This is a genomic window from Streptomyces sp. NPDC048507, assembly GCF_043199995.1.
In the GTDB taxonomy this organism is placed as follows: domain Bacteria; phylum Actinomycetota; class Actinomycetes; order Streptomycetales; family Streptomycetaceae; genus Streptomyces.
Genome location: NZ_JBICWZ010000014.1, coordinates 1 through 113,522 on the forward strand (window position 1 = coordinate 1; position 113,522 = coordinate 113,522).

97 protein-coding genes and 3 pseudogenes (1 of these 100 running past the window's edge) are annotated in these 113,522 nt (G+C 74.4%); 42 read left to right on the top strand and 58 right to left on the bottom strand.

Annotated features, from left to right (window positions below; translation table 11 throughout):
* A pseudogene (locus ACGFXC_RS29575) lies at positions 1-75 on the top strand (lytic transglycosylase domain-containing protein); the annotation flags it as partial.
* A 113-nt stretch (positions 76-188) separates the two neighbouring features.
* On the opposite strand, the gene ACGFXC_RS29580 reads toward ACGFXC_RS29575, so the two are convergent.
* Both ACGFXC_RS29580 and ACGFXC_RS29585 read right to left on the bottom strand, forming a co-directional pair.
* Positions 189-2,498 carry an FtsX-like permease family protein gene (locus tag ACGFXC_RS29580; RefSeq protein ID WP_393717848.1) on the bottom strand — a complete coding sequence of 770 codons (2,310 nt, stop codon included), beginning with the start codon at positions 2,496-2,498 and terminating at the stop codon, positions 189-191.
* Positions 2,495-3,205 (bottom strand): ABC transporter ATP-binding protein, encoded by a 711-nt coding sequence (locus tag ACGFXC_RS29585; protein WP_393717850.1) that lies wholly within the window; start codon positions 3,203-3,205, stop codon positions 2,495-2,497. The genes ACGFXC_RS29580 and ACGFXC_RS29585 overlap by 4 nt, the downstream gene beginning before the upstream one ends.
* A 137-nt stretch (positions 3,206-3,342) precedes the next feature.
* Between ACGFXC_RS29585 and ACGFXC_RS29590 the strand changes: the two genes are divergently transcribed.
* Entirely contained in the window at positions 3,343-4,191 is an 849-nt protein-coding gene (locus tag ACGFXC_RS29590; protein ID WP_393717852.1) for a sensor histidine kinase, read from the top strand.
* Positions 4,188-4,892 (top strand): response regulator, encoded by a 705-nt coding sequence (locus ACGFXC_RS29595; RefSeq protein WP_393717854.1) that lies wholly within the window; start codon positions 4,188-4,190, stop codon positions 4,890-4,892. Before ACGFXC_RS29590 ends, ACGFXC_RS29595 begins: the two co-directional genes overlap by 4 nt.
* A gap of 18 nt (positions 4,893-4,910) precedes the next feature.
* Here the strand turns inward: ACGFXC_RS29595 and ACGFXC_RS29600 are convergent, their stop codons facing one another.
* On the bottom strand, positions 4,911-5,432 hold the full coding sequence (locus ACGFXC_RS29600) for a MarR family winged helix-turn-helix transcriptional regulator (RefSeq protein WP_393717856.1): 522 nt from the start codon (positions 5,430-5,432) through the stop codon (positions 4,911-4,913).
* Between the two features lie 57 nt (positions 5,433-5,489).
* Between ACGFXC_RS29600 and ACGFXC_RS29605 the strand changes: the two genes are divergently transcribed.
* Together ACGFXC_RS29605 and ACGFXC_RS29610 are read left to right on the top strand one after the other, a co-directional pair.
* On the top strand, positions 5,490-5,891 hold the full coding sequence (locus tag ACGFXC_RS29605) for a carboxymuconolactone decarboxylase family protein (protein ID WP_393718052.1): 402 nt from the start codon (positions 5,490-5,492) through the stop codon (positions 5,889-5,891).
* Positions 5,892-6,001: 110 nt separating this feature from the next.
* A complete protein-coding gene (locus ACGFXC_RS29610; protein WP_393717858.1) occupies positions 6,002-6,652 on the top strand; it encodes a dihydrofolate reductase family protein in 651 nt (216 codons plus the stop codon).
* A gap of 43 nt (positions 6,653-6,695) precedes the next feature.
* Here the strand turns inward: ACGFXC_RS29610 and ACGFXC_RS29615 are convergent, their stop codons facing one another.
* From ACGFXC_RS29615 to ACGFXC_RS29630, 4 genes are read right to left on the bottom strand one after another with little or no spacing between them, the layout of a single operon-like run.
* Entirely contained in the window at positions 6,696-8,024 is a 1,329-nt protein-coding gene (locus ACGFXC_RS29615; RefSeq protein WP_393717860.1) for an MFS transporter, read from the bottom strand.
* Positions 8,021-9,880, bottom strand: a complete 1,860-nt coding sequence (locus ACGFXC_RS29620; protein ID WP_393717862.1) for a condensation domain-containing protein — start codon at positions 9,878-9,880, stop codon at positions 8,021-8,023. Before ACGFXC_RS29620 ends, ACGFXC_RS29615 begins: the two co-directional genes overlap by 4 nt.
* Positions 9,877-11,214 (bottom strand): DUF6271 family protein, encoded by a 1,338-nt coding sequence (locus tag ACGFXC_RS29625; protein WP_393717864.1) that lies wholly within the window; start codon positions 11,212-11,214, stop codon positions 9,877-9,879. The genes ACGFXC_RS29620 and ACGFXC_RS29625 overlap by 4 nt, the downstream gene beginning before the upstream one ends.
* Positions 11,196-12,290 (bottom strand): phytanoyl-CoA dioxygenase family protein, encoded by a 1,095-nt coding sequence (locus ACGFXC_RS29630; RefSeq protein ID WP_393717866.1) that lies wholly within the window; start codon positions 12,288-12,290, stop codon positions 11,196-11,198. Before ACGFXC_RS29630 ends, ACGFXC_RS29625 begins: the two co-directional genes overlap by 19 nt.
* Positions 12,291-12,854: 564 nt before the next feature.
* Here ACGFXC_RS29630 and ACGFXC_RS29635 point away from each other — a divergent pair.
* The 3 genes from ACGFXC_RS29635 (at position 12,855) to ACGFXC_RS29645 (ending at position 14,646) form a co-directional block, all read left to right on the top strand.
* Positions 12,855-13,712 carry a hypothetical protein gene (locus ACGFXC_RS29635; RefSeq protein WP_393717868.1) on the top strand — a complete coding sequence of 286 codons (858 nt, stop codon included), beginning with the start codon at positions 12,855-12,857 and terminating at the stop codon, positions 13,710-13,712.
* 80 nt (positions 13,713-13,792) lie between these two features.
* Complete coding sequence (locus ACGFXC_RS29640) at positions 13,793-14,023, top strand: acyl carrier protein (RefSeq protein ID WP_393717870.1); 231 nt, start codon at positions 13,793-13,795, stop codon at positions 14,021-14,023.
* Positions 14,020-14,646, top strand: coding sequence for a 4'-phosphopantetheinyl transferase family protein (locus ACGFXC_RS29645; RefSeq protein WP_393718053.1), 627 nt, complete (start codon positions 14,020-14,022; stop codon positions 14,644-14,646). Before ACGFXC_RS29640 ends, ACGFXC_RS29645 begins: the two co-directional genes overlap by 4 nt.
* Positions 14,647-14,650: 4 nt before the next feature.
* On the opposite strand, the gene ACGFXC_RS29650 is transcribed toward ACGFXC_RS29645, so the two are convergent.
* The 5 genes from ACGFXC_RS29650 to ACGFXC_RS29670 form a co-directional block, all read right to left on the bottom strand.
* Positions 14,651-15,313 (bottom strand): hypothetical protein, encoded by a 663-nt coding sequence (locus ACGFXC_RS29650; protein ID WP_393717872.1) that lies wholly within the window; start codon positions 15,311-15,313, stop codon positions 14,651-14,653.
* A 187-nt stretch (positions 15,314-15,500) separates the two neighbouring features.
* On the bottom strand, positions 15,501-16,319 hold the full coding sequence (locus tag ACGFXC_RS29655) for a YceI family protein (RefSeq protein WP_393717874.1): 819 nt from the start codon (positions 16,317-16,319) through the stop codon (positions 15,501-15,503).
* A gap of 100 nt (positions 16,320-16,419) precedes the next feature.
* Positions 16,420-18,948 (bottom strand): MFS transporter, encoded by a 2,529-nt coding sequence (locus ACGFXC_RS29660; protein WP_393717876.1) that lies wholly within the window; start codon positions 18,946-18,948, stop codon positions 16,420-16,422.
* Between the two features lie 7 nt (positions 18,949-18,955).
* Positions 18,956-19,456 carry a MarR family winged helix-turn-helix transcriptional regulator gene (locus ACGFXC_RS29665; RefSeq protein ID WP_393717878.1) on the bottom strand — a complete coding sequence of 167 codons (501 nt, stop codon included), beginning with the start codon at positions 19,454-19,456 and terminating at the stop codon, positions 18,956-18,958.
* A gap of 149 nt (positions 19,457-19,605) precedes the next feature.
* Entirely contained in the window at positions 19,606-20,343 is a 738-nt protein-coding gene (locus tag ACGFXC_RS29670; protein ID WP_393717880.1) for an SDR family oxidoreductase, read from the bottom strand.
* Between the two features lie 140 nt (positions 20,344-20,483).
* On the opposite strand from ACGFXC_RS29670, the gene ACGFXC_RS29675 reads away from it, so the two are divergent.
* The 4 genes from ACGFXC_RS29675 (at position 20,484) to ACGFXC_RS29690 (ending at position 23,235) form a co-directional block, all read left to right on the top strand.
* The gene (locus tag ACGFXC_RS29675) at positions 20,484-21,299 is read left to right on the top strand and encodes a helix-turn-helix transcriptional regulator (RefSeq protein WP_393717882.1); all 816 of its coding nucleotides are present in this window, start codon (positions 20,484-20,486) and stop codon (positions 21,297-21,299) included.
* 748 nt (positions 21,300-22,047) lie between these two features.
* On the top strand, positions 22,048-22,386 hold the full coding sequence (locus ACGFXC_RS29680; protein ID WP_393717884.1) for a MerR family transcriptional regulator: 339 nt from the start codon (positions 22,048-22,050) through the stop codon (positions 22,384-22,386).
* A 52-nt stretch (positions 22,387-22,438) separates the two neighbouring features.
* A complete protein-coding gene (locus ACGFXC_RS29685; RefSeq protein ID WP_393717886.1) occupies positions 22,439-22,768 on the top strand; it encodes an STAS domain-containing protein in 330 nt (109 codons plus the stop codon).
* A 95-nt stretch (positions 22,769-22,863) separates the two neighbouring features.
* Entirely contained in the window at positions 22,864-23,235 is a 372-nt protein-coding gene (locus ACGFXC_RS29690; RefSeq protein ID WP_393717888.1) for an ATP-binding protein, read from the top strand.
* Positions 23,236-23,280: 45 nt separating this feature from the next.
* On the opposite strand, the gene ACGFXC_RS29695 is transcribed toward ACGFXC_RS29690, so the two are convergent.
* Positions 23,281-24,798 (bottom strand): multicopper oxidase family protein, encoded by a 1,518-nt coding sequence (locus ACGFXC_RS29695; RefSeq protein WP_393717890.1) that lies wholly within the window; start codon positions 24,796-24,798, stop codon positions 23,281-23,283.
* A 139-nt stretch (positions 24,799-24,937) separates the two neighbouring features.
* A complete protein-coding gene (locus tag ACGFXC_RS29700) occupies positions 24,938-25,111 on the bottom strand; it encodes a CsbD family protein (protein WP_393717892.1) in 174 nt (57 codons plus the stop codon).
* A gap of 167 nt (positions 25,112-25,278) precedes the next feature.
* Here ACGFXC_RS29700 and ACGFXC_RS29705 point away from each other — a divergent pair, with 167 nt between their 5' ends.
* Positions 25,279-26,673, top strand: coding sequence for an oxygenase MpaB family protein (locus tag ACGFXC_RS29705; RefSeq protein WP_393717894.1), 1,395 nt, complete (start codon positions 25,279-25,281; stop codon positions 26,671-26,673).
* Between the two features lie 50 nt (positions 26,674-26,723).
* On the opposite strand, the gene ACGFXC_RS29710 is transcribed toward ACGFXC_RS29705, so the two are convergent.
* The 5 genes from ACGFXC_RS29710 to ACGFXC_RS29730 form a co-directional block, all read right to left on the bottom strand.
* Positions 26,724-27,974, bottom strand: a complete 1,251-nt coding sequence (locus ACGFXC_RS29710; RefSeq protein WP_393717896.1) for a cytochrome P450 — start codon at positions 27,972-27,974, stop codon at positions 26,724-26,726.
* 82 nt (positions 27,975-28,056) lie between these two features.
* A complete protein-coding gene (locus ACGFXC_RS29715; RefSeq protein WP_393718054.1) occupies positions 28,057-29,700 on the bottom strand; it encodes a phytoene desaturase family protein in 1,644 nt (547 codons plus the stop codon).
* A 38-nt stretch (positions 29,701-29,738) separates the two neighbouring features.
* The gene (locus ACGFXC_RS29720; protein WP_393717898.1) at positions 29,739-31,427 is read right to left on the bottom strand and encodes a phytoene desaturase family protein; all 1,689 of its coding nucleotides are present in this window, start codon (positions 31,425-31,427) and stop codon (positions 29,739-29,741) included.
* On the bottom strand, positions 31,417-41,076 hold the full coding sequence (locus tag ACGFXC_RS29725; RefSeq protein WP_393717900.1) for an amino acid adenylation domain-containing protein: 9,660 nt from the start codon (positions 41,074-41,076) through the stop codon (positions 31,417-31,419). The genes ACGFXC_RS29720 and ACGFXC_RS29725 overlap by 11 nt, the downstream gene beginning before the upstream one ends.
* Before the next feature lie 97 nt (positions 41,077-41,173).
* On the bottom strand, positions 41,174-42,040 hold the full coding sequence (locus ACGFXC_RS29730) for a sterol desaturase family protein (protein WP_393717902.1): 867 nt from the start codon (positions 42,038-42,040) through the stop codon (positions 41,174-41,176).
* Positions 42,041-42,334: 294 nt separating this feature from the next.
* Here ACGFXC_RS29730 and ACGFXC_RS29735 point away from each other — a divergent pair, with 294 nt between their 5' ends.
* Positions 42,335-43,072 (top strand): VOC family protein, encoded by a 738-nt coding sequence (locus ACGFXC_RS29735; RefSeq protein ID WP_393717904.1) that lies wholly within the window; start codon positions 42,335-42,337, stop codon positions 43,070-43,072.
* Here the strand turns inward: ACGFXC_RS29735 and ACGFXC_RS29740 are convergent.
* On the bottom strand, positions 43,059-44,288 hold the full coding sequence (locus ACGFXC_RS29740; RefSeq protein ID WP_393717906.1) for a hypothetical protein: 1,230 nt from the start codon (positions 44,286-44,288) through the stop codon (positions 43,059-43,061). The genes ACGFXC_RS29735 and ACGFXC_RS29740 overlap by 14 nt on opposite strands.
* Positions 44,289-44,510: 222 nt before the next feature.
* Here ACGFXC_RS29740 and ACGFXC_RS29745 point away from each other — a divergent pair, with 222 nt between their 5' ends.
* Entirely contained in the window at positions 44,511-44,945 is a 435-nt protein-coding gene (locus ACGFXC_RS29745; protein WP_393718055.1) for a MarR family winged helix-turn-helix transcriptional regulator, read from the top strand.
* Here ACGFXC_RS29745 and ACGFXC_RS29750 read toward each other — a convergent pair.
* Both ACGFXC_RS29750 and ACGFXC_RS29755 read right to left on the bottom strand, forming a co-directional pair.
* The gene (locus ACGFXC_RS29750; RefSeq protein WP_393717908.1) at positions 44,906-47,050 is read right to left on the bottom strand and encodes an MMPL family transporter; all 2,145 of its coding nucleotides are present in this window, start codon (positions 47,048-47,050) and stop codon (positions 44,906-44,908) included. The two genes, ACGFXC_RS29745 and ACGFXC_RS29750, sit on opposite strands and share 40 nt — an antisense overlap.
* A 122-nt stretch (positions 47,051-47,172) precedes the next feature.
* Positions 47,173-48,795 (bottom strand): CHASE3 domain-containing protein, encoded by a 1,623-nt coding sequence (locus tag ACGFXC_RS29755; RefSeq protein ID WP_393717910.1) that lies wholly within the window; start codon positions 48,793-48,795, stop codon positions 47,173-47,175.
* Positions 48,796-48,911: 116 nt separating this feature from the next.
* Between ACGFXC_RS29755 and ACGFXC_RS29760 the strand changes: the two genes are divergently transcribed.
* From ACGFXC_RS29760 to ACGFXC_RS29770, 3 genes are all read left to right on the top strand, one after another.
* Positions 48,912-49,685: a response regulator gene (locus ACGFXC_RS29760; RefSeq protein WP_393717912.1), complete on the top strand. Its 774-nt coding sequence runs from the start codon at positions 48,912-48,914 to the stop codon at positions 49,683-49,685.
* A 270-nt stretch (positions 49,686-49,955) separates the two neighbouring features.
* Positions 49,956-50,462 carry a CAP domain-containing protein gene (locus ACGFXC_RS29765; RefSeq protein ID WP_393717914.1) on the top strand — a complete coding sequence of 169 codons (507 nt, stop codon included), beginning with the start codon at positions 49,956-49,958 and terminating at the stop codon, positions 50,460-50,462.
* Positions 50,463-50,755: 293 nt separating this feature from the next.
* Positions 50,756-51,043 (top strand): hypothetical protein, encoded by a 288-nt coding sequence (locus ACGFXC_RS29770; RefSeq protein ID WP_393717915.1) that lies wholly within the window; start codon positions 50,756-50,758, stop codon positions 51,041-51,043.
* Between the two features lie 94 nt (positions 51,044-51,137).
* Here ACGFXC_RS29770 and ACGFXC_RS29775 read toward each other — a convergent pair whose 3' ends face one another.
* Positions 51,138-53,096 carry an acyl-CoA dehydrogenase gene (locus ACGFXC_RS29775; RefSeq protein WP_393717917.1) on the bottom strand — a complete coding sequence of 653 codons (1,959 nt, stop codon included), beginning with the start codon at positions 53,094-53,096 and terminating at the stop codon, positions 51,138-51,140.
* A 115-nt stretch (positions 53,097-53,211) separates the two neighbouring features.
* Complete coding sequence (locus ACGFXC_RS29780; protein WP_393717919.1) at positions 53,212-53,490, bottom strand: GlsB/YeaQ/YmgE family stress response membrane protein; 279 nt, start codon at positions 53,488-53,490, stop codon at positions 53,212-53,214.
* Between the two features lie 182 nt (positions 53,491-53,672).
* Between ACGFXC_RS29780 and ACGFXC_RS29785 the strand changes: the two genes are divergently transcribed.
* Positions 53,673-54,542: a GyrI-like domain-containing protein gene (locus ACGFXC_RS29785; RefSeq protein WP_393717921.1), complete on the top strand. Its 870-nt coding sequence runs from the start codon at positions 53,673-53,675 to the stop codon at positions 54,540-54,542.
* Positions 54,543-54,557: 15 nt separating this feature from the next.
* Here ACGFXC_RS29785 and ACGFXC_RS29790 read toward each other — a convergent pair whose 3' ends face one another.
* Positions 54,558-55,766 carry a serine/threonine-protein kinase gene (locus ACGFXC_RS29790; RefSeq protein ID WP_393717923.1) on the bottom strand — a complete coding sequence of 403 codons (1,209 nt, stop codon included), beginning with the start codon at positions 55,764-55,766 and terminating at the stop codon, positions 54,558-54,560.
* Positions 55,767-56,059: 293 nt separating this feature from the next.
* Here ACGFXC_RS29790 and ACGFXC_RS29795 point away from each other — a divergent pair, with 293 nt between their 5' ends.
* The gene (locus ACGFXC_RS29795; RefSeq protein WP_393717925.1) at positions 56,060-57,637 is read left to right on the top strand and encodes an AMP-binding protein; all 1,578 of its coding nucleotides are present in this window, start codon (positions 56,060-56,062) and stop codon (positions 57,635-57,637) included.
* 3 nt (positions 57,638-57,640) lie between these two features.
* Here the strand turns inward: ACGFXC_RS29795 and ACGFXC_RS29800 are convergent, their stop codons facing one another.
* A complete protein-coding gene (locus tag ACGFXC_RS29800) occupies positions 57,641-58,573 on the bottom strand; it encodes a LysR family transcriptional regulator (RefSeq protein ID WP_393717927.1) in 933 nt (310 codons plus the stop codon).
* 161 nt (positions 58,574-58,734) lie between these two features.
* On the opposite strand from ACGFXC_RS29800, the gene ACGFXC_RS29805 reads away from it, so the two are divergent.
* Together ACGFXC_RS29805 and ACGFXC_RS29810 are read left to right on the top strand one after the other, a co-directional pair.
* The gene (locus tag ACGFXC_RS29805; RefSeq protein ID WP_393717929.1) at positions 58,735-60,060 is read left to right on the top strand and encodes an MFS transporter; all 1,326 of its coding nucleotides are present in this window, start codon (positions 58,735-58,737) and stop codon (positions 60,058-60,060) included.
* Entirely contained in the window at positions 60,027-61,343 is a 1,317-nt protein-coding gene (locus tag ACGFXC_RS29810; protein WP_393717931.1) for an AI-2E family transporter, read from the top strand. The genes ACGFXC_RS29805 and ACGFXC_RS29810 overlap by 34 nt, the downstream gene beginning before the upstream one ends.
* 47 nt (positions 61,344-61,390) lie before the next feature.
* Here the strand turns inward: ACGFXC_RS29810 and ACGFXC_RS29815 are convergent, their stop codons facing one another.
* Both ACGFXC_RS29815 and ACGFXC_RS29820 read right to left on the bottom strand, forming a co-directional pair.
* Entirely contained in the window at positions 61,391-61,858 is a 468-nt protein-coding gene (locus tag ACGFXC_RS29815) for a hypothetical protein (protein WP_393717933.1), read from the bottom strand.
* A 242-nt stretch (positions 61,859-62,100) separates the two neighbouring features.
* Positions 62,101-63,231: an NADH:flavin oxidoreductase gene (locus tag ACGFXC_RS29820; RefSeq protein ID WP_393717935.1), complete on the bottom strand. Its 1,131-nt coding sequence runs from the start codon at positions 63,229-63,231 to the stop codon at positions 62,101-62,103.
* 187 nt (positions 63,232-63,418) lie between these two features.
* Here ACGFXC_RS29820 and ACGFXC_RS29825 point away from each other — a divergent pair, with 187 nt between their 5' ends.
* Positions 63,419-63,889, top strand: a complete 471-nt coding sequence (locus ACGFXC_RS29825) for a MarR family winged helix-turn-helix transcriptional regulator (protein ID WP_393718056.1) — start codon at positions 63,419-63,421, stop codon at positions 63,887-63,889.
* 134 nt (positions 63,890-64,023) lie between these two features.
* Here ACGFXC_RS29825 and ACGFXC_RS29830 read toward each other — a convergent pair whose 3' ends face one another.
* The 12 genes and pseudogenes from ACGFXC_RS29830 to ACGFXC_RS29885 all read right to left on the bottom strand — a co-directional run bounded on the left by ACGFXC_RS29830 (position 64,024) and on the right by ACGFXC_RS29885 (position 77,793).
* Positions 64,024-69,297 (bottom strand): tetratricopeptide repeat protein, encoded by a 5,274-nt coding sequence (locus ACGFXC_RS29830; protein WP_393717937.1) that lies wholly within the window; start codon positions 69,295-69,297, stop codon positions 64,024-64,026.
* Positions 69,294-69,794 carry a hypothetical protein gene (locus tag ACGFXC_RS29835; RefSeq protein ID WP_393717939.1) on the bottom strand — a complete coding sequence of 167 codons (501 nt, stop codon included), beginning with the start codon at positions 69,792-69,794 and terminating at the stop codon, positions 69,294-69,296. Before ACGFXC_RS29835 ends, ACGFXC_RS29830 begins: the two co-directional genes overlap by 4 nt.
* 153 nt (positions 69,795-69,947) lie before the next feature.
* Positions 69,948-70,514 carry a hypothetical protein gene (locus ACGFXC_RS29840; RefSeq protein ID WP_393717941.1) on the bottom strand — a complete coding sequence of 189 codons (567 nt, stop codon included), beginning with the start codon at positions 70,512-70,514 and terminating at the stop codon, positions 69,948-69,950.
* Between the two features lie 286 nt (positions 70,515-70,800).
* The gene (locus ACGFXC_RS29845) at positions 70,801-72,189 is read right to left on the bottom strand and encodes an ATP-binding protein (protein WP_393717943.1); all 1,389 of its coding nucleotides are present in this window, start codon (positions 72,187-72,189) and stop codon (positions 70,801-70,803) included.
* A pseudogene (locus ACGFXC_RS29850) lies at positions 72,186-72,901 on the bottom strand (response regulator transcription factor). Before ACGFXC_RS29850 ends, ACGFXC_RS29845 begins: the two are co-directional and overlap by 4 nt.
* A gap of 72 nt (positions 72,902-72,973) precedes the next feature.
* Complete coding sequence (locus tag ACGFXC_RS29855) at positions 72,974-73,564, bottom strand: hypothetical protein (protein ID WP_393717945.1); 591 nt, start codon at positions 73,562-73,564, stop codon at positions 72,974-72,976.
* Positions 73,561-73,728 (bottom strand): hypothetical protein, encoded by a 168-nt coding sequence (locus ACGFXC_RS29860; RefSeq protein WP_393717947.1) that lies wholly within the window; start codon positions 73,726-73,728, stop codon positions 73,561-73,563. The genes ACGFXC_RS29855 and ACGFXC_RS29860 overlap by 4 nt, the downstream gene beginning before the upstream one ends.
* Before the next feature lie 8 nt (positions 73,729-73,736).
* Positions 73,737-74,264, bottom strand: a complete 528-nt coding sequence (locus ACGFXC_RS29865) for a thioredoxin family protein (RefSeq protein WP_393717949.1) — start codon at positions 74,262-74,264, stop codon at positions 73,737-73,739.
* A 568-nt stretch (positions 74,265-74,832) separates the two neighbouring features.
* Positions 74,833-75,399: a hypothetical protein gene (locus ACGFXC_RS29870; protein ID WP_393717951.1), complete on the bottom strand. Its 567-nt coding sequence runs from the start codon at positions 75,397-75,399 to the stop codon at positions 74,833-74,835.
* Between the two features lie 124 nt (positions 75,400-75,523).
* A complete protein-coding gene (locus ACGFXC_RS29875; protein ID WP_393717953.1) occupies positions 75,524-76,411 on the bottom strand; it encodes a CAP domain-containing protein in 888 nt (295 codons plus the stop codon).
* Between the two features lie 572 nt (positions 76,412-76,983).
* Complete coding sequence (locus ACGFXC_RS29880) at positions 76,984-77,436, bottom strand: hypothetical protein (RefSeq protein ID WP_393717955.1); 453 nt, start codon at positions 77,434-77,436, stop codon at positions 76,984-76,986.
* 9 nt (positions 77,437-77,445) lie between these two features.
* Positions 77,446-77,793, bottom strand: a complete 348-nt coding sequence (locus ACGFXC_RS29885) for a VOC family protein (protein ID WP_393717957.1) — start codon at positions 77,791-77,793, stop codon at positions 77,446-77,448.
* A gap of 176 nt (positions 77,794-77,969) precedes the next feature.
* Here ACGFXC_RS29885 and ACGFXC_RS29890 point away from each other — a divergent pair, with 176 nt between their 5' ends.
* Positions 77,970-78,983 (top strand): SPFH domain-containing protein, encoded by a 1,014-nt coding sequence (locus ACGFXC_RS29890; protein ID WP_393717959.1) that lies wholly within the window; start codon positions 77,970-77,972, stop codon positions 78,981-78,983.
* Positions 78,980-79,879, top strand: coding sequence for a hypothetical protein (locus tag ACGFXC_RS29895; protein WP_393717961.1), 900 nt, complete (start codon positions 78,980-78,982; stop codon positions 79,877-79,879). The genes ACGFXC_RS29890 and ACGFXC_RS29895 overlap by 4 nt, the downstream gene beginning before the upstream one ends.
* Here ACGFXC_RS29895 and ACGFXC_RS29900 read toward each other — a convergent pair.
* Positions 79,872-80,501 carry an ATP-binding protein gene (locus ACGFXC_RS29900; RefSeq protein WP_393717963.1) on the bottom strand — a complete coding sequence of 210 codons (630 nt, stop codon included), beginning with the start codon at positions 80,499-80,501 and terminating at the stop codon, positions 79,872-79,874. The two genes, ACGFXC_RS29895 and ACGFXC_RS29900, sit on opposite strands and share 8 nt — an antisense overlap.
* A gap of 123 nt (positions 80,502-80,624) precedes the next feature.
* Between ACGFXC_RS29900 and ACGFXC_RS29905 the strand changes: the two genes are divergently transcribed.
* Positions 80,625-80,948, top strand: a complete 324-nt coding sequence (locus ACGFXC_RS29905) for a hypothetical protein (RefSeq protein WP_393717965.1) — start codon at positions 80,625-80,627, stop codon at positions 80,946-80,948.
* Positions 80,949-81,087: 139 nt separating this feature from the next.
* The gene (locus ACGFXC_RS29910) at positions 81,088-81,822 is read left to right on the top strand and encodes an alpha/beta hydrolase (RefSeq protein ID WP_393717967.1); all 735 of its coding nucleotides are present in this window, start codon (positions 81,088-81,090) and stop codon (positions 81,820-81,822) included.
* Positions 81,823-82,158: 336 nt separating this feature from the next.
* On the opposite strand, the gene ACGFXC_RS29915 is transcribed toward ACGFXC_RS29910, so the two are convergent.
* Positions 82,159-83,505 carry a hypothetical protein gene (locus ACGFXC_RS29915; protein ID WP_393717969.1) on the bottom strand — a complete coding sequence of 449 codons (1,347 nt, stop codon included), beginning with the start codon at positions 83,503-83,505 and terminating at the stop codon, positions 82,159-82,161.
* Between the two features lie 123 nt (positions 83,506-83,628).
* Positions 83,629-84,480, bottom strand: a complete 852-nt coding sequence (locus tag ACGFXC_RS29920) for a LysR family transcriptional regulator (protein WP_393717971.1) — start codon at positions 84,478-84,480, stop codon at positions 83,629-83,631.
* A 95-nt stretch (positions 84,481-84,575) separates the two neighbouring features.
* Here ACGFXC_RS29920 and ACGFXC_RS29925 point away from each other — a divergent pair, with 95 nt between their 5' ends.
* On the top strand, positions 84,576-85,307 hold the full coding sequence (locus ACGFXC_RS29925; RefSeq protein ID WP_393717973.1) for an SDR family NAD(P)-dependent oxidoreductase: 732 nt from the start codon (positions 84,576-84,578) through the stop codon (positions 85,305-85,307).
* Between the two features lie 76 nt (positions 85,308-85,383).
* On the opposite strand, the gene ACGFXC_RS29930 is transcribed toward ACGFXC_RS29925, so the two are convergent.
* The gene (locus ACGFXC_RS29930; protein WP_393717975.1) at positions 85,384-86,076 is read right to left on the bottom strand and encodes a hypothetical protein; all 693 of its coding nucleotides are present in this window, start codon (positions 86,074-86,076) and stop codon (positions 85,384-85,386) included.
* Between the two features lie 121 nt (positions 86,077-86,197).
* Here ACGFXC_RS29930 and ACGFXC_RS29935 point away from each other — a divergent pair, with 121 nt between their 5' ends.
* Positions 86,198-86,560, top strand: a complete 363-nt coding sequence (locus ACGFXC_RS29935) for a hypothetical protein (RefSeq protein WP_393717977.1) — start codon at positions 86,198-86,200, stop codon at positions 86,558-86,560.
* 18 nt (positions 86,561-86,578) lie between these two features.
* On the opposite strand, the gene ACGFXC_RS29940 is transcribed toward ACGFXC_RS29935, so the two are convergent.
* Positions 86,579-87,241, bottom strand: coding sequence for a hypothetical protein (locus ACGFXC_RS29940; protein WP_393717979.1), 663 nt, complete (start codon positions 87,239-87,241; stop codon positions 86,579-86,581).
* 318 nt (positions 87,242-87,559) lie between these two features.
* Here ACGFXC_RS29940 and ACGFXC_RS29945 point away from each other — a divergent pair, with 318 nt between their 5' ends.
* The 5 genes from ACGFXC_RS29945 (at position 87,560) to ACGFXC_RS29965 (ending at position 90,576) form a co-directional block, all read left to right on the top strand.
* A complete protein-coding gene (locus ACGFXC_RS29945; protein ID WP_393717981.1) occupies positions 87,560-88,156 on the top strand; it encodes an RNA polymerase sigma factor in 597 nt (198 codons plus the stop codon).
* Complete coding sequence (locus ACGFXC_RS29950; protein ID WP_393717983.1) at positions 88,146-88,460, top strand: hypothetical protein; 315 nt, start codon at positions 88,146-88,148, stop codon at positions 88,458-88,460. The genes ACGFXC_RS29945 and ACGFXC_RS29950 overlap by 11 nt, the downstream gene beginning before the upstream one ends.
* A 235-nt stretch (positions 88,461-88,695) precedes the next feature.
* The gene (locus ACGFXC_RS29955; RefSeq protein WP_393717985.1) at positions 88,696-89,025 is read left to right on the top strand and encodes an STAS domain-containing protein; all 330 of its coding nucleotides are present in this window, start codon (positions 88,696-88,698) and stop codon (positions 89,023-89,025) included.
* A 76-nt stretch (positions 89,026-89,101) separates the two neighbouring features.
* Positions 89,102-89,938, top strand: coding sequence for an endonuclease/exonuclease/phosphatase family protein (locus ACGFXC_RS29960; protein WP_393717986.1), 837 nt, complete (start codon positions 89,102-89,104; stop codon positions 89,936-89,938).
* Positions 89,939-90,039: 101 nt separating this feature from the next.
* Complete coding sequence (locus ACGFXC_RS29965) at positions 90,040-90,576, top strand: hypothetical protein (RefSeq protein ID WP_393717988.1); 537 nt, start codon at positions 90,040-90,042, stop codon at positions 90,574-90,576.
* A 57-nt stretch (positions 90,577-90,633) separates the two neighbouring features.
* On the opposite strand, the gene ACGFXC_RS29970 is transcribed toward ACGFXC_RS29965, so the two are convergent.
* A complete protein-coding gene (locus tag ACGFXC_RS29970; RefSeq protein ID WP_393717990.1) occupies positions 90,634-92,106 on the bottom strand; it encodes a hypothetical protein in 1,473 nt (490 codons plus the stop codon).
* A 290-nt stretch (positions 92,107-92,396) separates the two neighbouring features.
* On the opposite strand from ACGFXC_RS29970, the gene ACGFXC_RS29975 reads away from it, so the two are divergent.
* Both ACGFXC_RS29975 and ACGFXC_RS29980 read left to right on the top strand, forming a co-directional pair.
* Positions 92,397-92,921 carry a SigE family RNA polymerase sigma factor gene (locus ACGFXC_RS29975; RefSeq protein ID WP_393717992.1) on the top strand — a complete coding sequence of 175 codons (525 nt, stop codon included), beginning with the start codon at positions 92,397-92,399 and terminating at the stop codon, positions 92,919-92,921.
* 98 nt (positions 92,922-93,019) lie between these two features.
* Positions 93,020-94,522, top strand: a complete 1,503-nt coding sequence (locus ACGFXC_RS29980) for a hypothetical protein (RefSeq protein WP_393717994.1) — start codon at positions 93,020-93,022, stop codon at positions 94,520-94,522.
* Between the two features lie 66 nt (positions 94,523-94,588).
* Here the strand turns inward: ACGFXC_RS29980 and ACGFXC_RS29985 are convergent, their stop codons facing one another.
* Positions 94,589-95,863, bottom strand: a complete 1,275-nt coding sequence (locus ACGFXC_RS29985; RefSeq protein ID WP_393718057.1) for an MFS transporter — start codon at positions 95,861-95,863, stop codon at positions 94,589-94,591.
* A gap of 17 nt (positions 95,864-95,880) precedes the next feature.
* Positions 95,881-96,426, bottom strand: a complete 546-nt coding sequence (locus tag ACGFXC_RS29990) for an ArsR/SmtB family transcription factor (RefSeq protein ID WP_393717996.1) — start codon at positions 96,424-96,426, stop codon at positions 95,881-95,883.
* A 135-nt stretch (positions 96,427-96,561) separates the two neighbouring features.
* Here ACGFXC_RS29990 and ACGFXC_RS29995 point away from each other — a divergent pair, with 135 nt between their 5' ends.
* Complete coding sequence (locus tag ACGFXC_RS29995; protein ID WP_393717998.1) at positions 96,562-97,140, top strand: suppressor of fused domain protein; 579 nt, start codon at positions 96,562-96,564, stop codon at positions 97,138-97,140.
* 20 nt (positions 97,141-97,160) lie between these two features.
* Here ACGFXC_RS29995 and ACGFXC_RS30000 read toward each other — a convergent pair whose 3' ends face one another.
* Entirely contained in the window at positions 97,161-97,838 is a 678-nt protein-coding gene (locus ACGFXC_RS30000; protein ID WP_393718000.1) for a GAP family protein, read from the bottom strand.
* A 390-nt stretch (positions 97,839-98,228) separates the two neighbouring features.
* On the opposite strand from ACGFXC_RS30000, the gene ACGFXC_RS30005 reads away from it, so the two are divergent.
* Positions 98,229-98,363: a hypothetical protein gene (locus ACGFXC_RS30005; RefSeq protein WP_393718002.1), complete on the top strand. Its 135-nt coding sequence runs from the start codon at positions 98,229-98,231 to the stop codon at positions 98,361-98,363.
* A gap of 34 nt (positions 98,364-98,397) precedes the next feature.
* On the opposite strand, the gene ACGFXC_RS30010 is transcribed toward ACGFXC_RS30005, so the two are convergent.
* Positions 98,398-98,631: a hypothetical protein gene (locus ACGFXC_RS30010; RefSeq protein WP_393718004.1), complete on the bottom strand. Its 234-nt coding sequence runs from the start codon at positions 98,629-98,631 to the stop codon at positions 98,398-98,400.
* On the bottom strand, positions 98,628-99,161 hold the full coding sequence (locus ACGFXC_RS30015) for a PQQ-binding-like beta-propeller repeat protein (RefSeq protein ID WP_393718006.1): 534 nt from the start codon (positions 99,159-99,161) through the stop codon (positions 98,628-98,630). Before ACGFXC_RS30015 ends, ACGFXC_RS30010 begins: the two co-directional genes overlap by 4 nt.
* 365 nt (positions 99,162-99,526) lie before the next feature.
* On the opposite strand from ACGFXC_RS30015, the gene ACGFXC_RS30020 reads away from it, so the two are divergent.
* Positions 99,527-100,906 (top strand): hypothetical protein, encoded by a 1,380-nt coding sequence (locus ACGFXC_RS30020; protein ID WP_393718007.1) that lies wholly within the window; start codon positions 99,527-99,529, stop codon positions 100,904-100,906.
* Positions 100,907-100,971: 65 nt separating this feature from the next.
* On the opposite strand, the gene ACGFXC_RS30025 is transcribed toward ACGFXC_RS30020, so the two are convergent.
* From ACGFXC_RS30025 to ACGFXC_RS30045, 5 genes and pseudogenes are all read right to left on the bottom strand, one after another.
* Complete coding sequence (locus ACGFXC_RS30025; RefSeq protein ID WP_393718008.1) at positions 100,972-103,188, bottom strand: serine/threonine-protein kinase; 2,217 nt, start codon at positions 103,186-103,188, stop codon at positions 100,972-100,974.
* Positions 103,185-105,440 (bottom strand): PQQ-binding-like beta-propeller repeat protein, encoded by a 2,256-nt coding sequence (locus tag ACGFXC_RS30030; RefSeq protein WP_393718009.1) that lies wholly within the window; start codon positions 105,438-105,440, stop codon positions 103,185-103,187. The genes ACGFXC_RS30025 and ACGFXC_RS30030 overlap by 4 nt, the downstream gene beginning before the upstream one ends.
* A gap of 125 nt (positions 105,441-105,565) precedes the next feature.
* On the bottom strand, positions 105,566-107,566 hold the full coding sequence (locus ACGFXC_RS30035; protein WP_393718010.1) for a PQQ-binding-like beta-propeller repeat protein: 2,001 nt from the start codon (positions 107,564-107,566) through the stop codon (positions 105,566-105,568).
* 344 nt (positions 107,567-107,910) lie between these two features.
* On the bottom strand, positions 107,911-108,165 hold the full coding sequence (locus tag ACGFXC_RS30040) for an ALF repeat-containing protein (protein WP_393718058.1): 255 nt from the start codon (positions 108,163-108,165) through the stop codon (positions 107,911-107,913).
* Between the two features lie 94 nt (positions 108,166-108,259).
* A pseudogene (locus ACGFXC_RS30045) lies at positions 108,260-108,625 on the bottom strand (ALF repeat-containing protein); the annotation flags it as partial.
* Positions 108,626-109,044: 419 nt separating this feature from the next.
* On the opposite strand from ACGFXC_RS30045, the gene ACGFXC_RS30050 reads away from it, so the two are divergent.
* Together ACGFXC_RS30050 and ACGFXC_RS30055 are read left to right on the top strand one after the other, a co-directional pair.
* Positions 109,045-109,485, top strand: a complete 441-nt coding sequence (locus ACGFXC_RS30050) for a hypothetical protein (RefSeq protein ID WP_393718011.1) — start codon at positions 109,045-109,047, stop codon at positions 109,483-109,485.
* Between the two features lie 132 nt (positions 109,486-109,617).
* The gene (locus ACGFXC_RS30055) at positions 109,618-110,541 is read left to right on the top strand and encodes a hypothetical protein (protein WP_393718012.1); all 924 of its coding nucleotides are present in this window, start codon (positions 109,618-109,620) and stop codon (positions 110,539-110,541) included.
* A gap of 638 nt (positions 110,542-111,179) precedes the next feature.
* On the opposite strand, the gene ACGFXC_RS30060 is transcribed toward ACGFXC_RS30055, so the two are convergent.
* Positions 111,180-111,767, bottom strand: a complete 588-nt coding sequence (locus tag ACGFXC_RS30060) for a TetR/AcrR family transcriptional regulator (RefSeq protein WP_393718013.1) — start codon at positions 111,765-111,767, stop codon at positions 111,180-111,182.
* A gap of 159 nt (positions 111,768-111,926) precedes the next feature.
* Here ACGFXC_RS30060 and ACGFXC_RS30065 point away from each other — a divergent pair, with 159 nt between their 5' ends.
* Positions 111,927-112,889: an alpha/beta hydrolase family protein gene (locus ACGFXC_RS30065; protein WP_393718014.1), complete on the top strand. Its 963-nt coding sequence runs from the start codon at positions 111,927-111,929 to the stop codon at positions 112,887-112,889.
* Between the two features lie 554 nt (positions 112,890-113,443).
* Here the strand turns inward: ACGFXC_RS30065 and ACGFXC_RS30070 are convergent.
* On the bottom strand, positions 113,444-113,522 hold the 3' portion of the coding sequence (locus ACGFXC_RS30070; protein WP_393718015.1) for a MerR family transcriptional regulator. Its footprint extends 278 nt past the window's final position; the window shows 79 of its 357 coding nt (coding positions 279-357); its start codon lies beyond the right edge, outside the window — the gene reads right to left on this strand; its stop codon occupies positions 113,444-113,446.

The window sequence follows — 113,522 nt, forward strand, 5'->3', positions numbered from 1 at the left end:
CTGGACTACATGAACTCCCGCTACGGCAGCCCCGTCGGCGCCTGGAACTTCTGGCAGTCCCACCACTGGTACTGAGCCACCAGCGGACACCCCCCCAGCAGCGGCACGCAGCCGCACCCGAACGCCCGACCGGACCCCCGGCCGGGCGCTTTCGCGTTCCCGCTCCTCTCCGCTCCTGCTCGGTGTGCCTACTCGGTGTGCAGTACCGCGGCGATGGTCGTACGGGCCGCCGCCCGGGCCGGGACCAGGGCGCCGAGGACGGCGATGGCCACCCCCGCCAGGAGCATCGCGGCCAGCTCCGGCGCGTGCCACACGTCCTTCATGTACTCCGGGAAGTCGACCACCCCCACGTGGTCCACGACGAGGCGGTGGGCCGCGATCCCCAGCGGGATGCCGAGCAGGCCGCCGACCGCGCCCAGCCCGGCCACCGAGGTCACCGTCATCACCACCACCTGCCGCGGGGTCATGCCGATCGACTTGAGCATGCCCAGGTCCCGGCGGCGTTCGCGGGTGTTCAGCAGCACGGTGTTGAAGACGCCGAGCGAGGCGACGAGGGCCAGCAGCACGGTGAACACCGTGGAGAAAGTGATGAGGGTGGCGGTACCCGCGTTCGTCCCGTCCAGCACCGAGGCGTGCAGGCCCTGCCCGAGGGCTTCGGCCGCCTCGGCGTAGGCCCGCGCGTCGGAGCCGGGGGCGAGCCGCACCGTGTATTCGGTGGCACGGGCGTCCGGTGCCAGTTCCGCGAGCGTCTGCCAGGTGGCCTCCAGGGCGCGGGCGTTGCCCTCGATGACCTGGCCCACGACGGTCGCGGTGATCTTCCTGCCGTTGAGCTCCAGCGTGACCCGGTCACCGAGCTCCAGCCCGCGCTGGGTCAGGAAGGCCGGACCGGCCACGATCTCGCCCGCGGCGGCCGGGGCCCGGCCCCGGACGATGGTGCGCTCGTACGAGGACGCGTCCCCGCGGTAGAAGTCGGCGAAGACGGGCTGGGTCTGCCCGCTCATGTTCGCCTGGGACAGCGCCCGGGCCCGTACCGCCCGTGCACCCGGCAGCGAGCGCAGCCGTTGTTCGGTTTCCGGGTCGCCGAGCCGGGGCGCGGTGCCGTCGTCGCCCGGGCCGCCGGTCGTCACCTGGACCCGGGGACCGCCGTCCCCCCGCCCGACGTCGCCGTACGCCAGCAGGGTGCTGGTCAGTCCGGTCGACAGGGTCACCGTGGTGACCCCGAGGACGATGGCCGCCAGGGTCAGCAGGGTGCGTGCGGGGCGGGCGAACGGCTGGCCGAGCCCCAGGCTGACCGGGCGCGGCAGCCGGGTGGCGCCGAGCATCCGCTGGACGCGCAGCCCGCGCCCGGTGCGCGGCGCACCGCCCGCGCTGATCGCCCGGGCCGCGGGCACCCGGTGGGCCCGCAGGGCGGGGACCAGGGCGGCCAGCAGGACGAGGGCGGGCATGCCCACGAGGCAGGCCACGGACGGCCAGGGGCTCGTCCCGCCGATCCGGGCGGCGCCCACGTCGATGCCGGTGAACGCGATCTTCATGATCGGTCCGGCCAGTGCGTTGCCGGCCAGCGTCCCCAGGACGCAGCCCGCCACCGCCGGTACCGACAGCATGCCGAGGTAGACGGCGACGACCTGGTTCGGGGTGAACCCCAGCGCCTTGAGGACCCCGATGTGCCGGTATCCGGAGACCACCGCCCCGCTGACCACGTTGCCGACGATCAGGGCGGAGACCAGCAGGCCGAGGACGCCGAAGAGGGTCATGAACGGGAGGTAGGAGTCGGCCAGCGCGGAAAAGGCCCGCTTGAGGGTGAGGTGGCTCTGCGCGCCGGTGAGGGCGTCCGCGGGCAGGCCGGTGGTGGCCCGGGCCAGCGCGGCGCTCAGCCGGTCCTCCGTCGAGGCGTCCGTGAAGCGGTAGAGCATCTGGGCGGAGGACGGGTGCAGTGCGGCCATCTGCTCCGGGGAGACCCAGGCGCTCGCCGACTTGCTCATGCTGGTGGCGAATCCGACGACCGTCAGGGCCGGTCCGTCCGGCAGGGGCAGCCTGCTGCCGAGCAGTTCCGTACCGGGGGAGCCCTGGGAGGACCAGTTGACGACGATCTCGCCGGGCGCGGTGGCCCAGTGGCCCTCCAGCAGCTCGATCCGGTCCACGGGGCCGGCCGGGTCGGCCCGTCCCACCACGGTGAGGGTGCCGCCCGCCATCCACAGCCAGTTCCTCGGGATGTCGACGACGGCCTGCCCGAACGGTCCGGCCGAGGCCTCCACCCCGGGCCGGCGGGCGGTCCGGGCCAGCTCTTCCCGCGAGACCTTCGTGGTGTCGAAGGAGGCCACCGCATGGGCACCGCGCTGGGCCGCGTAGGCCCGGTCGAAGGGGTCCGAGGCGCCGGTCAGCAGGGTCAGCGCGAGCAGGACGGTCGTGGTGGAGCACAGGACGACGAGTCCGATGACGAAGGTCTGGAGCCGGCGGCGCTTGACGGCCGCCCGGGAAGCCCGCCACACGGCGCTCACGCGCTCGCCTCCAGGGCGCTCTCGCGGGCCACCCGGCCGTCGGCGACTTCGATCAGCCGGCTGGCGCAGCGGGTGGCCAACTGCGGGTCGTGCGTGACGATCAGCAGGGTCTGGCCCATCTGGTTGAGGTCGATCAGCAGGTCCATCACCTGTTCGCCCGCGCGGCTGTCGAGGGCGCCGGTCGGCTCGTCGGCCAGCAGCAGCGCGGGACGGTTCATCAGGGCCCGGGCCACGGCGACGCGTTGGCGCTCGCCACCGCTCAGCGTCGCCGGATAGTTGTTCCGGCGCTCGGCGACGCCGAGTTCGTCCAGGAGTTCCAGGGCGCGGTGCCGTGCCTGCCGGGCCGGGGTGCCGGTCAGCTGGGCGGCCAGTGCCACGTTGTCCAGGACGGGCAGGTCGTCGATGAGGTTGAAGAACTGGAAGATCATGCCGACGTTGCGCCGCCGGAACAGCGCCAGGCCCGTCTCGTTCAGCCGGCCGAGGTCGTGGCCCTGCACCTCGACCGTGCCCGAGGTCGGCCGGTCCAGGCCGGCCACCATGTTCAGGAGGGTGGACTTGCCGCAGCCGGAGGGGCCCATGACGGCGACCGCGTCGCCCGCCCGGATCTCCAGCGAAAGCCCGTCCAGCGCCTTCGCGTCGCCGTACTCCTTGTGCACCCCGTCCAGCCGCACCACTGCCTGCCGGGCCCCGTCGTGATCAGTTGTCATGGCTCGAACCTAAGTCCGGGTTTGGTGGGGGGCGTCACCCCCCGGATGTAACCGTCCGGGCGGGTCATCCCGGGGATGTACGGAGCCTCGTCCACAGGTCCGTGGTGGTGCTGCCGGACACCTGCGAAGATGATCACATGGGGGGAACCACGACGACCTGGCTGACGATCGCCCTGGTGGCGGCGCTCGGCGCCACCGGCCGGCTGTGGGTGGTGGCGGCGCGGGCGCGGCGCCGGCACCGTACGGCCGTGGAGGAACGCGGCTGGCTGCTGGAGCGGGAGCGCGAGAGCGCGACGCGCACCGCGGTGGACGCCGAGCGGGCCCGGATCGCGGCCGAGCTGCACGACATCGTCAGCCACAACGTGAGCGTCATGGTGGTCCAGGCCGGGGCCGCCCGCGAGGTGCTGGCCACGATGCCCGAGGAGGCGGCGGCCGCGATGAGCGCCGTCGAGACCGCCGGGCGCAACACGATGACCGAGCTGCGGCACCTGCTCGGCCTGCTGGCGCCCGCCCAGAACGGCGACGACGCGCCCTACGAAGCGGATCTGACGCCGCAGCCGAGCATGAGCCGCCTCGGGCCGCTCGTCGACCGGATCGCCTTCGCCGGGCTGCCCGTCGAGATGCGCGTCTCGGGGGAGCCGCGCCCGCTGCCGAGCGGAATCGACGTCACCGCCTACCGGATCGTCCAGGAGGGTCTGACCAATGCGCTCAAACACGGGAACGGGGCGAAGGCCGAGGTGACGGTGCGGTACGCGGACAACTGCCTGCGCGTCGAGGTGCTGAACGGCGGACCGAGCGTCCTGTCCGGCGGTGGTACGCAGCGCCCCGAGCGGCCGGAGCCCGGCCGGAGCCGGGCGGACGGAACGGGGCGCGGGCTGGTCGGCCTGCGGGAGCGGGTCGCCGTCTACGGCGGCGACTTCGACGCCCGCCGTCGCCTCGGCGGCGGCTACCGGGTCCGTGCCCGGATCCCGCTGGACCGGCCGTGACGACGCCCGCGGAGTGCGCCCCGCGAGTCGTGATCGCCGACGACCAGGAGCTGGTGCGCACCGGCTTCCGCATGATCTTGACCGCGCGGGGGATCGAGGTGGTGGGGGAGGCCCGTGACGGGGCCGAAGCCGTGGCCACCGTGCGCGAACAGCGGCCCGACGTCGTCCTGATGGACATCCGGATGCCCGTCATGGACGGGCTGGAGGCGGCCCGCCGCATTCTCGCCGAGGCACCGGACTGCCGGGTCATCATGCTGACCACCTTCGACCTCGACCAGTACGTCTATGCCGCCCTCGCCGCCGGGGCCAGCGGGTTCCTGCTCAAGGACGTCACCCCCGCGCACCTGGTGGCCGCCGTACGCCTGGTCGGCACCGGCGACGCCCTGCTCGCCCCCTCGATCACCCGCCGGCTGGTGGAACGCTTCGCCGCCGCCGCCGCGGCCGCCCCCGCCGCGGCCCCCGCCGTCCACCGGGACCTGGCCGCGCTGACGCCGCGCGAACGCGAGGTGCTGACGCTCATGGGCCGTGGTCTGTCCAACACCGAGCTGGCGCGGCAACTGACGCTGAGCGAGGCGACGGTGAAGACCCACGTGGCGCGCATCTTCGCGAAGCTGACCCTGCGCGACCGCGCCCAGGCCGTCGTGCTCGCCTATGAGACGGGGCTCGTCTCTCCGGGGGATTCCGTCGCCGACGATCGCTGAGCGGGGGGCCGGGGCCCGTCAGGGGCCGCCGAGCCAGCTCGTGGCGTCCAGCCGGAACGCCGTCTCGGGCGGGACGACGGTGCGCAGTGCGGCCTCCATGTCCCGTACGCGTTCGGCGCCGAGCAGGGCGGCCCATTCGGCCCGCAGTTCGTCGAAGACGGCGGCCGAGCGGGCCAGTGCGTCGTAGCCGCGCGGGGTGAGGCGGACGAGCTTGCGGCGGGCGTCGGCGGGGTCGTCGGCGCGCTCGGCGTAGCCGGCGGCGAGGAGGCGGTCGACGGTCTTGCCCGCGGCCTGCTTGGAGACGCCGAGCCGGCGCCCGATGTCGCTGGCGGTCGCCCCGCGCGTACCGACGGCCTGCATGGCGAAGCCGTACGCGGGGCGCAGATCGGGGTGGCCCTGCTCGGCGAGGCGGGCGTGCAGCCGGTCGATCAGGGTGCGGAAGCCGCCGAAGAGGAGGAACGGCAGCTCGTATCCCGGCTCGTACCCCTTGCCCCCATCGACAACCTGGTTTACGTTCTTCTCATCGACATGGTCAACCATGTTGTCCATCTTAGGCCACTCCGGCCCGTCCCGACTGGAGCTCCCGTGCACACCGACATGACCGCCCGCACCGCCAACGCCGTCGCCCTCCTGAAGGAGTCCCCGCACACGCTGGACGGCTTCCTGAAGCTCAGCGAGATCTTCGAGTCCACCACCCTGGACCCGCACTCCCGCGAGACCGTCATCCTGACCGTCGCCGCCCGCAACCAGTGCCACCTGTGCGTGGACATGCACGAGGCGAAGCTCGACGCCCTGGGCCCGGCCCCGGACCCGGAACGGCTGGAGGCCGTACGGGACTTCACCCTCCAGGTGCTCGCTTCGTCGGGCGCGGTGAGCGACGAGGAGCTGGACCGCTTCCGGGCGGCCGGCCACACGCGGCAGAACGCCCTGGAGGTGGTCCTGGGCATCGGTACGTACACCGTGTCGACGTTCGCGAACCGGCTCACGCGCGCCGCCTGACGCACGGCCCCGGCGCGGCGCGCGGAGTGTCCGGCCGGTTCCGGACGCGGCGATGAGTTCTGCTGGTCCGCGGAGTCCTGTCACCGTTGCCGACAGCACAGGAGGAACACGTGGCTCAGCTGCTCAGGGTCCAGAACTTCAACGTCTCGCGCGACGGCATCGCCGCCGGTGCCGCCGAGGAGCAGACGCTGGAGAATCCCTTCGGTCTTCCCGGTGCCGAGAGGCTGTTCGCGTGGGCCGGCGCCACGGCGAGCTGGCCCATGCGCACCGATCCCGGCGGGAGCCGCGGCCTGGACGACTACCTCACGCGGGACTACCCCCGCAACATCGGCGCCGAGATCATGGGCCGCAACAAGTTCGGGCCCCGGCGCGGGCCCTGGGACGGTGAGGAGTGGCGCGGCTGGTGGGGGGACGAGCCCCCGTTCCGCACCCCGGTGTTCGTCATGACCCACCACGAGCGTCCCCCGCTCACGCTCTCCGACACCACGTTCCACTTCGTCGCGGGCGATCCGGCCACGGTCCTGGAGCGGGCACGGGCGGCGGCGGGGGGCCGGGACGTCCGGCTCGGCGGCGGGGTGAGCACGATCCGGCAGTTCCTCGACGCCGGTCTCGTCGACACGATGCACGTGGCGGTCTCACCGGTGGAGTTCGGATCCGGACAACGGCTCTGGGAGTCACCGCGGGAACTGCTCGACCGGTTCCACCTGGAGGTCGTGCCCAGCCCGAGCGGCGTGACGCACCACCTGTTCTGGCGCAGGTGAGACCGGGGCGCGCGGACCGGCCCGGTCCGCGCGCCCCCGGCCGTCACGCGGCCGGCTGCGCCGCTTCGCCGGCCGCGGCCGGCGAAGCCTGCGGCGGGGGGTTCTCGGGGGTGCGTCCCAGGGCGCGGATCGCGGGGACGCAGAGCATCACGCCGATGCACAGCACGCCCACGACCGAGGAGAACAGCAGGACCCGGTCCGCCCCGTACGCGTCGGCCGCCGGGCCCGCCAGGGCGCGCCCCAGGGGGATGACCATGATGGAGCCCGCCACGTCGTACGCCGAGACGCGGCTCAGGACGGCCAGCGGGATGTGGGACTGCACGCTCGTCGCCCACATGACGCCCCAGAACGCGAAGCCGCAGCCGGCCACGACCCCGGTGAACGCCGTCAGGGCGAAGGACCAGCCGAGCGCGGGCGCGAGCGGGTTGAGGGCGAAGAAGAACATCGCGCAGGCCCCCGCGACGAGCGGGCGACGGGGCCGGACCCGCATGCCGAGCAGACCGCCGATGATCGTCCCGGCGCCGTCGGCCGACGCGATCCAGCCGTACCCGGCGGTCCCGTGCTGTTCGGTGAGCAGCGCCGCCCCGAGCGGGAGGGCCGGGCCGAAGACGAACAGGCCGTAGACCGCCCAGACGGAGATGACCCCCCACAGCCACGAACGGGACCGGAACTCCTGCCAGCCGGTGGCGAGCCGGTTCCACATCGGCTCGTCGCCCGCGTCCCGCGCGGTGCCGAGCCTGCGCAGCGGCGCCAGGCCCAGCGCGCTGAGCGCGTACGCCGCCGCGATGACGACGAACGATCCCGCCACGCTCCAGTAGGCGACGAGGAGCCCGGCGACACCGGGACCGAGCAGGGTGCAGATGGCCTCGGAGATCCGCAGCAGGGCGTTGGCCCGCTGGATGTCCTCGGCGACCTGCGGCACCAGGCTCGCCAGGCCCGGCTGGAACATGGCGGTGGCGGCGCCGCTGAGCGCCATCAGGGCCATGACCTGCCACAGCCGTACGTCGGTGCCGATCAGCAGGGCCGCGAGCGCGAGCATGGCCACCATGCGCACGACGTCCGCGCCGACCATCATCACCTGGGGGGTGAACCGGTCGGCGAGGACTCCGCCGAACAGCACGAGCAGCACGATGGGCGCCATCCACGCGGCCAGCGCGTAGCCGACGCCCGCGGCGCCGTAACCGGCCCCGAGCACGGCGGTGGTCAGCGACACCATCAGCATGCCGTCGCCGAGCAGCGAGGTGCTGCGCGCGGTGAAGAAGAGCCGGAAGCGGCTGGAGCGCCACGGGCTGGGCGGCGGCGCGGAGTCCGCTCCCGGCCGCGCGGATCCGCCGGATCCCGCGGGTCCCTCGGATATCTGGTCCGTCGTCATGTCACATCCGCCGGAGGCCGGCCGGTCCCTTCCCTGAGTATCTGCCGGTGCAGCCACGCGCTGCTCCGGTCCGCCTCCGCCGGCGGGTGCTGGACGATCACGTACCGGCGCGGGGCCAGTACGCCGGGGCGGCCGGGGAGCGCGTCCATCAGTGCGCGGTGCGCCCGCTCCGGGGTGAGCGGGGTGTCCCCGGCGGCGATGTACGCCGTCAGGGTGGCCTGCGGCGGTCCGCCCCCGGGCGGGGTGTCCACGCGGACGTGTACGGGAAGGCCCCCCAGGGCCTGGCTCAGCGCCGCCGCGACGAGCGGCGGCGAGGTCCAGGAACCGTCCACCAGGTGCCAGTGCGGGCCGCGTTCGACCGGGCGGACCCCCGTCACCGCGGTGAGCGAGGACAGCGGTACGTCCGCCACCGCGGCCGCCTCCAGCAGCCGGACCAGCCCGGTGAGGAACGCCTCCGCCCCGTCCCGGTCGAACAGCGCGGGATCGGCCCACATGCTGAGGTGCACCTGCGGTTCGATCGCGTAGACGAAGGTCAGGAGGCGGGTCGGCAGGACCTGGTCCGGGCCCCAGCTCAGCTCCGGCTCCGGATCGCAGCGCGCGGGGTCCTCCGCGCCGGCCTCCGCGCCGGCCTCCGCGGGCGCGGCGCCCGGCAGGGTGCTCACGTCGTTGAAGACGACGTCGCGCGCGAAGGCACTGCCGCGCTCGAAGGTGGTCCTGCCGATCATCTCCCACAGTCCGACCGCGTCGAACTGGCTGTGCCGGTAGGCGCCCAGGGCCGCGCCCCAGGCCTTCTTCAGCAGCGCGTCGAAGGTCGGGACCTGCGTGTCGAGGCAGAGCAGGGCGTCCTGGGACAGGGTGTTGACCGAACGGGCGAGCCGGGGGTGGTACCGGTTGGAGGTCGGCACGGCGACGACGCACGCGCTCTGCCCCGTACGGTGCGCGACGAGCGCGCACCAGGCGCTCAGCAGCACGGTCGACGGCAGATCGCCGGTGCGCGCGGCCACGCGCGCCAGGGCGCGGGCGGCCCGCCGAGACCGCAGGGTGAGCCGCGGTGCGGGCACCTCGGTGCCCTCGGCGCCCGGCTCCGCGAACATCGCCTGCGGTCCGGTGCGGATGATCCGCTCCCAGTACCGCAGCGATGCGGCGGACTTGCGCAGACCGGCCGGGGTCGCCTCCTCGGCGGCGAGGTCGAGCGGGGTGAGCGACGCCGGCTCGGGAAGCGTGCCGCCCGCGAGCAGGGCCAGCCATTCCTCCCGCAGGACCGTGAGCGCGCCGACGTCGGTGACGGCGTGGCTCGCCGCCACGGCCAGGAAGACGGGCGCGCCCGCCCGCACCAGCAGGGTCAGGCGCAGGGGGAAGTCCCGGTCCAGCCGGAAGCGGCCCGCGCGGGCCGCCCGGGCCAGCGACTCGGCGTACGCGGCGGGTTCGGCGGCCACGTCGGCTGCACCGGCTGCACCGGCTGCACCGGGTTCGCCGGGTTCGCCGGTGGCATCGGAGTCATCCGTTCCGCCGGGGGCCGCCGCTCCGTCGACGAGGGTGAGCGCGAACGCTCCCCGGTCCGCCACGACCTGCTCGCGGGGTGCGCCGTCCCCCGAGTGCGGGAAGGTGGTGCGCAGCGCCTCGTGCCGTACGACGAGGGTCCGCAGGGCGTCGGCCACCGCGTCCGTCCCGGTCCCCGGCGGCACCGGCCACACGTCGTGGATGTTGATGTGGTCCGGCTCGTCGCGCAGCATGCAGCGGATCATGTTGGCCTGCCCCATGGTGACGGGGCCCCGGCGCCGCGTGCCGCCCTCGTACACGACGGAGAGGACGCGGGAGTGCACGGCGGCCGGGTGCGGGGCGCGGGCGCGGCTCACGCCGTGCACCCCGCGGGCTCCCGGCGCGGCGGTCCCGGGCGGTGGTGCGCCCGCGCGGCGCGGGTCAGGCCCGGCCAGGCGCCGGCGAGGAGGGCGAAGTCCTCCATGTCCCGGCGGACCTCGTCGAGGAGTTCTGCGCGCCGCGCGGCCAGGGCGTCCGCCGCCACGGCGTAGCGGCCGCCCAGCGTCCGGTACGAGCGGTCGAGGGCGTCGAGCCGCGCGGCGCCCCGGGCGCGGTCCACGCGGGCGCCGTCGCGCACGGCCCGGGCCACGGCCTCGGGCCGGATCCGGCCCCCCGCGTCGAGCAGGCCGTCACCGGCCGCCCTGGTCGCCGCGTACACGGCGTCGAAGTGCGGTCCGGCGAGGAGGAACTTCGCGAACCGCAGCTGGTAGGCGAGGAAGCCCGCGTCGGAACGCCGCTCGTCGGTGTGGTAGTTGACGATGTGCCGGTTGTGCAGGACGCCGGGCAGCTGCGCGTCGTGGACCAGGTGGATGAGGAAGTAGTCGCTGCCGATGGTGTCCGTGGCGGGAGGCAGCGGGACCCGGCCGTAGACCTCCCGGTCGAGGGCGATGTTGCACATGTCCACCCGCATCGGGCTGACGCTCGTCAGGGTGGTGAGGTCGGCGGTGAACGCAGCTGACCCGGCGCCCCGGAAGGACTGCGCGATCAGGTTCTTCCGCCAGATCTCCGGGTAGCCCTCGGGCACCGAGAGGCCGATGACGTCCTCGTACACGGCCGGGTCCAGCCGGCGGATCTCCGCGACGTCCACGGACATCTCGCCGACGAAGGAGCCGCCGACCAGCGCCACCGGCCGGTGCGCGCAGGCGGGGTCGAGCCTGCTGCGCGTCACCAGGCCGGACACGTCGGCGGCGCGCAGCCCGAGGGCCGCCAGCTCGTGGTGGAGGGGGAAGACCGGCTCCCCGTCCAGGTACTGGTAACGGCTGTCCGAATCCCGGCGGTGGACGGACGCGCAGCCCAGGGCCTCGGCGATGAGGAACGCGCGGTTGGTGCAGGCGCCGTAGGAGACGCGCGACGGCAGCATCAGTTCGAGCAGCCGATCGGGCCCGGCGGCGCCGGACCCGGCGATCACCTCGCCCAGGAAGGCCCGCTGCTCCTCCTCGTCGAAGTGGTGCACCACCACCCCGGGGGCCGCGGGCAGCGCCGCCACCGCGGCCCGGTGCCCGGCGAGCACCGGCGCGTCGGAGGAGTCGAGGACCAGGAGGTGCACCTCGACGCCGAAGCGGCGGGCGCCGTAGGCGGCTTCCGCGGCCACGGCCCCGATGGTCCCGGCGCACGGCCGGTTGGTGGGGAGGGTCAGACAGACACGGCGCACGCCGGCTCCCCGCTCTGCTCGCCGGCGGCGCCCGCCGCGGGGGCCGGGTCGTGCCAGGAGGTGAGCCCCAGGAGCCTGCTGCCGAGCTCGTTCAGGGTGGCCGTCGGGTAGCGCTTGGACTCGTGCAGGACGGGGTCGCCGACCAGGGTCCGGTTCCAGCGCGGGGTCCGCAGGTGCCGCCAGGCGTCGACGCGCGAACGCCGCAGCCGCTCGTGCTCCTCCAGGGCCGGCATCATCGACAGGTACTGCACCGCCCGCACCTGGTCCCGGGAGACGTTGCGCGCGACGCCGTGGGCGAGCAGGCCGTTCCAGATCAGCAGGTCGCCGGGGCGCAGGTCGGGGCGGACGACGGGGTACTCGGTCCGGTCCACGTCGGGGCGCAGGGGGTCGCGGTCGGCGGGCCGGCCGGTCTTCCACTCCTCGAACCGCCGGAACAGCTCCGGGTTGCACTGGAAGCCGCCCGACTCCGGGCGGGTGTCGTTGAGCGCGATGATCCCCTGCACCCGCTGCGGCGGGACGCCGAGCGTGGTGTCGATGTCCCAGTGCAGGTCGATGTCGAAGCCGCGGTCCGTGGGTTCGATCAGGGCGCGGTCGCGGTTCCTGATGTTGGGCGGATTGAGGTTGAGCCGGTCCTGGGTGACCCACAGCTCCTCGCAGTCCCAGACGTCGACGAAGGCGTCGTACACGCGCCGCGCCTGCCGGTTGTCCCAGAGCAGCTGGTGGTGGTACGCCTCGACGAAGCCGTACACGAGCAGCTGCTGGTCGAGTTCGGAGCGCAGCGGCCGCTCCTCGTACCAGCTCTCGGGCCGGTCCGGGTCCAGGCCCTGGAACTCCCAGGTGAAGTCGAGGAGGCGGCGGGCGGCCTCCGGCGGGACCGCCTCCCGGACGATGACGTAGCCGTACGTCTGCCAGTGGGCGAAGTCCTCCTCGGACAGCACCCTCAGCGGGCGCGACTTCTTCAGCTCCCGCAGGGTGGTCTGGGCGAGGTAGGACTCGCCGTCCGCGCTGAAGTACGGCAGGTCCGAGGCGGCCCGGTGCAGGCGGGGGCGGGGGCGGCGCGGAGCGGGTGTCGTCATGGGGTCCCTCCAGAACGGGAGTCGGCCGCCGGGCGGCACGGGGCGAGCCACGGCGCGGGGCGAGCCGCGGGGCGGGGCGAGCCGCGGGGCGGGGCGGCAGAGGGCGTGGACCGGCGGCGGGCGGGGACCGGCCGGGGGCATGGGCGGATGGGGGCGCGGACGGGTGGGGCCCGCACCGTGGCGCGGTTGCGGGAGCGACGCCATGCAGCAGAATTGGTTTAGACCATAACTGCTGTCAAGTGGCATCTCAATATGCGGCGTTGTATCGGCCATCGACTTTCGGACAGCGTCCGGATGTCCCCGCAACGGGTCAGGTTTGGTCTAGACAATAGGCGCGCGAGCGGCTTACTGTCCCCATGCGCAGTCCGGTCCTTGATGGGACATCAGCCGACTTCTCCGCCGCCGCCACGGCGGCCGACGCTGCGCACGCGTCGCGGTCGACGGTGACCACCCGCACGGACGGTCACGCGTCCCAGGGCCCGTGGAAGCGCCCGGACACCCCGTGACGACACCCCGCGCCGCATTCCTTCCGCCCATCCGGCCGACCCAGAGAGAGCGGTTCCCATGAGCACATCCAGCACCACGGCCCTGCCGGACGGCGGCCTCAAAAGCCCGGGGGCGGGCCTGATCACGCTGGACCCGGTCCGCACCGCCCTGCTGCACGGACTGGACGACCTGCTCACCGGGCTGGCCGCACGGCTCGGCGCGCCCGAGGTCGTCGGTCCGCCCCTGCTGTCCGTCGAGGGGCTCGCCCGGCTCGATTTCTTCCGCAACTTCCCCCATCTCGGCGTCTCCGCCGGACGCTTCACCCCGGACGCCCTCGACGGTCTGGCCGCCGGAGAGGCACCGGGAGAACTCCCCCTGCGCCCGACCGGCTACCTGCTGCCGTCCGCCACCTGCTACGGACTGCTGCTCTCCCTGGAGGGCCGGGACGTCGGCGAGGGGGGCCTGCGCCTCTCCGCCGCCGGCCGCTGCTTCCGCAACGAGACCCACTACGACGGACTGCGCCGCCTGTGGGGCTTCCACATGCGCGAGGTCCTCTACCTCGGCACCAAGCAGGGCGCGGTCGAGCATCTGGAACACGGCGCCGAGTTCGTCCTGGAAGCCGCCGCGCGCCTCGGACTGGAACTGACCAGGGCGGTGGCCGACGACCCCTTCTACGACAAGGGCGGCTCCCGGGCCCGGCTGATGGCCCTCGACCCGGTCAAGCACGAGTTCTGCGCCCCCGACGGCACGGCCATCGCCTCCGTCAACCGGCACCGCAACTTCTTCGGTGAGCGGCTGGACATCCGCGCGGGCGCGGAGGGACCGGCGTACAGCGCCTGCGTCGCCTTCGGCGTCGAACGCTGGGTCCACGCGATGATCCTCACCCACGGCAGCCCCGAGCAGGCCCTGGACCGGCTCCGCGCCGCCCGGGCCTGACACCCGTCGGCACTCCGTCGGCACCCCCTCCGTACCCCGTACCCGGTACCCCGTACCCGCGACAAGGAGCGACCCTCCCCATGGAACGCATCACCACGTGGCTGCACGAGAAGAACCCCGGGCTCGACGGCCCCATCGACGCCGACGAGGACCTCATCGAAGCGCGCCTCATCGACTCGATGGACTTCCTGGAGTTCATCGACCTCCTGGAGGAGCTCTCCGGCAGCTCCATCGACCTCCAGGACGTCACCATCGACGACTTCCGCACCCTCGGTCACGTCCAGAAGCGCTTCCTGAGCGCCACCCCCTGAACACCGGCCCGGCCGCGACGGCGGCCATCGCAGTCGTGGCGAGCACCGGGGAGGTCCTGGCCCGGCCCGAGCTGCACGAGGGGCTGCTCGAACCCTGGGAACTCGAACGGCTCGCCGGGATCCGGGTGCCGGCCCGGCGCGCCGACGTGGTGGCGGCCCGGTTGCTCCTGCGGCTGGTCGTCGCCCGCCACACGGGCCTGCCGCTGAGGGCCAGCGCCCCGGCGCAGCTGTGCCCCGGCTGCGGGCGGGCCGGGCACGGGCGCCCGTACCTGCCCGGTCACCCGGGGGTCGGGCTCAGCCTGAGCCACGCCGACGGCCTGGTCGCCGCGGCCGCCGGCCCCGGCGCCCTCGGCATCGACGTCGAACCCGCCGCGCGCCGCCCCGGCCCCCTGCGGGTGCTGCGCCGCCTGCTGCCCGAAGCGGACCTGCGCGAAGCCGCCGCCCAACCGGATCCCGGCCCCGCTCTGCTGCGCCTGTGGGTCCGCCGAGAGGCCCTGCTGAAGGCGGACCACCCCGGCCCGCGGCTGCTGGAATGGCCGGACCCCGAACGCGCGGCGGTCGCGGCCGTGGCCTCCACCGGCCCCGTCACGGTCCTGTCGTCGCTCCGCGCCGCCGGCCCGTGACGGATCAGCGGGCGTCCGGCCGCGGCAGCAGATCGGCGTGCCGCACGGTGTACCCGCCCCGGGTGACGGGGGCGTACGGAGCCGGAGCCATGCAGGTGCCGACCTCGGCCTCGGGCGGCTCCGAGGTGCCGCCCGGCAGCAGGTTCACCCCGTTCCAGGAGAAGCCGACCCGGTCCGCGGAACGGCCCCCGTCCGGGCCGCCGTCGTGGACGCTGAACCCGATCCGCTGGCCGAGCCAAGGCGGCCCGCCGGGGCTGACCTCGGTGAACACGGCGGTCAGCGTCGCGGTGTGCGGGCCGGTGACCAGGCAGTCCACCCGGCCCACCGCCGTGATCGTGCGGTGGTCCACGGCCGAGTAGTGGGACACCTTCACCGTGCCGCGGGCATCGGTGGGCAGTCCGGTGGGAATCCCCGGCAGGGGATTGCTGTACGGCGCGGCCTGCGCGTCGAAGGTGAACGAGCGCACGTCATCGTCCTTGAGGTACGGCAGCGCGAACTCCGCGCTCCCGGTGACCGCCGCGCGGGCGGGTCGCGCCTGCGACCCGGCGGCTGCGCCGTCCCCGGCGCCCGGGGCGTCGGGGGCGGCCGACGCCGTGCCGACCGTGCCCATCACCACGAGCGCCGCCAGGACGGCCGCCGTTGCCTTGTACCGCGATGCCGAACGCATTGGATCCCCCTGCGAGTTGAGCCGCCATCAGGAGGCGGCCGGGCAAGATCCATCGTTCGTCACGGACGGTACCCGCCCCATCCGCCTGGAGTCGCGACCGCGCCGCCCGTCCCTCACCCCCAGGTCGCTGCGCGCATGGGCCGGAGGTCGTACGCGGGCGCCGGCCGCCCCGGCGCCGGGGGAGCGGTCACTGCGGCAGCGAAGTCCCCTGCACCGCCTGGATGTCCAGTTCCACCCGCAAGGTGGTGCCGATGGCGGCGATGCCCGCCTGGACCACCTGGTTGTAGTTCATGGCGAAGTCCTCGCGGCGCAGCTCCGCCGTCGCGCGGAAGGCGGCGCGCGTCCCGCCCCAGGGGTCGGCCCCGGTCCCGAGGTAGGCGAGGCCGAGGTCCACGGGGCGGACGACCCCGTGCAGGGTGAGGTCGCCGTGCACCGTCCAGCGGTCGGACCCGGCGGGGGTCAGCCCCGTCGAGCGGTAGGTGATCTCCGGGTACGTCTCCACGTCCAGGAAGTCCGCCGACTTCAGGTGGCCGTCGCGCATCGCGTTGCCCGTGTCGATGGAGGCGGAGGTGATCACCGCCTCGACGCAGGACGCGGACGCCTCCCCGGGGGAGATGTCGATCCGCCCCGCGAACTCGGTGAAACGGCCGTGCACGCTGGAGATCCCCAGGTGCTGGGCGACGGCGCCCACGGAGGAATGGGCCGGGTCGATCGTCCAGGGGCCGGGCGGGGGCAGCTCGCCGCCGCCCTGCCGGGCGAGCACCACGGTGCCCACCTCGGCGCGTCCGCTCGCCGTCACCAGCGCGCTGGACGCGGTGGGCGCGTAGCCGACCGCCGTGACGATCACGGTGTACGCCCCCGGTGCCAGCGCGGTCGCGTCGCGCACGACGCCCTCGCCGTCGGCTTCGGCGCGCACGACCTGGCTGCCCGTCGTGTCGGTCACCGTGACGACCGCGTGCGACACGGCCCATCCGTCACGCGTGCGGATCCGTGCGGTCAGTCCCATCCCGTTGTCTCCCTGCCAAGCTTTTCGATGATCGTGTCGAAGTCGGACGGCCCGTGGGGCGCGCCGCCGTCCGGGGCGCGCCCCACGGGCCGGAGGGCGGCTACTCGCCGGGGTGGGCGAGCGCGATGTCGTGCCCGTCGGTGCCCGGACCGTCCAGGGTCAGCGTCGTGGCCACCGGCGGGTACCCCGTCGCGATGACGGTGTACTGGCCGCCGCCCAGGTCGGCGAAGGCGTAGGCGCCGTCCGGGCCGGTCCTGGCCGTGCCGACGACGTTCCCGGCGGCGTCGACGAGGGTGACCCGCGCGTCGCCGAGCGGTCCGGCCGGCGCCCGTACGACGCCCTGGACCCGCGCGCCCGCGCTGAGTTCGACCTCGACCCGGGTGACGCCGGCGCCCCCGACCTCGACGGGCAGCGCCGCCGGACGGTGGGCGGGGGCGTTCACCGCGACGGTCACGGAGCCCGGGACCAGGTCGGCGAAGGCGCACTCGCCCTGCGGGCCGGTGGTCGCGGTGGCCAGCACGTCACCGCGTACGTCGGTGACGATGACCATCGCCTCCTCGACGGGAGCGCCGGTCCCGGCGGCCCGGACGAGGACGGTCAGGCCGCTGGTCCCGCTGAGCAGGATGTCGTAGGCCAGGGACTCGCCGTCGACGACGATCGTCGAGGCCTGCGGCTGGAAGCCGTCGGCGGAGGCGATCAGTACGTACGAGCCGGTGCCCGGCGCCCGGAGCGCGTACGAGCCGTCGGCCTGCGCGACCGAGCGGCCGAGCTGGCGTCCCGCGAGGGAGATCAGCGTCACCGCGGCCTGCGGGACGGGCGCGTTCTCGGCGCCGCGCACGTGGCCGAGCACCGGAGTACCACCGTCCATCGAGCCGGACCCTTCGTTCGTGGCCGTGGCCGTGGCCGTGGCCGTGGCCGGGGTGACGGCGGTCGGCGCCGTCGCGGCCCCGCTCCCGCTCGCGGTCCTGGCCTGCGGGACGGCGGCGGACACGGCGGTCACGGCGGATTCGGCGGATTCGGCCGACCCGGCGGACTCCGCCGACCGCGCCAGACCGCCCGAGGTCCGCAGCGGGACCTCCTTGATGAAGATCGTGACGAGGAACGCGATCAGCGCCAGCGGCGCGGCGATCAGGAAGACGTCCGCGATGCCGTGACCGTAGGCGCTCTCCATCACGGTGCGCAGCGGCGCGGGCAGGCTGTTCATGTCGGGGATGCTGCTGCCGGAGCTCGAAGCGGCCGCGGCGGCCTGGTACTTCGGGTCGAGGGTGGCGAGTCCGTCCTTGGCGTAGCCGGTGATCCGGTTGGCCATGACCGCGCCGAGCGCGGAGACGCCGATCGCGCCGCCGAGGGAACGGAAGAACGTCACCGTGGAGCTGGCCGAACCGAGGTCGGAGGGGGCCACCTGGTTCTGCGTGCACAGCACGAGGTTCTGCATCATCATGCCGATGCCGAGGCCCAGGAGCGCCATGAAGACCGCGATGTGCCAGTACTCGGTGTCGTAGCGGATCGTGCCGAGCAGGCCGAGGCCCGCGGTCACCAGCACGCCGCCGCTGAGCAGCCACGCCTTCCAGCGGCCGGTCTTGGTGATGACCTGGCCGGAGACGGTCGACGAGATGAACAGGCCGCCGATCATCGGGATGGTCATGACGCCCGACATGGTCGGGGACTTGTCGCGGGCCAGCTGGAAGTACTGGCTGAAGAAGACCGTGCCCGTGAACATCGCGACGCCGACGAAGAGCGAGGCGATCGAGGACAGGGCGATGGTGCGGTTGCGGAAGAGGCGCAGCGGGATGATCGGCTCGCTGGCCTTGCTCTCGACGAGCAGGAACAGCAGGCCGAGCACGATCGATCCGCCGACCATGGCGCCGGTCTGCCAGGACATCCAGTCGTACTTGTCCCCGGCGAAGGTGACCCAGACCAGCAGCAGCGAGACCGCGGCGGATATGAAGAAGGCACCGCCCCAGTCGACCTTGACCTCCCGCTTGACGACGGGGAGGTGGAGGGTCTTCTGGAGGACGATCAGCGCGATGATCGCGAAGGGCACGCCGACGTAGAAGCACCAGCGCCAGCCGAGCCAGTCCGTGTCGGTGATGACCCCGCCCAGCAGCGGGCCGCCGACGGTGGCGACGGCGAACACGGCGCCGAGGTAGCCGGAGTAGCGCCCGCGCTCGCGCGGGGAGATCATCGCGGCCATCACGATCTGCGCGAGGGCCGAGAGGCCGCCCACGCCGATGCCCTGCACGACGCGGCAGGCGATCAGCATGCCGGCGTTCTGCGAGAGACCGGCCGCGGCCGAGCCGAGGACGTAGATGACCAGGGCGATCTGGACGAGCGCCTTCTTGCTGTAGAGGTCGGACAGCTTGCCCCACAGGGGCGTGGTCGCGGTCATCGACAGCAGGGCGGCCGTGACGACCCAGGTGTAGGCGGACTGGCCGCCGCCCAGGTCGCCGATGATGTGGGGCAGGGCGTTGGAGACGATCGTGGAGGACAGGATCGCGACGAACATGCCGAGCAGCAGCCCGGAGAGGGCCTCCATGATCTGCCGGTGGGTCATCGGCGCGGCGCTGTCGCTGTCGCCTCCGTGCTTGGCGTGTGAGCCCCGCACACCGGTCGGTGTGGTCGTTGTCATGGGCTTCCTAACGTTCTTCATGCGGGAGTTCGGGTGTTCCGGTGACCGGTTCTGCCGGGTCCGGGTGCCGCAGGGGGGAGCGGCCGTCGCCGAAGCTGGCGCGCAGCCGGCTCATGAGCTGTACGAGCCGGACCACCTCTTCGTCGGACCAGTCGCTCAGCCGGTCGGCGAGCAGCCGCGACGTGCGGCGGGACAGCTCGTCGAGCTGGTCCCGGCCGGTCGGGGTGAGGCGCAGGATGCGCGAGCGTCTGTCGGCGGGGTCGGGGGAGCGTTCGACCCAGCCCCGGTCCGCGAGGTGCGCGACATGGCGGCTGGTCACCGACATGTCCACGGAGAGCAGTTCGGACAGCCCGCTCATCCGCATGGCGCCGTGTCGTCCGAGGAGCGTCAGCACGGCGGCCGAGGCCGCCGGACAGTCGTGCGGCAGGATCCGCCCCATGTCCCTCTTCACGGCGCCGATGGCACTGAGCTCGCGTGCCAGTGCCTCGTACTGTGCCGGCCCGGCCATCACACCTCCCAGATGGTTGCTTTGGGCAACCGTAGAAAAAGATGGTTGCTCCAGGCAAATCAAAAGTGGTGTTCAGGGATAAAAAGTTGACAAAGGCAAGTATTGCCTTCGTAAACACGCAGGTGAACGGGGGTGGGCGACCCTCCCGGTCAGCGCTGCGCGGTCGGGCGGACCACGATCTCGTTCACGTCGACGTCCGCGGGCTGCTCGATCGCATACGCGACGGCCCGCGCCACCGCCGCCGGCTCGATGCCGACCTCGTCCCGCATCCGCGTGATGTCGCCCCGGACCCGGGCGTTGTTCGATGCCGTGGCGAAGTCGGTCGAGATCACGCCGGGCGAGACGGTGGTGACCCGCAGGTCCGGCCCCGCCTCCTGCCGCAGCCCCTCGCAGATGGCGCGCACCGCCACCTTCGTCCCGGCGTAGACGGCCATCGCCGGTACGACGCGGTACGCGGCGGTGGACGCCGTCGTGACGAAGTGGCCGCCGCCCTGGGCCCGGAACACGGGGAGCGCGGCGCCGATCCCGTTCAGCACCCCCTTGATGTTGACGTCGACCATGTGGCTCCACTCCTCGGTGCGCAGATCGTCCAGCGGCGAGATCGTGCCCACCCCGGCGTTGCCGACGAGGACGTCCAGCCGGCCGAACCGTTCGCCCGCCAGGGCGACGAGCGCCCGCAGGTCATCGAGCCGGGTCACGTCCGTGCGCAGGTGGACGGCCTCCCCTCCCGCCGCCCCGATCCGTGCGGTCAGCTCCGCCAGCCGCTCGGTGCGGCGCGCGCCCAGCACCAGCCGGGCGCCGCGCTCCGCCAGTAGCAGCGCCGTCGCCGCCCCGATCCCGCTGCTCGCCCCGGTGATGGCCACGACCTTGCCCGCGATGCCCGTCATGAAGGTTCCTTCCGTACTGCTGCCGATGGCCGCTGCCGATGGCTGCCGCCGGGGACCGACGCGGTCCCTCCCGCCAGTGTCCGGGGGGTTTAGCCTGGTATCCAGAGCCGACTTATTCTGGAACCAAAGGTGGTAGTGCCATGGCCGAGGGCGCCTCGTCCGACCCCCGGGAGCGGCGCCGCGAGCTCGCGGCCTTCCTGCGCAGCCGTCGCGCCCGCATCACCCCGCGCGAGGCGGGCCTGCCGTCGACCGGCCGGCGCCGCACACCGGGGCTGCGGCGCGAGGAGCTGGCACTGCTCGCCGGGATGAGCGCGACCTGGTACACGTACCTGGAACAGAGCCGGGACATCCGCGCCTCGGACCAGGTGCTGGACGCCCTCGCCGGCGCCCTGCGGCTGGCGGGGCACGAGCGCGCCCACCTCTTCCACCTCGCCGGACGCGCGCCCGCCGCCGCCGGTCCGCGGCCCGAGCCCCTCGATCCGCAGGTGGCCGCCGTTCCCCTGCTGCTCCAGCCGCACCCCGCGTACGTGATCGACGGCGCGTACGAGGTGCTGAGCCACAACCCGGCCACCGAAAGGGCCTTCCCGGGGCTCGTCACCGGGAACGGCGGGCCGCCGCCCAATTTCGTGCGCTGGACGTTCCTGGAGCCGCGGGCGCGCGAGGTGCTGGTCGACTGGGAAGCCGAGGCGCGCGGGCTGCTCGCCCGGCTGCGCACCCTGACCGGCGCCCACCCGGGCGATCCGCGCTTCGGGCGGCTGGTCGACGAACTGCACGGGGGCAGCCCCGAGGTGCGGCAATGGTGGCCGCACTTCGAGGTCGAGGCGCGCGGCGGCGGCCACAAGCGGCTGCGGTCGCCGGACGGCGCCGTGGTCACGTACGCCTACACGGCCTTCCACGTATCGGGGCGGCCCGAGCAGACCTTGGTGATCTACGCGGAGCCGCACGCCCGGCCGTGACCGCGCCGGTGAGGGTGAGGCCCTGTTCGACCTGCCGGGTGCAGGGCCCGGCGAGCGCCAGGTGCTGGTGGCGGTGGGCGTCGTAGAGGGCGTGGACGGTGTCGACGACCGCTCCGGACGGCGCGCGTCGGCGGGATGGGCGGCGTGCAGGACCGGGCGCGCGGTGCGATCGAGGAGGCCCTACCGCTCTGTTCGAGCCCGATTACCTGGCTGTCGAACGCACGAAAATCTATCGCGGCCGGAGTAGACATTGCGTTTCCGTGCGGATATGGTTTCTCTCGTAGCCGAGATCGAGAAGGGCCCGGCAGAGATGAACTGCCGGGCAGTGCAGCAGTACGGTGCGGCGGTGGAGTGTCGAAGCCAGAGCGGTTGCGGGACGGCGACGGGACTGACTGCCGGACCGGGTGGCCCGCGGTGATCAGGGGCCGCCAGCGGCCGGGCCGCGCACGACGCGGTGCGGTACCGGCAACGACGTACGAGCAGTGATCCAGAGGGAGGAACGGAGGAACGAGGCGCCATCAGGATCGCCCGGACCGGCAGGACGGGTCCGGGTACCGCAGGACATCGACAGTGAGGTGGTCTCCGGTCAAGCAACCGCGATCCCCGCGATCCCGACGCCGTTCCGGCCGGGTGCGCGGAAACAGAGGGCCGACGCACGATCAGGGTCGGCGGATGGTGTAGCAGTTCCTTCGGGGCCCGGGCGCCAGATGGCACCCGGGCCCCTCGACGCGCGCGACAGAGAGGTTCCATGACCGCAGACGCAATGAACGGCCGTCTCGACGACGACGACTACCCCGCCTACACCATGGGCCGGGCCGCCGAAATGCTGGGCACCACCCAGGGGTTCCTCCGCGCCATCGGCGAAGCCCGCCTCATCACCCCGCTCCGCTCGGCGGGCGGACACCGCCGCTACTCCCGCTACCAACTGCGCATCGCCGCCCGCGCCCGCGAACTCGTCGACCAGGGGACGCCGATCGAGGCCGCCTGCCGCATCGTCATCCTCGAAGACCAGCTCGAAGAAGCCCAACGCCTCAACGCCGCCTACCGCCGCAGCGCCGGTCAGACCGGGCGGGCGGGGCCCGGGTGACCGCCACGCCGAACGCCGAACGCCGATAGCCGAGACCCGAAGGGAAGTCACGATGGAGACGACGGTGCGGGTGCTGCCCGACGCCGACGAGGTCCGTGTCATCGTGTGCGCGGGGGAGTTCGACCAAGAGGCCGTGGGACCCCTGCGGTCCGCCACCGACGAGGCCCTCACGGATCCGCACCTGCGGCGCATCGTGATCGACGTGCGGGAACTGACCTTCGCGGACTCCTCGGTCCTCCACCTGCTCGTGCGCCTGCTGCACAGCGGCCGCCTCGTCCTGGCCGGTCCCCTTCCCCCTCAGCTCGCCCGGCTCCTCGAGGTGACCGGGATGGCTGCGGCGTTCACGGTCGCGGAAGGTCCGGAGGCGGCCCGCGTCCTGTGACCACGACGACGGATGTGGAGGTGCGGGCCCTACCGGCCCCCCGCGGCCGTTAGGGTGGTGGCCCAGGATGGAGCGTCGCTGGGCAGGTCGTGAACGTGAATCACCCTTCCGCCGGATGTCCCACGAGCGCGGCCGCCGCCAGGGCCCTGGTGAAGGCCGTACTGGCAGGTGACGGGCTCGACCCGGATGCGCCGGGAGCCGTCGACGCCCTGCTGGTGGTGACCGAACTGGTCACCAACGCGATCCGCCACGGCGGCGCCGTCACGTACTTCGAAGCGTGCGTCGACAGCGGCTTCCTGCGCCTGGTCGTCGGCGACACGAGCACCGCACACCCGTTCACCCGAAGCTCGCTCCCGGGCCGGATAGGCGGCTACGGCTGGCCGCTCGTCCGGCGCCTCGCCGAGGAGGTCACCGTCGTGTCCGACCCCGGCGGCAAGCGGGTGACCGCCGTCCTGAAGATGGCCTGACCGGCCCCGCCCGGACCGTCCCGCCCTCCGCCCCCGGCCCGGGGTTCAGCCGTGCGTGTGAGCCGTTCCGGAGGGGGTGGCGGGCGCGGCCGTGCCCGCCGGGAGCGTGCGCTCGACCTGGCCTTCCGTACCGGGCTCGACGATCACGAACTGGCCCATCATGCCCCGGTCCTCGTGGCGCAGGATGTGGCAGTGGTACATGTACGGATTGCGCGGATCGGTGAAGCGGCCGAACTCCACGGCGAGCCTCGCCTTCGACTTGGCCGGCAGGAAGACGGTGTCCTTCTGCGACCGGTACCAGGCCGGGGGCGGCTGCCCGTTGATGTCGAGCACCCGCAGGGCGACCTCGTGGATGTGGAAGTTGTGCGCGTGGTCCCGTGCTTCGACCTCCCAGATCTCCCGGGCTCCGGCCGGGACGATCTCGTCGATGCGGTCCATGGCGTAGTCGCGCCCGCCGATCTCGTCGTCCCCGTCCAGCCGGAACGTGCGCACCCGGGCCCCCGCGGGCACCTCGATCGGGGGCGTCGAGGACAGCCGGACCGGCACCTCGGGCGAGGGCTGCAGCCGCTCGGCCGCGACGATCTTCAGCAGGTCGAAGTCGCCCTTGTCGATGGCGTCCCGGCCGCCGAACCCGCGCAGCACGACGCTCTCGCCCGGTGCGAAGCCGGCCACGATCTCGACGCGTTCGGCGGGGCTGAGCGCGACCCGGTCGACGGACACCGGCGCCGGGAGGAGCCCGGCGTCGGCGCCGATGACCTGGAAGGTGCGCCCGTCGGCGAACCCGATGTGGAAGAGCCTGGCGTTCGAGGCGTTGAGGATCCTCAGCCGCACCCGCTGCGCGGCGACTTCCAGATGGGGGCCGAGGGTGCCGTTGACGAGGACCCGGTTGCCGAGGAAGAACACGGAATCGTCGAGCTTCTCCTCCGACAGCGTGCCGTCGGCGTTGATGACCTTGTCCTGGACGATCAGCGGGAAGTCGTCGACGCCGTAGGTCTTCGGGAGGTCCAGGGCCCGCGACTCGGGGTCGTCGAGCAGGAACAGCCCGGCCAGGCCGCGATAGACGTGCTGGGCCGTGTACCCGTGCGGATGCGGGTGGTACCAGGTGGTGGCCGCGGGCTGTTCGACGGTCCAGTGCGGGCTCCAGGTGGCTCCGGGCGCGATGGTCCGCTGCGGGCCGCCGTCCATCACGGCCGGCACCCGCATGCCGTGCCAGTGCACGGTGGTCTCGTCGCCGAGCCGGTTGACGACCTCCAGCGCGACCCTGTCCCCGCGCGAGGCCCGCAGCGTCGGTCCCAGGTAGGAGCCGTTGAACCCCCACGTCGGCGCGGGCCTGCCCGCCAGGAACTCGGTCCGGCCCCGCTGCATCGTCAGGGTGAAGACCTTGGCCCCGGCGGCGTCGACGACGGGCTCCAACAGCGGCGGGATCCGCAGCGGACGGGCGAAGGCCCCGCCGCCACCGTCGCTCGGCGGGGCCGTCGGCCGCCCGGCGCCGCCGGAAGCCGAGTCACAGCCGGCCGCACCCGCAGCCGCGGCGGCCAGTACGAGGAAATCCCGACGCTTCACCCGCGCACCCTACGACGGGCACCGGGGCGAACCGCGGCGACATCCCGGCGGGGCCGGTCCCGGCGGCAGCCCGCGGCGAAGCCCCCGGCCCGGGGGGATCGGGCCGGGGGCTTCGCCGCGCGGGGAGACCGGGGGCCGGTCAGTGGCCGAAGGCGTCCTTCGTCTTCTCCTTGGCCTGGCGGGCGTCGCCCTTGGCCTGCTCGACGCGTCCTTCGGCGGTCATGCGCTCGTTGCCCACGGCGCGGCCGACGGTTTCCTTGGCCTTGCCCTTGGCCTGCTCGGCGGTGGCCTTGCTCTTCTCGGTGCCCGACATGGGGACCTCCTCGTCGTCGTCGTACCGGATCGGTCGTGAACGCTCGTCTGCTCACATCCGCCGCCCGCAAACCCCTCCACCGCGACAACCGGCCCGCCCGCCCGCCGCAACCTCATCCCCACGCGCGCCGTTGTCCCCCTGTTGGCCCCGTCCCCCAGGAGCACCGCGTGACGCCGAACCCCCTTCCCACCCCCGACGGCCTGCTGCGCCGGACCCTCGGCGAATGGCGCATCGGGCTGGTGGCCTGGCGGCTGCTCGTCCTGCAGACCGCGCACCCCGCCGTCGCGGCCGGCACCGCCCGCTACTCCACGTACCGGGCCCATCCCTGGCGGCGCATCGAGCACACCATGGACAGCGGCAGCCGGCTGTTCTTCGCCTCGCCCGAGGAGCGCCGCCGCGAGGCCGCCCGGCTGGAGCGCGCGCACCGCCGGATCCGCGGCACCGATGACGCCGGCCGCCCGTACGACGCCCAGGACCCCGAGGTCCGGGCCTGGGTGATGCTCACCTTGTACGAGGCCATGACGGCCATGCGCGAACTCTCCGGCGATCCGCTGGCCCCGGCCGAACTCGACTCCCTGTACGGCGAGTTCAAGGAGGTCTGCACCGTCCTCGGCATCCCGGGCGAGGTCCTCCCGGCGACCGCGGCCGACGTGCCCGCCCACGTCGACCGGACCGTCCGCGAGGTCCTCGAATACGGCGACCAGGTCCGCTACCTCCTCCACGACATGCTGCGCGAGGCGCCCGCCCCCCGCCGGCTCGGACGGCTCGCGCCCGCCTGGCCGCTGCTGCGCGCCGTGGCCGCGGGCGTGCTGACCACCCTGACCGTCGCCGACCTGCCGCCGGCCTGGCACGAGCGGTTCGCCGTGCCCCGGACCCGGACCGCCGCCGCCCTGTCCTGGACGGTGCACCGCGGTATGCGGCAGGTCATGACCCGCCTGCCGGACCGGCTGCGCTACCGCACCCACGCCGGCGCGGACCGGCAGCGGCCCGCGCCCCGGCGCCTGCCCCGGCCCCGGCCCGCCGCCGACTCCCGCCCGGCACGCCTGGAGGCGTTCTTCCGGCAGGTGCTCGACCAGACCGGCGACGGGCGGGTCGACTCCGCCGACCTCCAGGCGATGGTCCACAACGTGTGCTGGCAGCTGGAGCTCCCGCCCGCGCAGGAGGACCGGCTCTACGCCGCCTTCGAGGGATGGTGGCGGCACCTGCGCGCGGGCATGGACGCGGACGGCGACGGCGCGGTGGACTGCGCCGAGTTCGTGTCGGCGGTCCTCGCGGGGACCGACCGGGACCCCGCCTACCTCGAACAGGGCCTGGGGCCGGCGGTGCGCGCCCTGTTCCGCGCCGCCGACACCGACGGCGGCGGGTACCTGTGCGCGGACGAGTACCGCGTCCTGTTCGGGGGTCCCCGGGTCCACCCGGCCGAGCTGAACGACGCCTTCCGCCAGCTGGACGAGGACGGCGACGGCCGGATCAGCGAAGCGGAGTTCGTCGCCGCGTTCACCGACTTCTTCACCGCCCGGGCGGACACGTCCGCGGGCACGGCGCTCCTGGGCCGCCCCTGACACCCGCCGCGCACGGGCGTCCGTGACCGCCCGTCAGCCGGCCCCGGTCCTCACCAGGCGACGGGCAGGGACCGCAGCCCGCTGAAGAACTCCTTCGACCGCCACCGCAGCTCCGCCTCCGGCACGGCCAGCCGCAGGCCCGGCATGCGCGCCGTCACGCGCTCCAGCGTCGTCTGGAGTTCCAGGCGGGCCAGGTGGGCGCCCAGGCAGTAGTGGATGCCGTGCCCGAAGCTGATGTGCGGGGTCCCCGGCCGGTCCAGCCGGATGCGGCCGGGCTCCGGGAAGGCGGCGGGGTCGTGGTTGGCGGCAGCCTGGGAGACCACGACCGGTTCCCCCGCCCGGATCAGGACGCCGCCCACCTCCACGTCCTCGGCGGCGTAGCGGGGCAGGGTGAGTCCGTTGAGCAGTGGGACGAGCCGCAGGAGCTCCTCGACGGCGCGGGGGACCAGCTCGGGCCGGGCCCGGACGGCCGCCAGCACGTCGACGCCGTCCGTGCCGTCAGCGCCGTCAGCGCCGGCCGTGCCGTGCGCGCCCGCCTCCCGGGGGAGCAGCAGGACCGCGAAGAAGTTGGCGATCTGGTTGGTGGTCGTGACGAAGCCCCCGATCAGGATCTCGTTCAGCAGCCCCGTCAGTTCGTCGGTCGTCAGGGCGCCTTCGTCGCGGGCCCGGACCAGCACCGTGATCAGGTCGTCCGCCGGGGTACGGCGGCGGGCCTCGATCCAGCCGTGCATGCGGGTGAAGAAGTCCTCGGCGTGCCGCTGCACGGCCTCGGGCGTCACGCTGCCGGAGCAGACGGTGTCCGCCCACGCGCGGACGGCCGGCTGGTCGGCGTCGGGGACGCCGGTGAGTTCGCAGATGAGGGTCATGGGCAGCGGGAAGGCGAGGTCCTCCACCAGGTCGGCGGGCGGACCGGCCGCCACCATCCGGTCGAGCAGGCCGTCGGTGACCTCCCGGACGTGGCCGCGGAGCCGCTCGATGCGGCGCGCGGTGAACTCCTTGGCCAGCAGAGCGCGCAGCCGGGTGTGGTGCGGGGCGTCGAGCGCGATGAGGCCCCCGCCGGCCCGGGGCATGGGACCGATCCGGGGCTGGTCGCGGCGGACGGCTTCGGCGAGGCTGAGCCGGGGGTCCGACAGGACGGCGCGGACGTCGTCGTAGCTGGTGGCGAGCCAGGCCTCGTCCCCGTACGGCAGCCGTACGCGCACGGGCGGCCGGTCGCGCAGCTGCCGGTAGCCCTCGGGCAGGCCGAGCCCCGCCGTGGTCCAGAACGGGTAGGCGAGCGGCTCCCGGGAGGGGCCCGGCACGGAGCCGGGGCACCCGGCGGGAGCGGGCGGAGCGGGCGGAACGGGGCGGGCACGGGACGGCACGGTCACGGAGTTGCCTTTCTCAGCGGTGCGGGCCGACGCGGATGTCGACGTGGGTCGGTGGGGGCGCGCTGGTGTCGACGGAGGCGGTGAAGCCGATCCCGTCGTCCCGGCAGATGAACTGCACGACCTGGCGTCCGGCCGCGGCCGCGCGGATCAGGCCGCCGGTGGTGGCCCACACCCCGGAGAGGTAGAAGTTCCCCAGGCCGGGCAGGACGGGACCGTTCTTCTTGACGAGTTCCTCCATCGCCTCGCCGCTCTCCACGAAGGGCTGCCAGCCGAGGAAGGTGCCCTCGAAGGCGTTCGTGTAGCGGATCTGGGTGAGGGGGGTGCAGGTGTCCCGCACCACGACGGAGTCCTTCAGCCCCGGGTAGAGCGCGTCGAGGAAGTCGACGACGGCGTCCCTGGTGCGCCGCTTCGCCAGCGCGTACGCCTTGCCGCGCCGCACCGGCAGGGTGTGCAGCTCGGTCCCCCTGCGGGGCCGGCTGAGCCGCTCCGGCCCCTCGGCCAGCTCCCGCCAGGGGGCGGTGTCGGAGAAGTAGGTGGCGTAGACGACGCCGGTGCCCTCGGGCGAGAGCTCGGGGTAGAAGCGGTTGCGGAACTGGACGTTGAGGCTGGGGTGACGGATGCCGGTGAGCCGGGCGGCCGTCGCCTCGTCCAGCAGGTGGGTGGTGGTGGGATCGGCGTCCTCGAACGGCCGCCGCAGACCGAGGAAGACGCTGGCGTAGCCGGGGAAGACCATCCCCGGCCGGTGCAGGGTCTCCCGGTAGAGGGTGGCGTACTCGCCCTCCAGGTAGCGGCCGTCGAGCAGGCCGAGGAGCGTGGTGGGTCCGTCGCAGGCCGAAACGACGATGTCCGCGTGGTGCTCCCGGCCGTCGGAGAGGCGCACGCCGACGGCCCGGTCGTCCTTGACCAGGATCTCCTCGACCATGGCGTTGTAGGTGACCTCGCCGCCGAGGGCCAGGTAGCGCTGTTCGATGGAACGGGCCAGCCCCAGCGAGCCGCCCTCGGGCACGCCGGCCGACCGGTGGGCCTGCGCGGCCATCTGGAAGTAGAACGGCAGCACGGGGAAGCCCGGGTGCTTCTCGTACAGGATGTAGTTGAAGGCGTCCCTCAGCAGCGGGTCCTTGAAACGGGTCGAGTACTCCGTCATCAGCGTGGACATCGAGGTGCGGAAGAGGTTGAAGTACGGCAGGAAGCCGGCCAGCATCCGCCAGCGCTCCCGGCGGCCCATCAGCGGCACCGGTTTGAGGAAGGGGTACGCCGGCAGGCAGGCGATGAACTTGCGCAGTCCCGCGCAGAAGGACCGGATGGCGCGGGCATCGGGCGGGGACAGGGACAACAGATGGGCTTCGAGCCGGTCGGGGTCGCAGTAGAAGTGGACGGTGCGCCCGTCCCGGCCCCGGACGGTGTTGAACACGTCGAAGTGGCGCATCTCCTTGCCCTGGAGCGCGCCGAGTTCGAGCCAGATCTGGTGCATCTCGTTGCCCGGGCCGTTGCCGAGGAGCCAGCTGATGCAGGCGTCGAAGGTGAAGTCGCCCCGGCCCCAGCCGGTGCAGCAGCCCCCGGGGATCTCGTGCATCTCGAAGACGCGGGTGCGGTAGCCGTTCATCTGGGCGTACGCACCGGTGGAGAGGCCGCCGAGCCCCCCGCCGATGATGATCATGCTCTTCCTGCGTGCCGTCGTCACGGTCACCTGATCCGTCACCTCACCCTGCGGTTTTCGAGCTGGGGCAGCCGTCCGAGCCGGTCCGGATGCCAGGGGACCGTGCCGCCGCTCTCCCAGGCCCGGAAGTCCAGACCGAGCTCCCGGCACAGGTACTGGGTGACGAACCGCCCGCTGGCGGCGGCGCGGATCAGGCTGCCGCCGCCGAACCACTGGCCCGCCAGGGAGAAGCCGTCCAGGCCGGGCAGCCGCATCCGGTCCTTGTTGATGAGGCCCGTGATCACGTCATCGGCCGGGGTGAAGGACTTCCAGCCCAGGATGCTGCCGCCCCGCACGCCCGTGTAGCGCTCGGTGGTCGTCGGGGAGGCGACGTCGACGACCTCGATGTTCCGGCCGATGCCGGGGTGGTGCCGTTCCAGGAAGCCCCGGACGAAGTCGGCGGCCTGCTGCTTGCGGGCCCAGTACGCCTTGCGGTCGGTGCTCCGCAGCCGCTTCCACGGCTCGTAGTCGCTGAAGTAGGTGCAGTGGACGACGGACTTGCCGGGCGGGGCGAACCCGTCGGAGTAGCGCGAGCGCATCTGGACGACGAGGCTCTTCTGCAGTACGCCGGGCAGCGCCGCGCTGTCCTCGTCGGAGAGCAGGTAGGTGGTGCTGTGCCGGGCGGCCGGATCCAGCTCGCCGTCGAGCCCGACGAACACCGAGACCACCCCCGGGTAGAGCACGTCAGGGCGGCTCATCATCTCGCTGTACAGCTTGTCGATCTTCGGGCTGGTGTACCGGCCGCCGAGCAGCCCCTCGATGGTGGTGACGCCGTCGCAGGCGGAGACCACGTGGTCGGCGAAGTGCCGCTCCCCGCCCCGCAGCTCCACTCCGACGGCCCGGTCGTTCTCCACCAGGACGCGCTCCACCCGGGCCCGGTAGTCCACACGGCCGCCGAGCGCCGTGTACCGCTCCTCCACCGACCGGGCCAGACCGAGCGAACCGCCCTGCGGGAAGCCCGCGTTGAGGTGGTAGGCGCTGGCCATGTTGAACAGGTAGGGCAGCAGCGGGAAGACCTCGTGGTCCTGGAAGAAGATGAAGGGGAAGGCCCGGCGCAGCAGCGGGTCCTCGAACCGGTCGCAGAACTTCTCCATCCGGGTCACCGCGGTGCGCCACAGCAGTGCGAAGGAGGGCAGGACGGCCCGCAGCGTGGCCAGCTTCTCGCCCGCGGACTGCAGGGGCGGCGGGGTGAGGAAGGGGTAGAGGTTGATGCGGGTGAAGCGCCGCAGGTCGCGGCAGAAGGCACGGATCGGCCGGGCGTCGCCCGGCGAGATCTCCAGCAGGTGCGCTTCGAGCCGGTCGGGGTCGTTGTAGAAGGTGACCGAGCGGCCGGTCTCGTCGGTGACGGTGTTGAACATCTCGAAGTTCGCGATCGACTTGCCGTCGAGCGCGCCGAGCTCCCGCCAGACCCTGCTGGCGTCGTTGCCGCGCCCCGTCCCGGTCAGCCATTCGATGCAGTAGTCGAAGACGTAGTCCTGGCGCGACCACGCCGTGCAGCAGCCGCCCGGCAGGACGTGGCGCTCGAAGATCCGGGTCTCGGCGCCGCTCATCTGGGCGTAGCAGCCGGTGGAGAGGCCGCCGATGCCCGCGCCGATGACGATCACCCGGGGCGCCGCTCCCGGCCCGCGGCCCCCGCGCGCGGACCACGGGCCCCGGTCCTCCCATACGGGCCTTTCGTTACGCGCCATCGGGCACCCCGTCCGTGCTGTCGTCGTGCCGCGGGGCAGCGGGACGCTCCCGGCGGGGGGTCGCGGGGCCGTCGTCGAGCGCGGAGGCCACGAGGGCCGCGTTGCGCCCGGCCGGCTTCTCGTCGAGCATCTCCGCGTGCAGCCCCGCGCCGCGCACCAGACGGCTGACGGTGGTGGAGGCGGTGTGCCAGCTGCCGCGCCGGCCGGCCGCGTAGAACTCCGCCTTCGCCTCGTCGCAGATCACGGTGACGGTGGCGCTGACCGCCCCGTGGTTCGGGGTGCGCCCGCAGTACTCCAGGTAGTCCCTGGCCTGTTCGAGGGTCTGGGCGGTCACGGTCTCGGAGTTGGTGTGCCGGCGCAGGTGGTCCCGCAGTTCGCGCTCGAACGCCTCGGTGTGCTCGGTGGCGATGCCGTACTCCTCCTCGATGCGGTACGAGTCCATGATCACGACGTGGGCCACGTCGCGCCCCCTGCCTTCGAGCTCCTTGGCGACCTCGAAGGCGAGGTTGCCGCCCAGGGAGTAGCCGAGGAGGTGGCACGGGCCCTCGGGGAGCAGTGACTCCACGAGGTCGGCGTAACGGGTGCGCTTGTCCCCGTCGACGTGGTTGAAGGCGACCAGCTCGTACGCCCCCAGGTGGGCGGCGAAGTGCCGGTAGACGAGGCCGTGACCGCCGGCCGGCGGGAAGCAGAAGAGGACCGGGCCCCGGCCCGTGTTGAAGGTCAGGTGGGAGAGGCTGCCGGAGACGCGGCCGGTGACGATGTCCTCGACCGTGCGCGCCATGCCGTGCAGGGTCGTCACCTTGAAGAGCCGGCCGACCGGGATCGCGATGCCGAACTCCTGCTGGAGCCGGTGGATCAGCTCGATCAGGGTGATGGAGCTGCCGCCGGAATCGAAGAAGTCGGAGCGCAGGCCGATGTGCGCGAGGCCGATCACGGCCTTCCAGTGGGCCGCGACGCGTTCCTCGTAGAGCGTGACGGGTGGTTCGTGCCCCTCCTGCCCGGCCGCGGCCCGGGGTGCGGGCAGTGCGTCCGGGTCCACCTTGCCGTTCGGGGTCAGGGGGAGGGCGTCCAGCGTCTCCAGATGGGCCGGGATGAGGTACGTGGGCAGGTGGGCGGCGAGGTGGTGGCGCAGGGCGCGGGTGTCCGGATCGGTGCCCGGCGCGCGCACCACGTACGCGCAGAGAACCGGTTCGCCGCGGCTGTCGGTCCGCACCAGGGCGCAGGCGCCCGCGACTCCGGGCAGGGCCGTCAGCAGCGACTCGATCTCCCCCGGCTCGATGCGGTGGCCGCGCAGCTTGATCTGGGCGTCGGCCCGGCCGGCCAGGTGGATGCGGCCCCGGGCGTCCCGGCGCGCCAGGTCACCGGTGCGGTAGAGCCGCTCGGGGACGGCGCCGGGGCCCCGGTCCAGGGTGACGTCGACGAAGCGGCGGCCGGTCTGCTCCGGGTCGCCCGCGTACCCGAGCGCCAGCCCGGCCCCGCCGGCCCACAGTTCGCCGGTGACCCCGGCCGGGACGGGCTGCCGGTGGGCGTCGAGGACGTGCAGCACGCAATTGGGCAGCGGGGTGCCGATGGGGACCGTGCCGTTCGGGTCGAGACCGTCGGCGGGGCCGTCGAAGCAGGCGCTGTCGACGGTGGCCTCGGTGAGCCCGTAGGAGTTGACGACCCGGGTGCCGGGGCCGCACAGCGCGCGCAGCCGTTCGTACTCGGCGACCTTCCACGTGTCGGAGCCGACGATCAGCAGCCGCATGAAGTCCAGCCGGTGGCCGCCCTCCTCGCAGTGGGTCATCAGCGCGCGGACCACGGCGGGGACGAACTCGGCGCGGTCGACCCCCTCGGCGGTCATCGCCTCGTACAGCCGCGCCGTGTTCAGGAGCAGCTCGCGGTCGGCGAGGACGAGCCGGCCCCCCGAACACAGGGCGCGCACCAGATCGCCGGTGAACACGTCGAAGGCCACCCCGGCCAGCTGCAGGTGGACGCCCGGTCCGGCCTGCGGCCCGTACTCCTCGCGCCAGGCGGCGCAGAGGGCCGAGAGGGCGCCGTGCGACACCACGACGGCCTTGGGGCGGCCCGTCGATCCGGACGTGTGGATGACGTACGCGGGCGCGTCCGGGCCGACGGGCGCCTCCTCGCCGGGCGCTCCCGGCGCCTCCTCGCCGGGAGCCGCCCCGGCCGGCGCCGCTCCGGGGTCCCGCGCCATCACGTCCGTGAGGAACCCGGCGCCGGGCACCTCGAGCCGGCCGGCGCCCGCCGGGTCGGTGAGGACCAGGCACGCGGCCGCGTTGCCCGCCATGAAGGCGAGCCGCTCCGCCGGGTGGTCGGGATCCAGGGGCAGGTAGGCGGCCCCCGCCCGCAGGACGGCCAGCAGCGCCACGATCAGCTCGGGCGACTTCGGCAGGCACACGGCGACGACCCCGCCCGCCGCCCCCCGGGCCCGCAGCCGCCCGGCCAGGACGCCCGAGGCGCGCTCCAGTTCCGCGTAGGTCATGTGGCGGGCGGCCGCGCGCGTCCCGGCGACCGGCACCGTGACCGCGACCGCGTCCGGGGTACGGGCCGCCGCCCGCGCGAACAGGTGGTGCACCGGGGCCTCGGGGGGCAGCAGGGCGCCCCGGGCGGACGGGCCGTGCAGGATCGCGTGGCGCTCGTCCGCGCCGAGCATGTCGAGGCCCGACACCGGACGCCCGCCCGGAGCGCGGGTCAGCGCGTCGAGGAGGTTGCGGTAGTGCCCGGCGAGCCGGCGGGCCGTCTCGGGCCGGAACAGGTCGGTGTTGTACTTCAGGACGCAGTGGAAGCGGCGCTCCGCCTCGTCCTCGTACGCCGACAGCGTCAGGTCGAACTGTCCCTCCTCTTCGGGGAGTTCGATGTAGTCGAGGTGGTATCCGTACTGCTCCGAGGACACCTTGTGGGCGAGCAGGATGAACATGGCCTGGAAGACCGCCGAGCGGCTGGGGTCGTGCTGGAGGCCGAGCTTCTCGACCAGCAGGACGAAGGGGTACTCCTGGTGGTCGATCCCGCCGAGCACCGTCTCGCGGACCTGGGCGAGCAGGCCGGCCACGGTCGGATCACCGGCCAGGTCCGCGTACAGCGGCAGCGGATTGACGAAGTAGCCGTACACCGAGGCCAGGTCCTCGTCCGTCCGCCCGGTCACCGCGCTGCCGACGACGACGTCGTCCTGACCGGAGTGGCGGTGCAGCAGCAGGTAATAGGCGCACAGGAGCACCATGAAGACGGTCACGTCGTGCTCGCGGGCCAGGGCGTGCACCCGGCCGCTGAGGTCCTCGTCGAGGACGAAGAACTCCGAGGCGCCGTTGTGGGTCTGCACGAGGGGCCGGGGCGTGTCGGTGTGCAGGCTGAGCGGTGGCACCTCGGCGGGCAGCGCGCCGCGCCAGTACTCCAGCATGCGGTCGGCCTCGGGGGAGGCCAGGAACCGGTTCTGCCGGTTGAGGAAGTCGACGTACCGGCCCCGGACGGGCGGCAGGACGACGGGGCGGCCCGTGCGCATGCCCTCGTACAGGGCGAGCAGTTCCTCGATGAACGTGAAGGTGGAGATCGCGTCGGAGACGATGTGATGGACCGCCTTCATGAGCACCCAGCGGTCCGGGCCGCGCCGGAAGAGCCTGAAGCGCATCAGCCGGTCGTGCGCGAGGTCGTACGGCCTGCGGTACTCCTCGACGATCAGCTCGCGGATCTCCTCCCACGCCAGGCCCTCGACGTCGAAGACCGCCGTGTCCGGCTCCACGGCGGCCGAGACGGTCTGGAGCGGACGGCCGTCCTCCATGGTGAAGTTGGCCCGCAGCACGGGGTGGCGCTCCACCAGGACGCGGACGGCGGCGGTCATCAGCTCCGGATCGATGGCGGTACGGACCTCGACGGCCCCGCCGATGTTGTACGCGAAGCCGTCCGGGTGGAGCTGCTTCAGGAACCACAGGGCCTTCTGGTTCTGGGTCAGCGGGTGGCGGGAGGGGTCCGTGTGGACCTCCACCCCCGCCGGGGCGTCCGGGGCCGCCGCCCGCGCCGCGAGCTCCGCGGTGGCCGCGTGCAGCTGGGCGGTCAGCTCGCGCAGCGGCGCCCCGCTGAGCAGCGCCACGACCGGGAGCGCGATCCCGGTCGCCGCCTGGATCCTGGCCCGCAGTTCCATGGCGAGGAGCGAGTCGATGCCGTGCGCGCCGAGTCCGGCGTCCGGGTCGAGCCGGTCGGTGCTCATGCGCAGCACGGCCGACGCGCAGCCGAGGAAGAGCTCCGCGACGAGCCCGGCACGTTCCTCCTCGCCCGCGGCGGCCCGGAACCGGTCCAGGTAGTCGCCCTGCCCGCCGTCGCCGCCGGTGCCCGTGGCGGCCTGGCCGGCCGCGGCCGCCGCGGCCTCGGCGGCGAGCTCCGCGACCAGCGGCGGCGGCGAGGGGTACCAGGCCAGGAACGTCTTCCAGTCGACGATGGTGGCGATGACGAGCTGGGCGCGGTCCTGGCCGAGGACCCGCTCCAGGACGGCCGTGCCCGCGCCGGGGGAGAGCGAGCTCATCCCCCGGACGGCGCGGTAGTGCTCGACCAGGCTCAGCTCCTCGATCATGCCGGTCGCCCAGGGGCCCCAGTCCAGGCTGAGCGCGGGCATCCCCCGGGCCCTGCGGTGATGGGCCAGGGCGTCGAGGAAGGCGTTGCCCGCGGCGTAGTTCGACTGGCCCGTGGTGGTCAGCAGGGACGCCACGGAGGCGAACAGGACGAAGTGGTCGAGCGGCTCGTCGCGCAGGTGGTGGTGCAGGAGCCAGGCCCCCGCGGCCTTCGGGTCGAAGACGGCGTCGAACGTGGCGCGGTCCACGGCCCGGACCGGCGTGTCGCGCACGTGTCCGGCGAGGTGGAAGACGCCCCGCACCGGGGGAGCGTCCCGGTCCCGGTACGCGGCGAGCCACCGCGTCATGGCGTGTTCGTCGCAGATGTCGAGGGCGGCGTGGACGGGGTGGGCGCCCAGGGCCTCCAGTTCCTTGACGAAGCCGACCGGGGAACTCGCGGGGGAGTCCTGGCCGAGGGAGCGCCAGGTGGCGCGGTCGGGGAGTTCCGTGCGGCCGACGAGGATCAGGTGCCGGGCGCCCCGGTCGACGAGGTAGCGGCACAGCAGCCGGCCCAGTGCGCCGAACGCCCCGGTGACGAGGTACGCGCCGTCCGGGCGGAGCCGGGGAGGGAAGGGGCGGGTGAGGCCCTCGGGGCGGCTGAGGCCGCTGATGAGGCGACGGCCGCCGCGTAGCGCGACCTCGTCCTGGGGCCGGCCCGGAGCGGGCGGGGCGAGGATCTCGCGGAGCAGGGCCTCGGCATCGGCCACCGCCCCCGCGTCTCCCGCCCCCGCGTCTTGTGCCCCCGCGTCTTCCGTCCCGGCGTCTTGGGCCCCGGCGTCCGCCGCCGGGAGCGGCAGGTCGATCAGCTTGCCGCCGTGCGCGGTCAGCTCCTGGTGGCGCAGCACCCGCCCGATGCCCCAGACGGGCGCGCCGAGGGGTTCCACCGGTTCCCCGGGGACGGCCGCCTGGGCACCCCGGGTGACCAGGTGCAGGGCGGCCGGCGCGGACCGCTGCCCGGGGTCGTCCTGGAGGGCCTGGGCCAGGGCGACCACGGAGTAGGCGCCCAGCGTGCCGTGCGCGCCGAGGTGTGCGCGCCCGGTGTCCGCCAGCGCGGGCAGGTCCAGGTTCCACAGGTGCACCACGGTGCCGGGGGACGCCCCCTCCGCGGCGAGGTCGGCCAGGAGCCTGCGCAGGTCGTCGGCGCTGCCCGGGACCACCCGGGAGGGGTGCCCGTCCCGGCCGAAGGCGTAGCCGTCGCCCGGCCGTACGAGGTGGCAGCGCGCGCCGCCGGTCGCCGCGAGCGCGGCGAGCCGGTCGGCCACCGCGCCGGGCCGGTCCGCGAACAGCAGCCAGTCGCCCCCGGGCGCCGGGTCCGCCTCCCCGCGCGCACCGTCCGCCTCCGGCGGGGCCTGCGTCCAGGTGAGCTCGGCGAGCCAGCCGTCGATGGTGGGCACGCCCACCGTGGCCGACGCCCGCTCGACGTCGGCGGCGCGGAAACCGCGGACGTGGCCGAGGGGCTCGCCGTCCTCGGTGTAGAGGGCGATGTCACCGACGAGTTCGTCCTGCGCCCGCCGGGTGACGGTGGCGTGCGCCCACAGCGGCCGGTCCCCGATGGGGACCGTGCGCACCGCGTCGATGCCGAGCGGCAGCAGCATCCCGCCCCCCGGCCCCGGCTGCCCGGGCGCGTCCGCGTCCGCGACGCCGTCCGGGACGCCGTCCGGGAGACCGGCCACGAGGAGGGCCTGGAAGCAGGAATCGAGCAGGACCGGGTGGACGTGGTGTCCGGCGGCGCCGCCGGCGGACGCGGGCGGCCGGATCAGGGCGAGCGCTTCCCCGCGCGTCCGCCAGACCTCGGCGATGCCCCGGAACGCCGGACCGTACTCGTACCCCAGGGCGCTCAGCGTGCCGTAGCAGGCGGCGGCGTCCAGGCGCCGGTCCGCCCGCGCCCGTACCGCCCCGGCGTCGAGCGGGGCGCCACGGCCGGCCGGGGCGCCGCCGCGCACCACACCGCGGGCGTGCACGGCCGGAGCGTCGCCCTCGGTCGCCACGGTGAAGGCGGAGCTCTGCGCGGAGAGCGACAGCTGGACGGCGCGGGGCGCGTCGTCGGGCAGGAAGAGGGCCTTGAGCAGCTCGATGTTCCCCAGCTCGGCGTCCGCGGCGCCGGTCAGGGCCCGGACCGCCTGGTACGCCATCTCGACGTACCCGGCCGCGGGGAACAGCGTCCTGCCCTGGATGCGGTGATCGGCGAGGTAGGGCGTGGTCTCCACGTCGAGCGCCACCTCCCAGGCGGGCTCCGCGGTGGCCAGGCGCCGTCCCAGCAGCGGGTGGTCGACCCGGCCCAGCCTGACCTGTGCCACGGGCGCGGGTTCGGTCCAGTACCGGTCCCGCTTCCACGGATAGCGGGGCAGCGGCACCCGCCGTCCGCGCGGGTGCAGCACCTCCCAGTCGACGGCGCAGCCGAGGGCGTACAGGGAGGCCAGGGAGGTGGTGAAGCGCAGGGCCTCGTCCTCGGCGCGGCGGATCGAGGGCAGGGTGGTGACCGTCTGGTGCGGGCCCCCGGCCGCGCCGGCGGGATCGCCGCCCCGGGCGGCGGAGCACTCCTTGACCGAGTGCCCCAGCACCGGGTGGGGGCCGATCTCCAGGAAGGTGCGGTGTCCGTCGTCGATCATGGCACTGACGGCCGCCCGGAACCGGACGGTGTGCCGGACGTTGTCCCACCAGTAGTCCGCGTCGAGTTCGGGCCCCTCGGCGCGGCCCTCCCGGCCGGTCAGGTAGAGGGGCAGCCGCGCCGGGCGCGGCTCGATCCCGGCGAGCTCCGTCAGCAGCTCGGCCCGGATCTCCTCCATGCCGGCGCTGTGGTAGGGGACTTGTACGTCGAGGAACTTGGCGAACACGCCGTCGGCCTGGAGCCCCCGCGCGTACTCGACGAGGGCCGCGCGCTCCCCGGCGAGGGTCAGTGCGCCGGGGCTGTTCACGGCGGCGACGGACAGCCGGTCCCCGAAGGGCTCCGCGCGCCGCGACGCCTCGTCCTCGGGCAGGCCGACGGCGAGCATGGTGCCCGTACCCGCGAGCCGGTGCTGCAGGCGGCTGCGGTGCAGCGCGATCCGTACGGCGTCCGGCAGGCTGTAGACCCCGGCCTCGTAGAACGCGGCGATCTCGCCGGTGCTGTGGCCGACGACCGCGGACGGGTGGACCCCGTGGGCGTGCCAGAGGGCGGCGAGGCCCACCTGGACGGCGAAGTTGGCGGGCTGGGCGAGCCAGGTCTGCGCCATCCGGGACGCGTCCTCGGCGGCGTTCAGTTCGGCCGTCAGCGACCAGCCGGCCTGGGCCACGACCTCCCGGTCGACGGCCTCGACGGCGGCCCGGTAGACGGGCGAGGACTCGAACAGCTCGCGGCCCATGGCCCACCACTGCGGCCCCATGCCGGTGAACACCCAGGCCGGGGCGGGCTGTTGACCCTCGCGGCGCCGGCCGAGGAGCACCCGGGGGTGCTCCTCGCCCCGGCCGTACGCCGCCAGCGCCTCGTCCAGATCCTCCCGCGACCGGTACACCACGGACAGCCGGGCGTCGTGGTGCTGGCGACGCCGGGCGAGGGAGTGGGCGAGGTCCGTGAGGGAGACGGGCTCCGCCAGGCGGGACCGGACGGCCCCGGCCAGGTCGGGCAGCACGGAGGCGTCGTGGGCACTAAGGGGCAGCACGCGGAACTGCAGGCCCCCGGCGAGGTCCCGGCCGGGAAGGCCCGGGGCCGCCGGAGCGGGCTCCGGCGCGGGCGCGGGCGCCTCTTCGAGCAGCACGTGCGCGTTGGTGCCCCCGAAACCGAAGGAGTTGACGCCCGCGCGGGCCGGCCCCTCGTGCGGGGGCCAGGGGGTGACCCGGTCCGGGATCCCGTACGGTGCGGCGTCCAGGTCGATCGCCGGATTGACGCGTTCCAGGTTGATGTGCGGCGGGATCAGCCGGTGTTCGAGGCTGAGGGCGGTCTTGATGAGACCGGCGATGCCGGCGGCGGACTCGGTGTGCCCGATGTTCGTCTTGACGGAACCGACGTAGCACGCGGCACCCGGCTCGCGCCCGACGGCCAGCGCCCGGGCCAGCGCGTTCGCCTCGACCGGATCGCCGACCGGGGTGGACGTGCCGTGGGCCTCCACGTACTGCAGGCTGCCCGGCGTGATGCCGGCCCGGGCGCAGACCTGCTCGATGAGGGCGGACTGGGCGTCGGCGCTGGGGACCGTGATGCCGTTGGTGCGCCCGTCCTGGTTGACGCCGGTCTCCGTGATCACGGCGTGGATCGGGTCGCCGTCGCGCACCGCGTCCGCGAGGAGCTTGAGGGCCACGATGCCCACGCCCTCGGCCCGGACGTAGCCGTCGGCCGCGGCGTCGAACGTCCGGGAGCGGCCCTCGGGCGAGAGGAACCCGCCCTTCGTCTCGGCGATGGTGTACTGCGGCGTCAGGTGCAGCAGGGTGCCGCCGGCCAGCGCCAGCGAGCTCTCGCCGCGGCGCAGGCTCCCGCAGGCGAGGTGCACCGCCACGAGCGAGGAACTGCAGGCGGAGTCGATGGACAGGCTCGGGCCCCGGAAGTCGAAGCAGTGGGAGAGCCGGTTCGAGACCATCGTCATCATCGTGCCGGTGGCCGTGTGCGCTTCGAGGGTGTCGAACCGCAGGTCGGAGAACTGCAGGATCTTGTAGTCCAGGGTGAACGCCCCGACGAACACGCCCACGTCGCGCCCCGCCAGTTCGGCCGGCTTCTGTCCACCGTCCTCCAGGGCCTCCCAGGCGACCTCCAGGAGCTTGCGCTGCTGCGGGTCCATGGCGTGGGCCTCGCGCGGGCTGATCCCGAAGAAGGCCGGGTCGAACTCGTCGAAGCCGTCGATGTAGCCGCCGCGCCCGCCCACGAGCCGCCCGGGTTTCGCCTTGTCCCTGCTGCCCAGGCCCGCGACGTCGTAGCGGTCGGCCGGCGTCGGGGTGATGCAGTCCCTGCCCTCGATCAGGTTGCGCCAGAAGGACCGGTGGTCGTTCGCGCCGCCCGGGAAGCGGCAGCCGATGCCGATGACGGCGACCTTCTCGGGGGGCGTTGCGGGAGTGACGGGCGGGGACGTACGGGCGTGTGCAGGCATGAGCGTTCCTTGAGTCGCGAAACGGGCGCACGGGAAGGGAGCGGCGCGCGCCGCACGAGCGTGAGCGGTCGGGGGGGCGGGGAGGAGCGGGGACCCGTCACCCGGTGGAGCGGCGCCAGGGGTGGACGAGCGTGGTCAGGACGCGACCGGTGGGGGGGAAGGCCCGGGGGTCGGTCAGCCCGACCGCCTCCGGCTCACGGCCGGGACGCCAGGTGAAGGTGCCGAAGAGTCTGTCCCATACGGAAAGGTCGGAGCCGTAGTGACCGGCCTCGGACAGATCGGTGCTGTGGTGCAGCCGGTGCTGCTCGGGACCCACGAGGAGGTGGTTGAACGGCCCCAGCCGCACCCGGATGTTGGCGTGGACGAAATAGCCCTGGGCCACGACGAACAGTCCCACTCCGAAGACGGCGCGCTCGGAGAACCCCACCAGCGCGAGGGCGAGCTGGACGAAGCCCTGCGAGATGATCACGTCGGCCACGTGGTTGACGCCGTTGTTGGCGACGTTGACCTTGCCCGGTACGTGGTGCACCCCGTGCAGCCGCCACAGCCAGGCGTAGGTGTGGCCGGCCCGGTGCACCGCGTAGCTCGCGAGGGAGCCGAGCAGGAGCGCCAGCGGGATCTCGCCCCACAGCGGGAGCACCGGGTACGGATCGGCCACCGCGCCGACGGCCAGGAGCACCAGGCTCTGGCCGAGCGCGCCCCCGACGGCGGTGAGGACGTAGTACACGGCGTAATGGCCCCACTCCCGCCGGTCCGGCTGCCACGAGGGGTCATAGGGGATCAGGAACTCCAGCACCACGAGGAGTCCGAGCACCGCGAACTGGAAGAGGAAGGTCGTCGTGCCCGGTTCCCACCCGCGCCATTCGGTGACGGCGAAGACGGTGACGGCGGCGAGCAGCAGGACCGGCTGGGCGGCCACTGCCAGTGCGTCTCGCGCCGATAACCGGGGCATGGCACTCCTCATCGAGGGGGTGGAGGAAGGGATGACGGAACTCCCGGCGCGACGAGGGCCGGGGAAGTGATCACAGTATGTAGCTCACTGGATACGCACTGCAACCATCTCTCGCCCGGCGCACGGTGTCCCCGGCCCCCGGTTCCGTGAATCGCGCACTCCCCGGGCCTGCGACCGGAACTGTTCTCAACCCTGCATGTTTCACGCTGTGTTGACGTACGTGCTAGATGAATCGATTCGCCGCGTCCGCGCCCCCCCGCGCCGGCGCTTGCCGGCCGGGCGGCGGGTGCTCGTAGGATCCACGGCATGGCGACACGACTCGTACAGATCACGATGAAGGCCCGGGACGACGCGGCGCTCGGCCGGTTCTGGGCGCAGGCGCTCGGCTGGGGCGTCGACAGCGAGGGGCCCGGGGTGACCAACCTCGAACCCCTCGGGTTCGCCTACCCCGGCCCCACGGCCGTCTGCGTCGACATCGTCGCCCGCCCCGAACCCAAAACGGGCAAGAACCGCGTCCACCTCGACCTGGCCACCACCTCGGCCGCACATCACGCGGAACTGGTCGCCCGCCTGACGGAGCTCGGCGCGACCCCCGCCGACGTGGGCCAGGGCGAAGTCCCCTGGACGGTCATGGCCGATCCGGAGGGCAACGAGTTCTGCGTCCTGGAGCCGCGCCCGCTCTACCGGGACACCGGCCCGGTCGCCGCGGTGGTGGTCGACTGCGCCGACCCCCGGGAGATGGCCCGGTTCTGGGGCGCGGCGATGGACTGGACGGTGCACGAGGTCACCGACGACAGCGCCACCATGCGCTCGGCCCAAGGCGTCGGTCCCTACCTGGAGTTCGTCCGCACCCCCGAAGCCAAGAACGGGTGGAACCGCGTCCACCTCGACGTCCGCCCCTACCCGGGCGGCGACCTGGCGCAGGAGGCGGAGCGGCTGCGCGGACTGGGGGCCACCGACCCCGGCTTCGACCAGTCCGCCCTCCACTGGACGGTGCTGGCCGACCCGGAGGGCAACGAGTTCTGCCTCCTCACCGCCCGCTGACGGGGACGGGCCGGGCGCGGACCACCAGCGGCCGGGAGAGGACCGTGATGGCGACGGAGGCCGCGGCCACGGCGGTGATGGCGGTGCCCGGCGCCAGGTGCTGGGCGGCGCCGCCGGCGAGCGCGGCTCCGATGCCCTGCCACGTCATCCGGCCCGCGGACTCGACGCCCTGCACCTGGCCGCGGACCGGATCGGGCGTCAGCTCCAGCAGCTGCTCCTGGAGCGGCAGGGTCGCGGCGAACCCGGCACCGGCGAGGAACACCGCGGCCGCCGCCACCAGCACGGGCGGGTGCGCGGCGAACAGCAGGTAGGGGACGGCGAGCAGCAGGCGCAGCCCGAACGCGCAACGGCGCCGCTGCCCGGCGGTGAGCAGCCGTCCGACGGTCAGGTCGCCGAGGAGCATGCCGGCCGATCCCGCGGCCAGGAAGGCGCCGGCGTGCTGGGGGTCGTAGGAGATGAAGAGGGCTTCGCAGCCGACGACCAGGCCGTTGGGCACCCACAGGTTCAGCAGCAGGGCGCGCTGGCCGGCCTGGGAGAAGAGCTCGCGGTTCGTCGTCCAGGTCCGGCGCAGCCCGGGGCGCCGGGTCAGCCGGATCGAGCGTTCGCGGACGGTCGCCGCCACGATGACCAGTGCGGCGCCCGTCAGGGCCGTCGCGGCGACGAACACCCCCTGCGGGCTGAGGAAGCGCAGCAGGACGGCGCCGAGTGCGTAGCCCAGGACGGCCATCCCGCCCGAGGTGATGTTGATCAGCGACCGTGCCAGTGCGTACGCGGACACCGGCACCACCTCGGCGAGCAGCCCCATCCGCGTGCCGGTGCCCAGGGACTGGAAGAACCCCAGCACGAGGAGCAGCCCGAACCGGGCGGCGAGCGGCAGCCCCGGAACCGCCTGTGCGGCGGCGCCGAGGAGGGAGACGCACTGCAGTGCGACCAGGGTGCGGCGGGGACGGTTCCCGTCGGCGACCGACATCAGCGTCAGCGCGCCGAGCACCGTCGCGAAGGTTGCGCCGTACATGCTCACGGCCGTCAGGAACGGCGAGTGGGTCTGTCGGCTGACCAGCGTGCCGAGCGCGAAGCCCGACAGGGTGCCCGCGGCGGCCGTCAGGGTCGAGCTCGCGTAGAGCCCGGCGAACTCGCGGTTGCGGAGCAGGCCGCGATAGCCGGGAGCAGGGGGAGCGGTGGGAAGCGTGCAGGACGCGGAGGTGTCGGAAGGCATAAAAAAAGCCTCCGGGCGCACCCGTTGGGGCGCCGAAGGCAGCGGAACCATTCTAGCAGCCGGACGGGCTTCCCCGCGGCCCCGCCACACCGGCCGTCACGGCGGTCCCGGGCCGACGGCGGCGGGCCGGGCCCGGGATAGTCTGTGCCGGTGGCGGAGAGCGAGCGGCAAGGCGACGACGATTCCCGCGGCGGGGCCCCCGGCGGCGCCGACGCGCGGCTCATGGACATGGCCCGTCACCTGCGCCACGTCAACGGCGAGATGAACGCACTGATCCACCGTTTCGCGGGCGAGCACGGCCTGCACGCCACCGACGTCCAGGCCCTCGGCGCCATCCTCGACGCCCCCGCCCCCCTGACGCCCGGGCGTCTGGGCCGGCGCCTCGGCCTCACCTCCGGCGCGGTCACCTCCTGCCTGGACCGCCTGGAGAAGGCGGGCCACGTGCGCCGGGTCCGGGAGAGCGCCGACCGGCGCGTCGTGCACCTCTACTACGAGCCCGCGGCCCGGCTGGTGGCCGCCGAGCACTTCCGGTTCCTCGCGCGGGCCACCCAGCGCGCCCTGGAGCGGGCCGGCCAGCAGGACGCGTCCGCCGCCCTGAGGTTCCTGGACATCCTCGGTCAGGAGTTCTCCGCGGGCGAGCGGACCGCCGCGCCCTGACCGGCCCGGACGGCTGACCCGTCCGACAGCCGCCCCGGCCACCAGGCCTTCGGGCCGATGTCCAGCACCAGCGCGGGCACCAGCAGGGAGCGGACGAGCAGGGTGTCCATGAGGACGCCGAAGGCCACGATGAAGGCGATCTGGACGAGGAAGGCCAGCGGAATGACGCCGAGGGCCGCGAAGGTGGCCGCCAGGACGACGCCCGCCGACGTGATCACCCCGCCCGTCGCCGTCAGCCCGCGCGTCACGCCCTCCCGTACCCCGTGGCGCAGCGACTCCTCCCGCACCCGGGACATCAGGAAGATGTTGTAGTCCACGCCGAGGGCCACCAGGAACACGAACCCGTACAACGGGACCGAGGCGTCCGCTCCGCTGAAACCGAAGACGTGCCGGAACACCAGCGCGGAGACGCCCAGGGTGGCGAAGAAGTTCAGCGCGACGGTCGCGACCAGCAGCAGCGGCATGACGAGCGAGCGCAACAGCCCCACGAGGATGAGCAGGATGATGACCAGCACCACGGGGACGATGAGGGTGCGGTCCCGTTCGGCGGTCCGCTGGGTGTCGTAGGCCTGCGCCGTGTACCCGCCCACCACGGCCTCGGCCCCCGCGACCGCGTGCACCGCGGTTCGCAGCCGCACCACGGTGGCCTTGGCCGCGGCCGTGTCCGCGGGGTCCGCCAGGGTGGCGTCGATGCGCACCCGCCCGTCCGCGACCAGCGGGGGACCGGAGGGCGCTCCGTTCACCGAGGTCACGGAGACGGAGGCGACGCCGGGCGTCTTCCCGGCGCTCTCGCGCACGGCGTCGAGCCGGTCCGCGTTCGCGATGACGACGGCGGGATTGCCCGAGCCGCCGGGGAAGTGACGGCTCAACGCCTTCTGGCCCGCCACCGACGGCGCGTCGTTGACGAAGGTCTCGTCGAGCGGGACGCCCCCCGCGTGGAGCGCCGGCGCGAACGCCGAGCAGGCCAGCAGCCCGGCCAGGACCGTCACCCACACCCTGCGCGGAGCCCGCTCGACGAGGGCCGCCGTCCGGGCCCACAAACCCCGCGAGGCGTCCCGCGCCCGCACCGCGGCCGGCCAGTAGGCCGCCCGCCCCAGCAGGACCAGCGCGGCGGGCAGGAAGGTGAGGACGCTCAGCAGGGCGCACACGATGCCGATCGCGCCGACCGGACCCAGCGCCCTGTTGTTGGTCAGGTCGCTGAGGAAGAGGGCCAGCAGGCCCAGTGCGACCGTGCCCGCGCTGGCCGTGATCGGGCCCGCGGAGCGGCGCAGCGCCGCGCGCATCGCGGCGAAGCGGTCGCCGCCGTGTTTCCCTCCCGCGTCCTCCAGCTCCTCGCGGAAGCGTGCGGTCAGCAACAGGGCGTAGTCGGTGGCGGCGCCGATGACCAGGATCGACAGGATGCCCTGGACCTGTCCGTCCACGCGCACCAGGCCGGCGTCCGCCAGCGCGTAGACGACGGCGCAGGCCGCCCCGAGGGCGAAGACGGCACCGATGATGATCAGCAGCGGCAGCAGCACGCTGCGGTAGACCAGCAGCAGGATGACGAGCACGGTGGCCAGGGCCACGCCCAGCAGCAGCCCGTCGATCCCGGCGAAGGCGTCCGAGAGGTCCGCCCGGGTGGCGGCGGGCCCGGTCACCTGGACCGTGGTCCCCTCGACCTGCGAGGCGGCGGCACGGACCCGCTCCAGCGCCGCCGGCAGTCCGTCGGCCGGATCCGGCCGCAGCGGGACGACCGCCCGCAGGGCCGCGCCGTCCTCGGAGCGCAGGGCGGGGGAGGGGGCGCCGACGACGTCCGGCCGCCCCGCCAGCGCGGTGACCGCCGCGGTCGCCCGGGCCTGCTGGGCCGCCGTCACCGCGCCGTCCGCAGTGGCGGCCGTCCACACGACGATCGCGGGGAGGGTCTCCTGCTGCCGGAAGGCGGCCTGTTCGCGGGCCACGCCGGTGGACTCGGCGCTGCGCGGCAGGAAGGCGGCCTGGTCGTTGGTGGAGACCTCGCCGAGCCGGCCGGCGTAGGGGCCCAGCACCCCGCCGACGCCGAGCCACGCGACCAGGAGCAGGACCGGAACGAGCCATCGTGCCCGGGCCGTTGCGCGTGAGGGAGACATGCCGCTCCTGTGCGTTTCCTCGATGGGTGTATATCTTGAACATCAAGATATACACCCATCAAGCTGTTCTTGGGCCCGCCCCCACCCTCGTCCTCGCTCCCTGTGCTTCTCCCCGGGAGGCCCTACCGGATGCGCGGTGCGGAGGTGTCCTCCGCCTCGGCGCGCACGGCCTCCGTCAGAGCGGGGGCGTCCGTGCTCCGCGGAGTCTGGGGCGCCAGGGTGAAGACGATGCGGGCGCCGTCGCGGTAGTCGGGGTCGACGGTGATGGTGCCCCCGTGGAACTCGACGATCTTCTTGCACATCGCGAGTCCGATGCCGCTGCCGGAATAGGCGTCCTTCGTGTGCAGCCGCTGGAAGATCACGAAGATCTTCTCGGTGAACTCCGGCGCGATGCCGATCCCGTCGTCCGTCACCGTGAACCGCCACAGCGCGCCGTCCCGGGCGGCGGACACGTGAACGCGCGGCTCGGTCCCCGGCCGGCGGAACTTGACGGCGTTGCCGATCAGGTTCTGCCACAGCATGCCCATCTGCGTCGGATCGGCGGCGAGCGTCGGCAGCGGATCGTGGGTGATCACGGCGCCGGCCTCCTCGACGGCGACGCTCAGCGCGGACAGGGTCCGCTCCAGCGTCCGCTCCAGATCGACGTCCTGGAGTTCGTGGTGGACCCGCCCGACCCGGGAGAAGTCGAGGAGGTCGTTGATGAGGGTCTGCATGCGGTTCGCGCCGTCGACCGCGAAGGAGATGTACTGGTCGGCCTTCGCGTCGAGCTGCCCGCCGTAACGCCGCTGGAGGAGCTGGGTGAAGCTGGACACCTTCCGCAGCGGCTCCTGCAGATCGTGGGAGGCCACGTACGCGAACTGCTCCAGCTCGGCGTTCGAGCGCTGCAGGTCCGCCGCCTGCGCGTCCAGACGCAGCCGGGCCTCCTCCGTGAAGGCCAGCTCGCGCACCAGACGGCGCCGCATGAAGTCGATCTCCCCGCTCAGGCGCCGCAGGTCCGCCGGCCCGGTGGGGTCGATCGGGTGCTCGAAATCGCCGCCCGCGATGGCGCGCGCGTCGGCGCCGAGCCGCTCCAGCGGCGCGGTGACGCCCCGGCGCATCGCCTCGAAGACCAGGGCGGCGAGCAGGACGATCAACGCCGCGATCGTGGCGAACAGCCAGTTCCGCAGGCCCATCGTCGCCGCCAGGTCGGCCCTGGCCTGCGCCCGGTCCGTCCGCAGGCGTTCCTGCTGCCCCTTCAGGGCCGCCCGCAGCGCGTCGAAGTCCGCCTTGCCCTCCGCGGCGCGCTCGCCGGTCAGCGGCGAGGGCGAGCCGGGCGGTGAGGCGGCGATCGGGCGGGCGACCCTCTCCTGCCAGGTCTCGATGGCCTCCCGCACCTCCTTCAGGTCGCCGAGCGCGGCGGCGTCGCCCCCCAGGAGCCCCTCCAACTGCGCGACGTGGGCGTTCTGGTCGGCCTGGCCCTGCCGGTAGGGGGTGAGGAACTCCGGCGAGCCCGTGACGCCGTAGCCGCGGATGCCGGTCTCCTGGTTGAGCAGGGCCGACTCCAGCCGGTACGAGGTGGTCAGCGCCGGAGACCTGACGTCCACGAGCTCGTCGCTGATCGACGCCGTCCGTCCGAGCACCCAGGCGCCGACCGCGCCGAGCACGGCCAGGACCACCAGCGAGGCGGCCACCCCCGCGCGCAGCCAGTGCCGGGTCGTCCAGGTGGAAAGCCCCCGCGCACGCGGGGGCCGCTCGTCGCCGGTCATCTTCGTGAACCCCTCCGCAGTGGCCGCCGCCCCGGCAGGGTGCGGCCCGCACACTCTAGAGGTACTCCGACAACGTTTGTTGTCGGGGACCCGTGCCGGGCCGTAGGGTGCGGGTCATGCCTGGCAAGAACTTCGTCCTGCGGACCAGCCCGCAGGAAACGGCCGAGGCCGCGGACGCGGCGGTCGCCGGCCTGGTGCGCCGTCTGGCCCTGCGGCTCCTGGAAGCCCCCGAGCACCCGGCGTCGGACGATCCGGGCCGCGCCCTGGCCCTGCTCCACCTCCTGGACCACGTCCGGCAAGCCACCGAACGCCTGCAGGGCGAAGCGGCCGGGGCCGCCGCCCGCGCGGGCGCCGGCTACCCCCAGCTCGGCGCCGCCTGCGGCATGACCCGGCAAGGCGCACGACGACGCTGGCCGGGGCTCTTCAACCACTCCCACGAAGCACCCACGGAGCACCCGATGATGACCACCCCCGCCCGTCCCTTCGACGTCCTGCTCGTCGAGGACGACATGGCCGACGCCATGCTCATAGAGGAGGCCCTCTCCGAGCGCGGGGCCCGCAACCTGGTCCAGGTCACCGACGGACTCGCCGCCCTCGAACACCTCCGGGCCCCCGGCAGCGTCCGCCCCGACCTGATCGTCCTCGACCTCAACATGCCCCGGATGAACGGGCGCGAACTGCTCCGGGTCCTGAAGACGGACGAGGACCTCCAGACGATCCCGGTGGTCGTCCTGACCACCTCCTCGGCCCCGGACGACGTCGCGGGCGCCTACAGCAGCCACGCCAACGCCTACGTCACCAAGCCGGTCAACCTGGCGGACTTCGAGCAGGCCGTCCAGAGCATCGACGCCTTCTACCTCGACACCGCCACCCGCCCGCCCCGCACCTGAGCCGCGCGGCCGCACGACGCGAGGGGTCCGTCGTCGGGCCCCCTCCGCGGGAGCGCGCGCCGGACCCCGGCCCGGTCGCCGCTCCCGTCACCCGGACCTACGCTGGCGGTAGGGGAGCCGGCCGGGAGCCGCTCCCGCAGAGCACCGCGTCGCCGACGGCCCCCGCGCCGTCGCGCCCGCCGGTCGTGTCCCCCCGCCCCTCCCGAGGGCCGGTCGGCACCCGTGGCACGCGCCGGCTCCCCGCAGTACCCGTGCGACCTGGGAGTCGCCATGACGAAACCCGCCCGTACGCGCCGCCGGACCATGGCCGCGGCAGCCGTGCTGCTGGCCGGGGGCCTGGCGCTGGGCGCGGGCCCGACGGCGTCCGCCGCCCCGGCCGGCGCCCCCGCCGACGTCAGCCCCGCCGAGCAGGCGGCCCTGCTGAACGCCACCAACGCGATACGCCAGAGCGAGGGCGCACCGCCCCTCGTCTGGGACGCGGCCTTCGCCTCCGGCGCGCAGGCGTGGGCCGACGACCCCGCATCCCTCGCCGGCGGAAGCCTCCGGCACGACCTGGGCTTCAACGACGGCGCCGAGAACATATCGAGCACCGGGCCGTCCGGGGCCGTCGCGCAGTGGGGCGGCGAAAAGGCCGCCTACGACGCGGCCGGCCCGGACTGGAACACCGACGATCCCGGCTACCGGGACTGGGGCCACTACTGGAACATGGTGCAGAAGAACTACACCAAGATGGGCTGCGGCGCCGCCGCGGGCATCACGGTCTGCCGCTACGCCTGACGGGGGTGAGGTCCGGGAGGCGGCCGCGTGAAAGCCGCCTCCCGGACCTCGGGGGGTGTCGCGCACTCCGCGGGGGACGCGGTCGGTGTATGCGTGGTGCGACAGCTGGATAAACGATTCGCCAGACGGTTGGTCACGGGTGGGCGCGCAAGCGCCGCGACGGTTTCCGCAGCCCGGCACCGCGCCGCCCGGTCCGCCAAGTCGGCGTGTTCACAACAGACTTCGGGGTAGTCGCGGGTGAGCCGGTCCACCATCGGACCGGGCCCGGCACGACCGTCCCGAAGGAGAGCCAGATGACGACGCAGTACGGCCCCCAGTCCACCGGCCCCCAGTCCACCGGCCGGCGTCCCGACGGGGCCCCCGGCGGCGCGTCCTCCGGCAATGCCCTGAGCATCGCCGCGATCGTCCTGGGCGCCGTCGCCCTGCTCTTCCTGCCGATCGTGTTCGGCCTGGTCGGCCTGGTGCTGGCCATCGTCGCCAAGACCGTCCGGCACGAACGCCTCGCCACGGTGGCCATCGTCGTGAGCGCCGTCGGCCTCGTCGGCGGCATGGTGCTCGGCGCCCTCGTCGCCGCCTCGTGACCTGAACCGCCCCGGACCTGGTCGGCTGACATGGGGAGGGCGCCGTCCCGACGTCCCTGACATCACGGACGTCGGGGACGGCGCCCTCCCCGGGTCAGCCGATCAGGTCCGGGGCCCGCAGTACGGCGGACGGGACGCCCCAGGCGTCGACCAGGTCGACGGCGAGCGGACGCACCTTGCGGCACAGGTCGTTCACCTCGCGGCTGATCGCCTTGGAACGCTGGACCGTCAGCCTCCCGTGCTCCATGAACCAGGCCCGGTCCGCCTCGATCGCCGACAGGGCGAAGAGGTCGCACAGCAAGGACAGCGCCGCCCGCTCGCCCCCCTGCGGCACCGCGCGCACCCGGTCCACGAAGGCCTCCGCCACCAGCCGCTCCACGTGCGCCCGCGCGAGCGCGATGACGTGGTCCTGCACCTGCGAGAACACGGCGCCCGCCGGGCGCTTCTGGTCGATCCCCCGCTTGATCCGCCGGGCCAGCCCGGCCAGCATGTGCTCCTCACGGAAGCGGAACATGGCCAGTTGGTACTCCGGGTCGAGCAGACCGGCCTCCCGGTCCCAGTCGTCACCCCCCGGCAGCAGGTCGCGCACCCGTTCGAGGAGCTTGTGCGCCGAGGTCCGCTCGATGACCGTCTCGACGGCCAGGCCGGTCACGTAGCGGACCGTGCCCAGCTGGTCGAGGTCCTCGAACTCGCTCGCGTGATCGGTGAGCAGCCCCTTGGCCACGAGCTGGAGCAGGACGTGGTTGTCCCCCTCGAAGGTGGTGAAGACGTCGCTGTCGGCCTTCAGCGCGGCGAACCGGTTGACGGCGAGGTAGCCGGCGCCGCCGCACGCCTCGCGGCACTCCTGGACGACGCGGGTGGCGTGCCAGGTGGCCAGCGCCTTGAGGCCCGCGGCCCGTGCTTCGAGCCGCCGCCGCGCCCGCGCGTCGTCCCCGGGGCCGGAGAAGACCTCGTGCAGCTGCCCGCGCACGACGTCCTGCGCCGCGTGCAGGGCGTACGTCCGGGCGATGAGCGGCAGCAGGCGCCGCTGGTGCATGCCGTAGTCGAGGAGCACCTGCTCCCCGGAGCCGTCGCCGTCCCCGAACTGGCGGCGCCGCACCGCGTACTTGGTCGCCACCGTCAGCGCGACCTTGGCGACGCCGATCCCGGCCCCGGCGACGCTGACCCGGCCCTGCACCAGGGTTCCGAGCATGGTGAAGAAGCGCCGGTCGGGATCGTCGATCGGGCTCTCGTAGACGCCCTCGGGCGTGACGTCGGCGAACCTGTTGAGCAGCGCCTCGCGCGGCACCCGCACCCCGTCGAACCAGATGCGGCCGTTGTCCACGCCGCCCAGCCCCATCTTGCGGCCGGCGTCCTCGATGCGGACGCCCGGCACCGGCTCGCCGCCGGCCCGCAGCGGTACGACGAATGCGTGCACGCCCCGGGACCGGCCGTCCACCTCCAGCTGGGCGAAGACGACGGCCAGTTCGCCGTGCCGGGCCGCGTTGCCGATGTAGTCCTTGCGGGCCTGGTCGTCGGGGGTGGTGATGACGAACTCCCGGCTCGCGGCGTCGTACCTCGCGAGGGTGCCGAGCGCCTGGACGTTGGAGCCGTGCCCGGTCTCCGTCATCGCGAAGCAGCCCATCAGCTCCCCGGTGATCAGCGCCGGGAGGTGCGCCTCGTGGTGGCGCCGGGTGCCCAGGTGCAGGATCGCGCCGCCGAAGAGCCCGAACTGCACGCCGGTCTTCACCAGCACCGACAGGTCTCCGAAGGCCAGCGTCTCGAAGGCGGCGATCGAGGCCCCGACGTCGCCGCCCCCGCCGTATTCGGCGGGAAAGCCCATGCCGGTCTGGCCGGTCGCGGCCATCTTGACGACGATCTCCCGCACCCGCTCGCGAAACGCGTCGGCGGTGAGCTCGTCGGCCTCGTCGAGCACGGAGGCGTACGTCGTCAGGTTGTCGCGGACGAGGTCGCGGATCACGGCGTACTCCCCGTCGAGCACCGCCGTCAGCGCGGCGACGTCGATCTCGGGCCGTACGTAACGGGTGGGCGCGGAAGTGTTCTCGGGTGCCATGCCGCTCCGCTACCCCGAGCCGGGACGATCAACCGGCAACGGACGCGCGGAAGCGGCTCCCCCGCCCGGGCGGGGGGGCCGCTTCCCGTCGCCCCGCAGGGGGGCGGGCGCCGGCTCAGGCGTGCCGGTGCGAGCGCCGACCGCCGGTGACCACGCGGTAGAGGGCGAGAAGGATCATGGAGCCGACAATGGCGGCGATCCAGGTGGAGAGGTCGAAGAATCCGTCGATGGAATCGACTCCGAAAATGACCTTTCCGAGCCACCCTCCGAGCAGACCTCCGGCGATACCGATGAACATGGTGATGATGATGCCTCCCGGGTCCTTGCCCGGCATCAGCATCTTCGCGATGATCCCCGCGAACAATCCGATCAGTATCCAAGCCAGAATGCCCATGACGCCTCCTTCGAATTCTTCTGCCATGAGGGCTTATGAGCCGGATCTCGCCCGTCAAACGTGGTGGGCGCGCATTCCGTACGGCCTTTTCCGCGAGCCGTTCGAGGCCTGACCGGATCGGTTCGCGGCGATCGGGCGCGGCCGTGCGGAGGCTGCCAGGGTGGGAGGCGAAAGGGGGTCCGGTGATCTCGGCACTCAACCAGCTGGTCGATCTCGTCGAAGGGCACCTCGCGCAGGAGCCCGATGTCCGGGGGCTCGCGGGGGCGTTCGGCACGACCGAGTACCACCTGCGCCGGATGTTCTCGTCGTTGGCGGGCATGCCGCTGTCGGAGTACGTGCGCCGGCGGCGGATGACCGTGGCCGCCGCCGACGTCGTCCGGGGGGAGGCGGACCTGCTGAGCATCGCGGTCCGGCACGGCTACGGGTCGGGCGAGGCGTTCGGGCGCGCGTTCCGCGCGGTCCACGGCGCCGGTCCCGGGGACGTGCGCCGCGACGGGGGCCCCTTGCGCACACAACCGCGGCTCAGGTTCCGCCTGAGCGTCGAAGGGAGCACCCCCATGGACACCCGCCTCGTCAGCCGGCCCGCGTTCCGGCTGGTCGGACACGCCGCCCGGGTCCCGCTGATCCACCAGGGCGTCAACCCGCACATCCAGGCGCACATCGCGGCGCTCCCCTTGCGGGAACACCTGCGGCTCAAGGCCCTCGGCGACACCGAACCGGCGGGTCTGCTCCAGGTCAGCGACGACGCCGGTCCCGACGCCGTGGAGGGCAGCGAGCTGACCTACCTGCACGGAGTCGCCCTCGGCCGGGACGCGCCGTGCCCCGACGGCCTCGACGTCATCGAGGTGCCGGACGGGATGTGGGCGGTCTTCCGCACCAGCGGACCGCACCCGCAGGCCCTGCAGACGACGTGGGCGGCGACCGCCACGGACTGGTTCCCCTCCAACCCCTGGCGGCTGCGGCCGGGCCCCTCGATCGTCGCCACCCTGCAGCGCGCGGACGACTTCAGCACCGCCACCTGCGAGTTGTGGCTGCCCGTGGAACCGGCCTGAAACCCCGGCCGCCGCTCAGGCCGGCAGGTCCGCGGGCGGGTACGCGTAGGCGTACGGGTACGGATACGGGGCCGGGGACTCCGAGGGGGAGGGCGGTGCGGGCCGCGGCGCGGCGCCCCGGGCCTTCCCCGGCGCCAGCGTCTGTTCGTGCGTCGCGGCGGGAGACGCCGTCACCCCGTGCGGTACGCCACCCATCAGCAGGGTGCACGCGCCGGCGGCGCTCGCCGCGACCAGGCCCCACGCGGTCGCCCGGCGCCGGGCCGCGGCGGGCCCGCCCGAGGGCGCCGCGGCCGGCCGGGGCGGCACGGAGCGGTGGGTGGGGGCGCCGGCGTCCGCCGCCTTCACCGCGGCGGGGAACGTCCCGGGCGTCCCGGCGGCGCGCCCCGTGGCCGGGGCGCGGGTGAGGTCACGCAGCCGCTGGTGCACGCGCGCCGCGTCGGGCCGGACACGGGGCTCCGGGTCGGTCATCGCGCCGAGCAGCCGGCCGAGGCCGTCCGGCAGGCCGGCGGGGATGCGGGGCGGGTTCAGGAGGCAGGCGGTGCCCGCTTCGACGGGTGAGCCCCGGTACTCGCGGTGCCCGGTGAGCGCTTCGAGCAGGGTCAGTCCCAGGGCGTACACGTCGCCCGCCGTGCTCGCGACCCCGCCCAGCAGCTGCTCGGGCGCCATGTAGGCGGGCGTGCCGACGAGCGTCCCCGGCTCCTGCCGGGGACGGCGGGCGTGCACCCTGCGCGACAGCCCGAAGTCGGCCAGGCGCGGCGAACCGCTCTCGTTCAGGAGGATGTTGGACGGTTTGACGTCGTGGTGGACGATGCCGCGCGCGTGGACGTGGTCGAGGGCCGAGGCGATGTCCGCACCGAGCCGTACGACCTGGACGGGGCCGAGGGGACCGGCGCCTATTCGGGTGTGCAGCGTCATGCCCCGGATCAGCTCCGTGACCATGAACGCCCCCCGCTCGTGGCGCCCGGCGTCGTAGACCGTCACGAGCGCGGGGTGCGACAACTGGGCCAGGATGCGGGCCTCGTCGCAGAAGGTGTCGGCGGTGACCGTGTCCGCGTCGGGCCGGAACACCTTCACCGCCACCTCGCGCTCCAGCACCTCGTCGATGCCGCGGAACACGTCGGCCGTACCGCCGGCTCCGATGGCCGATCGGAGCCGGTAGCGGCCGGCGAGCAGGGTGTCGCCTTCGGGCAGTGCTCCGTACGCGGGGACGGTCCTGGCCGGCATGCGGCGTCCTCCTCGGCTCGCGGGCAGTGCCGCGCGCCTACCCGGCGCGAGGAGGGCTACGCCGTGGGCGCGGTCGGCGTTCGATTTCGATTCGGCCACTTTGAGGAGCAGTTGGCCGCCGGTCCGCCCGCCCCCCGGTCCCGGGGGGTCCGCGCGGTCCGATGCGGCGCCGGGCCGGCCGGGGCGGTGGGGCGCGCGGGGGGCGGTGGCCGGATGTCGGCCTCCCGGTTGGGCGTGTGGATCACTGGCGGATAGGGTCAAACTAGTTGCTCAAGTCAACCAATAGGACGGGTATGTACGACGACACCGCACACTTCCGCAGCCACGTGGAGCGAATACTCGACGGGCTGGGGCAGGAGCCGGGACGCGAGGCCGTGGTCCACGGAGAACGGCGCGTGAGCGCGGGCGAACTGCGCGGCCTCGTCCACGGCATGGCCCGCGCGCTGCGGAACCGGGGGGTGCGGCGCGGCCAGACGGTCACCCTCCTGGCCGGCAACCTCCCCGAGACGATCGCGGCCCGCTACGCCGCCGGACTGCTCGGCTGCGCCGTGAACCACCTCTACGCCGGGCTGTCGGCGGACGTGCACGCCGACATCCTCAGGGACGTCGAGACCCGGACGCTGATCGTGGACCCCGCCCACCGCGAGCGGGCCGCGGACCTGGCCCGGCGGGTGCAGCTGGAACGGGTCCTGTTCCTCGGCGCGAACCCGGACGCGAACGCGGACCCGCACGCGGGCCCGGATCCGGACCGGGACCTGGTGGCCCTCGCCGCCCGGGAGTCCGCGGACGTCCTGACGGGTGCGGCGCGGCCGCAGGACATCTGCACCATCCGCCACACCGGCGGGACCACCGGTCACCCCAAGGCCATCTGCACCACCTTCGAGCAGGCGACGCACAACGGACCGGACTGGTCCGGGGAGGGGCCGGTCAGGACCCTGGTGTGCACCACCCTCGCGCACGCGGCGGGCCTCATGGCGGACGCCACCCTGTCCGGCGGCGGCACCGTCGTCCTGCTGGGCGAGTTCGAAGCGGGCGCGGTGCTCGACGCCGTCGAGCGCGAGCGCGTCAGCCACGTGTTCCTGCTGCCGCCGCTCCTCTACCAGCTGCTGGACCACCCCGCGCTCGACCGCACCGACACCTCCAGCCTGCGCCTGCTCACCTACGGGGGCTGCGCCTCCTCGCCGGTCCGCCTCGCGGCGGCGGTCCGCCGGTTCGGCCCCGTCCTGAACCAGTTCTACGGTCAGAACGAGGCGGGCGGGATCAGCGTGCTCTCCCCCCGGGACCACGATCCGCTGCGGCCCGCACTGCTGCGCACTGCCGGGAAGGTCATGCCGGGCGTCGAGGTCGCCGTCCGCGACGCCGCCGGACGGCACCTGCCCGCCGGCGGGCACGGCGAGATCTGCGTCCGCTCCCCGCACGTGATGCGGGGCTACTGGAAGCAGCCCGAACTCACCGCCGAGGTGCTGCGGGACGGCTGGCTCCACACCGGGGACATCGGGTTCCTCGACGCCGAGGGCTACCTGACCATCGTGGACCGGATCAAGGACATGATCGTCGTGGTCGGGGGTCACGTGTACACGGTGGAGTTGGAGGACGTGCTCAACTCCCATCCGCAGGTCCTGCAGAGCGCGGTGTTCGCGGTCCCCGACGCGAACCTCATGGAGCGCGTCCGGGCGGTCGTCGTCCGCGCACCGGGCGGCGACGTGGACGAGGAGGAGCTGCGGACCCTGGCGCGCAACGCCAAGGGCGCCATGTACGAGCCCGCCCGCATCGACTTCGTCGACGCGCTGCCGCTGACCGACGCGGGCAAGCCGGACAAGAAGCTGCTGCGCGGCCGGGCCGTCGCGGACGCCGGGCTCACCCGCGCGTAGCGGTCAGCGGGGGAGCACCCAGTGCGGCGTCCACGTCCCGGCGTCGTCCCCGGCCGCCATGGCGGCGAGGTGGGTGCGCAGGGTGGCCAGCGCCGGGTGGGGGTTGTCTCGGTGCCACAGCAGCGAGTGCGGGTAGACCGGTGTCGGGCCGGTCACCGGGATGCGGCGCAGGCCGTGGCCGGCGGGCCAGACGAGCCGGGTGTGCTCGCTCATGAAGGTGGCCAGCGCCGGGGAGTCGGCGACGGTGTCGAGGAGCGCGTCCGAGCCGAAGTTGGGGCCGGTCGCCTCGATGGTGAGGCCGAACGCGGCGACGAGGTCGTCGTAGTAGGCGGCCCACTCGCTGCCGGGGACGATGCCCGGCATCCAGATCCGGTGCCCCACCAGCCGGGCGGGCGTCAGCGACCGGGCGCCGGCCAGCGCGTGGGCGGGGCCGGTCAGGAGCTGGAGCGGTTCGTCCAGCACCCGGACGGACGCGATGTCCTCGGGAAGGGGCCGGCCGGGCGCGGCGACGGCGCGGAAGGTCGCGTCGATCGCGCCGGAGCGCAGCGAGGCGACGGCCGTCTCGATGTCGAGCAGCATCAGGACGTCGAGGTCGATCTCGGGATGCGCCTGGTGGAAGCCGCGCATCAGCCCGGACGCCGCGCCGCGCGAGTTGATCACGTCGACGCGCAGCGGACGGCGGCCGACCCGCACGGACGCGACGGCCCGCTCGGCGGCGCGCAGCAGCTCGCGCGCGTGCGGCAGGAACGCCTGCCCGTCGATGGTGAGCTCGGCGCCGCGCGGCGTGCGGGTGAACAGCCGCACGCCGAGGGCGCGCTCCAGCGCGGCGATGCGCTTGGAGACGGCCTGCTGGGTGACCGACAGGTCGGCGGCGGCCTTCTGGAACTGGCCCGCGTCCGCGACGGCGGCGAAGGTGCGTACGGCTTCGAGGTCCATGCCGACCCACCTTAGAGAACAACCGTTGGTTGTGGAGGGGGGCCGGGACGGTTGTTTGACCTGCGGTTGTGCCGCTCGGTTAGCTCTCCTCGGTCAAGTCCGGTTGTCCGGACGCTACGCCGGTCGGTACGCCGGCCGGTACGTCGAGGAGCGCGCTGCGCATGCGGGGCAGGAGAGCGTTGGGCCGCCGGTTCGGCTGGCTGTGGGCGGCGTACGCGGTGAGCGCGTACGGCTCCGGACTGGGGTTCGGGGCGCTGCCGCTGATCGCCGTACTGGTGCTGCACGCCGGCCCCTCCGAGGTGTCCGCGCTGTCCGCGGTGGGGCCCGCGGTGGGCGCGCTGCTCGCCGTGCCGCTCGCGCCGTGGATGGAGTTCCGGCGCAAGCGCCCGGTCATGATCGCGATGGACCTGACCCGGTTCGCGGCCATGGCGGCGATCCCGGCCGCCTACGCCTTCGGACGGCTCGGCTTCGTCCAGCTGCTGGTGGCCTCGGCCGTGGTCGCCGCAGCCAAGATCGGCTTCAACGCGGCGTCCGGCGCCTACCTCAAGGCCCTCGTCCGGCCCGACGACCTGATCGTGGCCAACGCCCGCTTCGAGTCCACGAACTGGAGCTCCATCGCGGTCGGGCCGCCCCTGGGCGGGGCGGCGATCGGTCTGTTCGGGCCGGTCGTCACCGTGTGCGCCGACGCGCTCAGCTACCTGCTCTCCGCCTTGGGCATCGCCGCGATCCGCGGCGCGGAGGAGGCGCCGCGGCCCACCGGCGGGCGCCCGGCCCGGGCCGCCTCGCTCCTCGACGGCTGGCGGCACATCGCGGGCGACCCCGGCCTGCGCGCGCTCTACCTCAACAACGTCCTCGTCGCCGGCCTGATCATGGCCACCGAACCGCTCCTCGCGGTGCTCCTCCTGGACCGGCTCGGCTTCCCGCCCTGGCAGTACGCCCTCGCCTTCGCCGCCCCCTGCCTCGGCGGGCTCGTCGGCTCCCGGCTGGCCCGCCGCGTCCTGGCCCGCCACGGCCGGCACCGGGTCTTGCGTACGGTGGGCACCCTGCGCGCCGTCTGGCTGATCGGCCTGGCCTTCGTCGGTCCCGGCGTCGCCGGCCTCGTCACCGTGATGGCGGTCGAGCTGGCGATCATCGTCAACATGAGCCTGTACACCCCGGTGCTCGCCACCTACCGGCTCGAACGCACGCCCGCGCACCTCGTCGCCCGCACCCTGACGGCCTGGTCCGTCGGCCAGCAGGCCGCCATCGCCGTCCTCACCGCGCTCGCCGGGCTGCTCGCCGCCGTCACCAGCCCGCGCACCGCCCTCACGGCGGCGGGCCTGCTCATCCTCGCCACCCCGCTCCTGCTGCCCCGGCCGGACCAGATCGGCGGCCCCCTGCGAACCGACCGGACAGCACCGGCTGACGCAGCGGATCGAGGGCAGAAGGACAGCAACCCGGAGGGAGGTTCCACATGCCAGGAATCCACAGATGGCTCGACCGCGTGAAGGACGGCGCGACCGCGCTCGGCGAGCGGCGCGCCCAGGCCCAGGTGCGCCGCGACGCGGAGGAGCGGGAGAGCGCCGAGGAGGAACGCGCGGCGCGGGCCCGTCGTGCCCGCGCCGCCGCGCCCGATCCCGCCGTGGCGGTGCCGTGGGGCATCCGGGTGGCGGCCGAGGCGGGCTGGCGGTTCCTGGTGCTCGCGGCCACGCTGTGGGTGCTGATGCGGGTCATCGGGGCCGTCCGGCTGGTCGTCCTCGCCTTCGTCGTCTCCCTCCTGGTCACCGCGCTCCTCCAGCCGACGGTCGCCCGGCTGCACCGCCGCGGCCTGTCCCAGGGGCTGGCCACCGCGGTGACCGCGATCTGCGGGTTCGTCGTGCTGGGTCTGGTCGGCTGGTTCGTGGTCTGGCAGGTGCTCGACAATCTCGACACCCTCTCCGGGCGCCTCCAGGAGGGCATCGAGGAACTGAAGAAATGGCTCCTCGACAGCCCGTTCCACGTGACCGAGCAGCAGATCAACGACGTCGCGAACAACTTGAGCGACGCCATCGGCACGAGCACCAGCGAGATCACCTCCAAGGGCCTCCAGGGCGTGACGGTGCTGGTGGAGATCCTCACCGGCATGCTGCTGGCGATGTTCTCCACGCTCTTCCTGCTCTACGACGGCAAGCGCATCTGGCGGTGGACGCTGGGGCTGGTCCCGGCCGTGGCCCGGCCCGGCGTGGCCGGAGCGGGACCGCGGGCCTGGCGCACGCTCACCGCGTACGTGCGCGGGACGGTGATCGTGGCCCTGATCGACGCGCTCTTCATCGGCGTCGGCATCTACTTCCTCGGGGTCCCGCTCGCCGTGCCCATCGGCGTGGTGATCTTCCTGGCGTCGTTCGTGCCGCTGGTCGGCGCGGTGGCCTCCGGGGCCCTCGCGGTGGTCGTCGCCCTCGTCACCCAGGGCGTGTTCACCGCGCTCATGGCCCTGCTGGTGGTGCTCCTGGTCCAGCAGATCGAGGGGCACGTCCTGCAGCCCTTCATCCTGGGGCGCGCGGTCAGGGTCCACCCGCTGGCCGTGGTCCTCTCCGTCGCGACCGGCGGACTGGTCGCGGGGATCGGCGGCGCCGTCGTCGCCGTGCCGCTGGTCGCCGTCGCCAACACGGTGATCGGCCACCTGCGCGCCTACGCGGGCGACGAGCCACCGGCCGGGGACGGGACGCCTGCGCAAGCGCGGACCGGGACGGCGCCGTCGGACGAGCAGCCGGGACCGGCGGCCGCCGCCCCCGCCGCCGACGGCCCCGCCTGAGGCGTCCGCCGCGCGGGGCGGGACCGGGCCGGGACCGGCGCGCGTCGTCAGTAGCGCAGGGCGGTCCCGGTCTCGGCCTTCACCTCGCCGGACAGGCTCCGGGTGCTGCGGGCCGTGCCCTGGCCGCTCGCGCCGGCCGCCACGTCCGAGACGGTCACGACGACGGTGTCGAGCAGGTTGCCCCCGCCGTCGCGGAAGTTGACCTGGACGGCGAAGGACTTCTTGTCCGTGGCCGTGTTGGACACCGTCACGGGGACGGTGCTGCGCCCGTCGGCCTGGGCGACCGCGCCGAGGGTCACCTGGTCCTTCGCGTTCACCCCGTCCTTCACGCCGTCGAGCTTCTTCTTCGCCTCGGCCGCCGCGGAGTCCAGGTCCGCCCCGACCGACTGCACGGCCGACGCCGCCTTCGAGGCGACGTCGGACGGGGTGGTGCCGCTGTCGGAACACCCCGTCGCGCCGGCGGCGAGGGCCGCGAGGACGACCAGCGGGAGGGCGCGCATCGGCAGTCGGTTCATTCGGCTCTCCAGGAGCTCGGGCCGGCCGCCCCGGACGGTGCGCGGGCGGGCCGGCGGACGGCGGACGATCCACCGGTGGCGGACCGGCAACGCCATGATGGATCCGCGCACCGGGCGCGGGCGGTCCCGAGCGCCGGTGTCGCGCCGAACCCCACTGATGGCGCCGACCGGCCGGGACCGGACCGTCCCCGGCCCGGACGGGACGGCGAGGTGCGCGGTCGGCGGGCCGGACCGGCGGGCGGTCAGTGGCTGAGCGAGGTGAGGGCGGACGCGTCGTACGGCTTCAGCTCCTCGAAGCGGTTGCCGAGGACCTTCGCCGCCCACTGCGGGTCCTGGAGCAGGGCCCGGCCGACGGCGACCATGTCGAACTCCTCGCGCTCCATGCGGTCCAGGAGGTTGTCGATGTCGCCGAGCGCCGCGCCCTCGCCGGCGAAGGCGCGGATGAAGTCTCCGTCGAGGCCCACCGAGCCGACGGTGATGGCCGGCCGGCCGGTCAGCTTCTTGGTCCAGCCCGCCAGGTTCAGGTCCGAGCCCTCGAACTCCGGGAGCCAGTAGCGCCGGGTGGAGGCGTGGAACGCGTCGACGCCGGCCGCCGCCAGCGGTGCCAGGATCGCCTCCAGTTCCTGCGGGGTCTGCGCGAGCCGGGCGTCGTAGGCCTCCTGCTTCCACTGCGAGTAGCGGAAGATCACCGGGAACCCGGCGGAGACGCGGGCGCGGACCGCGGCCACGATCTCCGCGGCGAACTTCGTACGGGCGACCGCGTCGCCGCCGTAGCCGTCGGTGCGGCGGTTGGTCCGCTCCCACAGGAACTGGTCGAGCAGGTAGCCGTGGGCGCCGTGCAGCTCGATGCCGTCGAAGCCGATCCGCTCGGCCTGCGCGGCGGCGTCGGCGAACGCGCCGATGACGTCGTCGAGGTCGGCGCGGGTCATCGCCCTGCCGGTCCCCTCGGTGCCGTCGACGCGGATGCCGGAGGGGCCGACGGCGGGCGCCTCGGCGTACGGGGCCTCGCCCTGGTTGCGCACCATGCCTATGTGCCACAGCTGGGGCACGATCGTGCCGCCCGCCTCGTGCACGGCCGCGGCGACCTTCTCCCACCCCGCCAGCTGGTCCTCGCCGTGGAACCGCGGCACCCGGTCGCTCTGCCCTGCGGAGGGGTGGCCGACGTAGGTGCCCTCGGTGACGATCAGGCCCACGCCCGCGGCGGCCCGGCTGGCGTAGTACGCCCGCACGTCCTCGCCGGGCACGCCGTCGGGGGAGAACATCCGCGTCATCGGGGCCATCGCGATGCGGTTGGGGACGGTCAGGCCGTTCAGGGTGACGGGCCGGGACAGGATCTCGGCCGCGCGGGATGCGGTGGACGTGGTGACGGTCATGCGGATCCTCCTGATTGAGGCGGTGGCTCGTCGGATCGCAACGAGAAGTGCATAGTACACATCCTATGTATCATGCATATTGCAGCGGCCCGCTCCGGCGGGCCCGCCCGGCCGGCCGCGGGTCGGCGATACTGGAGCGCCGGCGGAACGGGGAGGCACAGTGCTGGAGAAACTGGAGCGGGAGCTGATGCTGCTCTCGCGCCACCAAGTGCTCGCCCGGCGCGAGCGCGACGCCGAATGCCTGGACCGGTCGGCGTACCTGCTGCTCAGCCGGATCGACGCCCAGGGCCCCATGTCCATCGGACAGTTGGCGGAGGCCTTCGGGCTCGACACCTCGACGGTGAACCGCCAGACGGCCGCGCTGCTGCGCTGCGCACTGGCCGAACGCGTCGCGGACCCCGACGGCGGCATGGCCCGCAAGCTGCGCATCACCGCCGAAGGCGCCCGCCGGCTCCACGGGGACCGCGAGGTCAACCGCTCCTGCCTGGCCCGGGTGGTCGCCGACTGGTCCCCCGAGGAGGTCCGGGAGCTGGAGGACGTCCTCATCCGGCTCAACCGCAGCGCCGAAGCCCTCGAAGGCCGCTACTGGCCGCGCGCGGAGGAGGCCGGGGAGGCCGGGGGAGCGCGGGAAGCCTCCGGCACCGGCTCCGGCGTCTGAGACCGGTACCGGCGTCGGATCAGCAGGCTCCGGTCACTTCGGCCGGTGCCCTCGCACGGACCGGTGGTGCGCACCGCGCGGCCCTCCGGCTCCCGCCGCGCCGGGAAGCCGCCGCCGCGCCGCTGCCCCGCGCCTCACCTGCGGCGCAGCCACCGGCGGCCCCGGGCGGCGCCCCGCCCCCGCAGCGCGATCTCGTGCTGGTCCGAGGCGATGTCCGCGCCGCCCGCGTCGCCCAGCGCCCGGTACAGGGCGCTCGCCCGCTCGGTGATGCCGAGGGCCTCCTCGTAGCAGCCGAGGTCGACGAGCGAGGCTCCGAGCAGCAGGAGCGCCTGCGCCTCCCGGGGCCGGTCCCCCGCCTGCGCGCAGGCCGTCACCAGCGGCCTCAGCACCGGGACGGCCGCCTCCCGCCGGCCGGCCCCCAGCAGGCCGGTGACCAGCTCGAACAGGGTCCGGATCGCGGCGTCCCGCTCGCCGGCCGCCCCGTATGCGGCCGCGGCCCCGCGACCGGCGGCGACGGCCTGCTCGAAGCCCCCCGTCGTCAGCCGCGCCCGCAGCAGGTCGCGCAGCGCCGAGGCTTCCCCCACCCGGTCCCCGAGCTCCCCGTACACCGCCGCGGCACGCTCACAGGCGGCGACCGCCTCCCCGGGCCGGTCCAGCCTCAGCAGCGTCCGGCCGAGGTGGAAGAGGGCCTGGGCCTCGCGCGGCCGGTCGCCCGCCGCCCGGTGCAAGGCCGCGGCCCGCCCGCACGCGGTGACGGCCTCCTCCCAGAGCTCCAGCTCCAGCAGCCCCCGGCTCAGATTGAGCAGCGCACTGGCCTCGACGACGGGCACGTCCGCCGCCCGGAAGAGCTCCACGGCCCGCCGGTTGACGGTGACGGCCTCCTCGAACCGGCCCTGGTCCAGGAAGACGGCGCCCAGGGCGTACAGCGACAGGGCCTCCCCCTCGCCGTCGCCGTCCTCCCGGCAGAGCCCGGCCGAACGCCGCCACGCGGCGACGCACTCCCGCGCCCGCCCCGCCGACCCCAGCGCCTCGCCCAGTTGCCGCAGCGCCTTGGCCTCGCGCGGGCCGTCGCCGGCCGCCCGGTACAGCGCGACGGACCGCGAGCACAGGCGTACGGCCTCCTCGGACCGGCCGTACCGCTCGTGGAACATGCCCAGGTGGAGCAGGGCCAGCGCCTCGCCCGGGCCGTCGCCCAGTTCCCGGCAGAGCTCGGCGGCCCGCTCCAGCGCCGTCGCGGCCTGCGGATCGTCGGCCGCGCCGAGGAGGGTGCCCAGTTCGCCCCGCGCCCGCATCTCCGCCTCGCGGTCGCCCGCCCGACGGAAGGCTTCGGCGCTCGCGCGCAGGGCCCGTACGGTCGCGGGCCCGCGGCCCAGGGCGCGCAGCGCGGCCGTGAGCCGCTCCAGGGCCATGCCCTCGGCCGCCGGGTCACCGGCCTCGCGGGTGAGCGCGGCGGCGCGTTCGAGGACGTCCACCGCCTCCGCGAAGCGGTCGGCCGCGACGAGCGAGGCACCGAGCCCCGTCAGCGCCAGGGCCTCGCCGGGGCGGCCGGCCGCGGCCCGGCACAGCACGAGTTCCCGCCGGTAGGCGACGGCGGACTCGGCGAAGCGGCCCTCGCCGAAGAGGGCGAGGGCCAGGCCGTGCACCAGGAGGCGCTCGCGGTCGCGGTCGCCCTCCTCGCCGTGGCGGGCGAGGGCGCCTTCGGCGGCGCGCGCGGCCTCGGCGTACCGTCCCGCTCTGATCAGGGCCTCGTGGACGTTGGCCAGCGCGTCGGCCTCGCCCTTCGCGTCGGCCGCCGCGCGGAAGAAGGCGGCGGCCCGCTCCCCGGCGGCGACCGCTTCGTCCCAGTGACCCGTCTGCGTGCGGGCCGCGGCGAGATTGGTCAGGGCCTCCGCCTCGCCCACCCCGTCGCCGCTCTCGCGGAAGCGGGCCGCCGCCGCGTCGCAGGCCGCGGCGGCCTCCTCGTACCGCCCGTCGCGCGCGAGATCGGTCCCCATGCGGAAGAGGGCCCGCCCCTCCAGGGCGTGTTCGCCCGTGGCGCGGAAGAGGGCGGCGGCCCGTGCGTGCGCCTCGGCGGCCTCCTCGTACCGCCCGGTGCGGGCCAGGGCGTCGCCGAGGTTGAACCGGGAGTCGGCCTCCCGGCGGTGGTCGCCCTCCTCCCGGTAGATCTCCGCCGCGCGCCCGCTCGGCAGGACCGACTCGGCGGCCCGGCCCATGGACAGCAGCGCGTTGCCGTGGTTGTGCAGCGGCTGCGCCTGACGGCCGCCTTCGGCCTCCTCGAAGACGGCCGTCGCGCGGGCGCTCACCTCGGCGGCCCGGCCGAAGTCCTCCCGGACGGTCAGGGCGTGGCCCAGATTGGTCAGCACCGCCGCTTCGAGGAACCGGGCGCCGGTCTCCCGGAAGAGGGCCGCCGACCGTTCGTAGGCGTCGACGGCCTCCCCGGTCCGCCCGTCCTCGACGAGCGACCGGCCGAGGTTCACCAGGGCCCCGGCCTCGGAGATCCGGTCGCCCGACTCCGCGAAGTGGACGGCGGCCCGCCCGCTGAGCGCCGCCGCCTCCCGCAGCCGGTCCATGCCGTGCAGCGCGTTGCCGAACTCGACGAGCACCTCCCCCGCCCGGCGCGCGTCACCGGCGGCGCGGTAGGTGCCCGCGGCCCGTTCGCAGGCGGCGACGGACTCGTCGACGCGCCCCACGGCGGTGAGGGCCCAGCCGAGGTCGCGCAGCGAGCGGGCCAGGTCGGGGAGGTCCGTGGCCGGATGCGCCTCGGCGAGCCGCTGGTACAGCTCGGTGGCCTGACGGGTGGCGGCCAGCGACTGCTCCCTGCGGTCACCGGCGGCCAGCTGCCGGCCGAGGTCGCCCAGCACGCGGGCCCGTTCGGGAGAGGTGATCGTGGGGTTCGCCTCCGCCAGCTGCCGGTACAGCTCGGCTGCCTCCTGCGTCGCGGCCAGCGCCCGGCCGGTCCGGCCCGCCGCGTCCAGGTGCCGGCCGAGCCCGCTCAACGCCAGTGCCAGACCGGCCCGGTGGGCCCCGGGATGCTGGTCGAACAGCCGCCGCTGGATGGCCACGGCCTCCTCGACCGGGGCGAGGGCCTCGGCCTCGTCGGCCGTGCCGGTCAGGAAGTTCCCGAGGTTGATCAGCGCCTTGGTGAGTTCGGGCTGGAACGCCGCCGGGTTGGCCCGGGTGAGGCGGCGGTACAGCTCGGCGCTCTCGCGGGTCGCGGCCAGCCCCTCCTGCGGGTGGCCCGCCAGGGCCGCCACGTGTCCGAGGTTGACGAGGGCCCCGCCGAGTTCGTGGCCGCGGGCGGCGGGATCGGCTCCGGCCAGCTCCCGTTCCAGGGCGAGGGCCTCCCGGACCAGGGGCAGTGCCTCCTCGTGGCGGCGTACGCCCGACAGCCCCAGGCCGAGGTTGCCCAGGACCGCCGCCAGGGTGCCCCGGTGCCGCTGCGGATCCTCCCGGGCGAGATCGCGGCAGACGGCGAGCGCCTCCTCGGTGACGGCCAGGGCCTCCTCACGGCGGTCGTGGGCGTTGAGCCGCGCGCCGAGGCCCATCAGCGAGGCCACCAGGGCGTCCCGGTCCGCGCGGGGCGCGGCCCCGGCCAGCGCGCGGCTGAGGGCGGTGGACTCCTCGGCCGCCGCGAGCGCCTGCTCTTCGAGGCCGACGGCGGAGAGCCGGCCGCACAGGTCGGTGAGCGCGTCCGCCAGGCCGCGCCGGTGGCGCGGGTCCGCGGCGGCCGTCCGCCGGTGCAGCCGTACCGCCTCCCGGGAGGAGGCGAGGGCCTCCTCCCGGCGGCCGGCGTTGCCGCGGCGTCGCGCCAGCCCGCCGTGCAGCCGCGCCAGCCGGACGGGATCGGTGGTGGCGGCCAGGCGACGGGCGGTCAGGATCTCTTCGACCGCCAGGATCCCGGCGTCCAGGTCGGCGTGCCGGCCCGGCGGGAACCGGGCCTCGACGGCTTCCAGCACGGACAGCAGCCCGGCGTCGGTCCGGTCGTCGTACGGGGTCGAGCCGCCGATCTCGGACAGCGCCGTCAGGGCCGGGCCGCCGCCCTCCAGCACGACGCCGGGGTCGGCCAGCAGCAGCGGGTACAGCACCTTGCGGCCCATGTGCGCCCAGCGGGCGGCGGCGGAGGCGAGCACGGTGACCGTGCGCGGGGCCACGAGGGGGCGGAGCCTGCTCTCCCCCGTCAGGGCGGCCGGTACGTCGAGGGTCCACGGATCGGGGTCGTCGCCCGTGACCTCGTGCCCCGGCGTCAGCAGGCTGAGGAAGTCCTCCGCGAGCCGGTCGGGGTAGAGCGGTTCCAGCACCAGATCGCGGTCGGCGGGCGGGTAGCAGAAGCGGTGGTCCACGAGGAGTTCCTGCGTTTCGCCCGGCACCTCCAGCGTTCTGAGGGCCCTGGTCCCGGTGCGGTGGCCGACCGCTCCCGTGAGCGCGGCCGTGAACACCGCCTTCGCCATCGTGGACGGGCGGGTCCGGAAGTCCTGTCCGTGCACCCCGGCCTCGGCGAGCCGCTGCCACGCGAGGCGCTCGCGGTCCAGCAGGTACGCCGACAGCTCGTGCGGCCGGCCGGGCGGACGGGCGCCGCGCGCGTGGGCGTCGACGGCGGCGAGGGCGGCCATGTGCAGGGTCAGGGTCAGCCCGAACTCGCGGTGCTCCAGCGGCCCGGGCGGCCGTATGCCCGCGCCGTCCCCGCAGCCGTACAGATCGGCCGCGGCGTAACGGTCCCGGGCGGCGGTGAACATGCGCAGCCGGTCCGCGTCGAGGTCGGGCAGGAGCACGTCCGCCGCGGCGGCCCGCCGCTCGGCCAGCGAACCGCGCAGCGCCGCGAACCAGCGGACGGTGCGGCCGACCAGCAGCACGCGCGCCGGGAGCCGCTGGTGCAGCACCGGTTCGGACAGCAGGCGTTCCAGCTCGCTGTGCACCCACCGGTCGGCGTAGTCGACGACGAGGAGCACCCCCGCCGCGTCGTCGGGCGAGGCGGTGGTTCCCGGATCGGCGGGGGCGAAGCCGGGGGCGGCGCCGCGGAACCCCGCCTGCAGCACGTGCCACCGCTGCCCGGCCGGGCGGGCCGGGTCCCGGGAGCGTTCGGCGAACTCGGCGGCGAGGCGCGTCTTGCCCTGCCCGCCGGGAGCGTGCAGCAACAGCACCGACAGGCGGGACTGCCCGGCGTCCCGCCACTCCCGCAGCCGGTCCAGTTCGCCCTCGCGGCCCGTGAAGGGCACGACGTGACCGCGCGCGTCGAGCAGCCGGCTGGGCTGGGCCATCAGCCAGGCCGGGTCGGGGGCGGCCGGGGCGGGCAACTCCTCGACCGTGGGCAGGCGGGCGCCGAAGTAGTTGTTGACCGTCGCCGTCGCGTAGGGCCCCTGGGCGCCGGCCGCGCCGGGCGCCACCCGCTGTTCGTACCGGTTCTGCGTCACGACGGGCCGGGGGCGCCGGGCGCGTGGTGGTGGTTCACCGTCACCGTGGCCCCCGGGCCCTGGGCGCCGCCGCCGCCGTGGTCCACCCACTGGTTGTAGACGGTGTTCCCGCGCCGGTCCAGGGCCCGCGTGAGGGCGCTGATCTGTCCGTCCGCCGCCGCGTTCCCGGCGAGCACCTGCCGCAGCAGCTCGGCCACCTCGTCCGGCCGGTGCGCGCTGGCCTCCAGGACCGCCCCGAGCCGCGCCGCCAGGAGGGCGAGCACGGCGCTCTCGCCCGCGGCGTCACCGCGCTCGCGGGCGGCGACGACCGTCGCCCGCGCCCGCTCCAACTCCTGCTCCGGCTCCACCTCCTGCTCCCGCCCGTCGTCCCGCGCGGGGCCCGCCAGCCGCAGCAGCCGGGCGCAGCCGCCCTTGACGTGTCCCCAGGCGTCCGTGGTCATGGCGGCGACGAGCGTGGTCGCGGCGGTGGCGGCGACGGTCACGACGGCAGGATCCACAGCGTTCTCCTCCACCGGGAGCCGGTGCTCCCCTGGCACACCAGTGTGCCGTCGGGCCGGTGACCGCGGGGGGCGAACCCGACGGCCGCCACCGTGGCGGGGATCACTCCGCGGCGTCACGGTGGCCGCCGCGCGGCGGGGCGTCGCGGGGGGTCAGAGCAGGGCGACCGAGCTGGCGCGGTCGTTCATCGCGTCCCCGACGTAGGAGGTCGACTGCTGGTACTCCTGGTGCGTCCCGGAGGTGTTGGGGGCGTCCCACAGCTCCAGCCAGCAGGACAGCGTGGTCAGCGAGCTGACGGAGTTGTTCCAGGTGCCCTCCAGGTTGAGCTGGGCGTCCCGGCCGTTGCCGCTGCGGCATCCACTGCCGCCGGTTAAGACCAGGGCGGAGCCGCCGTAGTTGGAGTCCGTGTAGATGACGCCGAGCTGTACGTCCTGGGCCCCCTTGGTGCCGTTGGTGCTCGTGGCGCCCGTGGTGTCCTTGAGGCGGTCGGCCAGCGCCCGGTCGATGTGCTTGCCCGACAGCGGCGCGTCGGTGACCCGTCCGTGGGTGGAGGCGGCGACGGCCTCGCGGAAGGTCCCGTAGCACCGCATGCTGCCCGAATCGATGTTGAGCACGCAGTTCTGCGGGGCGGGCGCGGCGTTCGCGGTGGCGGCGGCCGTGCCCAGGGCCAGGATGGTGGTTGCCGTGGCGATCGCGATACGTGACGTACGAGCAAACATGGGTCACTCCTGTCTCGTGGACGTTCTCCCAACGCCCTGGATGCTTCCGTTTCCGCCCGGCACGGGCCAGGGGCACATCCGGCCAGGGTCGGTGTATGAGGCATGAAATGCTGCGGTGCGGTGGGGGATCCGTCGCGCTTTGCGCCGTTCTTGACCTGCCACGACACTCCGCCCGGAGCACGGCCGGGCCCCGGGGGAGGGCCCCGCGGAACCCGGCGCGAACTGATCGGACGCTGCTGCGGGGCGGGGCGGGGCGGGGCGGGGCCGGGCGGGAGTCGGGCCGGGCTCAGCGTCGGCGGCGCCGGCCCAGGCGGGAGCGGTGGCCGGACGGGGCCGGCGCGGCCAGGGCGAAGCTCACGGTGATGTGCGCCCCGCCGAGCGGCCCGCGCGTGACGCGCACCGTACCGCCCGTCGCCGTCGCGGCCCGCCGCGCGATGTCGAGGCCCAGCCCCGTGGAACCGGTGCTGCTGCCGCGCGAAAGGGCCCGGTCCGGTTCCGGGATGCCCGGTCCGCCGTCCTCCACGATCAGCTCCACGGCCTGCGCCGTGCGGACGACGGCGACGCCGAACGCGGTCCCCTCCGGGGTGTGGCGGAAGACGTTGCCGATGAGGGCGTCCACCACGGCGGCGACGTCGTCGTCCGAAAGGCCCACGGCGGTGGGCTCCTGGGTGATGTCCAGGGAGCAGGAGCGCTCCTGCTGCTCCGCCAGGACCGCCCAGAACGCCGTCCGGCGGCGGACGACCTCCGCCGCCTCGCTGCGCGGGCCCGAGCCCCCCGGCACGCCGCTCCCGCGCACCGGCGGCGGGCCCGTACCCAGCAGGCCCTGCCCCATGGGGCCGACCGCGAGCGGGGTGCGCGCCGCGGCGATGATGGCCCGCAGCTCGGTCTCCAGCTCGCACACGGCCGCCTCGACCCTGGCCGACTCCGGTGTGCCCGCCATCCGTTCGGAGGCCAGGTGGAGCGCGGTCAGCGGGGTGCGCAGGCGGTGCGAGAGGTCGGCGACGAGTTCGCGTTCGACGGCCAGGAGCTCGTTCATGCGCTGCGCCATCGCGTTGAAGGCGACCCCCGCGTCGTGCAGCTCCCGGGGCCCCATGGGCTCCACGCGGGCGTCCAGGTCGCCCAGCCCGAGCGCCCGCGAGGCCTGGGCGAGCCGCCTGGACGAGCGGACCACCTTGGCCCCGAGCCGGTCGGCGACCAGTACGGAACCGGCGATCAGCCCGACGGCGAGGAAGCACATCACCGCCCACGATTCGGCCACGCCCCGGGTGAGTTCCGCCTCGGGCACGAAGTTCTCGATGACGGCCACCTTGTCGCCCGGCAGCACCACGGGCTGCAGGCAGACCCACCCTCCCGGGACCGCCTGCGAAATCGACTCCCGCCCCCGCTGGGCCCGTTCGAGCAGTGAGGCCGGCGCCTTGGAACGCCCCAGGGGCCCCGCCCCCGGCAGGTGCACGACCAGGTGGTCCGCGGCGTCCAGGCCCGCCGCGGACTCCCGCAGCGCGTCCGGGTCAGTCGTCAGGGCGAGCACCGGCGCCATGGCCGCGCCGCGCTGCTGGGCCGCCGTCACGCCCTGCTCCTTGACCAGCGACATCACCAGCAGGCCGAGCGGTATCAGGAAGGACAGGGCGACCATGGAGGTCACGGCGAGCGCCACTCCGGCCAGGGAACGTCTCAACGCGGAGCCACCAGTTTGATGCCGACCCCGCGCACGGTCAGCAGGTAGCGCGGGGCCGCCGCCCGTTCGCCGAGCTTGCGGCGCAGGGAGGACAGGTGCACGTCGACGGTCTGGTCGTCCACGTACGGCTCGCGCCACACCTCGGTCAGCAGCCGGCGCTTCGAGACGACCTGCCGGCGTGGTGCGCGAGGAACGCCAGCAGGTCGAATTCCCGCCGGGTCAGGCGCAGCTCCGTTCCGGCCAGGTACGCGGTGCGCGCGCCCGGGTCCACCGCCAGCTCGCCGACGACGGCCGGACGCAGGGCATCGGCGGCCGCCGCGGGCGCCGCACCGGCGGCGGGCACGGACACCCCGCCGGTGCGCCGCAGGACGGCGGAGAGGCGGGCGAGGAGCTGTCCCCCGGAGAAGGGTTTGACCAGGTAGTCGTCGGCGCCCGCGTTCAGGATGGCGATGATCTCGGACTCGTCGTCGCGGGCGGTGGCCACCAGTACCGGTACCGAGGAGATGCCGCGGATCATGCGCAGGGCGTCCCCGCCGTCCAGGTCGGGCAGTCCGAGATCGAGGACCACCGCGTCCACGGGGGCCTGCGTGACCTCGCGCAGTGCGCTGAAGCCGTCGGCGGCGCTGCGCACGGCGTACCCCTGCTCCGCCAGGACCTCGATCAGGGACTGGCGGATGCTGGGGTCGTCTTCCACGACCAGGACGCTCGGCATGCGGACACCTTAGAGGCTCGGCGCGGCGGTGACGTGCACAGGTCACGGTCCCGGTCGCGGTCGCGGTCCCGGTCACGGAGTGACGAAGGCCGGGCCCTCCTCGGTGACGCGCAGCCGCACGGGACGGTCGGACACCGGGATGGTGCAGCCGTCGCGGGTGCTGCAACTGGCGTAGCCGATCAGTACCGTCGCGCCCCCGTCGCCCGACGCGCGCAGGGGCAGGGCCGTGCTGACCGGGCCGTCGGGGTAGACGGGGACCGGGGCGTCGACCCCGGGCAGCCGGACCGACCGTAGCTCCGCAGCCGCCGTCAGCGGGCCGTCCGCCCCGAGGGCGCCGGTGACGGCCACCCGGGTCGGCCGTCCGACACCGTCGGCGCCGGTGGGCGGCAGGTCGGTGCTGTAGAGGTGGAACCCGGCGGCCTCGGGCGCGAAGACCGTGGTGAGGGTTCCGGTCCGCTGTGCGGGCCGCCAGTCGGAGACGGAGAGCGTGACGGTGACGCCGTTCTCGGAGAAGCGCGTCGTGGCCGCCCCGGCGACGGCTCGTGTCCCGGAGGCGCCGCCCCCGCCACAGGCCACGAGCAGCGCCAGGGGGAGGAGGACGCCCGCGCGGCGGACCGTACGCCGCCGTGCGGTCCCCGGGGCGGAGCGCGCGCACGCCGTCATCCTCCCACCGCCACGCGGGTGACCTGGGGCTCCAGTTGCCCGGCGCCGGTCCCGGCCCCCGAGCCGGTGTCGGTGTCGGTGTCGTCCGTGACGATGCCGGCCAGCATCAGGAGCACCGCCACCGACAGACCGGCCACCACCGGGGCGGCGAAGGGCGTGCGCACCCGCCTTCTCACGGAGCCCACTTGCGCAGGAAGGCGTTGATGCCGTCCGCCGTCAGCGCCGGGTTGCCGCTGGCGTGCGTGTCGACCCGCGTCGCGCCGGAGGGCGAGACGACCACCAGCACGGGCATCGTGTAGGTCCCGCCGGACGGGCTGTAGGTGCGCAGCAGCGCGGAGTTGGCGGAGCTGTCACCGCCGATGTCGACCTTGACGAGGTGGTAGTCGTCCGCGAGGAGCGCCGAGGTCGCCGGCTGGGCGAACACCTTGTCGGCGGCCTTGCAGTTGCCGCACCAGTTGGCCCCGAAGTCGAGCAGGACCATCCGCCCGTCGGCCTTCGCCGCGCGCACGGCCGCTTGGATCAGGGCCTTCGCGTCGGCCGCGCTGTCGTAGCCGGGGCCGGGCACCTTGGCCGGTGCGGGGGCGGGGGCGGACGCGGTGGACGTCGGCCCCTTCCCGCCCGCCCCGCCGGCGCGGGCGGAGGCCGAAGGGGAGGGGGCGGAGGCGGACGCGGACGGCAGTACCGAGGCGGTGGCGGACACGGAAACGGATGCGGACGCTGACGCGGACGCTGACGCCTCGGGGGACGGTCCGCCGCCGGGGAGGGCCGGGGCGGATGCCCGGGAACCGGCCGCCGTGGCGGACCCGACGGGCTCGGAGGTGGGCCCGCACGCGGCGCTCAGCCCCGCCGCGACCGCGACGGCGGCGATCAGCGGGAGGGGCGCGCGGGAGGACGTCGTACGGAGTCGCCCGGACCCGTCGGACGGGCCGGACCGGGCGGACCGGAGCGTGCGGAAGCTCATGGCGAGGGCACTCCAGGGAGGTTCGGGCTGCGGGAGGCAGCGACGGCGGGACGGCTGGGTCGTCTCTTTCGGATCGTGCCGGGCGGCGCGGGTCAGGCACGATCCGGAAGAGACGGCCCGGGCGCGTCCCGGCTCGGTGAAGCCGGGGCCGGTGGAGCGCCGGGGTCGCGTGCCCCGGTGCCGACGGCCGCTCGGCTGACGCGAGCATAGGGCCGTACGGGGCCTGTGGAACCGCCTCGGGGCGATCTTCAGGTTGCCCTAAGGCTGCGCTCATCCTCCGCTTCGCCGGGACCCGGCTGGTCCGCCGTCAGAAGGAGGTCTCGCGGACGCTCGCCTTGGCGGACGGAGTGATCGTCGCCGTGATCTCCGACCGGTGTCCGTCGCCGCTGAAGGTGACGGTGAGGGTGTCGTCGGAGGTCTGCGAGGTGGTCGTCTTGAACCCGAGTCCGGGGACGGCGGAGATCAGGCACACGCCCCGGCTCCCGTACCGGACCGTGACCTTGCCGCCCCGCGAGGGGACGGAGTGCAGACCGGCCCCGCCCTGTTCGCAGTCGACCCCGGTCCGGGGCGCGGCGGTCCGGGGGGCGTCCGTCGTGGCCTTGACGGGGGTGGGGGTGGGGGAGGCCGAAGGGGACGGCTGCGTCACGCTCGGCGACGGGCTCGGGGAGGGGCCGGCGGACGCGGAGGGCTGCTCGGGTCCGGGGCTGCCCGCCTGCCAGGCGGGTGGCGTGTCGATGACGACCGGGGCGGAGCGCGCGCCGGGGGGCTTGTGGCTGGTCGACCCGACCACGAACTGGACCGTGGCGAGCACGGCGGTCACGCTGGCGGCCGTGCACGACAGCCATATGAGCAGGTAGCGCGGAGTTCGGGGCACGGGCCCATAGTGGCCGACGCGCGCCACGACGGGTAACCGGTGCCGGCGCCGCCGATGCCCCCTGGCCCCGGTGGGGGAGGGGGCGGGGGGCAGGGGGCATCGGGGAGGAGGGCCGGGCGAGGGGTTACCTGCCGCTGCCGAAGTCCTGCGTCCACCACGGGCCGCCGTCGCCCTTGTGGACGCCGATGCCGATCTCCTTGAAGGAGCAGTTGAGGATGTTGGCGCGGTGGCCGGAGCTGTTCATCCAGGCCGACATGACCGCGTCGGCGTCGCTCTGCCCGCGGGCTATGTTCTCGCCCAGGGCGGACCACTTGTACCCGGCCGCCTCGACCCGGCTCGTCATGGTGGACCCGTCGGGCCCGGTGTGGGACATGACCCCGCTGCGGGCCATCGTGTCGCTGTACGCCCGCGCCGCGGAGCTCAGCTTCGCGTTGGTCGTCAGGGGCCCGCAACCGGCGTTGGCGCGCTCCTTGTTGACCAGGGCGAGCACCGCGGACTCGGCGTCCGTGTTGACCGTGCCGGATCCGGATCCGGAGCCACCGCCGGAGCCGTTGGAACCGCCGCCCGAGGAGCCGCCGGAGCCGGAGCCCTTCGTGGCGGTGGACCCCTGCGCGGGCTTGGCCGGCCGGTCGTCGCCGGAGGTGTCGGGCGCGCTCTTGGGCTGCGCGGCCTCGTCGGGGGCGGCCGTACCGGACGGGGCGGCACTCGCGCCGGCACTCGTACTCGCGCTGGCGCTCGGGCTCGCCGAAGCCGAAGCAGACGCCGAGGCGCTGGCGCTGCCGCCGGGAGCCGGATCGGTGGCGCCCGCCTCGGGGACCGAGGACTCCGCCCCGGACGCGGCGGCGGCCGCCTGCCGCTCCGTACGGTCGTCACCACCCGAGTCGGCCACCGCGACCCCCACCGCCACCGCCGCGGCGGCCGCCGTGACGGACAGCACGATGCGCGTGCGCGCCGTCTTCTTCCGGCGGGCCTCGGTGCGGGACGTGTTCGCGGGGGTTCGGCTGCGGCTCATGCCGGTAACACCTCACTGGAGAGGGGGCGGGGAGTACGGCCGAGCCTAGGCCGATGACCTGGGCGAAGAGCGCCACGGAGGACGTTCTTCAGGTTCCCCTAAGGAAGCCCGCAGGCCCGACACAGGGATGTTCGCGACATAGCCCCCAACTCCCCCCGAGGGCCGTCACGGTGCGTTTCGTCGCCCCCGTGACACACCGTACGCACCCGCACCGGTGCGGCACCGGCCCCCCGTCCCGGATGCCCCCGCGCTCCGCCCGGAGCCGTTGCCGTTGCCCGGACTGGGGCGGCACACCCGCGCCTGTACCCGTACCCACGCCCGTACCCGGGCTCGCACTCGCGCCCGCGCCTCTGCCGGTACCCGGGCTGGGGCCCGCCCCCGGGCACGGGGCATTGGCGCGCCGCGCGGGCCGGGCCGTGTCGCCGGCCCCGTCCCACGGGCGAAGCCGACGCGGCGCCGCGCCGGCCCCGTCCCGCGAGGCCGGGGACGTCAGGCCCCCGCGGCGCCGACGGCCCGCCGCGGACACGGCGGTGCCCCCCGGCGGACCGGCCGCGCCCGCCGGCCGCCCGCCCTCACTGCTCGCCGACGGGCGGCTGCCGGGCGAGGAACTCCTCGAACGCAGCCTTCTGCCGCGGATCCATGAATCCCTGACGGACGTCACGCGCCGCCTCCTGGAGCCAGTGCGCCTCCTCGGGCCTCAGCAGCTCGGCGACCACGGTGCCCGCGCGTACGACCGCCGTACGTCCTCCCGCCCGACGGCGCAGGAGCGTGAACGGGCCGAATTCCGCGGGGTGGGACAGTTCCCGCTCCTCCGCCGGCGCGGGCACCGGGTACGCGCCGGGGGCCCAGTGCTCCCAGAGCGCGAGCGTGCCGGCGGGCACCAGCACCACGCGTTCCGCCTCCGGCCGCTCCTCCCACATGAACGTGACGCCGACGGGCTCGCCGACCGCCTCGGCCAGTGCGAGCACCCTTTCCACCTCGTCGTCGACCGGGTAGGCCACCACCACGTCCATCCGAATGCCCATGCCGCGAGGCTACTTGCCCCGTACGGCAGCCGGCCGGCCGCTCTCCCGCGGGTCGGGGACGGTCAGCACGACCGTGCGCCCGTCCGGGTCGGTCAGGACGTGCCGGCCGGTGCCGGGCCCCGCCTCCCCGTCGGCCGGAGCCGGGGCCGGTGCCGTCAGCCCGAGCCGCAGGTGGCCGGTCGGCGGCCGGTGCGCCGCCGGGTACAGCTCCAGGACGGCTCCGTCGGCGAAGGTCACGGCGTAGTGCTCCGGCCCGTTGCCGTGCCGTTCCGCCACGAGCTCCAGGCCGAGGCCGGCGTAGAAGCTCCGGCACGCCTCCAGCCGGGTCGTGTAGATCACGAGCAGGTCGATGGTCATCCGGTTCCCTCCACCTTCATCGCAGCCGCCGCGGCCCCTGCGCCGCCGCTGATGCCTGATCCTCCGTCAAGGCTCGCCACGTCACCGCTCCGGGGTCGATTTCCCTGTTCTCGTCCTCTTGACGATATCAACGTGCCTCGTTATCGTCCCGTTGACGAAATCGAGGGGGTCCTGCCATGGCCGACATCACCCGGCGCTTCGGCTGGCGTCATCTGCGCTCCGCGCCCACCGCCCACATCCGCCACCACAAGCGCGGCGAACTCGTCCACGACGGGCGGGGGCTCAGCTTCTGGTACCGGTCGCTGTCGGCGGCGCTCTCCGAAGTGCCGGTCGACGACCGCGAGCTGGCCATGGCCTTCCACGCCCGTACGTCCGACTTCCAGGACGTCACCGTGCAGGCCACCGTCACCTACCGGATCACCGACCCGGCCGCGGCCGCGGACCGCCTCGACTTCTCCGTCGACCCGGACACCGGGAGCTGGCGCGCCGCCCCCCTCGAACAGATCGCCACCCTGCTCACCGAAACCGCGCAGCAGCACGCCCTGGACGTACTGGCCCGGACCTCGCTGGCCGTCGCCCTCGTGGACGGCGTCGCCTCCGTCCGCGCAAGGGTCGCCTCCGGCCTCGCCGCCGAGCCCAGGCTCCCGGCCACCGGCATCGAGGTGGTGGCCGTACGGGTCGTCGCGATCCGCCCCGAGGCGGAGGTGGAGCGCGCCCTGCGCACCCCGGCCCGCGAGCAGATCCAGCAGGAGGCGGACCGGGCCACGTACGAGCGGCGGGCCGTCGCGGTCGAGCGGGAGCGGGCCATCGCCGAGAACGAGCTGGCCAGCCAGATCGAACTGGCCCGGCGCGAGGAGCAGCTCGTCGATCAGCGCGGCATCAACTCCCGCCGCGAGGCCGAGGAGCAGGCGGCCGCGGACGGGGTGCGGACGGAGGCCGAAGCGGCCCGCAAGGTCCGCCTCGCCCGCGCCGACGCCGAGGCCGCGCGCGAGACGGGCGCGGCGCGCGCCGAGGCCCAGGCCGCCTGGCTGCGCGTGCACGACGAAACGGACGCGGGCACGCTGCACGCCCTGGCGGCGGGCCGGCTGGCGGAGAACCTGCCGCGGATCGAGAGCATCACGCTCTCCCCCGACGTCCTCACCGGGCTCCTCACCAGGCTCGGACGCCCGGAAGGCGGCGCGGGCGCGTGAGCCTGGCCCCGCGCGCGGTGCTCGTCCACCGCAGGACCGAGTACGAGGAACTGCTCGCCCGGCACGGGACGCACGGGCAGGCCGCGTTCTTCCTCTCCAGCCGGGGCCGGTCGATCGACGAGGTGCTCCGCCGCCACGACCGCTCGCACCGGGCGCTGCGGGAGGTCACGGCGGCGGTGCCGCTCACCTGGCGCACCTCCCGGGTGGAGCGGGCCGACCTGGACCGCTTCCTGTTCGCCCCGGAGGACGTGGTCGTCGTGGTCGGCCAGGACGGCCTGGTCGCCAACACCGCGAAGTACCTGCGCGGACAGCCGGTGGTGGGCATCGACAGCGACCCGGGGCGCAACCCCGGGGTCCTGGTCCGGCACCGCTGCGCCGACGCCCCCGCCCTGCTGCGCGCGGCGACCGCCGCCGCGGACCGGGCGCAGGAGCTGACCATGGTCGAGGCCGTCGCCGACGACACCCAGCGGCTGCTCGCGCTGAACGAGATCTACCTGGGCCCGCCCGGTCACCAGACGGCCCGCTACCGCCTCGCCGCCGACGGCGAGGAAGGCCCGGGGGAGGCCCAGGCGTCCTCCGGGGTGCTGGTGGGCACCGGCACCGGCGCCACCGGCTGGCTGCGCTCCCTGTGGCTGGAACGCGGCGCCCGCACGGAGCTGCCCGCCCCCTGCGACCCGCGGCTCCAGTGGTTCGTGCGCGAGGCCTGGCCCTCCCCGACGACCGGTACGACGAAGGTCTCCGGTGAGCTGGGGCCGGGGCAGGGCCTGCGGCTGACCGTCGAGTCGGACCGGATCGTGGTCTTCGGCGACGGAATGGAGGGCGACGCCATGGAACTGACCTGGGGCCAGAGCGTACGGCTGGCCGTGGCGGACACCTCCCTGCGCCTGGTCACGTGAGCCCCCGCCGGTCGTCGACGCTGACCTCCAGGCCGGTCCACTGCGCCGTCCACCGCGTCAGATCGCCCACGGCCGGCGGCGCCGTGGGGCGGAGCGAGCGGCCCGGCAGGAAGCGGACGAGCGTTCCGCTGGTCCCGTCGGCATCGAGGGGGATCAGGCCGCTCACCGGAACACCCCGCTCGTAGCGCTGGCTCCAGGCTCCCTCGCGGCGGCGGTTGGTGTGGATCAGCCACTCGCTGAGCGCCGCCACCACGGACATGCCGCGACGCGGATGGCCGTCCGGGAGGCGCTGCGCGTCCGGGGCGTCGAAGAACCGCAGGTCCTTCGACGCCATCACCGGCTTCCGCACGGTCCGGCCGTGCTCGTCGACGCGGGTGTCGGTGCCCCGCCCGTTGTCCGCCACCGACACGGAGCCGTCGTCGTGCAGGGTGATCCTGCACCGGCCCCCCGACCGCCCCGACGCCTCGTCGACGGCGTAGGCGACGACTTCGAGGACGAGGTGCCCCGGCCCGCCGGGAGCGAACTCCCGCGGGGCCCGGCGAATCCGGTCGAGATGGGCCAGGTCCACCTCACGGGCCCAGTCGTGCGTCGTGTTGATCCAGTCGGACCTCGATCCATCCATGCCGTGAGTATCCGCCACCGACTGCCGCCCCGACGGGCCACCGGGTCGTGGGCCGGGCCCCACGGGTACGTCCCGTACGTCGATAGCCTCTGCGGAAACGGTCCTGAGGAACGGGAGACGCCAGTGGTCCGCGAGCTGTACAACGTCCGGACGCTGCCCCCGGAAGGCGGGCCCACCCCGCTCACGGAGGACGAGGAACGGCGCGCCCGTGCGGTGCTGTTCGGCGATCTCGGCGCCGTCATCGCCGAACGGGGCTGGGTCCGCTTCCCCGCGTACTCGCCGGAGGAACGCCGCCGGCTGGTCGACGTCGCGCGCCGTCTCAGCGCCCACTGGGGCCAGGAGGTGTTCGTCGGGGCCGAGGACCAGTGCGCCATGAGGCTCCATCTCGCAGGTCACGGACCGGCGCCCCGCGAAAACGGGCTGGCGGAGCGTACGGACGGTTGCTAGCCTTCCGGAGGCCGTGCGAGAAGACCAGGAGGTGGTACCCGTGAACGCAGCAACGACATGGGTGCTCCCCTGTGGGGTCATGGTCGGGCGATAGGTCGTCCGGGAGCGCCGTACACGAGCACTCCCGAAAGGCACGACCATGAACGTCACTTCCGAACGCCACCTCGACGGCGGCGTCGTCGAGCGCACCTTCACCCTCGGTGAGGTGCCCGGCATCCTCTGGACGCCCGCAGCGGCATCCGCACCCACCCCGCTGATCCTGCTCGGCCACCCCCCGCTCGGGCTGCCCCGGATGTACCCCCGGCTGGTGGACCGGGCCCGGCAGGCCGTGGCCGATGGCTTCGCGGCGGCCACCATCGAGCTCCCCGGCAGCGGCGACCGGCCCCGCTGGGCCGCCGCCGACCAGGCCCGCGCCGACATGCGACGGGCCGTGGAGGCGGGCGAGCCGGTCAGCGACGAGATCATCGACGCCCTCGTCCTCCCGCTCGTCGACCGGGCGGTTCCGGAGTGGCGGGCCGCCCTGGACGCGCTCCTGGCACTGCCCGGGATCTGCGGCCCGGTCGGGTACTCGGGCGGTGTCATCTCCATCGGCGTGCGGCTGGCGGCGGTCGAACCGCGCATCGCGGCCGCCGCGCTCTTCGCCGGGAGCTTCGTACCGCGCGCCGTGATCGAGGAGGCCCGCCGGGTCACCGTGCCGCTGCACGTCCTGTTGCAGTGGGACGACGAGGGCAACGACCGGCAGGCGGCCCTGGACCTGTTCGACGCCTTCGGGTCCGCGGAGAAGTGCCTCCACGCCAACATGGGCGGGCACACCGGCGTCCCGCAGCACGCGGGCGACGCCGCGGCCCGGTTCTTCACGCGCCACCTGAAGTGACGCCGCCCCGCCGCCCACCCACCACCTGACGCGGCCGGGCGCGGATGCGGGGCGGGCCGCCCTCCGGAGCCGGAGGGCGGCCCGCCGACGGCCGCCGCCGTGGCCGGGGCCTCCGTCCCGGTCAGGACTTCCAGCGAAGGCGGCCGTCCGTGGCCGTCCTGCAGGTCATGGAGGTGCCCTTGCCGGTGCGGCCGCTCGCGCCGGCCCGGTCGCAGAAGGCGCCGCCCGCTCGGCCACCGGCGGCGGACGCGCCGGCCGGCCCGGAACGCGCCGTACCCCTCCCGGCGGGGCCGGGAGGGGTACGGTTGGCCGGTCTTCGGCGGGCGGGAGGTCCGGTCAGTTCCAGACCCGGCCGTAGAAGAAGCCACCGGTGCCGTGCTCGTAGTAGCGCTGGCCGTACAGACCGCTGACGCAGCGCGTCTTCGTCTCCGTGGGATTGGAGGCGAACGAGGCGACCATGACGCCCGTGTCGGCGTCCCAGAGCTCGGCGCGGCCCCAGTAGGCGAGGGCGGTGTGGGTGCCCGAGAAGCAGACCTGGTGGTTGCCGTTGGCCGGGACGGTGCCGCTCGTGCAGGTGTAGCCCTCGCAGACCGCCGAAGCCGCGCTCGCCGGGCCGGCGGCCATCAGGCCGAGGGTGGCCACCGCCGCCGTCGCCATGAACGCCTGAACGATCCTCTTCTTCATTTCGATTCCCCCATTGCTGGTCTTCCAGCTGCTGTCGAGCGGATGTCCGTAGCCTAGGAAGGAGCGGCTGAAGACCGCGGGCCCGCTGAAGGCCCACCGGGCGGCGATGACGTGTACGGGATGGGCGCGCAGGTCGGGACGGGCGAGGTCGGAGCGGCAGCGTTCCAGGCGGCGCCGGCGGATCCGGGCGTTGACGCTCTCCTGTTCCTGCCCCTCCCGCCCCTCCGGCCCCGGCTGGTCGCTGAAGAGCTGGTGGAGGCTGCGCACCGAGATGTTGTGACGGGCGGCGATCACGGCGGGTGCCAGTCCCGGGTCGCCGAGGTTGTCCTCGATGAAGGCGTGGATCCGCTGGAGCAGTGCCCGTGCGCGGACTTCGGCGGGCAGGCGTTCCTGCGCGTCGAGCTGCTGGGCCAGGCAGGCGGCCGCGAGGTCGGTGACGACCGCGCCGAGGCGCCGCAGTTCCGCCGGCGCGCATTGGTCGCCGTGGTGCACGAGGTTGCCCATGAACGAGGACAGCATGGCCGCCAGCCCGCGCCCGCCCGGGATACGGCGGGCGAGTAACCGGTCGATCAGGTGCGGGCGCAGCGGCAGCTGCTCCCGGGACAGCTGAAGGATCACCAACTCGCCCGGACCGCCCTGGGCCGGGGTCATGGCGTCGGAGGGCCGCGAGGTGTCCCACAGCACGAGGTCACCGACTCCCGCGCCGCACTCGTTCCCGTGCTGGGAGAGGGACATGGTGCCCTTGCTCACCATCGCGAACTGGTACTGATCCGGATCGCTGCGCCGGATCAGCGCGGGCGTGCGGCGAGAACGCAGGGGCGCGTACGCGAGCCGTGCCATCCGCAGTTCACCGAGGTCGAGCCCGGCGGCCTCGGCGCGGAATCCGGCCCGCAGTTCGCTGCTGATCGCGGTGGGCACGACTTCGCGCGAGACCATGTCGGCGAACCAGTCGAAGCGTTCCCCCGCCGGCACCGCGCCCGACGACACCACTGACCACATCCCGCGCCCCCCAGTTCGATCTTGCCGGCAGGAGCCAAGGATGCGGCGGCGGGCTCCCGCCCGCACCTGGTTTCGCGCCGGTGTGTCGAGCGCCGTCGCCGGGCCCGGTCCGAAAGGGACGGCCTAGCGCAGACGGATCGCCGTTGCGACGAGACCGGCGACGGCCCTGGACCGGCTGTGCGGGGGCCAGGCGATCACGGTGGTGACGGTCGGCGCGTCCCGTACGGGCACCGCGGCGAGGTCGTCGTGCAGCCGCGTCCGGCACGACTCCGGGGAGACCGCGCAGGCCCGGCCGAGCGCGACGAGCTGCAACAACTGTGCGTGGTCCCGGACCTGAGGGCCGGGCCCGGGCGGGTAGCTGCCGTCGGGATCCGGCCAGCGCGGCAGGGGCAGGCCCGGCAGCGCGCTGATGTCGGCCATGCGCACATGGGGCCGGGTCGTGAGCGGATGCCCGGCGGGCAGGACCACGACCTGGCCCTCCGTGCTCAGCTCCTCCGTGTGGAACCCGGCCGTCGAGTCGAACGGCGGGTGCAGCAGAGCCACGTCGGCCCGGCCCTCCCGCAGGAACCGCCCCTGCTCGGCGGGGCCGCACAGGAGGACCTCGACGGGAACCGCGCCGGGCTCGCCGGCGTACGCGTCGAGCAGTTTCGCCAGCAGCTCGCTGGACGCGCTCGCCTTCGTGACCAGGACGAGACCGGCCCGTCCGGCGGGGGCGGCGGCCGCGCGCCGGGTCCGGAGCTCGGCCGCGTCGACCGCCTCCAGGGCCGCCCGGCCCTCGGCCAGCAGGACGGAGCCGGCGCCGGTCAGGGTGACGCTGCGGCTGGTCCGGTCCAGCAGGACGGCCCCGAGCCGGCGTTCGAGCCGCTGGATCGCCCGCGACAGCGGTGGCTGCGCGATGCCGAGACGCTGCGCCGCGCGCCCGAAGTGCAGCTCTTCGGCGACGGCGACGAAATACCGCAGTTCCCGGGTCTCCATGCGGCCACGCTCCTCCGGATCGATACCCGGATGGTATCGGTGTCCACCCGATCGGTCTTGGACCCCGGCGCGGGACCGGGGGCAGCATGAACCCCATGAGCGAACGGACGATTGCGCTGGTCACCGGCGCGAACAAGGGAATCGGGTACGAGATCGCCGCGGGCCTGGGCGCCCTCGGCTGGAGCGTCGGCGTCGGCGCCCGGGACGAGCGGCGCCGCGCGGCCGCGGTGGAACGGCTGCACGCGGCCGGCGTCGACGCCTTCGGGGTGCCACTGGACGTGACCGACGACGCGAGCGCGGCCGCCGCCGCACGGCTGATCGAGGACCGGGCGGGGCGCCTCGACGTCCTCGTCAACAACGCCGCCATCACCGGTGGCATGCCGCAGGAACCCACCCGGGTCGATCCCGCCACCATCCGGACGGTCGTCGAGACCAACGTGATCGGCGTCGTCCGCGTCACCAACGCGATGCTGCCGCTGCTGCGGCGGTCCGCCGCACCGCGGATCGTGAACATGTCCAGCACGGTCGGCTCCCTCACCCGGCAGTCGGGCAGCACCGCCGAGCAGACGGCGGGCCCGGTGGCCGTGGCGTACGCGCCGTCGAAGACGTTCCTGAACGCCGTCACCCTCCAGTACGCCCGGGAGCTGAGCGGCACGAACATCCTGATCAACGCCGGCTGCCCCGGCTACGTCGCCACCGACCTCAACGGCTTCCGCGGCGTGCGCACCCCCGAACAGGGCGCGGCCATCGCCATCCGGCTCGCGACCCTCCCCGACGACGGCCCGACCGGCTGCTTCTTCGACGACGCGGGCGTCGTGCCCTGGTGAGCCGTACGGCGGTCGCCCCCCCCGGCGGCCGTTCGCGGCCTTCGTCCACCGCGAGGTTCCGGGCACGACGGCCGGATCAGCCGGTCGCGGCCCGGCGGAAACGGTCGTGGAAGGCCTCGGCCACCGCCTTCGGCACCGGCTCCCAGTACTGGGTGATGACCCCGCCCGTGCGGACGAACGTGACGGTCTTTCCGGGCTCCTGGAGCGGTCCCGGCTCCAGGGGGACCGGGGCGCCTCCCGCACTCGGGTCCGAGGGCGGCGGATCGAGCTGCCGGTAGCTGACCATCTCGTCCCCGACCCGGTAGGGCGACGGCGCGGGCCGCAGCCCGTGGCGTGTGTAGAGGTCGGCCCACCAGGAGTTGTAGTGCGCGCATCGCGGGATCGCCGCCCGTATCCTCCCCATGGCCCGCACCGCGGCATCCTCGGAGAGGGCGTAGGACACGACGGACCTGCCCTGTCCGGACGTTCCCCTGGCCACCAGGACCACCCGCGTCGAAGCCGGGCGCGGGTGGCCGCGCGGGCTGATGGCCGTCCCGATCTCGGCACAGGGCTCCTCGGAGGCCGCGCCGTCACCGCGATTGACCCCCGCCCCCACCACGGTGACCCCGGGCAGGTCGTTCCCACGGGGCAGTGCCCCCAGCAGCCGGGCCTCCTCCAGTGCCCCGGTCCGCCAGGACTCCACGAAGGGGCTCGCGGGGGGAAACAGGCTGGCCCCGACGGCAGCGGCGGCGACCACGGCCGGCGCGTACCTCAGCGGACGACGGCTCATACGGCGTTCCCCTCCCGGAGTGTGCGGCGGTGCGCGCGGGGTGTGCGCGGTGGTGTGCCCGGGCACGACGGCCGCACCGCGCGCGCCGCATCCGGCATCGCAGGTCGGCTACGGTGCCGGGATGAAGCCAGGCCTCCCGTCCGACGTCCGCGACGCGCTCGACGCGCTCCTCGGTACCCAGGACGCGGCTCACCGCGCCCTCCTGCGGCAAGTACCCCACCTGCAGGTGACCGTACGCTGCCCGTGCGCCTGCGGTACGACGTACTTCGAGCTGGACACCGACGCCGTGCCGGCCGCGCCGCTCCCCGCCGGCACCCTGGTGGCGGCCGAGGCCCAGGTGTACGACGCGGACGAGCACTGCACGGGCGAGGTCCTGGCGTTCGCCCGCGACGGGTACCTGTCCTGGCTGGAGGTCTGCTCCTGGAACGACTGGAGCGAAGACCCGCTGACACTGGCCGACGCGCTCCGCCTGCTGCGCCCGTAGCCGGGGACGGCCCGCGTCTCAGCGCGGCGGCCGCCGGGGCCTGCGCCGCCGCTTCCCGTACGCCTCCCGGATCCCGCCGGCCAGCCCCATGAGCACCGCCGCCGCCACCGTGACCTCGGCCGCGGTGCGCAGGCCCCAGCCGTGAACGTCCCCGGCGGCCTGCGGGGAGACCTTGCCCCGCGGGTCGAACACGACTGCCAGGGACGTTCCTTCCTTCGCGAGCCGCGAGGGGGAGTCCAGGTGTTCCGGGCCGCCCGAGGGGCAGTCCAGGCGGTGGTCGTACGAGGTGCTGGTCGTCGAGGTCCAGCGGCCCTCGGCGTCCATGGAGGACTCCGTCTCGGTGTGCTCGGTGACCTCCAGCACGACGCAGCTGATCTCCACCCCCCGGTCCTCCAGCACGCTGTGCCCCACCGACATGAGCGCGAGGACGGCGCCCAGACCGGCCGGGAGGGCGGACAGCGAGATCAGTTCGGCCCCCCGCCGTCCGGCGCGGGCGGCGTGCACGACCAGCAGCAACAGTGGGGCGAGCAGCCCGACGAGGACGAACGCCCAGCTGCCCAGTGACCCGTACGCCGACTCCCGGGCCGCCCAGAACGCCAACGCCGCGGCCAACGGCGGCGCCGCCAGCGCCACCCCGGTCCGCCAGAGCCCGCGCGCCCATCCCCCCTGCCAGCCCGCCATGCCGGCCCCCCGTGGCTCGTACGGCCCGAATCCGTGCACTCCAGGGAACCGCGACGGCGCGGGCACGTAAAGGGCGCGTTCGGCGTCATGCCGCGCCCCGGGCCTGCGCCGGACCGGTGCGCACCGCGCGGGAGAATTCTCCGCGCGGGGCGAATCCTTCCGGCTCCCGCGCCTCTCTCATAGACGTGCGGACGACCGAGTCCGCCCCGGACCAACGGGAGGAACCCATGACCACCACCACCGCCGTCATCGCCGTGGCCGCCGCGCTGCTGCTGTGCGCGTGCACCGTCACGCTGCTGCGCCGCCGTGGGCGCCGGCGTGGCTGACCACGACTGGCCGGGCGCGACCCTGGTCGCCGCGGCCCAGCGCGGCGACGCGGAGGCGCTCACCGCCCTGGTGTACGGCTCGTACCCGCACGTGCAGCGGTTCGCACGCACGCTGTGCGCCACACCGCAGGACGCCGAGGATGCCGCCCAGGAAGCGCTGATCATCCTCTACCGCAAGATCGGCATGCTGCGGGCCTCCGGTGCGCTGGCGTCGTGGATGTTCCGCATCGTCCGCAACGAGTGCCTGCGCCGCACCCGGGCCCTGCTCCCACGGGGCACGGCCGCCCCCGGCCGGCACGAGCCGGCGGACGAGTACGGGGCGAGCGGCGCCGCACCGTCCGCCGAGGAGGACGTCCTGCTGCGCCTGGATGCCGAGCGCGTGGGGGCGGCCGTCGCCGCCCTGCCCGCCGACCAGCGTCAGGTGCTGGTCATGCGGGACATCCAGGGCCTGCCCGGCCGTACCGTCGCGGACCGGCTCGGACTGAGCACCGCCGCGATGAAGTCCCGGCTGCACCGGGCCCGTTCGGCGGTACGGGAGGCACTGCGCGAGGAGCCGGCACGCACGAGGGGAGACGACGATGGCACCTGACCCGACAACCTCGGCGGCGGGCGGCGCCCCGCCCGCCGGTACGGGCCTCCCCGAGCGCGGCCGCTTCGCCAGCGCCTCGGTCCCGCGCCACCTGGCCCGCGGCGCCCTCGGGTTCGGCGCGCTCGCCGGCGCGCTGGCCCTGCTGCCGGTCGCCGGCCCGGCCGGCCTGCTGCTCGCCCCGGTCGGCCTGCTCGCCCTGCGCGGCTGCCCGATGTGCTGGACGATCGGCCTGGTGGAGACCGTCTCGGCGGGCCGGCTGCGCCGCTCCTGCGACAACGGCAGCTGCGCACTGCGGCGCGCCTAGGCGTATCGATCACGAGCCGTCCGGCGGGTCGCACGATCGGGCGGTTTCGGGGATTTCGGTCCCATGGGCGCATCCGGAGGGAGCCCGTGGAGAGACTGAACCGGTAGGTGATTCGAAAGGTGTGGCCGCCGGCCAGGCCGCTGGAGCCCCGTGCGGTGGGCGGCGGCCGCGACACGTCGAAGCCGGCCGGAGGCGATCGGGTCGTGTGCCGCCGGCCGGGGAACGGAGGGACCTCGTGCGTCGAAACGTGGAGGTGGCGCCGGATGCCGACGGCATCCGGCTCATCATGTGCACCGGAGTGTTCGACTACGACACCCTGGGACCCCTGCGCGCCGCGGGCGCGGCTGCCGCGGCCGACCCCGCAGTCCGGCAGATCGCCCTGGACCTCACCGGCGTCACCCTCGCGGATTCCTCCATGCTCAGCGAGCTCCTCTTCCTGCTGCGCACCGGCCGACTGGTCCTGGTGGGCCACGTACCGCAAGCGCTCGACTGGATGTTCGACCTCACCGGCGTCCGGGAACTGTTCCCGCTCGCGGGCCGGGACGACGTGGCGCGCGCGGTGTAGCAGGGTCTGCCCGGGCCGGCACCTCGATCGCGCGTCGAGGGCGCCATGTGATGATGTGCGTCGATTCCGGGAGGCGATGGTGCTGAGCAGGGGCGCGCGGTGGGTCGCGGGCACGGTGACCGCGGTCTGCCTGATGCTGCTCCTGGGCTCCGGCGCACCGAGCGGTGTCGTCCCCCACGCCGTCGTGGACGCCGTGCCGGAGCGGGTCGGCACCTGGAACATCTGCAATCCGTGCGGCGGGCTCGGGCAGGACTTCGGCCGGGCCAGGGAGATCGCCGCCCGCGCGCCGCAGGTCATCGGCCTCCAGGAGGCGTGCGTACGGGACGTCGAGGAGATCCGCAGGTACCTGAAGGAGGTCTACGGGCTGGTCTACCGCGTCGAGTACGGGTCGGTCCTGCGGAGCTGGAACCGCTGCGGGGGGCTGCCGTGGCGGCCGGGCGGCTTCGGCCAGGCGATCCTCTCGGCGGCGCCGATGACGGACCGGGTGAGCGTCGAATACCCCGACGGAGGCTCCGAGGACCGCGGGTACCTGGCCGTCACCACGCTGGTGGGCGGCCGGCCCGTCCGCGTCTTCAACACCCATCTCGCCGAGCGCCGGCAGCCGCAGGTACGGGCGGGCCAGGTGCGGGTGCTCGCCGCCGAGGTCGCCCGCCACGACCGTGCGATCGTCCTCGGCGACTTCAACGCCGTGCCGGACGCGCCCGAACTCGGCCCGATGTGGGCCCTGGCGGCGGACGCGGACCCCGCCTGCGGCCCCGCGGCCGAGGGCGCCGGTGCCTGCGCGCCGACCACCGACTGGAACAGTACGTTCGACTACGTCTTCCTGCGCGGCATCACCCCGCGCACGCACCGCGTCCACCCCGGCCCGTACTCGGACCACCACCTGCTGCTCACCGACCTGAACCGGAGCTGAAAGCAGCGGAGTCGGCCCGCGAAACGCCTGGCCGGGAGCGGGCCCGGTGATTACGCTGGCCGATCGGACGCGGGGTCCGGGGCAGGCACCGGGGGGACGCCATGGCGGCGAGCGGGGACCACGACGGCCGCGGCGAGGACCAGAAGACCACCGTCATCGAGCAGAACCCGGCGCTGGCCGCCGCCCTGCTGCCCGCCCCCTCCGAGCCGCAGGACAGCAGCGCCGGCTGCTGGGCGGCGACGATGTTCCTGGTCGCCGTCGGGACCTTCGTCTGGGGCGCCATCGCCGGGCAATGGTTCGCCCGGGCCGGGGCGCGGCACCTCGGTACGGGACCGGACGGGGCCGCCCGCACCGTCGTCGACCCGCCCCACACGATCCTGGGCTGGATCTCGGGGGCGGCGTTCGTCGTCGCGGTGGCGCTGTGCGTGGTGGTGCGGCTGCGGTCGTCCGCGTGGCGCCGCCGCGTCGAGCCCGGCCGTGACGCGGCGGACCGGGTGTGGTCCGCCGGCTGGTACTGCGGCCGCTGCGGCACGGTCCACTGCGGGGACGGGCCGGAGCTGACGCTCCAGGAGTTCCGCGTCAGGGTGTGGACCGCGGGCGGCTACGGAGCCCAGGCGCAGCGTCACCGCGCGGTCTGACCCGGCCGTCCCCGTCCGACGCCCGTCGAGGAGCTCTCGGGCGCCGGACGGGGGTGATCAGGCGGTCGTGCGGCGGCGCTTGCCGGTGCCCGCGACGAGGGCGGCGCCCATGGCCAGGGCGACGCCGGCGCCGCCCAGGGCCCAGGTGGTGGCCGGGTCGGAGCCGGTGGCCGCCAGCTGGCCACCGCTGCCGGTGCCGGCGGTGCCCGTGCTGCCCGACGTACCCGTGCCGTGGTCGACGACCGGCGTCGTGCCGCCGCCGTCGGGCTTGGGCTGGTTGCCCGTGTTGCCCGTACCGCCGTTGCCGCCCGTCTGGCCGCCCGTCTGGCCGCCGCCCGTCTGGCCGCCGGTGCCGGTGCCCGGCGCGGAGATCGACGTGTAGGTGAAGATCAGCGGCGACATGATCTCGCTGTCGTAGCCCGCGTCGACGACGACGAAGGCCTTGCCCAGGGGGGCGTCCGGCGCGACCTTGACCCGCAGCTGGATGTCGAACTTCGCGTCCTTGCCGACGGCACGGTCGAAGGCCAGGCCCGGGATGTCGAGACCGGCCTGCTTGCCGCCGTTGACCCAGTTCTCGCCGTCCCAGACCTCGACCTGGAGGTGTTGCGCCCGCAGGTTGTTCACGTCGTTGGCGAAGAGGAACGTGAACTTGTAGTGGTCGAACGCCCTTTTGCCGGAGTTGTCGACGCTGAGGGTGAGCGGCTTCCACGCGCCGTCGGCCGTCAGACCGCTGTCCGGCAGCCCCCGCAGGACCACCTTGGGGCCCTCCCGCTCCGACTTCGGTGCGGCGGGCGTCACCTTGGACACGTACCGGACCCGGTCGGCGGTGCCGCCCTCGGCGGTCGTGCTCAGGGAGAAGCGGCTGACGGGCGTGTCGTCGGCGAACTTCATGCGGAGCTTGAGGTCGAAGACCTCGTTCGCCTCGATGTCGACGTCGGCGACCCCGAAGGAGTACACCTCCTCGGAGCCGTCCGCCTCGATCTTGTGCCAGCCCCAGGTGCCGGCGGCGTCGGGGGCGTAGACCTCCGCCCGGATGTCCTTGCCCTCCCAGGAGAACGTGTCGAGGGTCCACAGGACCAGTTCGAGCGAGTAGTCGGAGGCCGCCGCCCGGCCGGAGTTGTCGACGTGGAGGGCGAACTCGCGCCAGTCGCCGCCCGCCTTGAACTCGTCGGGGAGGCCGGTCAGGGTCATCGTCGGGGACTTCGCGGCCTGCTTTCCGTCGGCCTGCTGCCCCTCGGCCTGCTTTCCGTCGGCCTGCTGCCCCTCGGCCTGCTGCGCGCCTGACCCGGACGGCTTCCCCTGGCCCGCCTCGCCCCCGGGCGCCCCCGGCTTCGCCGCGCCCTCAGGGGCCTGCGCGTCCTGGGCGTCCCGGCCCGCCTGCGGGGCCGCGTCACCCTTCGGTTCCGCGTCCGGCGCCGTGACGGCCGGGCTGCGCACCTCGTCCGCCATGGCGGGCGTGGCCATGAGCACGCTCGGACCGACCACGGCCGCCGCGGCGACGACGGCCATGCGCTGGAGCTTGAACTTCACGTCTTCATTCCCCCTCAAAGGCCCCAGGCGCGCGGCGCGCGTCCCCCCGGGGGCAGAGCAACATCCTTTTGAACACGATCAGGATAGTGGGCGCCCGGGTGCCTGGCCACGGGGTATCCGCGGGCGGCTCCGGGGCGGCCGCCGCGCGGCCGCCGGACCCGTGGCCGCCACTTCCACGGCGCGGACGCCGAAGTTCCGTTAATTTCCTTCGATTCCCGGTCCGCAGGGTGCAACATTCCGCGCCCCCCGCCGCGTCAATGGGGTGAGTCGGAACGCAAGGGGGGACGGGGATGGCGCACACACGCAGGGAGGGGTTCCTCGAGTTCGCGGAGGGCCGGTCGGGAAGTCTTTACCGGTCGGCCTGTCTGCTGGCGAGCGGGGACACCCACCTCGCCGAGGACCTCGTACAGGAGACCCTGGGCCGGATGTACCTGATCTGGGGGAGGGCCTCGCGGATCGACAATCCGGCCGCCTACGCCCAGACGGTCCTGGTCCGGGAGTTCCTCAAGCACAAGCGCCGCCGCTCCGCGGGGGAGCGGCCCTTCGCCGTCCCGGCCGAGTCGGGCGGGGCGGGGCGGTTCACGGTGGCGGGCGGTGATCCGGTGCTGCGGCTGACCCTGCTGGAGGCACTGGGCCACCTGTCCCCCAAGGACCGGGCGGTGCTCGTGCTGCGGTTCTGGGAGGACCGCAGCGTCGAGGAGACGGCCGAGGCCATGAACGTCACCTCGGCGGCCGTACGTACGCGCAGCTCCCGGGCGCTCGCCCGCCTCCGCGCGGAACTCGGCGGGAGCCTCAGTGTGTTCGTGGCCACCTGAGCGCGGCGGCCCCCGCACCCCACCGCCCCACCCCTCGCGCCCGTCGCCGGGTCATACGCCGGCGTTCTTTCCCACCACCACCCAGAAGGTGATTCGGCATGTCCTTTGAAGATGAGCTCGGTGCGGCCCTGCGGCGCACGGGAGACGGCTTCGTCCCCGGCCGCCCGGACCTGGTGGCGTCCGGCGAACGGCGCGGACGCCGGCTGGTGGCCCGCCGTCGGGCCGCCGTCGTCGGCGGATCGGCGCTGGCCCTGGCCGTCCTGGGGTCCGTCGGAGCCTACGGCGGCGGCCTGCTCGGCATCGGCACCGGCGACGACGGCATGGCGAACGTCGCCGCCGCCCCCGTCGCCACCACCCAGACGGCCGGCGCCTCCACCCCGGCCGGCGCGCAGCAGGGCGGCGCGGTCAGCGCGGCCCGGCTGATCGAGATCTACCGGCAGCTGCTGTCGGGCGGCCGGGTCAGCGACACCACGGCCCGCGTGCCGGGCGGCGCCGACCAGACGCCGAACGCGTCGGTGTCGGGCGTGTACGACGACGGCAAGGGCCGGGCGGCGATCTCCGTCGGCCTCTCCCGCACCGACCCGCACGGTCAGGCGGCCGAGGACATGCTGGAGTGCCCCGACCCCAAGCTCGTCCCGTACGACTCCTGCGCGGTCGAGAAGCTTCCGGACGGCGGCCGGCTGAACCTCTTCCAGGGCTACGAGTACCCGGACAAGCGCGAGCCCACGAAGCTCTGGCGGGCCGTCCTGGTCACCCGTGAGGGCTACCAGGTCGACGTGTCGGAGTGGAACGCCCCCGCCGAGAAGGGGCAGCCCGTCAGCCGGCCGAACCCGCCGCTGACCAAGTCCCAGCTGAAGTCCTTCACCACCTCGGCCCTGTGGCGCCAGGTCCTGAGCCGGCTGCCCGCGCCCCAGCAGGCACCGCAGGCGCCCGATGCCGCGGACGCGGCGGCGAAGCCCACGGGTGACACGGGGGGTTCCGGCGCCTCCACGGGTACGGGTACCGCCGCGGGCGGCACCACCGGCACCACCGGCACCACCGGTACCACCGGGACCTCCACCGGCAAGGGCACGGGCAAGGGCGAGGGCAAGGACACCGGCGGCACCCCCGCGGGGGACCCGCAGCCGTCCGGCGGACCGGGCGGGACGCCCGACCAGGGGGACACCGGCCAGGGCGGATCGGGCCAGGGCGGCACGGTCGCGGTGCTGGAGTCCCTGGTGCCGAAGTCCGGCATCACGGTCCTGCGCAGGTCGGGACAGCCCGGCTACGGCTCCCTCGTGCTCGACGACGGCAAGGGCGCCTCGCTGGTCCAGGTCAATGTCCAGGAGGACATGGGGGACCTCCTGCGGGACCGCATGCACGGCGCGGGCGTCGTCGTCCTGCCCGACGGCACCCGGGTGCTGGCGGAGCAGAAGTCGGGCGAGAAGGGCGGCTCCGGCGTGGTCTGGTGGAGCGTCGACACGCTGCGCCCGGACGGCCGCCGGGTGGTCGTGTCGGCCTTCAACACCGGCGACCAGTCCAAGCCCGCCACCCGCAGCAAGCCCATCCTGACGATGGAGCAGCTCAAGGCCATCGCGCTCGACTCGAAGTGGTTCGGCTGACCCGACCGGCTCTCACGCGACCGCGGCCCCCGCCCTCCGGGCGGGGGCCGCGGTCGCGTCCACCGGTCAGCACGTTTCGGTCGCGGGCACCCGGACGGGATCCCCGGATTCCGGGTGACCCGCGGCCCCGGTCAGGGCGGCGGCGCGCAACGCCGCCTCGACCCGGCGGTTGCCGGTCATGGAGGCCGTGACGGCCGTCATCGCCAGGAGCAGCCCGGCGGCGGCGTAGAGCGGGGTGCGCACGCCGTACGTGGTGGCCAGCCAGCCGCCGAGGAAGGCCCCGAACGGTGCGGCGCACATGGCGAGCATGCGGGACGTGGACGCGACCCGGCCCATCAGGTGCGCCGGGACGATCGTCTGCCGCAGCGACGGCGCGAGCACCATCGTGGCGCCCATCCCCGCCCCGCAGACGGCGAGCGCGAGCCCGGCCGCGTACGGGTTCGGGGCGGCGGCGAGCCCCAGGACCGCCAGCCCCTCGATGGCGGCCGTGCAGGTCAGCGCGGTGCCGGTGCCCAGCCGCCGGCCGAGGAAGGAGGCGATGCCCGCGCCGAGCAGACCACCGGCGGCCTCCGCGGTGAGGAGCAGGCCGAAGCCGAAGGCGCCGATGCCGAGGCGCTCGTGCGCGAAGAGCGCGAGGACGGTCTCCACGGCGATGAAGGCGACGTTCCCGACCGCCGGACGCAGCGCGAGCCCGAGCAGGATCCGGTCCCGGAAGACGTACGCGGCGCCCGCCCGCGCCTGGCGCAGCAGCGACTCGCGCGCCTGCGGCACGGGCCGGGGCACGGCGGGCAGCGAGCGTACGAGGGCTGCGGAGACGGCGAACGACAGCGCGTCGGCGAGCAGCGGAACCGCCCGCCCGAGCGCGAGGAGCGCACTGCCCGCGGGCGGCCCCGCGAAGCCGGAGGCGGCGGTCTGGGCTCCGCGCAGGCGCGAGTTGGCCCGCTCCAGGAGCACGGGGTCGCGGCCGAGCAGGTCCGGCAGGTAGGCCGTGGCGGCCGTGTCGAAGAAGAGCCCGCCGAGGCCGAGCAGGAAGGCGACGGCGGCGAGCAGCGGAATGCTCAGTACGTCGAGCGCGGCCGCGACCGCCGGCAGCGCGAGCAGGACCGCGCGCGCCGCGTCCGCGACCCACATCGTGCGCCGGCGGTCCCAGCGGTCCACCAGGGCACCGCCGAGCACTCCGAAGAGCAGCCACGGCAGCGTTCCGGCGGCCGTGACGATGGCGAGCGCCATCGGATCCCGGGTCAGCATCAGTGCGAGCAGCGGCAGCGCGGCGTGCGATACGCCGTCACCGAGCGAGGACACCGTCTGCGCGGTCCACAGCCGTCCGAATCCGGTCGGCAGCTTTCTCTCGTCCGTGCTCACTTGGCGTCCCCTTCCGTTTCGGCCTGCCGGCGCGGGGCCGGCTGGAACAGGGCGAAGACGAGCGACGCGTCCGGCAGCGACGGATCGGACAGCGCCCGGTACTCGTCCGCCAGCGCCTCCAGCCGCGCCCCGAGCTCCGCGAACTGCTCCTCGGTGAGCCGCAGGTGCGCCATCCGCACGTGCCGCTCGGCGTCCGCCGGCGCCGCCTCCAGGTCCGCCACCGCGTGCCGCATCAGCACGTCCGGCCCGCCCTCGCCCGGATCCGGCAGCACGATCGACCGCGCGGCCATCGCGTAGTACCGCTCGGTGACGCCGCGGACCTTCCGCGTCCGCACCACCTTCACCAGCCCGGCCCGCTCCAGCAGCCGTACGTGGTAGCTGGAACTCCCCTTCGCCATGCCCACGCGCTCGGCGATCTGGGTGATCGTCGCGGGCTCGAAGCGGAGCACCGCCATGATCCGGTGACGCGTGAGGTTGGAGACGGCGCGCAGTTGTTCGTCGGTGGTGACGTGAAAGGTCTCGGGAAGATCAGCGGTAGCCATGCCCCCAATGGTCAACGTTTCTTGACCATTGGGCAAGGGGGTTGTCCCAAAAACCTTCCGCCCCCCGCCCGTTGAGCACCCGGTCGACTCCGGGCGCCCGGGGGCCGGTCGGCCGGGGTCTGGCATGATCGCGTGGTGAGTGATGCGAGGCCGACGGCCACCGAGGCCGTCGAGGCACATGTCCGGGCGTTCTTCGAGGGGCATTCCGTGGAGACCGTCGTCCCGGGCCCCGGGCCGGAGGGGCGCCGGGCCGTGCCCGGGCTGCGGGTGCTCGTGGTGAGCCCCGGTCCGCGCGGTGACAGTTGGGCCTACGTCACCGCCGGGTGCTGGGCCGCGATGGCGGAGGACGGCCGGGGGCCCGAGTTCGTCATGACCGCCCGCGTCCGCGACGAGCGGTTCGTCGACCTCATGGTCATGCTCGCCGACTACCACCGCGGAGGGCACCGGCTCGATCTGGAGCACAGCATGCCGATCGGTGAACCGTGGGTGCCGGGCTCGGCCTGCGACCACCTGCTGATCAGCCTGCCCTACCTCCACGGGCCCGACCTGGAGCACTGCCCGCTGCCCGCAGGGCACGCCCGCGTCCTGTGGGCCCTGCCCGTGACGGCCGCCGAGATCGAGTTCCGCGGGCGCGAGGGCCATGAGGCGCTGGAGCGGCTCTTCGACGACGCGGAGATCGCCCCCGTCGATCCCTTCCGGGCCTCGGTGGTGTGACCCCCCCGTGGCGGCCGGGCTCAGCGGCTGAGGCCGGACAGGCCGCCGCCCAGGACGCCCGCGCCCAGGAGCAGCAGCACGATCACGGTGATGACGGTGCTGTTGTCCACCATGAACTGCCCGACTCCGTCGAGGAACGCCGCGCCGCGCCGCCCGGCGAAGAGATGGACGCCGACGGCGCCGAGCACCGTACAGGAGGCGACGAGCAGGAAGACGACGACGGTCGCGACGAGCCCGCCGCCGTGGGCCCCGGCCTCGACGATCGAGGCGACGGCCGATGCCGTCAGGACCAGGTTCTTGGGGTTGGCGCCCGACAGCAACGCACCCAGGAGCAGGGCCCGTCCGGCCGTGACGTCGTCGAGGGAGGCCGTCCAGCGCGGCGGCTCCGCGCGCTCACCTCCCCGGGGGCGCTTGCACCACGTACGGACGCCCAGCACGAGGAGGGCGGCCCCGGCCAGCACCCGCCCCCAGTCCGCGACCGCCGACGACGGGCTGTCCGGGTCGTCGGCTCCGCCCAGCAGCAGTGCGGCCAGCGCCGCCGCGACCGCGAGGGCGGCGAGCCAGCCGACGGCGAACAGCAGGCCGTTGCGGCGCCCGTGGGCGCCGGACAGGACCAGGACGATTCCGATCACGGGGAAGGGGCTGAGCGCGATCGCCAACGCGGCCGGCAGGACGGCCCCCATCGCCTCGCTGGACACACGATCCCCTCTCCGTCCCGGGCTCGGGACAACGGCTCGACGTGCCCGCCGACCGGCAGCACCCCGATGCTGCCCCAGCAACGGGCCCGGTGGCCGCGGAACTCGCCGGGCTCATCCCAAGCCGCCCCCCGGGCACCGGTCCCGTCAGCCACCGCGGTGCCGGCGCCGGGCGACCGTACGGGTGAGGAGGGATCGATTCGGCACCCGCGCGCGGTGAGCCGGAGCCCGCGGCGCGGGAACGGCGCCCTGCGTGCCCTTGCCGCTCTCGGCGCCTTCACGCTCCTGCTGTCCGTCCCGTCGTCCGCATGCGGCCGCGACGGGACGGTTCGAGTACGCCTACGTCGGTCTGGACGGCACCACGCGGCACGCTCGCCTGACGGACCCGCGCACTTGCCGCGCAACCGGACCACCTCCACGGCGACGGTCTTCACCGAACCCGACTGCACGGGCCAGTGGTTCACGCTGCGCCCGATCACCGGCCGTGGTTCGGAGCGCCTCAAGCTCAGGTCCGTCGTCTTCAGCTGAGCCCGTCGGCGGGGCCCCCGGTACGGGGAGCCGGTCACAGGCGCCCGCCGCCGGCGAGGTGGAAGGCGTACAGGGTGCCGTCGGATCCGCCGGCGGCCCAGACCACCGAGCGGGCGGCGGCGGGCTGGGAGAAGGACGCCTCCTCGCCGACGGCGGCCACCCACTGCCTCACGCCGGTGAGCGCGTCGACGGCGTGGAGGTTGCCCGGGCTGATGAGGACGCTGCCGCCGGACGCCACGGGCGTCGACGCTCCGTACGGGGCGGTCATGGGGTACGCCCACCTCCGGGCTCCGGTGGAGGCGTCGAACGCGTAGAGGGCGTGCAGGCCCCGCACGTACACCAGCCCGTGGCGGCATCGAGGGCGGACAGGCGGCCCTTCCAGTCTCCGACGTAGACCACCCCGTCGGAGACGGCGGGCGCGGCCCTGGTGATCGCGTCGATGGGCAGTGACCACTTCTTGACGCCGGTGGCGGCGTCCACGCCGTGGAAGGTCGAGTCGGTCGTCGCGACGCAGCCGGCGAGGTGGACCACACCCTCCACGAAGGCGGGCATTCGCCGCCCGCGTCGTAGGCCCACCGGGGGGTGCCGGTGGCCGCGTCGACGGCCTGGAGCCCGTTCCTGCCGACGAGGAAGACGGCGCCGGCCCCGGCCCCGGCCACGGGCGGTGTGAGGAACGAGAGGCCCGAGCCGTGGTTCCACCGCGTCGTGCCCGTGGCGGTCTCCACCGCGTAGAGGCTGCCCGAGCTTCAGCGACCACTTCTCCCTGCCCGTGGCCCCGTCGGCTGTAGCCGCTGTCACTGTGGAGCGGCCACCGGACCCGCCCGGACAGCAGGGCGGGCACGACGGGGACGGCGAGGCCGGCCGCGGTGGCGGCGCCGCCCCCCACGGGTCGGGCCGGGCCGTTCACGGGACGCGCTCCGGAACGCCCCGAACGCCGGCCGCGGGGTGTCGGTGTCGGCGTTGCGTTCCCATGCGTCGACAGGACGTTCGGGTGGTCGTGATGGACTGAAAGGAGTCTCTCGCGTCGCGCGCGGTGATCCACGGCGCCGGCGGCGGAAGGGTCCCCCGCGATGGTGTCGGCCCGGCCAGTGAACTCGCCGGGCCGACTTCGCGCGCGATCCGTGTTCCCCGGGAAGGGAAGGCGGAAGAAGTGAGGAGTCCTCATGGGGTGCTACCGGCAGACCGCGGTGCGACGAGTGCTGACGGTCGCGGCGATCGGCCTCGTCCTGGCCGTCACCAGCCCTGCGCTCGCGCAGGCGGCGGATGCGGGGAAGGTACCGGCCGCCGCCGGAACCGCAGGCTCGGGGTCGCGGGCCGTGTGCCCGCCGGCGCCGCTGTGGGCGAACACCGGGGGCAACGACCAGCGGCTCATCCAGTACGACACGACGGGCACCGCGCTCAGCAACGTCCCGCTGGCCCGTGACTACGGCGACATCGCGTTCAGCCCCGACGGATCGGTCCTGTACGGGGTCGACTTCCCCGGCGGCGCCGGCACGGCCACGCTCTACACCATCAACCCCGTCACCGGCGCTGAGACGGCGGGCCGGCCGATCTCGGGACCGCTCGCGGCGCTCACGCCGACCACCGCCGTCAACGGCCTGACCGCCCGCCGGGACGGCCTGCTGATCGCCGGTTCGTTCAATTCGAGCCAGATCTTCCTGATCAACCCCGCCACGGGCGCCTCCACGGCCTTCCCCGCCTCCTTCCCGGCGGGCATCGTCTCGGCGGGTGACTTCATCACCCTGGACGACGGTGACGTCCTGGCCTTCGGGACCGCGGCCGCGGCGGGCCCGTCGCCGGTGTTCCGGATCCGTCCCGACAACACCGTCATCCAGATCGGCACGGTCCCCCAGACCTTCGGCGCGGCCAAGTCCGGGGGCAACGTCTACGCGTTCGCCTCCAACGGCGACATCAACCTGCTGTCCAGCCTGCCCACCACGGCCGGAACCGCGCCGCTCCCGGTGCTGACCATCCAGGCGACCGGCCGCGGCTTCTACGGCGCCACCTCCGCGCAGGACAGCGGCAACTGCGTCGTGCCCGCCTACACGGTGCGCAAGTCGGCGTCGCCCAAGGGGCCGGTGAACGAGGGCAACACGATCACCTACCGGCTCACGGTCAAGAACACCGGCACCGTCGCCGCCAACGGCGACCTCACCGACGACCTGAGCGACGTCCTGGACGACGCCACCCTGGTCCCCGGCTCGCTCACCGCCACCACCGGCTCCGCGACCGTCACGGGCACCACCCTGACCTGGACGGGCACCCTGGCCCCCGGCGCCACCGCGCAGATCACCTACCGGGTGAAGGTCAACTCCCCCGACACCGGGGACCGCACCCTGGTCAACTACGCGGCCCCCACCGCACCGGGCGGCACCTGCGCCACGGCCCGCTCCTGCACGGTCACCATCGACGTCAAGAAGAAGCCCCACAAGGACTGTGACAAGCCCGGCCACGACAAGCCCGGCCACGGCGACAAGCCCGGCCACGGCGACGACGATGACGCCTGGGCCGACGAGCAGGACAGGACCGCCTCCGGCCGCTGATCCGGACGCACCGCGCGGGGCAGGGTGCGGCCCGGTGCCGGACGCCCTGTCCCGCGCGGGTCCCCTTAGCCCTGTGCGGGGAGGGTGAGGACGTGGGTGCCGCAGGACAGGTGGAGACGGTCGCCGGCGATGCGGAGTTCGGTGTAGCCGGCGATCGTCAGCGAGGGATGACCGTCCTCGGTCAGTCCGCTGCGGTACGTCCAGGGCGGGCGGTGGGTCGCGAGGCCGACGGCGAGGAGGGGCTGGGCCAGCTGGCCCGTGTCCACGTAGAGGGTGCCCCGGTGGGGGAGGGGCGGCGGATCGAAGCGGGCGCCGTCGGGGATGGTGTACGACCACTGCAGCGCGCCGTCCGAGGCCCGCAGCGCCAGCAGTTCGTCACGGGCGCCGGGGCTCTGCGGGTCCGTGCGGCCCAGCCCGATGACGTACACCGTGCCGTCCACGACCGTCGCGCTCCCGTAGGCGGCCCGGCCGCCCGGGTACGGCAGCCGGTCCGCGCCGAAGCGCCAGACCACCTTCCCGGTGGCGGCCTCCAGGGCGCGCACCTCGCCGCCCGCCACGTAGAGGCGGCCGTCGGCCAGGGAGGCGGGATCGACCGGTCTGATCGGGAGGTTGCCCGGGCCGAAGAGCTCGGTGCGCCAGCGTTCGCGGCCGTCGTCCCGTCCGAGGCCCACGACGTCCCCCGACACGGAGTAGAGCAGGACGTCCGCGGCGACGGCGACGCCGGGGTTCGGCGCGTAGGGTTCGTGGCCCGTCCCCGCCGTCCAGAGCTGGGCGCCCCCGGAGGTGGCGTACGCGGCCAGGACCTGCCGGTCGCCCTCGTAGCCCGTGACGTACAGCCGGTCGTCGGTCCGGGCGATCAGACGCAAGGCCTCCGACTGCCGCCCCAGATCGCCGGGGTATTCGGTCAGCCGTCCGTCGGCCGGGGAGAGGGCGAGCAGCGGATCCGGGGCGTGCAGGACCGTGGACTTCTCGCGCACGACCAGCCCCGACCCGTTCTCCTCGAAGACCACGGTCTTCGGGTTGCGCCACGCCACCGCGCCGGTGGCCGCGTCGAGGCCGACCAGGGTCCGGCTGTAGAGCGTTTCCCCGACCGACACGACGACGACGCCGTCCCGGACCGCCTCGACCCGGCACGGCGACTGGGCGTCGTACGTCCACAGCGGCTCGGGCGCCAGCCCCGGCGGGCGGGGTGACGGGGAAGCCGCCTTCCGGTCCGCCGCGGGCGCACCGGAACCGGCGCGCGCGGCCCAGAGCGTGGCGCCCCCGCCGAGGGCCAGCAGCCCCCCGGCACCGGCCACCAGGAGACGCCGGCGGGACGTCCACCCGGCGGGCGGTTCCGCGGGGGGCGGCGGCGGCCCGGGCAGCCGGACCGGACGCAGGTCCCATACGCCGACGGCCCGCCGGCCGAGGTCGGCGAGCAGCGGGCCGGGCAGCAGGTCGGCGAAGTCGCCTCCGGCTCCGCCCAGTTCGGCCGCGAGACGGGAGGCGGCCGGGCGGTCGCCGGGCTCTTTGGCCAGGCACCGCAGCAGGACGGGGACCAGCCCCGCGGGCACCCCGGCGAGGTCCGGCGTGCCGTACCGCACCTCGTACAGCACGTCGGCGGCGGCCTTCCCGGCGAAGGGGCCGCGGCCGGTCGCTGCGAACACCAGCACCCCGGCGAGGGCGAACACGTCGCCCGGCGGCTCGTGGTCCCGGCCGCCCGCCTGCTCGGGGGACATGTAGGCGGGAGTGCCCACCGCCTGCCCGGTGCGGGTCAGACGGCGGGCGCCGAGCGCACGGGCGATGCCGAAGTCGATGACGCGCGGGCCCGCCGCGGTGACCAGGACGTTCGAGGGCTTGAGGTCCCGGTGCACCAGGCCCGAGCCGTGGATGTCGGCCAGCGCCACGGCGAGCCGGGAACCCAGCGCCCGCACCACGGCCTCGGGCAGCGGCCCGTACCGGACGACGGCCTCCGCGAGCGAGGGGCCGATCAGGTATTCCGTCGCCAGCCAGGGCAGCACTCCCTGGGTGTCGGCGCCGACCACGCTCGCCCCGTGCCGCGCGCCGATCGTCCGGGCCGCCTCCGCCTCCAGCCGGAACCTGAGCCTGAACTCCGGCTCCCGCGCGAGGTGTTCGTGCACCGTCTTCAGCGCGACCACCCGCCCGCCCGCGGACCGGGCGAGGAAGACCGTGCCCATGCCCCCGCCGCCGAGCCGGCCGAGCAGCGTGTAGCGGCCGATCCGCTCCGGGTCGCCCGGCAGCAGCGGTGTGGTGGGGCCGTCCTCCGGCGGCACGGCGCTCACCCGACGGACAGGGCGAAGTAGTCGCGGCCGGACTTGCGGGCGAACACGGCGGTCCGCGTGCCGCTCGACACCCGCCAGATCAGGCCTTCCTGCTCCTGCGCCTGCTCGGCCACCCCCTGGAACGCCCAGAGGTTCCGGCCGTCCTGCGGATCGACCGCGGTGACCGACTGCCAGTCGAGCCGGTAGAGGGGGCTGCCGGACGGACCCGCCACGAGGGCCGCCTCGCCCTTGGGCACGGATGTGAGGGGGACCGGAGGGAACGTGGTCCGCTTGATCGTGCCATTGCGGGGATCGACCAGATGCGTCCAGTTGTTCGCGTCCACGATGTACAGCGTGGCGTCGTCCTGCAGGAGCGCCCCGCGCGGGGCGCTGATCCGGTCGGGGCTCCCCAGGGCCTCCCCTCCCCACCGTTCGGTGCCGGTCTTCACGTCCCGCGCGCAAAGCTTGTGGTTCTCGTCCGTGTACAGGGTGCCGTCGGCGGTCATCCAGGAGCGGGGCTCGTCGGGCAGCGCGGCCCAGGGCTCCTTCTCCCACCGCTCCCAGCGCCGCGCCCCCGTCTCGGTGTCCAGGGCACTGAACACGGCCGCGCCGAGGTCCTTCTCGTTCGCGTCCGCGGGGTCGGGCACCCGCTGCACGTACACCGATCCGGCGCCGGGCGTCACCCGCAGCGAGCCGCTGTGCCCGGCCGCAACGCGCCCCAGCGGGGCACGCCACACCGTGCTGCGCTGCGCGATGTCGTAGCAGACCAGCTGGGTCATGCCCGCCTCGCCCGGTGTGCGGAACCACACCCGCGTACCGGCCCGGCCCACGAAGCCGTCGTTGATCTCCATGGCGTAGGCGGGGTCGGTGTCGTGCGCGGTCCCCGTCAGGGCGGAGAAGCGGACGAGTCCCCGGTCGAACGTGGGGACGAAGAGGAGGTCTTCGGAGACGGAGACCGGCACGGGCGTGGCGTTGCACCAGATGTCCTTGGTCCAGAGCGTCTTGCCGGTCCGCAGGTCCAAGCCGATCGTGGCGCCGATCAGCGGGACCACCACGACCTGGTCGTTCCACACCAGCGCCTGCTGGCCGGTGGTCCCGGCCCTGAAGTGCCACAGGACCGCCGGCGGCGTGCCCGGCACGCGTGCGGGCGGGCCGCTCGGCGCGGCGGCCGGCCGGGCCGGGGCGGCCGCGCGCGAGGTGCCGCGGCCGAGGGCGAAGCCGCCGGCCAGCCCGGCCGTGGTGGCGAGGGCGCCCAGCAGCAGGCTCCGGCGGGCGGCGAGGCCGCGGCGCGGCGGCTCGGGCGCGTCCGGCGCGGTGGCGTTCGGCGCGGACGCGTCCGCCTGCGTGGTCACCGCCGTCGCCGACGGGCCGTCATGGAGCGGCGCCTCCAGCGCCATCACCGCCGAAGCCTGTGCGGACAGCTCCGTCACCAGCGCCCCCGGCAGCCACTGCGCCGCGAGGAGCGCGGCGGCGCCGTCCGGGGCGAGCCCGGTGGCGACGGCGCCGGGGGCGGGGCGCCGGCCGGGGTCCTTGGCGAGGCAGCGGGAAAGGAGCGGACGCAGGCCCGCCGGCACCCCGTCGAGGTCGGGGTCGGCCGCGGCGACGGCGTCCGGGGTGGCCGCGGCGAACGGGCCCGCCCCGGTGGCCGCGTACACCAGGAGCAGGCCGAGGACGAAGACGTCGGAGGCCGGGCCGGGCGCCCGCCCGGCGACCTGCTCGGGCGTCAGGAAGCCGAGGGTCAGGCGCGCGGCGGCGCCGTCCGCCGCGGGGTCGATCCCGGTGGCGGCGGCGAGCGGGCCGAACCCGGTGAGGCGGGGGCCGTCGGCGCCGAGCAGCACCGTGTGCGGGGCGAGCCCCTGGTGGGCCCCGGCGAGCGCGTGCAGCCGTACGAGGGCCTCCGCGAGCGCGGCGCCGAGGACGCGCAGGGCGTGCTCCGGCAGCGGGCCGTACCGGGCGATGGCGGAGCCCAGCGCGAGCGCGGGACGGTACGCGGTGACGAGGTGCCCGACGGCCGACTCCCGCACCGAGGGCACCCAGGGGCCGGCCGCCGCCACCGCGAGCCGTGCCTCCGCCGCGAACCTGCGGCTCAGCGCGGGGTCGGCGGCCAGCCGGGGGCGCGGTACGAGGACGCTGACCTTGGCTCCCTCACGGTCCAGCGCCAGGTACTCCACCGCGCAGGCGCTCTCCCGCAGCCGGGCCAGCAGGGTGTACTCGCCGATCCCGGCGGGGTCGCCCTCCGCCAGTGGATCAGGACCGTCTCCGTGCGCCGCCATGCCGGTTCACCCCCCGCCCACCAGCCGTCGTCGCGCTCCCCCTGGATCGCTGCGGGCACCCTACCTCCCGGGCGCGGGGCGGGCGGGGGAGGTGATCAGTTCCCGGCCACAGGGCGGCCGCGCGGTCAGAACAGGGGCAGCGCGTACAGCCGTCCGCCGTTCTGGGCGGCCACCACCCGGCCGGCCGCCGCCACCGCCCACGGGCCGTCGCGTTCGGCCCCCGGGGAGAACCGGTAGCGCTCGCTGTCCCCGGCCAGCGGGAACGCCGCCACGCCGCCGGCCCCGGCCGCCAGCGCGACGTACAGCCCGCCCGCCGCCGCGACGGGCCGTGCCGCCGCGTATCCGCCGCCCTCGCCCGTCATCTCCCGTACGTCGCCGCCGTCCGCCAGCCGCAGGCAGCGCAGCCGGCCGCCCTCGGCGGCGTACACCGACCCGGCCCGGACCAGGGGGGCGCCGAACGAGCCGGGCCGCGTCGTCGGCCCCGCCTCCCACCGCCGGGCCCCGTCCTTCGCGTCGAAGCCGCGCAGCGCGGCCCCGCCGAGCACCACGAGCCCGTCGCCGAGCGCCGCGGGCAGGCCCCCCGCGGCGCCGGCCGTCTCCCAGACCGCCCGTCCCGAGGCCGGGTCGAGGACGTGTACCGCCCCGTCGGCCGCGGTGACGACCAGCCGTCCCTCCTGGGCCACGGCCACGGCCCCGTCGGCGGCCACCGCCTCCCGCGACCGCCACAGCGGCGCGGCCGTACCGCGGCGGACGGCGACGACGCGGCCGTCCGGGTCCCGCGCGTACAGGGCGCCGGACTCCGCGGCGAGCAGCCCGGACAGCCCGCCCGGGCCGGTCCACGCCGGTTTCCCCGTACGGGGGTCGAGGGCGCGCAGGACGCCGTCCGGGCCGACGAGCACCGCGTCGGGCGCGCCGGGGACGGGCGGGCGGCCGCCCTCGTACGACCAGAGCCGGCGGCCGGTGCGCGGGTCCAGGGCGGAGACCTTCCCGGGATCCGCGACCAGCAGGACGTCGCCCGCCGGCACGGGACCGAAGGGCATGCCCGGGTCGAGGTCCGCCACGGACCACACCGGTGCGGGCCGTTCGCCCGGCGCCCCTTGCCACAGCGGGACCTCGCCGTCCCGGTCCGCGCCGGGTCCGTACCACCGCCACCCGGCGCCCCCGGCGCCGCCCGCGAGCAGGACGGCCGCGCCCGCCGCGATCCCGAACACCCGCCGCCGCGAAGGGCCGGGACGGCCCGTCAGCTCCCGCGCGCGCAGGTCCTGGCGTTCGATGTCCCGAAGGACGGGGGCGGGCAGCCAGCCCGCGGGCGCGCCCCGGCCGGACCCCTCCCACAGGGCGGCCAGCTCGGCCGCCCGTGGACGCCGGCGGGCCTCCTTGACCAGGCAGCCGGCGAGCGAGGGCCGCAGGGACGGGGGCACCCGGGAGAGGTCCGGCTCCTCGTGGGCGATGCCGTAGTCGGCGAAGGCGAAGCCGTCCCCGGCGAAGAGGTGGTGTCCGGTGCACGCGTACGCCAGCAGGGCGCCGAGGGTGAACACGTCGCTGGGCGGACCGAGTTCGAGGCCGAGAACCTGCTCCGGGGACATGTATCCGGCCGAGCCGGGGCGCTGTCCCGTGAGGGTGACCTGCGTCGCCGCGGGCATGCGGGCGATGCCGAAGTCGACGAGGCGGGGCCCGTCGGCGGCGAGCAGCACGTTGGACGGCTTGAGGTCCCGGTGCACGACCCCGGCGGTGTGGAGGGCGTCCAGGGCGGTGGCGAGCATGGCTCCCAGCGCCCGGACGGTCCCGGTGGGCAGAGGCCCGTAGTCCTCGACGCACCGCTCCAGGGTCGGCCCCGGCACGTACGCGGTGGCGAGCCACGGCACCGGGGCGCCGAGATCGGCCCCGAGGTGCCGGGGCACGTACCGGCTGCGCACGGCCTCGGCGGCCTCCCGCTCCCGGCGGAAGCGGACGGCGAGGTGCGGGTCGCCGAGGAGTTCGCGCCGGAGCGTCTTGACCGCGGCGACCCGGCGGCCCCCCCGCCCCAGGTAGACGGTCCCCATGCCGCCCTCACCGAGCACGCCGTGCAGTCGCCAGGGCCCGAGCGCACCCGGATCGCCCGGGCGCAGCGGCGAGGGGCCGCTCACCGGGCGGACGCGACGTGGGGGGTGCGCATGGACGGTCCCTTCCTCGCTGCGGCGGCTGCTGCACGCTACCTCTTCGGGCCGTGCCGTCCGCCATCCGCAACAGGGCTTTCCCCGCGCTGAGTTGGCCTGAATCCGCCCCCTGGCGCCCGCCCTCCGGAGGGTCGGCGCGTCAGCGGCGCTCCCGGCCGAGCGGGCGACCGCCGGGTACGTGGGAGGTGCGGGTCGCCCGGCACCACGAGCCGGTACCGGACCTCCCCCGCCCCGGCGGGTCACGCTGACGCAAGGCGGGGAAAAGCCCTGGCAGCCCCCCGCGCGGGGGGCTGCCAGGAGTTAACACGAGGGAATCAGTACTGGTACTGGCCGACGGTGATGAAGTACCGCAGTTCCTCCGGCGTGCCGTCGATGGCCTTCTCGGCCGCGGCGCGCAGCCCGGCGCTGATGCCCGGGCGGCCCAAGATCCGTGCGACCTCGACGCGGTCGTCCTCGGCCCGGGCGAGGCGCAGCCCGGTCTTGAGGAACGCCGTCCGGTCGGCGGGGGTGCCGTCCAGGGCCTTGTTCGCCTCGCGCGTGACGCCCTTGCCGACGGAGGGGTCGGCCAGGAAGCCTGAGAATGGCGACCTTGTTGTCTTCGTCCTGGGCCTTGGCGAGGCCGGTTTCCAGGAAGGCGATCCGGTCGGCGGCTGTGCCGTTCAGGGCCTTGTTCGCTTCGCGCGTGACGCCCTTGCCGACGGAGGGGTCGGCCAGGAGCCTGAGAATGGCGACCTTGTTGTCTTCGTCCTGGGCCTTGGCGAGGCCGGTTTCCAGGAAGGCGATCCGGTCGGCGGGGGTGCCGTCGAGGGCCTTGTTCGCTTCGCGCGTGACGCCCTTGCCGCTGGCGGGGTCGGCGAGGATCTTGGCGATGGCGGCCGCGTTCTCCGCATCGGATCCCACCACCGCGTGCGCGGACGCCGACACCGACGCCGTGACCGGCGCGGCAGAGGCGAGGGACGGAGTGGCGAGCAGGAGCGCCGGAGCCAGGGCTCCGGCGGCCAGGGCGAGCGCGGGTCGGGTCAGTTTCATGGTTCCCCCAGAGTCGGATGCCGTCCGGTGATCGACAGCCCGATGATCTTCGCAAGGGTGTTTGCCGCGTACAACTCCGTAAACCGGCAAACAACCGGCCCCGAACGTGGCGGGGTTCGCGCCTGGCGCTGCGCCCCGGTCCGCAGGGTCGGACCCGCCGCGACCATCCGTCCCGACGGACGGAACACCCGCCCGGGGTCCCCTGACCCCGGCCACCGCGCGGTACGCCCCCGTACGGCCGGGCCGCCGTCTCACACGTGTGAGGTGAGCCCGGTGACCGGGTCGTGGGCGATGAGCGCGCGCATCCCCGGGTGGTACCGCGCGGCCTCGCCGGTCAACAGCACCCGGCGTCGGGCGGCCGTCGCGACATTACGGGGCCTGGTGTGCGCAGGGGCGTGCGGGCAGGCTACTTTGCTCGGGTGAGTCTCCTTGATGATGTGGCCGAGCGCGACGGCTGGCAGTGCTGGGTGTGTGACGAACCGGTCGATCCCGACGAGTCGGTGAACGATCCGCGGGGCCCCAGTGTGGACAGCAGGACCGCCGACCGGAAGGCCAAGGTCGCCGAGCGGCTCGCGCACCGCGGCTGCAACAGCCGCAAGGGCGCGGTCAAGGTGGTCATCGCCTGGCCGGAGCGCCTGTACGTGGCCGAGCCCGCCCCGCTGATCGCCGTGGCCGAGAGGCTGGAGCGCAAGGGCGGCCGCGAGATGGTCGGCCGCTGTCCGACCCGGCAGGACGCCCAGGAGGCGGCCGACTGGCTGGTGGACCGCTTCTCGCGACTGGTTCCGGGCCTGCCGGTGACCGCCGACATCCAGCCGGGCGGCGGCCAGTTCCTCCTCACCCTGGCCGCCGGCCGCCGCTGACCTCCGCCACCGCCGTGACCCGCCCGGGCGGTCGGCCGCAAGGCCATGGCGCGAACGACCGACCGCCGAACCGGTGCCCGGTCGTCGGGGCCGGCTGCGCATCCTGGCCTGACGCGTGAGGAGCTCGTGTCCGTGGACGTTCACATCGAGGACTTGATACGGGAGAGGGCGGCCAGGCTCGGCGCCGGCGTTCCCTACGCGCTGAAGGTCCTGACCGGCCAGTTGGCCGAGGACCCGGACATGGGCGAGCCGTTGCCGCTCCCCCTCGGGCGCACGGTGCGGATCGACGGCGACACGTTCGAGGACTGCCCCGCTCTGATCGTGGACTACATCCGCGAGCCCGACCGGGTCCAGATCCTGGGGGTGAAGCCGGCCCGGCCCGAGGCGCCGGCCGGCCACGGCCGGGAGCAGGGCCAAGGCCACCGGGGCCGGAACCCCGTTCCCGTCGACGAGGCAGTGGTCGCCCGGCAGATCGCCGATGCCTGGACGCGGATCGCGGCCTGCCTGGCCGCCCGCGCCCCGGCCTCGTACGCGGCGCTGCGTCCGGGGGTGCGGGAGGAGGCCGTCGAGGCGTTCGGGTGGGGTCTCGGTGTCCGTGTCCCCGCCGAACTGCGGTCCCTGTGGCGGCTCGTCGCCGGAGACGACGGAGTGGACGGGGCGGGCTGTCTGCCCGGCAAAATGTCCCTCATGCCGCTTCAGGACGTGGGCACCTTCCACCGCGCGCGGATGAAGGATCCCGTGGGGCAGCTCGACGGCGAAGAGCTCACGTCGTGGAAGGCCTCCTGGATTCCGCTCATCTCCTTGGGTCCGGCCGATCACACCTCCGGCCTGTACCTGGACACCGAGTCCGGGTTCCTGGGGCCCTGGTCCCGCTACGCCGACACCCACGTCGAGGAGCGGGACACGCTGGTCACGTACCTGGAGGAGATGGCCGACATGCTCCAGAGCCCCGCCCTCGCGACGCGCGACCAGCCGGGCACGGTGGGCGGGGCACTGATCTGGCGCAGCAGCCTGCCGCCCGCCGATGAACAAACCTGGACCCCCCTGACCGACTGACCCGAGGCCACCAGGCGCACAGGAGTCCGCGGGTTCCGCGGAGGTGGCGGACCTTTGTGCGCGAGAATGCTCGCCATGACGACGTGAAGAGCACGGGCCGGGCGACGCCCGTGGCGAAAGACCGGGAGCTGCGACACGATTCCCGTCGGCGATCAGCGCGTCTGCGCCCGCTGCGGCACGCCCCTCTGCTCGTATCAGTACCGCTTCCATCCTCCCGAGTCCCCGATGTTCGAGCGGTGCGTCGGACTCGCCTGGTGTTCCCCTTGCCGGATCTACTCAGGCCAGCTGGTGCACGTCCCGCGGGAGCGAGCCCTCGTCGATCGCCTCGCCTCCCTCCGTCCTGAGCTACGAGAAGGGCTGCTCCGTTCGGAGACACGACTGATCGACTTCCTGGACCGCTGTTGAGCGCAGCCGTGCTGCGGCAGCACCGCAGAGGCCCGCCCCGGGCTCAGAGCGGGGTGAAGTCCGCTTTCCGCGCGATGGTTTGAAGCGGGTGGTATCGGTCCCCGGCTAGCGGGGCAAGAAACCGGTCATGCCCCCCATGCGTCGCTCCATCCGGAGCCATGTACAGGAAAAGGTTCCCGCTCGCGGCATGTCCGATGGGGCACAGGTCCCCGAGACCAGACACGTGTGCGTTCCTACGGTCGGCGCAGGCCTTGGAGGAGCAGTTCGATCAGTCGGCGGGGGTCGTAGCGGGGGTCGGTGTCCCGTCCGATGCAGAGGTTGCCGATGCCGCGCATGAGTTCGTAGGGCTGGATGCCCGGCCTGATCTCACCGGCGTCGGCCGCGGCGTCGAGCAGTTGGGCGCAGACGGGCAGCAGGCGGTCGAGGAAGTGGGTGTGCAGGGCGGCGAAGCGGTCGCTGTCGGACTGGAGGGCGTCCGCGAGCCCGTGCTTGGTGACCAGGAAGTCCACGAAGAGGTCGATCCACCCGCGCAGCGCGTCGAACGGGGAGCCGGCGCCGGCCAGGAGCTTCGGGCCCGCCTCGGCGCACGCGTCGATCTGGTGGCGGTACACGGCGGTGACGAGGTCCGCCCGGGTCGGGAAGTGGCGGTAGAGCGTCCCCAGTCCGACGCCCGCCCGCGCCGCGATCTCCCGGATCGGCGCGTCGACCCCCGAGGACACGAACACCTCCGCGGCCGCATCGAGCAGCGTCTGCTGGTTGCGCACCGCGTCCGCCCGCTTGCTGCGGGCGGACGCCCCCTTGGCCTGGTCTCCAGTCGGCACCACGTGCCCCTTCCAGTAGACGTTGACGAAACGGATCGATGTTCCGTATCTTTAAGTGGAACAGCGATCCACTTTCAGCGTAGCCGAAAGCGGCCGCTCCGCCGTACCCGCCTGCGGTCATGCGACCGGCAGCGGGGGCCACAGAAGGGCATGCGCACCATGACCGATCCTGCTTACGCCGACACCTTCGGCTCGCCCGCACCCGTCCTGTCCGTCAGCCCGGTGGTGCTGCCGGCCCCCGGCCGCGCCGTCGACCTGCACCTGCGCGTCTCCGCCCCGGTGACCGGGAGCGAGCTGCCGGTCATCCTCCTCTCCCACGGGCTCGGCTTCTCCCACCACCTCTCCTCGCTGAACGGCTACGCCCCGCTGGCGAACTCCTGGGCGGCCCACGGCTTCGTCGTGATCCAGCCGACCCACCTGGACTCCAGGACGCTCAGCCCGGGCCCCGGCCCGTCCGGGTCCTACACGCACTGGCGCAGCCGGGCCGAGGACATGAAGCGGGTCCTCGACGGGCTCGATGCGATCGAGGAGGCCGTCCCCCAGCTCGCCGGCCGCCTCGACCGCAGCCGGATCGCGGTCGCCGGGCACTCGATGGGCGGGCACACCGCGAGCCTCCTGCTGGGAGCCCGCCTCACCGATCCGCACGACGGAACCGAGGTTGACCTGGCCGAGCCCCGCATCAAGGCGGGGGTGCTGCTCGCCGCGCCCGGCCGGGGCGGAGACGCGCTCACCGACTTCACCGTCGAGAACTACCCGTTCTTCCTGACCACGGACTTCTCCACGATGACGACGCCCGCGCTGGTGGTCGCCGGCGACAAGGACGCCTCCGCGTTCCTCACGGTCGCCGGCCCGGACTGGCACGCCGATCCGTACACCCTCTCGCCCGGCCCCAAGTCACTGCTCACCCTGTTCGGCGCGGAGCACGGGCTCGGCGGGGTGTCCGGATACGACGTCGCCGAGACCACGGACGAGAACCCCGAGCGCGTCGCCGCCCTCGCCCGGCTCACCTGGGCCTACCTGCGCGGCGAGCTCTACCCGCAGGACGGGGACACCGTCTGGCAGTCCGCGCGTGACGCCCTGTCCTGCGGCCCGGACCCGCTCGGAAGGGTCGAATCCAAGTAGGCGCCCTCCCGCGACCGCCGGCGGTGAAGCTCGGTGCCGTCCCGGGGCTCATCGAGGCCGACGTAGCTGAGGACGTCGTTGTGGTGCCCCGTGACGACCCATCCGCCGATGTCCTTGAGGTCGATCGCTCCGAAGTCTCCTGCCGAGGATCAGGCATGCGCCGGGCCGAACAGCACCCGGGCCGATGGAGAAGGCCGCATGCCCGAAGGGCAGCCGTGGCGGCACGAGCGGACGACGGCAGGGGGAGCCGTGACGCTAGAGCGGTGTGCCGCACGGCCGTACGACCTCACCCGGCCACCGGCGGTGCTCGCGGCCCCTGCCGCGACGTGCACGATCACCCCGCACGCCGCGCCCGGCCAGACCCCGGTCCTCGTGCTTCGGCGCGACCGGATCCCCGCGAACCAGAAGGTGCAGTTCGGTGGTGGACTGCCCAGCACCACCGCCAACGCGAGCGGTACCGCTCAACTCCAGCCGGTCTGCGTCGCGACGGGCAGCAGAGATGCCTCCGCGCGAAGGAGTGTGACGGCAGGACGGACCTCGGAGCACACGACGGCTCAGACGGGTCCGGCCGCCCCGCGCAACGCGGCCACCAGCCGGTCACGGGTCTCGGTCTGGGCGGCGATCCGTGCCTCG

Bases quoted from the DNA above. Each gene is read 5' to 3' on its own strand.
- ACGFXC_RS29585 (WP_393717850.1), bottom strand. From the start codon at position 3,205: ATGACAACTGATCACGACGGGGCCCGGCAGGCAGTGGTGCGGCTGGAC.
- ACGFXC_RS29590 (WP_393717852.1), top strand. From the start codon at position 3,343: ATGGGGGGAACCACGACGACCTGGCTGACGATCGCCCTGGTGGCGGCG.
- ACGFXC_RS29600 (WP_393717856.1), bottom strand. From the start codon at position 5,432: ATGGTTGACCATGTCGATGAGAAGAACGTAAACCAGGTTGTCGATGGG.
- ACGFXC_RS29605 (WP_393718052.1), top strand. From the start codon at position 5,490: ATGACCGCCCGCACCGCCAACGCCGTCGCCCTCCTGAAGGAGTCCCCG.
- ACGFXC_RS29615 (WP_393717860.1), bottom strand. From the start codon at position 8,024: ATGACGACGGACCAGATATCCGAGGGACCCGCGGGATCCGGCGGATCC.
- ACGFXC_RS29630 (WP_393717866.1), bottom strand. From the start codon at position 12,290: ATGACGACACCCGCTCCGCGCCGCCCCCGCCCCCGCCTGCACCGGGCC.
- ACGFXC_RS29635 (WP_393717868.1), top strand. From the start codon at position 12,855: ATGAGCACATCCAGCACCACGGCCCTGCCGGACGGCGGCCTCAAAAGC.
- ACGFXC_RS29640 (WP_393717870.1), top strand. From the start codon at position 13,793: ATGGAACGCATCACCACGTGGCTGCACGAGAAGAACCCCGGGCTCGAC.
- ACGFXC_RS29650 (WP_393717872.1), bottom strand. From the start codon at position 15,313: ATGCGTTCGGCATCGCGGTACAAGGCAACGGCGGCCGTCCTGGCGGCG.
- ACGFXC_RS29655 (WP_393717874.1), bottom strand. From the start codon at position 16,319: ATGGGACTGACCGCACGGATCCGCACGCGTGACGGATGGGCCGTGTCG.
- ACGFXC_RS29660 (WP_393717876.1), bottom strand. From the start codon at position 18,948: ATGACAACGACCACACCGACCGGTGTGCGGGGCTCACACGCCAAGCAC.
- ACGFXC_RS29665 (WP_393717878.1), bottom strand. From the start codon at position 19,456: ATGGCCGGGCCGGCACAGTACGAGGCACTGGCACGCGAGCTCAGTGCC.
- ACGFXC_RS29670 (WP_393717880.1), bottom strand. From the start codon at position 20,343: ATGACGGGCATCGCGGGCAAGGTCGTGGCCATCACCGGGGCGAGCAGC.
- ACGFXC_RS29675 (WP_393717882.1), top strand. From the start codon at position 20,484: ATGGCCGAGGGCGCCTCGTCCGACCCCCGGGAGCGGCGCCGCGAGCTC.
- ACGFXC_RS29680 (WP_393717884.1), top strand. From the start codon at position 22,048: ATGACCGCAGACGCAATGAACGGCCGTCTCGACGACGACGACTACCCC.
- ACGFXC_RS29685 (WP_393717886.1), top strand. From the start codon at position 22,439: ATGGAGACGACGGTGCGGGTGCTGCCCGACGCCGACGAGGTCCGTGTC.
- ACGFXC_RS29700 (WP_393717892.1), bottom strand. From the start codon at position 25,111: ATGTCGGGCACCGAGAAGAGCAAGGCCACCGCCGAGCAGGCCAAGGGC.
- ACGFXC_RS29715 (WP_393718054.1), bottom strand. From the start codon at position 29,700: ATGATCATCATCGGCGGGGGGCTCGGCGGCCTCTCCACCGGTGCGTAC.
- ACGFXC_RS29720 (WP_393717898.1), bottom strand. From the start codon at position 31,427: ATGGCGCGTAACGAAAGGCCCGTATGGGAGGACCGGGGCCCGTGGTCC.
- ACGFXC_RS29725 (WP_393717900.1), bottom strand. From the start codon at position 41,076: ATGCCTGCACACGCCCGTACGTCCCCGCCCGTCACTCCCGCAACGCCC.
- ACGFXC_RS29730 (WP_393717902.1), bottom strand. From the start codon at position 42,040: ATGAGGAGTGCCATGCCCCGGTTATCGGCGCGAGACGCACTGGCAGTG.
- ACGFXC_RS29735 (WP_393717904.1), top strand. From the start codon at position 42,335: ATGGCGACACGACTCGTACAGATCACGATGAAGGCCCGGGACGACGCG.
- ACGFXC_RS29740 (WP_393717906.1), bottom strand. From the start codon at position 44,288: ATGCCTTCCGACACCTCCGCGTCCTGCACGCTTCCCACCGCTCCCCCT.
- ACGFXC_RS29745 (WP_393718055.1), top strand. From the start codon at position 44,511: ATGGACATGGCCCGTCACCTGCGCCACGTCAACGGCGAGATGAACGCA.
- ACGFXC_RS29750 (WP_393717908.1), bottom strand. From the start codon at position 47,050: ATGTCTCCCTCACGCGCAACGGCCCGGGCACGATGGCTCGTTCCGGTC.
- ACGFXC_RS29755 (WP_393717910.1), bottom strand. From the start codon at position 48,795: ATGACCGGCGACGAGCGGCCCCCGCGTGCGCGGGGGCTTTCCACCTGG.
- ACGFXC_RS29760 (WP_393717912.1), top strand. From the start codon at position 48,912: ATGCCTGGCAAGAACTTCGTCCTGCGGACCAGCCCGCAGGAAACGGCC.
- ACGFXC_RS29765 (WP_393717914.1), top strand. From the start codon at position 49,956: ATGACGAAACCCGCCCGTACGCGCCGCCGGACCATGGCCGCGGCAGCC.
- ACGFXC_RS29770 (WP_393717915.1), top strand. From the start codon at position 50,756: ATGACGACGCAGTACGGCCCCCAGTCCACCGGCCCCCAGTCCACCGGC.
- ACGFXC_RS29775 (WP_393717917.1), bottom strand. From the start codon at position 53,096: ATGGCACCCGAGAACACTTCCGCGCCCACCCGTTACGTACGGCCCGAG.
- ACGFXC_RS29780 (WP_393717919.1), bottom strand. From the start codon at position 53,490: ATGGGCATTCTGGCTTGGATACTGATCGGATTGTTCGCGGGGATCATC.
- ACGFXC_RS29790 (WP_393717923.1), bottom strand. From the start codon at position 55,766: ATGCCGGCCAGGACCGTCCCCGCGTACGGAGCACTGCCCGAAGGCGAC.
- ACGFXC_RS29795 (WP_393717925.1), top strand. From the start codon at position 56,060: ATGTACGACGACACCGCACACTTCCGCAGCCACGTGGAGCGAATACTC.
- ACGFXC_RS29800 (WP_393717927.1), bottom strand. From the start codon at position 58,573: ATGGACCTCGAAGCCGTACGCACCTTCGCCGCCGTCGCGGACGCGGGC.
- ACGFXC_RS29805 (WP_393717929.1), top strand. From the start codon at position 58,735: ATGCGGGGCAGGAGAGCGTTGGGCCGCCGGTTCGGCTGGCTGTGGGCG.
- ACGFXC_RS29810 (WP_393717931.1), top strand. From the start codon at position 60,027: ATGCCAGGAATCCACAGATGGCTCGACCGCGTGAAGGACGGCGCGACC.
- ACGFXC_RS29815 (WP_393717933.1), bottom strand. From the start codon at position 61,858: ATGAACCGACTGCCGATGCGCGCCCTCCCGCTGGTCGTCCTCGCGGCC.
- ACGFXC_RS29820 (WP_393717935.1), bottom strand. From the start codon at position 63,231: ATGACCGTCACCACGTCCACCGCATCCCGCGCGGCCGAGATCCTGTCC.
- ACGFXC_RS29825 (WP_393718056.1), top strand. From the start codon at position 63,419: ATGCTGCTCTCGCGCCACCAAGTGCTCGCCCGGCGCGAGCGCGACGCC.
- ACGFXC_RS29840 (WP_393717941.1), bottom strand. From the start codon at position 70,514: ATGTTTGCTCGTACGTCACGTATCGCGATCGCCACGGCAACCACCATC.
- ACGFXC_RS29855 (WP_393717945.1), bottom strand. From the start codon at position 73,564: ATGACGGCGTGCGCGCGCTCCGCCCCGGGGACCGCACGGCGGCGTACG.
- ACGFXC_RS29875 (WP_393717953.1), bottom strand. From the start codon at position 76,411: ATGAGCCGCAGCCGAACCCCCGCGAACACGTCCCGCACCGAGGCCCGC.
- ACGFXC_RS29880 (WP_393717955.1), bottom strand. From the start codon at position 77,436: ATGGGCATTCGGATGGACGTGGTGGTGGCCTACCCGGTCGACGACGAG.
- ACGFXC_RS29885 (WP_393717957.1), bottom strand. From the start codon at position 77,793: ATGACCATCGACCTGCTCGTGATCTACACGACCCGGCTGGAGGCGTGC.
- ACGFXC_RS29890 (WP_393717959.1), top strand. From the start codon at position 77,970: ATGGCCGACATCACCCGGCGCTTCGGCTGGCGTCATCTGCGCTCCGCG.
- ACGFXC_RS29900 (WP_393717963.1), bottom strand. From the start codon at position 80,501: ATGGATGGATCGAGGTCCGACTGGATCAACACGACGCACGACTGGGCC.
- ACGFXC_RS29910 (WP_393717967.1), top strand. From the start codon at position 81,088: ATGAACGTCACTTCCGAACGCCACCTCGACGGCGGCGTCGTCGAGCGC.
- ACGFXC_RS29915 (WP_393717969.1), bottom strand. From the start codon at position 83,505: ATGTGGTCAGTGGTGTCGTCGGGCGCGGTGCCGGCGGGGGAACGCTTC.
- ACGFXC_RS29920 (WP_393717971.1), bottom strand. From the start codon at position 84,480: ATGGAGACCCGGGAACTGCGGTATTTCGTCGCCGTCGCCGAAGAGCTG.
- ACGFXC_RS29925 (WP_393717973.1), top strand. From the start codon at position 84,576: ATGAGCGAACGGACGATTGCGCTGGTCACCGGCGCGAACAAGGGAATC.
- ACGFXC_RS29930 (WP_393717975.1), bottom strand. From the start codon at position 86,076: ATGAGCCGTCGTCCGCTGAGGTACGCGCCGGCCGTGGTCGCCGCCGCT.
- ACGFXC_RS29935 (WP_393717977.1), top strand. From the start codon at position 86,198: ATGAAGCCAGGCCTCCCGTCCGACGTCCGCGACGCGCTCGACGCGCTC.
- ACGFXC_RS29940 (WP_393717979.1), bottom strand. From the start codon at position 87,241: ATGGCGGGCTGGCAGGGGGGATGGGCGCGCGGGCTCTGGCGGACCGGG.
- ACGFXC_RS29950 (WP_393717983.1), top strand. From the start codon at position 88,146: ATGGCACCTGACCCGACAACCTCGGCGGCGGGCGGCGCCCCGCCCGCC.
- ACGFXC_RS29960 (WP_393717986.1), top strand. From the start codon at position 89,102: ATGGTGCTGAGCAGGGGCGCGCGGTGGGTCGCGGGCACGGTGACCGCG.
- ACGFXC_RS29965 (WP_393717988.1), top strand. From the start codon at position 90,040: ATGGCGGCGAGCGGGGACCACGACGGCCGCGGCGAGGACCAGAAGACC.
- ACGFXC_RS29975 (WP_393717992.1), top strand. From the start codon at position 92,397: ATGGCGCACACACGCAGGGAGGGGTTCCTCGAGTTCGCGGAGGGCCGG.
- ACGFXC_RS29980 (WP_393717994.1), top strand. From the start codon at position 93,020: ATGTCCTTTGAAGATGAGCTCGGTGCGGCCCTGCGGCGCACGGGAGAC.
- ACGFXC_RS29990 (WP_393717996.1), bottom strand. From the start codon at position 96,426: ATGGCTACCGCTGATCTTCCCGAGACCTTTCACGTCACCACCGACGAA.
- ACGFXC_RS30010 (WP_393718004.1), bottom strand. From the start codon at position 98,631: ATGACCGCCCCGTACGGAGCGTCGACGCCCGTGGCGTCCGGCGGCAGC.
- ACGFXC_RS30020 (WP_393718007.1), top strand. From the start codon at position 99,527: ATGGGGTGCTACCGGCAGACCGCGGTGCGACGAGTGCTGACGGTCGCG.
- ACGFXC_RS30030 (WP_393718009.1), bottom strand. From the start codon at position 105,440: ATGGCGGCGCACGGAGACGGTCCTGATCCACTGGCGGAGGGCGACCCC.
- ACGFXC_RS30065 (WP_393718014.1), top strand. From the start codon at position 111,927: ATGACCGATCCTGCTTACGCCGACACCTTCGGCTCGCCCGCACCCGTC.